This window comes from Gimesia sp. (assembly GCF_040219335.1).
Classification (GTDB): Bacteria; Planctomycetota; Planctomycetia; order Planctomycetales; family Planctomycetaceae; genus Gimesia.
This window is the reverse complement of record NZ_JAVJSQ010000010.1, coordinates 115344-230686: the sequence shown is the minus strand read 5'-3', so window position 1 is coordinate 230686 and position 115343 is coordinate 115344. Positions and strand designations below refer to the sequence as shown.

The window sequence follows — 115343 nt, the reverse complement described above, 5'->3', positions numbered from 1 at the left end:
ATCGACTGCAATGTGTTATGATATATGCGAGGCTCGTCACCAGCCCACAGCGGGTGGAGTACCAGACTGTAACTGATAACGCTCAAAGCCATGAGGGTTAGAAACTTCATATCAGGATGACTCCTTGTAATAACCTCAGTGTTGCTGTTCCCGGTAGCGCCCGGCAATTTCACTCAGTCCCACAATTTCTGCCTGGTCTCCCGCCTGCTGCACCAGTTTGCAGATCAGCTTCACCGTTTCGAAATCGGGGTCTTCAACATACATGATGGAAGGATGACATAGAAAATCGAAAACAAGCTTCTGTTCAATCGCCTGCTGCACACACAACTCGACTGATTTCAAAAAGAACTTTCGTTTCCAGCGGCTTGTTCGGAAGGCCCCCACATCACTGATCGGGCTCATGGGAATTTCGACGAGACCCGTTGGATAGACATAAGGCTGTGCAGACCGTTGTGCTTCCAGAATAGAATCAAATATTTCCTGCTGGGGTTCCGTCCCCGGCTCACTATATTTGTGACGGGGATATTTGGAACTGACCCATTGAAATCCTTCTGACTGCAGCAGCTTCTGCAAATCTTCCCGTTGATCGAGCCCGGTACTGGAACCGCCGGGTGTTCGAAAGCCGTCCGGCTTGATATTCAACCGTTGCTGCATCGCTTCGGTCGTGATCCGAACGTTGTGCTGTATTACCTCGGCTGCAGTTTTACCTCCCAGCAGCCAGGGAGATCGCGTAAAGCGAAATTGTGTTTTTGCAGGTTCCGTTGCCCAGACGTTGACATGGTCATAGGTATGATTGCCAATCGGGTGTCCCAACTCAGAAATCTGTTTTATCCACTGCACATCCTTCTGTTCCAGTACGCGTCCGACACAAAAATAATGGACCTTACCTCCCAGTTCGCTGACAATCTGAGCTGCTTTCAGCGAATAGTCTTTCGTTTCCTGATTCAGATTTCCTTTCTGGTAATCCCACTCCAGCATCTCTCTGCTTGGATACATGCGACTCATTTCAAGATCAAACGTGATCGCAATTTGTGCCTTGGGAGCCTTGTTGAGTCGCGCCTGCAGAGAAGAAAGTCGACTGAAGGACACCGCTGCAAGAGAAGTAGAAAAGAAGGCACGACGCGAAAGCGAGTTCAGAAATTCCGGGTGCAACATAGTGAGCTCATCCAATCGGGAACAGTCGATTCAAGCTGGTTCAGACCGATTATATAAGAGTTAGCCCATGTTTCATCTGGAATTCTGACCTTATTGCAACGGTCAGGTTCCCACAGCCGTTTCACCCCTGTTTTTCAGGCATTTTTTATACTATTCTGCCTGATATAATTCCCCAAAAAATCAACACCGTATATTGCTTTGTACAGGAACCGCTGGTACAATGTTTTTATTGTCTGAGAGTGGTAAATCCACACTTCCATTTCTGCCTGGGGGCAGCCGCGGGGCGACCGCTGTAGGTGTCGCTAATTTTATCGCGTGATCTCTTAGATGCATATTTGATCGCTGCATCCTCGCTTTCACTCACTCTTTCGCTTTACGTGCTTGTCATGCACTGCGTGAGAGATATGCGCCATCAACTATGTCATTGTCAGGAATATGACGCGGTAAAAAATGTCAGGCTTTGATCTCATGACGGAATCAAACAAGTACATTGAATCTGATCGGTTCGCTTTCGACCTCGTAAACAACCTCGCGCAATCGCCTGGAGCCTTTCCGCAAACTGGCAAGTTCAGCAGTAGAATCTGGGCTCAGTTGTTCGGGATGACGGAAAAGAATTTCAAAGAGCTTTTGAAAGAATCCGAAATTCCCTACTTCAAATTCGGCAGCAATGTGATCGTTGATGCGCACGACTTCTGGATCAGTCAGAAACAGCGGGAATCGTAATTGTGCAAATCTGTTCGCTACTGATAACACACTCAATACCTCTACGGGAAATCAATTGCGACAATATACTCCGATTAAGAATCCCAACCGACGGCAAATCTGAATCTAATAGAGTGGAGTTGTGTGTCAATTTATCAACATAATTCAGGACCTCGATGTAGAATTTTTTGTTTTAGTCAGACATACAGGTTCGATGAATAAGATCGTGACGCATTTATAGCATTTTACCGTAAATTCAGGGGGTTTCTTAGACCCGTGAGTGGTAATTCAGTAATTCTCATGCAGGGAAAAACCTTCAAATGACGATTCAAACTTTTGGTTTATATATAAATATTAAATTTCATTCATATTTTGTTCACAGTAAAAATGCTCATCTGTTTTTGTTGATTGACGGGTGATACATTTTTCATTCTCCCAACCGTTCAGGCAGGTCGATGAAAGTTCTTGTTGTCGATGATATTGGATACTCTTGTCACTATTATGCGCGGCTGGTAGAGAAAATTGGTTTCACTGCGGTGATGGCGGCGTCCGGTTTTGAGGCGATTAAACTACTGCAATCTGATAATGAGATTCATGTCGTTCTGACAGACCTTGTGATGAGCGGCATGGATGGTGTCGACCTGTTTCAGAAAGCACAGCAGCTGGAACGTTACTCTGACCATGGTGTGGTCCCTGCACCACAATTTATCCTGATGACCGCAGTACGTCCTGAGAACAATGCTCAGGATCGAAATCTGCAACGGATCAAACTGGCCAAGGAACTGGGATTCTCCCGGATCATGTTCAAACCCCTGGACCAGGATGAGCTTAAGCAGGAGCTGAATGACATGTCACTGAATGTCATTCATTCTTCCAACACTGAAGTGACACTTGACCTCTATTCGCCCACTCAAAAAATCAGGCAGTCAGTAAGAGATATCATGGAGACTGACAATAAAGAGGCTGCCTCTGAATTCCTAGAAGTACTTCTGGAAGAGATCGCCAACCTGAAAGAATATCTCAAAACATCCTGACCACTCTTCACTCTGCACACGAAGCCCACTTACAATAAAACAGAAGTTTCAGCAGCCAGTCGGTGGTTACTGAATGTTCTCCGTTTTATTTAATCAATATGTAAGTCAACATCATGGCCAGATGCGATCAGGGTTATCTCTGCATAGTTTGTGGTGAAGAAGTCGAGAATATCGAAGACAGCGGGCTCTACCTGCGCTATATTATCGGCGAAGTTCAAGAAGCAGAACTTCAGGAGCAACCCGAGTATCATATCCGCTGCAATCCCGCTCTCGCACAATTTATCGTCGATGAGCAATTTACTCCCGTCACCGTAGAAGGGCCTTTCGATAAACGAGAGCTGGATCCAGACGAAGCCCGACTGAGGGAAACTCTGGTTACAGAAGGCTGGCATCGACTACAAACAGTGAAACAAGAGCAACTTTCTGTCAGCGAATTCCCACTGAAGCGGGAAACTAACGACAGCTGACCGTATTGGTCCGCCTGCATTATCGACCGCCATTCTTCTTCCATAACGTGAACGATCCGCACCTGTTGTTCTGAGCAACAACAGGTGCTTTTTTTATGTAGATCAAGCTTGTCTGCGTCACGCCGATCCGGATGATACTCTCTCTTCGATAATCACCCAATTCACTGACTTTTGAATCTTAGAGAGTCGAATGCCCGTACAACCTCAAAAAGGACTGTTCATTCCTGCCTGGGTCATCGCTTGTGTGTTTTCTCCCATAGTGGCTGGGGGAGTGGGAGCAATCACCTGGACCGCCAAGACACTCATCGAACACAGCCACCAGTTGATTCAGATCGACGAAAAACTCGATGCGAATAAAGAGCTGTTAATAGAAATGGTCAATTCACACGAACGACGGATCAGCCGCATGGAAGACCGCGTATTTGGGGAGCACTAATGCCCGAGATTCATCTCTCAGATCTGCCTGAATCACTGACGAAACAGATGGAAGGCCCGACACCTCCTGCAGACTTTGTCTCGAACGGCTGTAATTATTCTCCGGACCAGTGGGGAGGCGTTGATCTCAGACCCGCCTGTCACTGGCATGATTACGCCTACCAGTTGGGAAGATGTAAACGAGACCGGGCACGCGCTGATGCGGCCCTGTATCGTAATCTGCGCCGCTGCGATCTCGGCAAGTTTATGGCAAACATTTATTACCGTCGCGTCAGGCTGTTCGGAGTCGCCGCCTTTCACTGGGCACCAGGTAAAGTCCCGCTCAACCCGTGGCACTACTTTCTCTTGTTTTTTAACAGGTACCTCCAATGGTGAGATTCATCCACTTCCTGCTCGTCATGTTGTCTACATCCTGCCTGCACGCCCAGGCACTCGCTGTCAGAACAACAGAGACAAACTGCACCTCTCAAGGCTGTCACCAGCTCGTCGGCACCGGCGCCTGTGCTTTCGTAGGAAATATCGAGGACCGCTCCGTTTACATTACTGCCGCGCACAATGTCATTCAGGCACGAACCATTCATGTCGGCTATGGTGGAACCTGGTGGGAAGCCCGGGTCGTTTTCAAGCGATATGAAGAGGAGATTGACTATGCCATCCTGGAAACCCAAAGAATTCCCGCATCACACTGTTTCATACTTTCGGACACTCAACCGATAGATGGAATGGAGGCAATCGCTTACGGATACTCAAACGGAGTTTACAACCTCAAATCCCTGCGAGCCCGCATCCTGGTAACGCGCCGCGGGCATTGCTTTTCCAGACTGGTCGCAAAAGGAGATTCCGGAGGTCCTATTCTTGTCAATGGACAGATCGTAGGCATCATTAAAGGGCATGACCAGACTCACACCATCTACACGGACAGCATGCTGATTCGAGATAGACTTATCAATCTGTATGGAAGACTCCCCCATTGCAAATCACCTGTGAATCGGAAAACAGATCCCGCTTCACCCTCGCAACAACCAGAAATCAATCACAACGAAAAGTTTGCTGCACTGGAGTCCGAGATTACCAGACTGAAACAACAGATCACTCAACTGAAACAGACTCAGATTCCCGTTCAACTCATCGGTGCAGACGGATCGGTCAAACAGGAACAGAGTTATCAACTCGGTCAACCTATCAAATTACGTTTCAAGGCCGTTAACAAGTGAGGCGAATTCATGCCGGACGGCGATATTTTAGAAGTGAAACTTCCCATTCAGGAAAAAGGAGAAAAGGAAATGGCTGTGGATTTATCCGACAATGTTGCCAATCACATGCTGACGCAACTTATGCAGACCGGAACCGTCGCGCAGAATAACTTTGTGACGGTTCAGAAAATCGTGGATTACGACTACCTGGAAAACAAACGGATGGTAACGCTCGACGAAGCGGTCGGCATTCGTGAAGTCGCCAGCAAAGTCACTCCCGCAGGTCCGTCGCAGGCCAGCTGATGACCGACCCCCTGGAAGAACTCATCAGGCAAACAACGCTGTTTCATGATCGCCTGATTAACGAAAACAATGAGCTCGACCGGGCGTTCCAGAACGGAACGTTCGGCGAGTTGATCGATTCCTGGAGCGAAACTAATGACAGACGAAACCACGCAGCCGACAAGCTGGAAGGAAAAACTGGCGCAGATGTGGTGGGGCGTGAAAGTGGGGGAACGAGCGGAAAACCTGAGACAGACAGCGAGACGCTTTGACAGCGTCGATTCCCTGGTGATGTCCACCCGGGAAAAACTGCTGGGCAAAGAAATTGTAGATAACAATCGTCCTGAGGGCGAAGACATGCACATCGGAGATTACAGCAGCGTCACACATCAATATCTTCCCCCAACAGGTAATGCGGCTGGGACATTCGCCCGGCTGGCTGTGGGAGCTGGACTGCTGGCAACCGGAATCGGTGTGCCGGTCGGCGGTTACTTGATCGCGGATGCGTTACGACCAAAACCACCCACGACAGATGAGATCGTGATACCCGTCGATCAGGACACGCTCTTCAATCTGGAACTGGTAGAGTAAGTTATCCCAGTAGTTCTCAATCAACACTCCTGACTGAATGCACCCCAAGACAGGAAACCAATTAAGTCTAAAATAACCTGTATGGACTGTCTTGGAATCATCTAAATTCAGAAAGGTAAAGGTACTACTCATGCCTCAATTTACTGTCTATCTGGCACGAGAAAAAAATGGACACCCGGTGAAACGTCTGGATCGGGAAGCACAAACTCATGTGCTGGCAGCCAAAATCGCGCAAGCGGAATACCCGGAACTGGTCGTCAATTCGGTGCTGGTCAAACACGAACTTATTTCATTCTGTGCCCGTTGTGGCGGCCCCATTTTTAAAGCTGACTATCACAAAGATCAGATTCGACAGCGAAACGATTCTAATCGCTGTCTGGATTGTCTGTAACACGACTAAAGACCCGACCTATGGAAATCAAAGATCGCATCAAAAGTTTCAGGCGAATTAAAGCCTCCCAATTGATCCCTAACTCCCGAAACTGGCGGACCCATCCCGCAGCCCAGGAAACAGCGCTGCGTACCATCTTAAATGAGATTGGATTCGCAGCAGCTTGTCTGGTTCGGGATTGTGGTGACGGAACATACGAATTGATCGACGGTCATCTGCGGGCCAATATCGCAGATGATGCAAAGATTCCCTGCCTGATTTCAGATCTGACAGCCCCGGAAGCTGATCAGGTCCTGGCGACGTTTGACTCGATCACCAGCCTGGCGGAGACTGATCAATCCGCACTCAATGCTCTGATTGAGTCAATAACTACAGAATCGGAAGACCTGCAGGGGTTGCTTCAGAATCTGAAATCCTCATCCCTGCAATTACCTGAGCAAGAATCCGGAGTTGATGAAACTGAACTACTCACCGAACGATTCTCAGTCCTGGTTGACTGCAAAGCTGAAGCAGAGCAACTCACACTTCTGGAATATCTGAAATCAGAAGGATATCAATGTCGCGTCTGGATCTCATAAGGGAATCGCCTATTGTTCGAACTCCGCGTGTAATGCAACTGGAAGGGATGTTCGGACTCGCAGCAGAAATTCGAAGTCGTGAGCAATGGTGTGTAGAACTTCCACTTTCTGAGCGTCCCTGGAACATCGGTCTGATCGTAGGACCCTCTGGGTGTGGCAAGACGACCATCGCCACAGAACTGTTTCAAGATCAGTTCGTCGATGATTTCGACTGGCCCAGCGAGAAGTGCATTATCGATGCCTTTCCGCAAAAGATGGGCATCAAAGAAATCTCCAGTCTGCTCTCATCAGTTGGATTCTCATCTCCCCCCGGTTGGCTTCGTCCGTATCATGTGTTATCCAACGGAGAGCAATTTCGTGTCAGAATGGCTCGGGCTCTGGCGGAACTCTCCGAACTGGTCGTAATTGATGAATTCACTTCCGTCATCGATCGCACGGTCGCCCGCACTGGCAGCTGTGCGATCGCCAAAACAGTTCGTCGCCGTGATCAACAACTGGTCGCGGTGGCCTGCCATTATGATATTATCGACTGGCTGAATCCTGACTGGATTTACCAGCCGGCACTGGATGATTTCCAATGGAGGTGCGAAAGGCAACCACGGCCCTCAATCTCCCTTAGAATTGTTAACGTGCATCGAGATGCGTGGCACCTGTTCCACAAACATCACTATTTAGACGCTTCCCTTCACCAGGCTGCCAATTGTTTTGTGGCACTTGTTGAAGAACAACCAGCTGCCTTTACTGCTGTGATGTATTTTCCACACCCAAAATCTCCTTCCTACCGTGAGCACCGCACGGTCTGTCTACCGGACTTTCAGGGAGTGGGTATCGGAAATGCTTTGAGCGAATACGTAGCATCGCTCTACAGTTGCAAGCACCGTTACACAAGTGTCACCGGCCATCCCGCCATGATCCGCCACCGCGCCCGTTCTCGCTTGTGGAAAATGACCCGGAAACCATCCACTGTTCAGAGGCAGGCTGGGTTTGAAAAACAGCGAAAACAAGTCATCGCTTCGAGTCGTGGCAGGTTGACCGCCAGCTTTCAGTACATTGGCCCTTCTCGACAGCGAGATGCACAGCGATTCGGCCTGATGTAATCAGGTACCAGAACTCACCAGGCAGCACAGCGTTTCCAGGCCGTATGACTGCGAAACGCTTCCGCAGACGCGACACCGGACTGTGCACCGCGGGCAACGCACTGCTGCAACATGAGGTTCTGCAGAGGTGAAAAGCTGGCATCTTTGCCTCGCTGCTGCTGACTTTGATGACAATTCAACATCGCGACCTTGGTTTCAACAAAAGAACTGACATCGATATAAAAATGAGGATCAAACTGCGACATATTCACAGTATCCATCCACCAGAGAACCGGTGGTTGCATTAAAGCAGGAGACTTGGTTTTGTTTCCCGCTGATGCACTGAACCAAGTTGCCGCCTCGGTAATCACAGAAGCTGCTCGATGATCTGCATGATAGTCACTCTGTGAATGAGCAAGCACCAGGGTTGGTGTAAACTGGCGGATTATTTCAGTCAGTTGACGACGTTGTTCCAGACTGTCGAACAGAGCCCCGTCCGGACTGCCTCCGAAAAACAGCTCTGCCCCAATCAACTCCGCAGCTGCCCGCATTTCATCCTGGCGCACCTCTGCCAGATTCTCAACAGGAGGATCAGGCTGACCTTTATCGCCCTGACACATGACACAGATGCCAACTGCGGCCCCCTCCTGATTGGCCCGTGCCAGAGTGCCAGCACAGAGCAGTTCTGCATCGTCAGGATGCGCCACCACGGCCAGAATTCGTTCCTGATCAAAATCAATCTTCATCTGAAAATACTCAATCTATGGATACGTGAGAAATTTATCGCAAACGGATGTCAGGTAACTCTGACACATACTCCGCTACCGTCAATGATACATCCGAGTGCGTTCTCAAGAGCGAAGCGGGGCAGGCACTGGTAACGGGCCCATGTAAAACACGACGGACGACCGAACTCTGCCAGAGACGGTTGCAGTAAAAGTGCAGTTCCCGGGCCGCCAGGATTTCCTTCATCCCGACGGTGACGGCACGCCAGGGAATAATTGAGATCTCGCCCCCTACCGTAACCGAATTGATGGTTCTCGTCTCTCGTGTCAGATTCAGATTCCGTGTGGGATAGGCAGCAAATTCTTCAGCAGAAATCTCTTCACCTGGTTCTGGAGGTTCGTTGAAAGCCATGTGGCCATTGATTCCTATTCCACCAAAACAGGCATCCACACCACCCCGCTGGTCGATAGCCCGCTGGATGGCCCCCACATCATTCGGATCCGGACAGATACGATTCTCGGGCAGCGGGGCGAGTTCGGGATCAACCAGATCATAAAACTTCCGATTCATATAACCGCGAAAGCTCAAGGGGTGTGTGATGTCGACCCACTGATCATCATCGGTCAGATATTCATCCATATTGATCAGCATCACATCCTGAATGGAATACTGCCGCTGATTCAGAATCTCAGCCAGCACGGGATACTGATCAACGGGACCAACGGGTACAATCAATGTCGGCTGACGGCCCGCTTCCCGGGCCCGCTCAATCACATTCAGCATCGCATGGGCCATATGCTCAGCTACCGCAGGCATATCCTTGACCATGGAGAATTTGACATTTGTTCCCTGGGCGATTTCATCAGGGGTAACCTGCAGGTAATCCGGAAATTGTGCGGGCATGATGGGGAGGGTTCTTTAACTCGGGGTTCACTTGGGTTATTACGAAGGTATGGTTTCTGGCAGAATCCAAAAACGCAGCATGGAATAATGGAATCTGATCACTCTATAATAACAGACATTCTTGAGAGATGCTTCCATGCGACAGCTTTCAATTTATATCAATCACGATTGCAGTTTTAGTCATTTTATCTACCCCCGAGGAATTCACAATGAAATTGTTTCTGGACAGCGCCATCACAGAAGAGATCAGACACGGACTCGAATACTGGGATCTGGATGGCCTGACAACCAACCCCAAACATATCAAAAGTTCGGGCAAACCGTTTTTAAAGGTGATCGAGGAAATCGCAGAGCTTTTTGCCGGCACTGATAAACCGGTCAGCGTCGAAGTCAATCCGCACATCACGGATTGGGATCAGATTGTCGAGGAAGGGGCTAAGCTGGCGCAGATGTCCCCCAACTTCGTAATAAAAGTGGGAGCCAGTGAAGGCGGCTTTAAAGCGATTCGTGAATTGACCAGCCAAAACATTCGAACCAACGCCACCCTGATCTTTTCCGTGGCACAGGCCTGGCATGCAGCCCGGGCCGGAGCTTCTTTTATCAGCCCCTTTATGGGTTGGAAAGAAACTTATGGTGACTCAGCAACCACCTTCATTATGGAAGTTGCTGAAATGCTGGAGCGTCACGAGTACGAATCGGAAATCATTGCAGCTGCAATCCGAAATAGTAGGCAGATTGCCGACGTCGCCATTGCCGGCGCTCATTGTGTCACTGCAGGGCTTGGCGTCTATCAGGACAGCATGCAAAATCCCTATACGGTCCATGGCGAGAAAGTCTTTCAGAATGCCTGGGATGAGACTCCCCACGAATAAAGCCTCAATCATTATCCAGTTATCAGATCAATTCCAAGTTTCTAAATAGATCAGGATTTCCCATGCGCTCAGCGAAGATAGACACAGCAAAACTCATTCGCCTGTGGCTGTTTCTGGTTTGCCTGTCGGCTACCAACTTCAGTCTACTTATTGAAAGTGTATCATCCGCCGAGCCAAAGTCACAAAAGCCGAATGTCATCCTCATCTTCACCGATGACCAGGGATCAATTGATGTAAACTGCTATGGTTCCAGGGACCTGATCACACCCCACATGGATTCCATTGCCAATCAGGGGATTCGTTTCACCCAGTTCTATGCCTCAGCCCCTGTTTGCTCTCCCTCCCGGGCCGGCATGCTGACCGGTCGATTTCCACGGCGAGCCGGCGTTCCGGGAAATGTCTCTTCACACCATGGCAAAAGTGGAATGCCGCCGGAACAGGTGACAATTGCAGAAATGATGCGGCAGGGAGGATATCAGACGGCCCATGTCGGCAAGTGGCACCTGGGATATACTCCCGAAACCATGCCCAACGGACAGGGCTTTGACCGCTCCTTCGGACACATGGGTGGCTGTATCGACAATTATTCTCACTTCTTCTACTGGAATGGTCCGAACCGACACGATCTCTGGGAAAACGGCAAAGAGGTCTGGCACGACGGTGAATTCTTTCCCGATCTGATGGTCAAACAATGTCAGAATTTCATCAAAGAGCCGCACGAGAAACCGTTCTTTCTGTACTGGGCCATCAATGTGCCCCACTACCCGTTACAGGGGAAAGACAAATGGCGTAAAAAATATGCACACCTCGAATCCCCCCGCGATAAATACGCGGCCTTCGTTTCTACTATGGACGACTGCATCGGCGAGGTGTTACAGACTCTGAAAGAAAGCGGCTTGCGTGAAAACACGATTGTTATTTTTCAATCCGATCATGGACATTCTACTGAAGAGCGTACATTCGGAGGGGGCGGAAATGCGGGCCCGTATCGAGGAGCCAAGTTTAGTCTGTTCGAAGGAGGCATCCGGGTACCCGCCATGATTTCCTGGCCGGGTACGATTGCAGAAGGAGAAGTACGTTCTCAACTGGCGACTGGCTGTGACTGGTTGCCAACCATTGCTGACCTGACCGGTGCCCCACTCCCCAGACACAAGCTGGATGGAAAAAGCCTGAAAGCTGTAATCGAATCGGCTGAAGCTCCCAGCCCGCACGACAATTTCTATTGGCAGATTGGTAAAAGCTGGGCCATCCGCGAGGGAGACTGGAAACTGCTGGGCCATCCACGAGACACCAGTAATCAAGCTCCTTTAAACCAGGAAGACCAGCTTTTCCTGGTAAATCTCTCCCAGGATATTGGCGAAAAAAAGAACATGGCCAAACAGCATCCGGAGAAGGTCGAACAACTCAAACAGATCTACGAAAACTATCTACAATCCCTGACTGACTGATTTCGATTCTGGAATGGACACTCAAGATGCAACAACCATCTGATCGACATACACCGGGTAGGCGCAAGTCACCTGCCTGGGTCATCTCTGTCGCTGTTTTTCTTGTGATCTATCTGATACTTCAGCAACAGCAGCGGGGGAAACAGCCAGAAGTCCCCGGAAGTAACAATTCTGTGTCTGTTGTGACAGATGGATCAGATCAGGATTCACAGCCGACCGAAATCAATGCAGAACTCCTGCCTCAAACTGCAAGCGATCGAGAACTTCCAAAGTCACAGACCGCTTCCACCGGAAAAGCAGCAGCTCCCGCGAGAAAGACAGTACGGACTCCAGCCAGTTCGAATCGTCCTCCTCCGGGGTCCGCCAGCGACTCGAAAGAAGCTCGTCCTGAACTTGGACAGCTACAGAAGTCCGGAAATCAAGTCTGGGAATCTACGGCAGGATTGACCTACGGTCCCGGCAGCCAGGAAAGACATCGCCTGAAGCATGTCATGCGTCACGCAACCGACCAGCCTCGTCGCCCGGGCAAACACGGTGTCTTTGCAGGTGAGGGCGAACAGGCGAAAGTCCTGGCATTGATCGATGAAGCTTACCTGAAAGCACTTCAGGGAGGCAGAACCGTACAAAAAAAGCAGGAGGGGCAACGCACTGTTTACACAGTCGACATGCAGCGTCCGGTTGGATACGTCGGTGGCCAGGTAGGAAACCGGATGGGAAAACCACCTGCCAAAAAGATCCGACTTGTACTGGAAGGCTCCAGTGTAATCACAGCATTTCCCATGTAACGACGAGTGAAACAGGATCACGTGAAAATGTATTACACCGGAATCTGCCCCGTTTGCGAACAGGGGGCTCTGGGACTCAGAATCTGTAGCAGTCAGTTGGACCTCGTGATCCTTTGTGATGAATGCGATGCACTGTGGCTCTCCAGTGACACATCCATGAGCCCTATGTTCCCGGAACAACCCGACCTTCCCTGCCCGTCGTGTAAAGGAAATCTGAGCGAGCCCCCCGCACACTGGGCCGGTCTGGGTGAGATCTACGAAAGAGGCTGGCTGGACTGCGTCAGAGGGATGGCGGACTAAATCTCGCCTGACTCACCCGATTAAAATTCGATTTCCAGAGTCTGCTTTTCTTTCAGAACTTTGGACTGAATTCTGATCGTGTCGCGGGTCGCGGGTATTTTTGAACCGGGAACTTTGACAATCAACTGAGCCACCCGTTTTTTCAGTGGCAAGTAGTCCCCTTTATCCACCGGGCGAATATCGCCTGTAGCCGTAGAAGTGAACGTCGAATTGGGCCAGCGCACATCCCAGGGGATAGCCTGCCGATGACTGTCGGTTCCCAGAACCAGTCCCATCAAATCTGAAGCACGATAGCGCGTTGACTTATAACTGGTTGGCAACTTAACCTGGATGATGATCAGATAATCTTCATTCAGATCAGGATCTTTGGGTACGGTCCAGGCAGTAAAGCTGCCTGCCGTGACGGCATTACCCATCGGTTTGAATTTGAATTCACCTCCACCGCTGCCTGAGCCGTCGCCATCAGTATCACCGTCCCCTTTCCCCAGATGCAGGGACACATCCGCATCCATTTCTTTCAAGGCTTCTTCCGCCTCACCGGTCAGCGTTTTGATGGGCTGCATTACATCAAACTCAGTCGTTTTGCCTCCAGCCTCTTCCTCGACACGGGTATCCAGAGGACCGTTGAACGCAAATTGATCTTCATCGTCCAGGGTGACAACCGTAGAGAGATGATCGTTACCCTGCATCCCGCCCACAATCACAATGGCCATCACTGTTAAGATTGTGGAGTGTAACAGGAGAGAAAACAGGTAACCGGTTGCCATGAAGCTGGCCAGCCAGACGAAAATCTTTTCCTTTACGGAGAGAATCGGTTCATCCTCTTCCGAAGCCTGACTCTCTGCGGCGGATAGTCCACGCTCTCTGAGCTGATTGACTCGAGCTGCATCCTTGACTGGTGATTTCGAAGACCGGATCTGGTTCGACATGTACGACGTCGCCGAATGGGGAAAACCAGTCTGACTCCCACGGGGTCGTAGATTGTCAGACGGCTGAGTATTTCTAATATTCATGGGCTCTGTCTTGCATGATTTAACGATATTATATGCAGACGGCCCGTCTCAGCTAACTTTTCACTGAGACTCTCTACGTCAAATTATATAGTAGAACTACTAGATTTGAATGACTTTTTCTGTAGAACTCCACCTTTAAATACAGTCGTTACACCGCCAAGCCCGGAAACAGACAGTGTACATGTACAGAGTGAGCTCACCGGCCTGGTGTCTGGTCGAGCCTGAAATCGACGGTTTAAACGAGAACCCTGTGTAATTCCTGGACGGTGGTAATCCCTTCCAGAACCTTGGCTTTTCCAGATTCTTCCATCGTCGTCATGCCTTTTTCTGAAGCAAGTTTCAATAATTCGGTTTGAGTCGCTCCCCTCAGGATCGCTTCCCGCAGTTCTCCACGTACTCCCAGAGTTTCAAAAATCCCCGTCCGGCCCAGGTAGCCCGTCTGGAAGCAATGATCGCAGCCCGCTCCCATTGCAATTTTGGAATCGGCTACTTGATCGGAATTTACTCCCAGATATTCACAGGCGCCCGAATCTGGCTGGTAGGGAGCGCGACATTTCTCACAGATGCAGCGAACAAGTCTTTGAGAAATAATTCCCTGCAAACTGTCAGTGATGAACATGGAGGGAATCCCGAATTCTCGGAAAACATCGATTGCCGCCACGGCATCGTTGGAATGCAAAGTCGAAAGGACACGAATCCCCGTCAGCCCTGCCCGCACAGCAATATGCGCAGTCTCGGAATCTCGAATTTCTCCCACCATGATCACATTCGGATCCTGACGCAATACCCCGCGGAGCGCCTCCGCAAAACTGAACCCGATTTTGGGATCAATCTGAATCTGGTTCACCCCTTCAATTCGACGCTCTACCGGATCCTCAATCGTCGCCAGACTCATTTCCGGTTGGTTTAGATAATCCAGACAACTGTAAATTGAGGTGCTTTTTCCTGAACCGACCGGTCCAACACTCAGAATCATCCCATAAGGTGCCGTACAATATTTGGTGATTTCTGAAGTCTGATCTTCATTGAGACCGAGTTCGTTAAAATGTGTAAAACGTTTGTGATCCGGCATGAGCCGTAGCACCAGCCGCTCCCCATGGATGGTGGGCCCTGAACCGACACGAATGTCACGACGATTCTGCAGTGTCTGGTTATTAATGTGACCATCCTGGGCCAGACGCCGTTCTGTAATATCCATATTCGCAGCCAGCTTGAGACGAGAAATCACGGATGCTGCCGCTTCCTTGGGAAGCTGGATGATATCGTGCAGCATCCCGTCGACCCTTAATCGAAGCCTTAATCCGTCTTCAAGGGGATCCAAATGAATGTCAGTCGCCTGAAGCTGAAAAGCACGCTCCATCAGTAAGTCAACCAGCGGTCCGGGCCCTACAACGTCAATCAGTTCCCGCAGCTCAGCCTGGAGTGCCTGTTGCCGCCCTTCATTTTTGTTCTCGGTATTCGCAGGAGTGTCTGACATGACTCGACTCTTTCTGTCCTAACAATAAGCTTCGGTGAGAGAAATGTGACTGGGAATGGCTGATAATCCAGCTCGTTAAATCAGTTTAATGAGGCCAAGTCCTCCCAGAACCAGACTGCTGATCAAAACAACCACTCCGAGAATCCGCAAATTCTTTCGACGATCTTTGAGTGCGGTTGCCCCCAGGAGTAACCCAGCCAGAGAAAAGGAGATCGTTGCCCCTAACGCGATTTTCGGATCCAGGGTTAGGGTGTCACTGATGTATAGTGCAAAACAGGCCACAGCGGAAAGCACCGCAACAATGCCCAGCAGAATCGGCATTGAAAACGTACGTCGACGCTCGATTCGCTCTTGTTTCACAGCCTGGCTCAGATGCGCGACAGCCTCCTCTTCGGAAGAGGTGATGAACCAGACCTTCTTGAGACCAGAGATTTTTAAAACCTCTTCCACCATCTCACTGGTATTCAGAATGGCCGTTTTGCCCCCCTGCTCATCCACCAGTTTCCAGACCTGGATCACAATCGCCACCAGAGAACTATTAATAAAATCCAACCTGGTCAGATCAATGATGACGCTGGGGGACTGCTGATTTTTGACTTCCATCAGCAATGTGTCGCCGAGACTTTCCAGCTCATCCCAGGCAGACTCGTTCAATTCCGGTAACAATTGCACCTTGAGATGGTCATTGACGGCAGTGATATGATAGGGAACTTCTTCGGTAGCCATGAACCAATCTCCATTGTTTACGATACGTCTGGTATCGGAGGGCCCAGTATCAGCTCAATGCTTCCACATTGATTGCTTAGTTTGAAGTAATGGTCGTCTTACTTTCAAAATACCATTGTGCCCTGATTTTACCTATTGCAATTTGGACCAAACCACGTGATTTACTAAGTATTTTCAGAGAAACGACTTTGCTTCACGACAAGTTAACAGATTTGGATAATCATCTTTATACGACCAGCACACTTCAGTGCACTTGCGATCACATGGCATGCAGAATCTGGAGCGCTGGAAGTAAACCATGGTCTGCTATTCGGAATCTCTAAGGTCATAAGTACTTAGTATATGCTGACAGGTTGCTGTTATGTCAAGTTTTCCGAAGGTAGCGATTATGTCTGCCAACCAAGTTAGAAAGGTCAAACAGTTAAATGCCAGATGGTTAGCTGAATTTCAGTTTGACTCTGGTTTTTGAGCGTATTTATAATAGGGAAACAACCGATTTGACAAAATAGGTTGTTTTTGCGCATAAGCTCTCGTTAGTATCAAAAGCTTCAACTCAGCAGGATCTGACAGGCTCCAAAGACACATCTGTAAGGGCCACTCCGCAGAATTTTCCAACTTATTTTCTTCCAGGAATAAAGTGGATAGATTCGGCCGAAAAGTTAGCACATAATAATATTAAGTAAGAGAGCGATCTCTACCCGAACAGATTGAAGTCTTTCAAAACAGACTCAGGAAAACCCCATGACTCGTTTCAGTAAAATCCTGTTGGTCCTGGTATTGGTATCCAGTATCGCCTTTATGGGATTTGCCGCGGCCTCCGCTGTTGGTGGCCCTAACTGGCTTCAGGAAAAAGATAAGCTGACAAACTACCTGTTTGAATATCAGCCCGGTGAAAATCCGACCTGGACTGTCAAAACCAGAAGAGGTGGTGAGCAGATTTCCTCCTCCCCCGTGCTGGCCAAAGTGATCGTCGCTGCCCAGAAACACCAGATTCAGCAACAAAACGAACAACTCTCAGAGATCACGAAACCGATTGCTCCCATGGAGAAGGCTATCAAGAACTGGGAACAAATCAATCAGGTTGATCGTCAGGCCATGGATACTAAAGCAGCAGAACTGCAGCAACAGATCGCGGCACTGGACACGCAGATCACCCAGTTGGCCAATGAAGGTATCAAGATCAGCCAGCAGACCCTCGAAATTAATCAGGAAGCTGCCGAGCGACGTGCAGATGTCTTCCGGCTTCAGGATCAAATCGATGAAATCCGCAACGAAAAATACCTGACCCAGGAACAGCAGAATACACTGCGTGATTACATCGCGAGAATCGAAGGAAAAGTACATCGGCTCCAGAGACAGAAAACGCTGCTGGAAAAAGCAGTCAAGGGATCTGACACCCAAGAGTTCACTAAAAAATAATCCCTCTGATTTCAGTCTCGGACTGGCTTCAGAATTCACCAGATACAAACTTCAATTTTCATCAATATCAGGAGCGATTAGATGTCGTTTGTCGGCAAGGTACTGGTCGTCGTTCAAGTTGTCCTCAGCGTCTGCTTTATGGGTTTCGCCGGAGCAGTCTTTACAGCACAGACGAACTGGCGTAATGAAAGCCTGAAGCTCAAGGACAATGTAGCCAGCATGCAGAAAAGCATGAACGAGCTTGAGTCCGAGTACAGCAATTACAAAACGGAAATGACTCAGAAAATGAATGATGCACTGAGTCAGGCGCAAACAGCTAAAGCCGCCAATGATGCCCTGAAAGCACAGAATAAATCCTATCAGAATCAGTTAGAGACTGTTCGTGCTGAAAGAGACACTTCGGTAGCCCAGGCTGAAACTACGGGTGAAGAAGCGAACTTTCGTCGTCAGGAATCAGATCGCCAGCGCGTAGTTAACAAAACCCTGCATGACACAATCAATGACCTGCGGGCTAACATCAAGAGCCTGGAAGATACGATTTTCACCAAGAGTATTCAGGAAAAAACTCTGACTGCCAAACATAACAAGGTTCTCCAAGAACTGAATTATCTGAATAAAATCGTATCCAATCTAGGCATTGATCCGAATGACCCTGCGATTGCAGGCATGCAGACGCCACCGCCGGCAGTTGAAGGTGTTATTATCAATACCAAGAAAGACAAACGGAACGGAACCAGATTTGTAGAAGTTTCGCTAGGCAGTGATGACGGACTCAGCAAAGGCCATCAACTATATGTCTATCGATTTGGTAACAAGGAAAACGGTAATCGTCCCAAGTACCTGGGTAAAATTGAATTAGTATATGTTGATCCTGATACAGCAGTCGGGACTGTAATAGACGCCGCCAAGAACGGTGTGATTGAGAAAGGTGATCATGTCAACTCGAAGCTCTAAGTCTAAAGGAAAAGCAGCCACTGCAGAATCAGGTGGCCCGAACATTTATGTTGGCTTACTGTTTGTCTCCCTTGCCGCTCTGGTGACAGGAATTATTTTCCTGCTCATGCAACTCTCCGCTTATAACTGGGAGTTGGGTTAACGGCAGCAGCCAGTTCTAAACCAGTAAAGACTCAGAGCCCGCTACCTCTTCCGGTAACGGGCTCTGTTTTTTTACGATGCTGGTTTCTACTTTCTTTATGAACCTGCCTCGATCTCATAACCGGCATTCTTCCATCCGCTGAACCCACCGTCCATAGAGATCACTTGAGTGTATCCCATCTTTTGCAGGTTATCTGCAGCCAAAGCAGAGCGGAAGCCGCCACCACAGTACAAAATCAATGTTGCAGAGGTATCTGGGAATGCCCGCTCGATATCGCGTTCGATGACCCCCTTCCCGAGATGAATTGCGCCAGGAATCCTTGCTGCCTGAAATTCATGATCTTCACGTACATCAATGAGGTGAAACTCATCCCCCTCTTGCTTACGTGCCTGCACATCCTGCACGGTGCACTCGGTCACTCTTGATTTCGCATCATTCACGATATCCAGAAAACGTTGAGAATGATTTTTACCCATTGTGGGTCCCTTTATATTCTGACTAAAACAAATCTGACCATCCCGGCTCTCAGCCATGAAGACTTCTAGATAATCGCATTTCTCAACATTGAAGTCTACCTGCCAACAGCTAAGAATTCTTCCATCGCCTGATTGACCTCTTCTGCCGCTTCCAGAGGGGCCATATGCCCCACTCGTGGAATTTCACGACAGCTGGCCTCTGGGAGCCTTACAGCCATTTCCTGCATGATATCCGGAGGTGTCAGGACATCGTCACTGCCGACAATGAGTAATGCGGGAATCTGGATCTGATCAAGTACACCCAGAAAATCATCACGCTCCGCCATGCCTCGCTGGCTGGCAGCAATCCCTTCAGGATCTGCTGCTTCGATTTCTGTAATCAGAACCTGAGCAATCTCCGGGTACAATTCTCGTGATGTCTTACTCAACAGATTAGGGATCATTGCTGAAGCAACAGCTTCGGGGCCATGGCGTAACACCAGATCGACCATTTTTAACCGATTGCTGACCCCCTCTTCGGTATCTGCATCGGAACGTGTATCGCAGAGAATCAATGTTTTCAGTTTTTCCGGAAAGTGCCTCCAGAATTCCCAGGCAATATACCCTCCCATGGAAAGGCCACAGAAATTCACAGGCTCATCGACTTCCAGTTGCGCAAGTAGTTCCTTCAGATCCTCAGCGTGTTGTTTCATACTCACCGTTCCGACCGTGACATCTGACCCGCCGAAGCCTCTCAGATCAGGAGCGATGACAGTATACTGCTGCTGGAAATGTGCAATCTGAGCCTGCCACATTCGATGACTTAACGGGAATCCATGCACCAGCAGTAGAGGCGGCCCTTCCCCGGCGATAGTAACCTGCATGCGAATCCCATTTACGTTTTGCTCTAGCTTCTGCTGACTCATTGTGTTGTCCTTCCTGGAAGTGATTCAGCGATCAGCCCGCGTGACTGAAAGGCATCTTCATCACTGTTGCGCCAGTTTTAAAGCGCGTGCGATTCCCTCTTCCAGAGATTCAGTTCTCTCCGAGTCAACATTCCAGACCACTTTTCCGTCCGTACCAATCACCCAGACCTGTGGGATAAATTCTGCCTTGAAGGCAAGCAGAGAATCGATTGCCCCGTAGCCATTGGGCCAGGTGATTCCCGTTTCGTCAAGCCACTCCTCAATCACAGGAAGCAGATCTTCACCATCGGTGGTTAAACCGACAAACGCCACATTTTGATCTTTGAATTTCTCATGCACCTCCACCAGATGCGGTGCTGCCATTCGACAGGGACCACACCAGGTCGCCCATGCATCAACGACAATCACTTTCCCTTTGAGGTAGTCGTTTTGATGGGGGTCACCATTCACCCAGCCTGCTGCTTGAATGGGAGGGGCCTCAGTCCCCACCTTCAGTTGGGCCATTCCCCCTTCGGGTAAGGTTGACTCCGGCAAACGGAACGCGAACCAGGAAGAAAAAATGACAGCTCCGGTGACAACCAGAGCCAGGGCAATCAGGAAATCTTTTTTAGCACTGGAATTGGACATATACCTGCTCTCTGCCGTTTTACTTTGATATTTTAGAGGTTGTAGAGCTCGCCATATTTACGATTCAACTGATCGACAAGCGGAACATGTGAAAGGGTTTCTCCCGTAACCACTTCCAGTAACCGATTCGCTCGATAGCGTTTCCCGTGCTGATGAATGTTTTGATTCAACCATTCCTTGAGCGGGCTGAATTCTCCCCGCGCAATGAGATCGTCCAGGCCTCCCAGTTCACTGTCTGCAGCATTGAAAAAGTGAGCTGCATACATGTTTCCGAGGGCGTATGTCGGGAAGTAACCAATCAGACCAGCACTCCAGTGCACATCCTGCAGGAAGCCATTCGCAGGCGTGTCCGGTGTAATACCAAAGTAACTCGTAAATTTCTCATTCCAGGCAGCCTCGACATCGGCAGGTTGCAGGTCTCCGGATATCAGCGCCTGCTCAAGTTCGAAGCGCAGCATGATGTGCAGATTATAGGTCACCTCATCTGCCTCAACTCGAATATACGAAGGGCGTACATCATTGATCGCCCGATAAAAGTCATCCTGGGCAACATCAGCTAAGGCTTCCGGGAACTGCTGCTGTGCAGACTGATAGAAACAGTTCCAGAACGGACGGCTTCTCCCCACCAGGTTCTCCCACATCCGCGATTGAGATTCATGGATACCCAATGAGGTTGAACTGCCGGCGGGAGTACCAAAGTATTCCTTGAGTAACCCCTGCTCGTAGATACCGTGACCTGCTTCGTGCAGCGTTCCAAAAAAAGCTCCTGGAAAATGGTGTTCATCATAGCGGGTCGTCAGGCGACAATCCCCCGGGCCAATCCCACTACAGAAAGGATGCGCTGCAATATCGAGTCTGCCGGCGGTAAAATCAAATCCGATCTTTTCAGCAGCGGAGAGACTGAACTCTCGCTGCTTATCAACAGGATATTTTCTGGTCAGGAGGGAGACATCGGGAACAATTCCGGATTCTTTGATTGCAGAAACAAGTTTGACCAGTTCATTACGCAACGGAGTAAAGGCCTGCTCGATCATTTCTGAAGTCGCACCGGGTTCGTACTCGTCCAGCAGAGCATCGTAAGCTGTCTGCCCCGCCGAGCCGAGAGCGGCAGCCTGTTCGCGTTTGAGGCCAATCATCTTTTCGAGCCAGGGCAGGAAATCATTGAACTGATTTTCCTTACGGGCTTTTACCCACGCATGATGTGAAAGGGTCGCTACCCGGGACAACTCCTCTACAAGTTGACGTGGGAGTTTCGTCATCCGGTCATATTCATGTCGAGCCTCACGAATGTTGGCCTGCTCTACTGAATCTTCTTCCCACTCCGAAGCACTTTCCAGTTCGTTCAGCATGTCTCCGGTTTCTGAACTGGTGGCTTCCTGATGAACCATTCCCGCCATCATGGAAAGCTGATCTGATCGATGACTCGCACCATCCGCCGGTAGATAAGTTTGTTCATCCCATTCCAGAATTGCAGAACAGGAACTCAACAAGGCCGCTTGTTTGAGGCGTGCGATTAATCGATCGTATGCTTTCTGGGAAGCATTCATGGAGATGTTCTTTCTAGTAGATTTTTTCCGATAAGCGTACAACAAAGCACACGCTGAGAGATCAAGGATCCTAACCACATTGTATGTGAGATGCAGGTGTAGAAATCAACCACTGCCATCTGGAAATTCAACTTCATTCCTGAGATGGTTCATCATCGTAGCGGCCTCCCATCTGATACAGAGGCAAAAAACGATAGTACACTTCCAGACAGAGTGTGCTGATGGTCGTGGAATAAAGTCGACCACCATATGGTCCCCAGGGGGGGCGTGGATCCCAGCTACCTGCATTTTCTCCGCGTGTGACCTGCTCCGAAATTAATAGATCTCGTAAGTCTTCATTCCAGTCCCGCCAGGGTGCTCCTCCATATTGATACATCGCCAGGGTGCCATAGTACCAATAGTACAGATTGTATTCTGAGAGGCGTGGAGGGCGATCTGAAATAAACTGAATTGCTTCTCGACAGGCTGGGTTATCCCGCCTGATTCCCAGCATCTGTTTGCAAAATAAAGATTCTGCAGTCATCGCGGATGTCGGCGGGGTAGCAGGCTCCATTAATCGATAGGTTGCCAAGCCATTATTCTTGCCGAGACTGCGTTCCTTTAAAAATTTCACCATCAGCTGTTTGGTATCGGAGGGGATAGGAATACCGGCAATTTCAGCACTCTTGAGCGCCATCAGTTGCCAGCCAAACATGCTCATGTCACTTTTCTGCCCTTTGACATAGCGCCATCCTCCATCATAGGGGTTCTGATTTTCTACGATATAGGCAACGGCCCGCCCCACGGCTTCACGCAGTTGAGGGTTAGACCGCGGATCCGACTGTAATCCATATGCTTCGGCCAAGGCATATGTCGCCATCGCATGTGAATACATGCGTGCGTAATGAGTCGCTTCTCCTCCCAGAAAACCATTCGACCGCTGATTCTCGACCATCCAGCCAATCGCCCGTTTGAGGTTATCTGAATAATCTCCCTCTTCTTGAGTGTATCCCGCTCCCAGAAAGGCCAGAATCGCGAGAGCCGTCAGTCCGGAATCGGCCTGTATCCCCGCATTACGACGGTCAATTCCCTGTTCGTCAATGCGCACTTTACCTGCGCCAAATCGATCTGCATCCCAGAATCCGGCTGGTTCCTGATGTGTCGCCAGCCATTTCAAACTCGCTTCCACCGCGCGCTCTGATTCTTCCGTTCCACCAAAGCGTTGAGCGATTTCCTTGCGTTTCGAAAGATTTCTCAATCGATAAGTCGCAGGAATATTTGCTTTAGTACGATTTGAAACCGCATCAAAACTGGGACGCATTGCATCTGGTTGCAAACCCGGTCTGTTGATTGCCAGCGGCAACGAACTGCGTTCAGCCATCAATCGCTGTGTGTCAGGGTTTTCCTTACCCGCTGTTGCCTGAGGTGAAGAGCGTTTGACAGTCCCCTGCGATACCGACCGGGTAGATCGGGTTCTTCGACGAGAAAACCTTGGCTCGGTCGGTGCAGAATTCGCCTGTGTCTGACTTGCTGCGTCAGTTTCTACTCCCGTTGGTTCAATCTTCAGATTGGACGGAGCAGGTCCGGTCCTGCGGGAAACCATGGAATCTTTGGCATTCCGTTCCAGTTTCGATTGCGGATCAACTTGCGCATTCAAGGCCAGCGTCTGTTTTTCGCTGCTGAACGACGGCTGAATTCGATCTACGGCCCCGGGCGCTGATTGACGTTTCACATCCTGATTCGACTGACCAATTCGGATCATTCTACTCCGTTCACGAGAGGTCGAAGGTACCGAGACCTCTGCCCGGGATTCCGCCGTTGTGTCAGTGATCTCCAAGGGTGCGACAGCCTGAATTTTCTTTTGGCTGACGCTCTCTCGCTCTACCCGGGCGGGAGTGATCGGTAAATCGGCCTCCGATATCAGATCAGGCATCGGCATTTCCGAGATTTCCTGGGGAAGTTCTTTCTCAGGAGGTGCCATCAAAGGATCAAATTCGGGGCGTGTGAGTTCGATACGGGATAATTCCTGTTTCTCGGGCTTCTGTAATTGATCCCAGACAGGAGTATTCCCGGGCTCCTTGTTTTTGATGGTCTCAGTACTTTCAGCCTGAAGCGTGAATTTCTGCTGATCTTTTTCTTTTCGCTCACGTTCCTCAGCCAACTCTGCTTTACTCAGGGACTGGGGGGGCTGTTCAGGCCAGAGCGTGACGACCCCGAGGGACAATGACAGATGCACGATTATTGAAAACAACAGTGCCTTGGATGATGCATTACTGTCTCCCCAGCGCGTCACCAGCATCGAGAGCAGATGGATGGATGCAAATAATGCGGCCAGGATGAGGATACCCCACAGAATCTGCTCAAACGTGATGGCACGTCCTGACAGAATTCTTTCGATGAGGTTATGCAGTCGATCGTTCATTTTGAGGATTCGTCACTCAATCGATTCGCTAAGGAGACAGACCGAATGTTAACTCGATGACAGACATCCAGAACATTCATCACATTCTGGTAAGGCCCTGTTGAATCCCCTCTGATGACTACAGACTGTCCCGGAAAATTCTTGACAGCCTCTTTCAAGGCTGTCTCCAGCTCTGTCAACGTCTTCTTTTCTCCCTGAAGTGTGACTTCACCATTCTGACTTACATTGACTATGATATCATCAGGAAGGTTGGTCAGTGGCTTCGCATCAGTCACTGTAGGGAGTTGAATGTCATACTGACGCTCCATTTCAGTAAACTGTGTACCGACCATGAAGAAGATGATCAGCAAAAATACAATGTCAATCATGGGGGTTAAATCGAGCTTAGGCTCTTCAACAGTCCCCGTTTTTAGCGGCATCTTCAGATTCCTGTTCGAAGCTGTATGATCCCTGAAAACAGGGATTCTCGTCCCGGAATTCAAATGGATATGGTCTTTAATACTTTATGCGAAGAGTTATATTTGTTTCAACAGGTTAATTTTCAGAGAGCTTCTGATTCTTCAATACATACTACCACCTGAGTCATCTGTTTTGACTGACTCTAATGCCCCTATTTCTGTTTCCGTGTTATTTTTTACAGGAACTGCTCGAGATGAAAGCGACGTTTTCCAGAAATCACTTACAGGTAACATGTTAAGTAAAATATTAACCAGTCTGGACAAGTTCTCACACCCCGATGAGCTTACATACGAGGGGCAAAACACATTATCTCTGACTGGTTCTATCCGCCATCTCCTCAAGAAGGCGTTATTATCGATAAATTCTCTCAGTCTGGATGCACCACTGGTTGCCGTTACCTGGCTCTGGTGCTTCTCCCGCATATACAATTGCTACGTCATTCCAGCTCAATACTACATATTATTCAGTGTCACCTGGCTGGCCTATTCCGGAGATCGACTGCTGGACACACTGAGAACCCCTGGGAGCATTAGAAATACTCCGCGCCACCGGTTTACCTCTCGGTATTTCATACCTTTACTTGGACTCTGGTTACTTATAGCCACGTTTTCGGTTTGTTTCCTGCTGGTGACACTTAACTCTACAGAATTGAAGCGGGGCTTATGCCTGTTATCATTGCTGGCATTGTATTTCGTGAGTTGCTTTTGTTTCCCTCATCTGGCAAGAAGTTTTCTGCCGAGAGAACTTCTGGTTGGAATGTTTTTTTCCATAGCAATCCATTTCTTTATCGTTGTCCAACAACCAACCTGGACTCCTTACCATTTCTGGACCGGCTTCAGTTTCTTTGCTATCTGTACTTTGAACTGCCTTGCAATCTCCCGCTGGGAGTTTACTTCCGATTTAGACGCCCGGGAAGTAACTTTTTTTACCAGCAAGCCTGAACGACTACACCAGTTTCATAATTTACTAATTGTCTTTCTCATTCTTCAGTCAGTCATTTCTGTATTAATGATTTGGAAGCAACAGATACCAGCGTTCGAACTATCCCTGCTCTTAAGCACGTTACTCTTGATCGGACTGGATCGCGGAACTGTCAGTTTACGCTTAAAACCAGTTTTAGCAGATCTGGCACTACTAACTCCCTGGTTAATTCTGAGTATTGCATAATGAACTTTAATCGGATCGCTCCCTACTTTGAGCGATTGGAGAAGATTGTATTTCGGAATCAGATGCAACTTTGCCGTACTATGTATTTAACAGAGTTATCCCACCTTGAAAAAGTAGCATTGATCGGTGAGGGCGATGGCCGGTTTCTCCTGGATTTCCTGAAGCAGACAAACTGCCCGCAAGTGCATTACATCGATTCCAGTCAAGTCATGCTGGATTTAGCTCAAGCCCGCATAAACAAACAGTTTCCCGAGGCACGACCACGCGTACGCTTTTATAAATGTGATCTCTCCAAAGAAAACATGCCCGAAGATCATTATAATCTGGTCGTAACGAACTTCTTTCTCGATGTCTTTAACGAACCGACACTCAGCCAGGGCATTACCAGAATCGCTGATTCCTGCTGCAATGATGCGATCTGGTTATATGCAGACTTTCAGGTAGCAGGTAGCAGACTCAAACAACTACGTGCAACTCTCTGGCTGAAAACCATGTATCTTTTCTTTAAAGTGGTCTCAAACATTCAGGCCCCTGCCCTGATTGATCCCGCACCGCTCTTGGAATCGCATGGTTTTCGAGTCATTCACCAGACGGAATTTGCACATGGCTTAATGCGGGCCGAATTCAGACGTCGTGCCTGACTCCAGCCAAATGCCAAGTCAATCCGAGACCGTTTTCAGAAATGAAAAATCGATTGTACTCGCAAGTAAAAAAAGAATCTGGAACAATGAAGCCAGTCCTTCCAGATGCACGTCGGTCACAGTTGCATCATGATCTTCCAGTTTTCGCATCACCCAATAAATCACCAGCCCGGATACGACCAGGGCTGGCGCCAGATCGCGCAACGCAAACCAACTCCCAGCCATAATCACGACAATCAGAAAACAGCTACCATAAGCCAGCTGTTTCAAAGAAAGCGGATATCTGGGGTTCACCCACCGAGCGGTATCATCCTGAGCCTGCACGACACTGATGGAAAACGGAATAATCCAGGTCCCCAGTGAAATTGAGATCAGAATCAGAATCGAAGGTGGAAGCAACGACTCGGATTTGGCATAGAGCTGATAAAACAAGCTGACACGGAGCAGCATGAACACAATCGTCAATACGAAAAGATTACCAGCTGAACCAGAAGTCCCACGCTGACTCAAAAGTTCTCGACACTGGGGAATTGATTCTGGCACAAAGGTTCGTAAAAACAATAACTCGAGTGAAGCAACCAGTAGTACGGCAACTTCCAGTGGCCAGAGAAACTGTAACAGAGCAAGCAATACAATGACTATCAACCCCAGCGTAAATCCTGCCAGGGGGAGCAATGCCGTACTCCGTGTTTCAATTCGATCTTTCCGATCACGATGCAGAGCCAGAACTCGAATCCGAAAGAACCGCTGCATTGCTTCAAAGAACGCAACGATCGAGTCTACCCAGTCAGTTTCATCCTGACTTCCGGGCGAACCGCTGGGATGTTCCTCTGGTGTGGGAGGCGAATTCATCGATCGAGCCCTCTCATCTGGATTCCTGCTTATATGCCATTCTGCAACTTTCAATGCGCAAGAACAGAGCCCCCATGGAATGAGGGCCCTGCTTTGAAATTCATAACTCTTACTTCAGTTTATTTAGTTGCATATCGCAGATCCATCAGCATCTGAGTGATACGGACAGCTGTTTCCTGCAACTGATATTTTTCATGAGTTTCGCAACGCGAAATTTTCTCATGCACCTGAAACCATTTTTCGAACAGTTCGTTACTTTTGGATCGAACCAGATTCATGGAAACGGGCTGCACCAGTACGATGCGATGCAGTTCATGTGCCGTGTTTGAAAAATTTCGAATGGAATTCTGTGTTGCCTGCCTGAAAGAGGGAGACTCGGTTGCCAGCCACTGCTCAGCGATGAGCGACAACTGAGTACTCTGGGTTTCCAGAGCAACAACCAGTTTGGCCATATCAATACTGTCGGAAGGTGCTTCAATTCTCAGTGCTACCCTCAGAGCATTGATTGAGTTATCCACCTTATCTAGCAACTGCAGCGCGGCAGGACTTTCGACAGTATGGAACATTGCGGAGAAATCTTTCCAGGAAGACTCAATGTACTGGAAAGAAGTAATCAGATTCGCCGTCGATTCATTATGATTGACTGTGTCGATCAGATTCTCAACAGTACCATAGAATTCATCCGAAGTAGCCAGATAATTAGCAGGAGGCAAGCTAATCAGCAAACGCAGAGTAGCACGACGATAGAATTCGTCCACATCGCGTTTCAGCGCTTCTGTCAAGTGCGCTACTTCCTGGAGATTGGCACCATCCTGTGGTAACCAGAGCAGTTCCTGAATCGAACGATCCTGTTGTATGACTCGCTGAATACCACGACTTATTATGCGATCATTGTAAGAACGCAGGCGAGTGGCATAGGTATTCCACGCATCGCGGAATGCCAGATATTCCCGCTTGATGGAATCATAGCTCTGCCGATCAATAATTAGATTTGTGACCTGGATCATTCTCTGTTCAATTTCCTGCCCCTGCCTTACCAGTTCGAGGCGTTGCGGTTCGCGAGACAGCTCGAACTCTACATCTTGAATCAAGATGGCGAGTGCATTACTCAAAGCAGAGGTCTGACGCAGGAGATCTGTCCGTTTGAGCTGTGGTCCAGTCTGTAGCAGGTCGCCCAGTTTTCGTTCGGCAGCATTCATACTGGCAATCAGATTACGCGACTGACGATCCAGGCCACGTACCTGATCCAGTTGCAGGGAGACAACCCTCCAGAGTTGATCGATCTCACCATATTCAGCTGCAATCTGGTTTAAATCATTTGTCCGACGAACGCGATCTGCCAGAATGGAAGCACGTGCCCGTACTTTCAAAACATCGGCAACATATTCTCTTACTCCTGGCACCTGATACATCACACGGTTCAGTTGTATGGCCAGATCTGAAGAATCGCTCGCAAACTGATTCAGAGTATCTCTGACCTCATTGATGTTCACACGAGAGAGATTCAGTTGCGGAGCAGGAGGCATATCGAGACCAGACGGCTTGTACTCTCGATCTCGAGTTGCGAGTTCAGATTTTTCCAGCAAGCGGAGCAGGTCATTGACCAGCTTGCTGTTGTCGTCATTCGGTGATTGTGCAAATGCACTCGAATAAGAACCGGTTACGACGAAACCAGAGAGGACCAGCATTAACAGAACGCGAGGTCCAAAAGACAACATGTCCTTACGTTTCTTGTGGTGATTAGTAGTGTGGTGGTAGCGGGAATACATTCACACAATCCTTTCTCGTGAATTCTTTGGCTTGGTAAACATGTGCCTTCCATGACAATCGCTTGATCAGACTCAGTCAGTTTCACCGATGACAACATCTGAACCAAGCGGGCCCGTTCAGATTGGCAGCTTAACTCCAGATAGGACGAACTGCTGATGAGAGGTAGCCTGAAATTTTCATTTCGGCCTCGACGACTGAACCAGACTGATCAAGCGGCGAAGTTTACTGGTTTTGGAAATTACGTCAAGACCACGCTTTGAGTCCACCAGCGTTTAGTTCCCCGTCTTCTGACTGTTATCAAAAATGGCTCACCATCATCTCTCATGCCAGCCCAACTGTAAGACTGGGAAAACAACACAAAGTCTCCTGCCTGCGTCCTGTTTGCTGAATATAGAGGCTTGCAAAACCAGTTTCCTGTAATCATAAAATGGACGCACTATAGTTTGACCCATTGTAACTTTGGGACCGTATATGTAGTTGTTGTCATTATTACACTGGCAAACAGCCAGTATTTTTGAAGCACTTTTTTATCACATTCGATAAACCAATACTATTCAGCATGTTACAAACACACAGCCATGTCGCACAATTGATTGGCACGCCGAATGCTTAAGAGTATAAACAGCCACTTTTAACTAACAACATGACATCATACTGATCTTTGTATCTACATGATGTTTCATCAGAACAGGAGAAATTCAATGTTGGTATTAACCAGAAAACGAGATGAAGTAATTCAGATTGGCGAAGACATTGTCATCAAGATTTTGAAGACCGGCAAAGGGGCAATCAAGATCGGAATTGAAGCTCCCGGGAACGTTCGCGTTATTCGGGGTGAATTACTCGAGACGGAGAGTTCACCTGAGCACCTGAGTGCCATGAATTCAGAAAGTATCAACCAGGGTTTAAATGCTCAATGTGCCTGAAGAGGCAAGAGTGGAACGGCACACATTAGGTGAGCTGTTAATTTTCATATTTTTATTCCGTTAAGCCATCATAGAGGAAGTTGATAGGCCGGGCATCAAAGTCGCCAGACGACTGAAATCGGAGGGGATCATGAATCGATCACAATGCAAGTACAATCAAACTGAAACTGTTAATTCCGCTCGGCTCGTGGTCTGGGGAATGGTAATTTTGCTGACAGCAGTTTTTCTGTCAGGATGTGCTACCTTCTCTCACGCCGCAGAATACACTCCTTACCAGGGAAACGATTATCGCGGTAATTACGACCTGTCTCTTGATCATCAAGAGGATTACCGCTATCGAAGCCCTTCAAATTCAGATTTCGCGCCCATTCCGCGTCATCGATCAGACTCAGATTATCAACCTGCTCAACGCCACCGGAGATTTCGGCCAGTCTCCAATGAATTGAGCATGGATGATTATGATGCCAGATTAAAACAGCTGCTTTCAGGAGAGGAATACCCCAATGACCGATCTCGAAACCGGATCCGTGATCAGTATCCCGAACAAAATTATTCTGTTCCAGACCGCCGAACACGCGACTCGTTTCAGTCTGATTATGACAGCCAGCGATTACGTGAACTGATTCGAGAATTACAGCAGAAATCGCTCCCTCAATATGACCGGGAACGGTACGACACCCGGTTCCCTGAACAGGTCCCGCTGGATCCGAACCAGGAACTGCGAGCAAAGATTTCACAACGCTATAACAGCCAGTCAGTTGTTGGAACGTTACAGACTCTTGATCCCCAACGGGCTTACACCTTCTATCTGGAAGTAAACCGAATGATCGACTCACGTCATGTTCAACCTCCTTCTTATGATGTGCGTACTAAAAAATCGTTACAGAACCTGATCTTTGCTGTTGAAAATCAGAATTTCCTGAGAATCAACCGCGTGTCTGCTTCTCCGGACCAGATCCGCATGGCTCAGAACCGCTGGCAACAGCTCATGAATCAAAATCCTGCACGATCTGCTCAGGATGCTGTAACTGTATTGCGTCAGGCAACCGATATCGCAGGTAGCCAGTTACAAATGCCAGCTACAGGGGTCATTTATGAATTTGCGTACGGTTCTCTTGAAGCCCTGGATAAACACTCGCGGTTTGAGTTTACTCCCACGACATCCGGTCCACGTGTTGACGCGGGAGGAAATAATATCGTCGGTGTTGGCGTGCAACTGAAAACCCATGATGACGGAGCAGTTATCCTCCGAACACTGAATGGCGGCTCTGCAGCACAGGCTGGACTCCAGCGTGGTGATGTTATCGTCGGTGTCAACCAGAGACGTCTCGCAGGTCTTTCACTGGACGAAGTCGCCAATTTGATCACCGGTCCTGCAGGTTCGAGCGTCGCTCTCGATGTCCGTCGTGAAAGCCGGACGGCACGGGTCAACCTGAACCGTCAGGCGATTCGTATCACCAATATCAGTGAAGTAAAAATGGTAGATTCCCAACAGAAAATTGGTTTGATCCGTCTGGAGAAATTCGGCGAAGGGACTTCTCAGGAACTGGATCAGGCATTGTGGAAACTGCACCAGCAGGGAATGCAATCGCTGATTTTTGACCTGCGGGGTAACCCGGGAGGATTATTGACTGAGGCGATCAGTGTTTCAAACCGCTTCGTGCCCAGTGGGAAAATTGTTTCGACTCGCGGTAGATACCAGAGTGATAACACTGTTGAAACAGCAACTCATGATCAGACCTGGAAGATGCCTCTGGTTGTCCTGGTTGATGGCGACAGTGCCAGTGCCAGTGAAATCTTTGCAGCAGCAGTCCAGGAAAACCGTCGCGGTTTGATTGTCGGCCGAAAAACTTATGGCAAGGGAACAGTTCAGACTCACTTCCCCCTGCAGTCCGTTTCCGGCACTTTCTGGCTGACGACTGCGAAATTTTACTCTCCAACGGGTAGAGAAATGGCAGGAGCGGGTGTGACCCCCGATATCCCAGTCAACATGTCTGAACGAGAACTGCAGAATATTGGTCCCGTTGACCAGGACTTACGAGCTGGCATCAATACCATTATGAGCCAGCGTCCTGGTGAACTCGTAAACAATATTCCAGCAGATCGTCAGACCAGTCCACAACGATTTCAGTTTTCAGGATAAATTCAAGCGGGTAATGAATCACGTTTAGACTTAATCCTGATAAAATACAGACTCTCGTTGAATACTCGAATCGACAGACAGCCCCAGGCTGTTTCGGTTGCCCCGGCTGTCGAGAACGGTATGATCTGAGAGTCTTTTTCTATTAATCCCCTATCAGCCATGAATTTAACCAGGCAGTAAAACTGCATATACTCTCGTCATGAAATGTAGAATCACGCAGGATGTTTCTGCAGCTGCAGAATTGATCCGAAAAGGAGAACTGGTCGCTTTTGCGACAGAGACCGTCTATGGACTCGGGGCGAATGCGCTAGACCCGAACGCCGTCGCCCGCATTTTCGAAGTCAAACAAAGACCTCATTTTGATCCCCTGATCGTTCATATCGCAGAGATCGATTCACTTGCCGATTTTACCACAGGTTTATCGTCTCAAGCACAAAGACTCGCCGAAAGATTCTGGCCGGGACCTTTAACTTTAGTCTTACCAAAACGGTCTGTAATCCCCGATCTGGTCACTTCCGGTCTGGATTCCGTCGCAATTCGAATCCCCGCCCATCCTGTGGCTCGGAAACTGCTCAAAGCTACGGGCCTGCCGATTGCAGCCCCAAGCGCTAACAAGTTTGGATGCCTCAGCCCGACTCAGGCCCAACATGTAGCAGAACAACTGGGTGATGCAATTCCTATGATTCTTGAAGGTGGCCCCTGCCAGGTTGGTGTCGAGTCCACCGTGATCCAATGTTATGAAGATACTACGGTACTGTTGCGTCCTGGGGGGATTTCACTGGAAGACATTGAAGCCTGTGCAGGAAAAGTGAGGCTTGCCAGAATCGAAGATTATGCAGAGACGAAATCCCAGGTCAGCCCGGGAATGCTTCCTCGCCATTACGCACCTGGAACTCGATTGCATCTGATTGACCAGTTAGATCAAATTCCCGATGTCGAGACGATTGGCGTCCTAAGCCTCTACCCGCTTTCGGAAACAATTCTTGCCGGACGAGAATTTGCTGCTCAGGAAATCTTATCTCCCACGGGAGATCTAAAAATGGCAGCTGCAAATCTCTTTACAGCTTTAAGGAACCTGGATCAATCCGAAGTCGAATGCATAGTAGCACTACGATTTCCTGAGAGAGGACTGGGCAGGACAATCAATAATCGGCTGGAACGGGCCGCATACTGATCTATAGATTCAACTGAGCCCGTTCCTGAGAATTAACAACACACTCATGCATGATTGAAGACAATTGCTCCAGCTGAATCGGTTTTGTAGCAAAACTGTCACAACCTGCTGCAAGGCATTCTTCCCTTGATCCCGACATGGAATGGGCCGTTAAAGCAATAATTGGAAGACGGTATCCAGACGCCCTGAGCTGCTTCGTCGCCCCGTAACCATCCAGTTCGGGCATTTGCATGTCCATCAGGATCACGTCAAATGCATCTCCTCTTTCCACTGCTTCCTGCGCAAGCCTGACTGCAATTAGACCATTTTCAGCCAGGGTCACGTCATGGCCAGCTTTTTGCAGAAAATAGCGAATCAACCTCTGATTATCCGGCCCGTCTTCAGCGACTAAAATTCGATAGCTTTCGCTGCCTTCAGATCCTGGCTGACTGAGAACTTTCGATTCTCCCTGACGCGCGAACGCAGTCTGTTCTACATATTCATCAGTCTGTATATTTCCGGACTTTACAGTCACAGTGAATATGGTTCCCTTCCCGTATTCGCTTGACACAGAAATTTCGCCCCCCAGAATATGAGTCAGTCGTTTACAGATCGTCAACCCGAGTCCCGTCCCTCCAAATTTACGAGTGGTTGAACAGTCTGCCTGCACAAACGGTTTAAATAACCGCGAGAGCTGAGTCTCCGTCATGCCGATACCCGTATCTATTACATCGAATTGCAGGCCTTGCTCGTTTGAATCAAGAGTAACTGCTCTCAGTACCAGCTGAACACTGCCTTCTCTGGTGAACTTAATGGCGTTACTTAAGAGATTAATCAGAATCTGTCGTAGTCGAACCGGATCACTTTCAATCCAGTTGGGAACCGGACCTTCCACTTGAACGCTCAGATCAAGTCCTTTGTCGATGGCTCGAATTTCCATCAGGGTTTTGACATCATCCACCAGCTCAGTCAATGAACACTCGATCGCTTCGACGTCCAGCTTATCTGCTTCAATTTTGGAGACATCCAGAATGTCATTAATCAACTCCAACAGGTACTCGCCGTTCTTTTTAATTGTATCGAGATGACGTAATGTCTCCGAATCCTGATTCCGCTGCCTCATTATCTCTGCAAATCCCAAAATTGCAGACATGGGAGTCCGAATTTCATGACTCATGTTTGCCAGAAATGCGGTCTTAATCTTACTGGCTTTCTCTGCTTCCTGTTGTGCAATGACCAGGTCTTCCACCATGTGATTAAAGGTATTGGCCAGACGACCGACTTCATCTTGTGATTCCACCTGGATACGATGGTCCACGTCACCAGCTGCGATTTTTTCCGCACTTCGGGAGAGCTCTAAGATGGGAGATACAATTCCTCGAGATATTATCCATACCGAGAATAAGGCAAAAATTGTCCCAATAAACGCGAGGATGCTGATGACGAGTATCGCTGACTGGATGGAAGCATCTGCGTGATAAGTTGCTTTAACAGTATTTGCGTGAATCAACGGATGGATCTGATTGTGCAACAACTCATTGATCGTCTCCAGCTTCTGTTCATAGCCTGCCAACTGGTGATCAATATCATCTGTGATATTTACGATTTGATTGCCATAAGTCGTTGCCTTTTCAAACAGCGAATCAATTTCGTTCATTCGCTGTAATTCCAACTGGTTGGAGATTGAGAGTAGATATTGTGCTTCGAACATCCGAAATTTACGCTCTGCATCAAAGATCCTCATCAGCAAATTCTGATTTCGCTGAACGATATACTCTTCGATTGAGCCAAACGTAATATTCAGATACTTCTCCATGTTATGTGATGCATCTGCTTTTTTCAGCTCTGCTTCGGAGGGTATCTGATCCGTTTCTCTGTGCTCTTTCCCAATTAATTGATCGATCTGCTTGACATAATTTACGAAGACGTGCAAGGCTGCATCCCGTTTGTCTACCAGCCTGACCAGTTCAGCGGACATGCGATTGTATTCCGCATAATCGGATTCAATCCGCTTGTTTAGATCCGGCCCCAGATCAGATAGTGCCAGTTTATGATAGCGATGGTAATTATCCTGAAAGCGGTCCCTGGCAAGTATCAGTTTCTCTAGATGCTCTTTGTCTCTGTCTCGTACATAGTCGAGCACCGCCCGCGCCATCTTGCCTGCTTCGATTTCCATTTCCAGAATAGATGCTTCGAGAGGCTCTTCTACTGTCACTAGTTGAGAAATGTCATGATTGATGTTGGAAAGTTGATATAGAGTCACGGCTCCACTGACTACCTGGACCAGCACCAGTAGTCCAAACCCACACTTGAGGCGATCAGAAATTGACCACTTTCGCAGCTTAGCAGAGACCCGTGTTAATGGCTTATAAGTGTGCATTAGATTCAGACAGCGCTGGTTCAGTTTTCGATGGAGAAGCTGCAGATGAAGCGCTGATGCGTCAGCTGCCTGTGATCATGACTGGAGAAGAGTAGATTCACCGCCTTAAAACTGGGGGCATTCACCTCCTTAAAAATGTATCTTCCAAATAAAAACCGGTCGTCAAAGAAACACCATTACTCAAGAGATTATAAGAATGTGTGCGAGAGGATTCGGAGAGTGAGGAATTCAGCGAAGATGACAGTTGCAGGGAGGTCGCCACAGGTTTCCACCAGACAAGTCCGTCAGCTTTGAGCAAAGCGAACCATTCAAACTGAAGTGAAATATAGAAGAGATGAACCGATCAATAAAAAACGCCAGCACCGTTCAGAGGGGGGTGAACGATACTGGCGATCAACAAAATCTGAATTAAAAATGAAATCTGCAACGATCAAGTTACAGCTGGTTCAGTTCGGCAAGAGTGAATTCTGAGAACCAGACCGCTACCTGTTTCATCATTAACCAGATAAGATCAGGGATGCTGTCTCATGGTCGGTAACCTAGTCGTGAATCTGATAATAACCGGCTAGCACTAAAGTTGGTTATAGCCTATATCAGGTCATTTTTAGTTATCGAAATCTACCTGATCAAATCCGTAACCATATTTGAAAATCGACTGTTAAAGTGATTCTCCACGATGGACGGATCGTCGCAAAGATACCGGTTATGGCGATATTTCACCAAGTGGCTGGAAGCCTTTCAACAAGGCTCAGCTCAGGCACGGACCAGGCAATGAGATTTGATTTCTGCGGCAATCTCTGAGAGGGGCAATACTTTGTCTGCCAGTCCTGCCATGACGACAGCTGCAGGCATACCCCAGACAACGCTGGAAGCTTCGTCCTGAGCAATGATCGTTCCGCCTACACGGGCAACCTCGTGACTTCCCTCAATTCCATCTTCCCCCATACCTGTTAACATCACAGCCAGTGTGGCACTTCCATAGTGTTCTGCAGCTGACCGAAATAAGGGATTGACAGAAGGACGACAGAAATGCTCTGGAGGCGCCTGATTGATCAATGTTACTTTCTGACCATTCTTTTCACCAATAAGCATATGACTGCCTCCAGGGGCAACATATGTCTTATTCGATTCCAATGGTTGATCATGCTTTGCTTCTACAGTGATTCGCCCGCTATCCTTCTGAATGTGAGAAGCCAGAATTTCTGTAAACCCGGGTGGCATGTGCTGTACGATCAGAATCGGCATCGGAAAATCAACTGGTATCTGTGGCATTAATTCAGCCAGTGCCTTAGGACCACCTGTGCTGGTCCCAATCACAAGCACCTCTGGTTGCTTGTAAAACTTGATATTTCGCTTAAATAACGGTGTTGAAGCAGGAAAAGCAGCAGGGGGCTCCGTTCTCATAAAAGAAGAAGGAGTGACAGCCTGAGTTGTGGAACTGCGTTTGCCAGCTACCGCCTTGATCATCATGACCAATTCGCGAGAAAGCACACGAATACTTTCCGCTGCGCTTGCCGTCTGTGGTTTTGCCACACATCCTACAGCCCCCAGCGAAAGCGCTTTGACTGTGGTTTTCGCGCCCTGACTGGTCAGACCACTGGCCATGATCACAGGAACATCAGGAAAGTCACTCTGAATTCTCTGTAATGCTGTCAATCCATCCATGACAGGCATTTCAACATCGAGGATCACGATATCCACAGGATTCGCACGCATCCAACTCAAAGCCCGTTCCCCGTTCATAGCTGTGCCAGCAACGATGATTTCGGGTTCTTGCTCAAGAGACTTGGAAATCAGGCCGCGAATGACAGCTGAATCATCTACGATTAAAACGCGAATCGGATGTGAGGACATAACTAGACTTACCTGTTGGTACAGCGGATATCAGCGAGAGCATGAGCCTGCTGCATTGAGGAGAATTAGATATAGATACGGGTTTCTCTGTAATAACAATAGGTCACAAACAATCTCACCTTTGGAAAGGGGCTTTTATTTTTTTATCTATTCAGCAATCCATGGCAGCCCAATCGGCCCATCCGCTATAATCGGCCCACACTATATTCTGATGTATTTCGCATTTATTGAGTTGCACCGCCTCTAACTGCCATCAATTTCAGGAACATAAAATGCCAGTCCATCCCCAGGTTGCACGTTACCTAGATGAAATTGCTCAGATAGATTTACCTCCGTTTGAAGAAATGACTCCGGAGTTCATACGCTCAACATTAACTCCCTCACCTGAACCCCATTTACCGGCCGCTCAGATTGAAAGCATTTTTATTCCCGTCGATGACTCCCAGCTTGAAGCGAGAATATTTACTCCTGCAGTAACCTCTGATTCTACTCCCCCCGATAAGTGGCCCGCACTGATATATTTTCACGGCGGGGGCTGGGTCATGGGAACCCTCGATGCCTATAACGGTCTATGTCAGGATCTGGCTGGAAACGCTGGTTGTAAAGTGATCTCTGTTGATTACCGGATGGCTCCGGAATACCCGTACCCTATTCCCTTTCAGGATGCTTTCACAGCGACACATTGGATTACAGATCAGGCAGATACTTTAGATCTCGATCGCAGTCGAATTGCAATTGGAGGTGATAGTGCCGGCGGGAATCTCGCCACAGCGGTGGCCCTTAAAGCCAGGGAAGCAGAGAACATCAGTTTAAACTACCAGATGCTGGTTTATCCAGTAACGAATTATTTCTTTGACACCGAGTCCTATCATAAATATGCGACAAATTATTTCCTGACTAGAAAAGCAATGCAGTGGTTTTGGGACCAATATCTGCCAGACGAATCATCGGGTCGAGAAATTTATGCTTCCCCATTGCGTTGCAAAGAGTTGACGGGACTTCCCGATGCCCTGGTGATTACAGCGGGATACGATCCTCTCTACACAGAAGTGGTACAGTACGTCGAACAAATGCAGACCTCGGGAATCGATGTGACCCATATCAATTTTGAAGATATGATCCATGGATTTTTCCGGCGTTCTGATGTCTTCGACCGTGCGTATGAAGCCGTACAACTGGCTGGTCGTCACCTCAAACAGGTTTTTACTCGCAATTGACCAACAGCCAACTTATTTTCATTCCTCTGCTGCGATCTGACGCAGTTTACCTGAAATCAGGAACTGCAAGACAACACAACTGATCAGACTCAGATAAAACGCTGGCATGATAATACCGTTTGCGCCGATTGAGAAACGAAAGAAAAAATACATTATCTGCAAAAACGGTGTCAGACAGGCCTGCAGTAGGATCAAGCTACCAATCGCAATCGCCAGCGCGCCCCAGCGTACTACCAGGGAATAGTAAGCCAGCAGATGTAAAAAGACGACATATTGGACCATGATCAGTGGGATATAAATCTGCCAGTTGATGTCGACCATTTCCAGCAGACTGTCAGGTGCCAGTATTACAATCAGAAGGATCCCACTGACAACTGGAATGAGTGCCAGACTTAGCCCCACAGTTTTTTCATAAATAATCCTCGAGAGAGAATGGGGGAGTAAAAGCATTAATGGGAGCATCTTTTGTCTGTGCTCATCTCGAAACATCTGTGAAACGTATAGGGTACTCTCGACAATAAAACCTGCACTAAGTAACAACTGCGATGTACTCATCATTCCGCGCCAACTGTATGACGAGATAAATGAAACGGAAGAATAACCATCCAGAAACATCCCTCCCGCTGTGATGAGCACAACTAGTAGAGGATAGATGACTAGTTTGAGAATAAATGCCTTTTTGCCTCCAGAATTAAACTGGAACTCTTTCCACACAAATGCCAGCTGCCTGGGACGACTTTTACGAAGTCGCGTTTTCAAACTTGGCATTTGATCGCTAACCTGGCCTGTATCAGTACGAAGGGACCAGGGTTCAAAACAGGCCCAAGCAGCAAAAAAAGCGACAACACCTAGCAAAATATTGCTTACAACCTGCATGCTGAAGACCGACTCCTTAAATCCCACCTGCAGTATTGTTTGAAAGCGTTCAATAACGGAAATCTGTTGACTCAGATAATGAATCGATTCAACCCCCTGAGCTATAACCCCCCGAGAATCAATCAATCCACGAGATTGCAGATTTGCAAACGCTTCTGAAAGCAGTATTGGTAACACGAATAGAAAAAAAAGCAGGATCATCACCAGAGCAATCGCAGTCCCCGAACGTCTGGCATATACCGAACAAAGTAGAGCCAGATTTGAAATCAGTATGACATATGCCACCATCGCCAAAAGAATTGCAAATATCTGAAGGGGGGTAATTCCCCCCAGTGCGACAGCCAGAATTAGAAACGGCAACTGTGCCAGGATCAGTAAAATGATACGGACTGCTCTGACAGTCGATTTTCCCAGTAGTAATCCCAGAGAACTGATGCCAGCCAGCTTGAGCAAGGGCAGTGTTTCTTCTTCTTTTTCCTCAGTAATCGCTGTAGAAAAAATCCCAATTCCAGCAAGAGTCACCAGCCAGAAATTGAGCCAGACAATTTTCGTAAAAAAATCAAGCCCCGGAGAGCCAATACGTGCACTGCTGAGCCACGAAGAAAAAAAAAGGATAAATACCAGACCAATGCTTGCAAATCGAAATAGATGTATTTTCCTGAGTTGTACATCTTTCTTGAGTGCAAAATTGGTGAAGATCAAAGATCCGCGAAACATACAGAGCCTCTTTCAGTCGAACTTTTCGTTCAACGGAACATCGAGAGAATATAGAACGTGACCTTTTTTTTCCGTTACTTGCGGAGATTTTAAAAAGAGGGTTTCCGGCGTTTCACCTAGAACCAGCAGTTTCCCGGTACTCTCGACGGCTCGTTGCACATTGAAATATTGATCTCCCGAAAATCCTGTCACACGGCTTAATAGAACAGGAAACAACTGGTCAAGCGAATCATCTACTTCTCTCTCTTTCAGTTTGAAGGTCCCGGTCAAACTGACAGTTGCCCAGGCGCCAGATTGATATTGGGGAGAAGAATATAACACAGAGGCGACATCCAGCGATCTGCCACGAAAAACCAGGCGATCCTGTTCCTGTTTGAGTTCATATAACTTCGAACCAGCCAGAAAGTAAATCTGTATGATTCTTGTCGGAAACTTATCATCGATTCTCAGTGCGAGCGATTCCAGGCCTGATTCGTTTTTTAGTACGGATTCAACTGAGACGGCAAATCCCGTTTTAGTGGTTCTGGATTTATGTAAATAACTTTGTGAAGAATTGGGAGGGATTTCGAGGTACATCATTCCCTGCGATCCACTCATGCAGATCCCATTGACAGGAGAAAATTCATTACAGGCTGCATAGAGATGTTCCTCGCCCTCGTGTGTAATCTCGTAAGTGCCTCCTGTCACCATTCCCAGACTGGACCATTCACTCAGAATCATATCCTGATCTGGCATTACTGAAGCCAGCATAAGGGAGTGAACCTGGGAGTTCTGATTCGAACTATATTTTCCACTCACATAGAAACTCAGACTGAAAACCACAATACCCAGAAAATACCATAAATAATATTGGTGAATTTTGCGGGACAATCTGGTTGCAAAGTAATATCCCGGCCCAACCACAAGTAAATACAGAAACGCGAGAAAGAAATTGAGATACCAGATTCGATACGGTTTACTCATTTCTGTCAGGGTGGTCAGTATTTCTTCATCACTCATCTGGTAATAAAATATATCTGCGTGCGGGTAGTATCCACTATCTGAATTGGAGTAATATGCTTCAGTTACTTTGTCTGACTGATCTGATATATTCTTCGATTTCTTCTGTGTACTCTGAACCAACGTATTAATATCGTTCGATGAAAGCTGGTTGATTTTTTGTGGATGTCGAATAATTCTACCTTGCCCGTATCTGATCAAAGACGAGCTCTGATCTAATGGAGTAAAGGTTTCTGGAAATACTTGATCTTCGCCCTGTGCATTTTGAAATAAATGAAGCGTTCCCCCCAGATAGATCCACTGCATAAAAGCCGTTCTGCGTGCTTTGTCCCACCTGGGAACATGGTCTAATACAACGGCTTCCAGAGAATCTACCGCATCAGTCAGTGGAGGAAATATTTCTTCCGGGTACTGCTTAATTCCAGGTAGTCCCCGTTCCAGGCTTCCGGTACTGATAAGCTGTACGATCGCTTTTGTCTTGACAGGTATAGGCGCGAGAAATGATTTTGAATTCCGCTTTTCTCCCTCTTGCCAGGTTGCTGTCCAGTTGGCATTCGATTCTGAAAAGTAGGGATAGAGCTGCACCCATTTCGTATCATGGGGGGCAATGTAAACCGAAGTTGAGATCGCCAAGCCGATCGGCTGTCCCCGAAATGACTCCGGCTGAAAGCGCAGTTCCCCTTCAAACGGAGATTCCTGATTATTTTCAATCAGGAAAGTAACAGGGTTAAAATGGTAGGCTACAGGACGATCCTGGAATGACCAGCGAACTTCATGGATTTCCAGTGCGAAAGCCCGTGAAGTAATCAAGAGCAGGGGAAGGACCATGATGTTCTTCCATCTGAATTTAATAATTCGCGCCTTCATACTGGAAATCTAATACTCCCCAACCAGATTTCCATCTTGGCGATTGGCCAGGCGTTTTAAAATTTCGTAATCGGTTTTCTGGCTGATATAACGCACGGATGCATCTCCCAGGCTAAAGTGCGCTCCCTCAGCATGGAAACTTGAAAAGCCTCCCACACGGAGCAAAGATTTGCGTTCCTCCGCGGTCAGTTCTTCCGTTTCACGTATTCCGCCCGGATTGTCGTCTGTCATCTCTTCATATTCATCGAAGTAACTATCGGACATCGGATCATTTTGGAACTGATACTCACGTGAATCACCATAGGGAAATGCAACTCGTGATGAGATACGAGATGTCAGGGACTGATTAATTTTGGTGCCCATATTACGCAGCGTAGAGGAGGTCCCCGAAGTCCAGCTTAAAAAACCACCATCGGCCGTTTCTCCTACATAAATGGTGTAGGCACGCCCATCTTTCAGATCCTTCTCGCGAATGCTACTGTTCAAAAAAAAGACTCCCTGGTTATCTGAGTCGATCGGTGCCTCAACGTCATTCTGACAGCCGGCATAGTTATATCCCCCCAGATAACTGGAAGGACACACAAAACAGGTCAGTCTATGGTTCGCAATTTCTGAATTGACCGGGTCATAAACACCTTTCGCAAAATCATAACGCTGAAACGCCACCCGCTCGTCCAGAAAAGGAAGTATCTGGATCACCCAGCCAACATGATAGCCTTGTGGCTGATTCAAAATGGGTCCCTGGGAATTAACCGTTCCTGAGGGAAGCACCAGATGTGCCATCTGATAATTCTGCAAAGCAATTCCGAGTTGCATCAGATTATTTTTGCAGGTTGTCGCTCGTGCCGCTTCGCGAGCTGACTGAACGGCAGGAAGCAGGAGCGCAATCAGTATCGCGATGACAGCAATCACACACCACAGCTCCATCAATACAAAGCCGGCAGAGTGTGATTTCTTAACTGGTAGAGAGATCATCGATAAGAACCCATTAGCTGGAAATGTCCGTCAAAGAAAACTTTCATCACATTGAATCAGCTGACTTAAAACTCCGGAAGCAATTGACCATCATGTCGGTTGGCCAATGCCTGATAGACGGTCTCGTCAATGTTTTCACTGAGAAAACGAACACTTCCGTCCCCCAGTCCAAACTGAGCGCCCCCAGTATGATAACTGGAGAAACCACCAACACTAAGTGGATTTTCCGCTGACTCAGACTCACCGGCTGCTTCAGTGGACTCTCCTTCCGGATTTCGTGCATCGAACTGAGCTTTACCAGGATAGTAGTTCAGCCCGTCGGCGTTAATACTGGTGCCAGCATTCCTCAATGTAGAACGTGTACCAGAGACCCAGCCTCGTTGATTACCGCCAGCGAATTCACCGATAAAGATTGTTTTGGAAGACCCATCCAGAATTTCGTCGTACCGCACGCTGCTGTTGAGAAACAGAACTCCATTATTATTCACATCGATTGGTGCTTCGATGTCATTCTGCATCCCTGCATAGGTATTTCCCGGAGCAGGGTTCGATGGGCAACTGAGCAACGGAATCTGATACTCAGCAACCTGCTTATTAACCGGGGCATAAACACTCTCTTTAAAATTGAACTTGTTGAATGCAACTCGCTCGTCGAGATACGGAAGAATCTGAAGGATCCAACTGACGTGATAACCCTTTGATTCACTTCGCACAGGCCCTGTGGGATTGATCGTCCCGGAAGGCAGTACGTTGTGCGCCATCTCATAATTCTGAAGTGCGATATTGATCTGCATCAGATTATTTTTACAGGACGCACGATGGGCCGCCTCTCTTGCCTGCTGCACAGCTGGCAAGAGTAATGCAATGAGAATTGCGATAATAGCAATCACGACCAGCAACTCAATTAAGGTGAAACCACTCTTTTTATGCGTGAGCTTCAGCTTAGGCAACAATTCTAAATGTGGCATGATCTTCCCTTTAAATCAGACTTTCCTGCGGGGATAGAGTTTTATTATTCTGAGTTTTGACTCTTAACAGTAAATGGCCATTTTCTGATGACTCGCACGCGGTAAATATCATCAGCGGGATAACTCGCCTCAGTTGTGATGATATGTGAGTCTTCCATTTGTCTGTTTTTCTTTACTTTAATGACGACTTCACCTGAATTAACTTTTCCCATCGACTCGATCTCTACTTGCCAGGTTTCGCCATCGTAGTCTGTATCTTGAATCAATCTTCTGACAGCTCTCTGAGCAGCAGCATCTCCCAATGAGGAAGCTTGAAGCAGGTATTGTTGCTGCTTGAGCTGCTTGGCCTCGACTTGACTCTGCTGTAATATTTGCCCCACGACTGCTAACGCCAGAATCAGACACAGCATGGGAATGAGCACAAAAGATCCACGCCGCACATATAACTTCTGCGCTCTTACTCTATGCAAATACCGATTTGTTGTTATTCGATTTGATTCCATGCTTCACTCTGTCTGCTCTGACTGTTTCTGAATCTGACCAACTCGATTCAACTGTGCTTCACACCGGAATAACTGGAAATAAGCTTGCAGAGTTTTATTCTCATGTCCTGTTACATCTGGAATTTTCAGCTCCATAGAAACCAGTTCCTGCTGATTGATTTTTTGTGTCTGAAAAGTAACACCTGCCAGCGGGAGTAAATATTCATCCTGTGAGACAAGTTTACCTTCCTTGTGATATTCGCGACGAATTCCTTCACCCGGGGAATTTGTCAAATAAGTGATCGATGTGTTTTGGCGCAGTGCCAGCTTAAGTATTTGCTGGCTATTCTGTTTGGATATCTCTGCGTTCTGAGCTGTCGATACATCTTCTCTGAACTTGTGCGCGATCTTTTGAAGCACCAGTTTATCCTCAAGGCGTTCTGTTCCCTTCATCTCAACTCGCATCAGGAATGCCAGAGTGGTCACCGCTGCAGTGAATAGAATTGACATTGCCGACATTACTGCCAGCATTTCGATCAACGAAAATCCCTGTCGTAACTTCACATACAAACTTAGTTGTATTCTTCTTTTGTCTGATATGATCATGAAACATTCATTCATATAACCAGAGGATCAGCGTAACAGGATCTACATTTTCCCCGTAGATATTTCTCCAGGAGACTTTGATATCAACCTGACGGACTCCTGATACTTCGTCATCATCTGTGTTGACTACAGAGAGTTCTACTTGAAGATCATTGAGATCTAACTCCCCAATCAGCGCTGACTGATAATTATTGAGGCGATCCTGACTCAAGTCCTTCCCGGAGTTTTCTGCACGAATTCGTTCCGCCAGATTGGCGACTGCTGTGACTACCAGATACCTTTGATCGATGTCTTTCCTCTGCTGGCCAATAGCCTTAAACGCGGGAAGTGCCACTGCCATCGTTGCACCCACCAGAATCATCGAGATGAAGGCTTCAAAGAGGGTAAATCCACCTCGATGATTTAAGAGGGCCTTTCGTTCTGGATGTTTATTATTGCGAATTCTCATTTGAACTATGACTCAGGAAATTTGGAACAACAGATAAACTAAAGGCATAAACAGAGCTATGACAAAGTAACCGACCATTATCGCTAGAGTACAAACCAGAACCGGTTTACAGATTTCTGTGAAGTATCTGATTCTGCGAAATCTGCGCTGCTCAATCGTATCTGCCAGGGAACGCAAAACAGTGGGAAGATTACCCACTTTTTCAGCAGTCATACAAAGACCTGCCTCTGCACTGGAGAGAACATTCGCCTCACGTAAGGATTCCCAGAAATCATTACCCTGACGAACTCGTTGCGCAGCTGACTGCGTCCGTACTCTTACATCAGACCAGAGATGATAATTTCCAATTGAATCCAGGGCGAGAAGTGGAGGTCTCTCGACTACCACGGTCTGCGCAATTTGTCTTAAACATTGGGGTGTATTCAGACGGGGAAACCAGCCCGTAAGAAATGGAACATTGAGGTTCGACCAACCGAAGTAATTACCAAGATGTAGAATTGCCAGTACTACCAGTGGCAATGAGAATATTGGAAAGAATAGATAGAAGTATGAGAAGATCACATCGCTGGCAGTCATGAGTGACTGTGTAATTGATGGTAATTCAACACCGAAATCCAGGAAGATCTTCTTGAACTTCGGAACAATCCAGTACATGATAAACCCAGTGATAATAAACTGCAGCGAAAGAATAATTGTGAGGTATAGAATCAGATTTGCAAAATTCGATTTATCAGAACTGGTACCGAGTTTTCTTGTCGCTCTGACCGCCGAATCCCGTAAAGCGATCCCCGTATTGTTAGTCTTCTCACCGATATTTAATGCCACAATTGCTGACTGGGGTAGCAAACCTGAATTTTCTGCCAGTGCTTCGGAAAGGGACTCACCGGAATGCAATCTGCTGCTGAACCTTAACAATCGGTCCCGGTATCTTCCTTTCTTCGTTTGAGAATAACGATCGATCTCTGCAGCCAGGGGAATATTTTTCTCAACACAAAACGTCATCAACCAGAGCAGTTCTGTTTCCCGAGACCGCTTGTTTAATGACAGGATATTTAACACACAGCAAATGACAGCAATCATCAGGATAAAAAAAGGAATGACGTAAATTAAAACTGGAATGAAAATCAGTAGAGGTAAACCCAGCAAAATCCAACCTCCCATCCGGATAACATGCAAGCGGTTTTGCATAACTTCTGAGAGGCTGTATTCATCTTCCTGATTGATAGAACGCAATAACTGAAAGCACTGCCATTCCAGATAGATTGTGAAGACATAGATCAAGATCGTTGGCAGAGCGATCAGGGCAGTTCCAAGAATAGTTACTTGATTAGTTACCACTGCAATAATATTGAGCAGGAGAAAGATCACACATAGAGCCAGCATGAACAGAGTAAATGCCTTCCAGCAGACTTTGATCAGCTGATTGACTCCCTGATGACCATAATCCTGCACGCGCCGCGCAAGCATGACCGATGTAATTCCTGCTATTGGGAAATAGACAAAGAAAGCCAGACTGAATATCACGCCCAGAAATTCCACGGTCGTCAAACTTTCAAAATGGACTAAGAGAGATCATTTAATAATTTGATCATTGGTAAATAGATTGCCACGATCGGAATGCCCAATAAAAACAACATTCCAGATATCAGCACAGGCTGCAGGATGAATATCAGTGTGCCTGTTTTCAAATCGGCTTTGGTCTGATAGATGTTACTGCTGGCACGTAAAGACTCAACGAAGACCTGTGGGTGGTCCTGCCAGCGAAATATATGAATAAAACTTTTCGTAAAATGTGGAGAACTTTGAGCGGATTCCATCAGGCTGAACCCTGCATTGGTCCGTTTAATCAGAACTTCACATCCTGCGATCAGGTTCGGATCACGCGTCATCTGAGCCGCCAACATGAGTGCTTCGGGTAATTTCACCCTGGCATCAATCAGGCCAGCGAGCATGCGGCAGAATTGAGAGATCGAAGTATTACTCAAAATAGAACCAAACACGGGTATTTGATTCAGTAGCCGGCGTCTCAAGGCACGTTTCTTCAGAAAATCAAAACTGAACCAGATGAGTAACATCCCGCCAATAATAATGAGGGCAATCTTGAATCCGTGCTTTGTTAACAGATCAGCGACACTGATCATCAGAACCGTCAGCCCGGGAAGTTCAGTGCCGAAGTCTTCAAAAAGTGATTTGAAATTTCCAACGATGATCGTCATCAGGAAGTAGAACAAAATCAAAGAACCAAGGATTAATACGATTGAATAGAAAAAAGATGTCAGCAATTTATGCCTTGCCTGTCTAAGCTGTCTCTCGCTGGCAATATAATCTTCAATCACAGACTCCAGTTTTTCTGTACCAGCGGAGACATGAATCAAGGTCGCCAGGTTTTGTGGTACCGATTGCAAATGCCGTAGGAAAGTATCTTCTTGAGATCTCCCCTGCTCCAGGTCTAATGCCATCTTCTGAAAAGTTTGTGCCAGGTTGGTTGATGGCGATTCTTCCGCCAGTGTTCGCAAACTGGCGGACAATGGTAACCCTTCTATTTGAGGCTGTTTTTTGTTTCGGATCGAATCCAGATAATCAGTGCTAACATCCCAAACAGCTTTACCGTAGTCCTCTAATGACTCTCCCTCAAATTCAGTAATATCAACAGCATCACCATCGCTGAATTCTGAATCTGGACTCTGATTTGACTCGATCAAATCAACTCGAACAATTTTCAGTCCCTGCTCCATCAGCTTGATACGGGCAGACTCATCACTGCGTGCATTAACAAAGCCGCTGACTTCCTGACCATCAGAATTAATACAGAGATAGGAATACTGTTTCATTAGACCGAAGGACTTCCCAGCATCTTCAAAATCTCGACGAAGGGTAAAAATACGAGCAGTGCATAACAGACTGTAATACCACCTGCGACTAATACGACTAATCCCACAGGGACGATGTTTTTGATCCATTCAATACGGTTTAATACGCGCGTCTGATATACACGGGCAATTTCGGACATGATGTCCGGCAGACGATTTTGATGTGCAGGATTCATCAACATGGATTGAATATATCCAGGCAATTCTGCTACAGACTGAATACTGACTTCAATTCCCTCACCCTGTTCAAGTTTTTTTGCCACAGTACGGAACTGATTGATCATTTTCGAATTGCCCGTACACTCTGCTGCGAGCACGAGTGAATCAGATAAAGGAATATGATAAGAGAGCAAAACACCGGCCATTTCCGCAAAAGTGGAATAATTCATATCGAGCACCAACCTGCGATAGCCAGGGACCCACCCATATGCGATGTTGGTTGCCAAAGATTTCAAACCAGACTGATTAACTTCTCGCGACAACATGAATGAATGCCGACTGAACTTCCAGCTGAAAAGCAAGACCAGAAATATCGCAGGAATCAGTATGAACCAGTTCTGGTAAAATCCGAACAGATTCATGAGCGTGTTCATCACTAATGTGTTTTTGAGGTGAAATATTTCATTCGCAGTGACCAGTTCTGGAAAAATAACGAAACAGACAAACAGCGAAAGCATAAAGGCGATGATCAAAATTATCGCTGGATAGATCAATGCTGCTCCGATTTCACGCCGCAAATCCATCCTGGCGCGAGCAAATGAAGCAAAGGATGTCAGCGCTTCCGGCAAACGCCCCATTCTGATTCCTGATTTGATGAGCGCGACATAGGAAGACGGTAACTGGATCGCTTCGGACTGGACAGCCTCATCCAGAGAAGCTCCTTCCTCAATTTTTTGCAGTAGATGCCTGATGAAGTTCTGCGAATCCGCTTTCAAATATTTTGCGGCATTTCTGAGCCCTTCATCTAATGGAATCCCTGTGCGGACCATCGCAGCTAACTCATCATTGAGATCAGCCAGACTTTCAGCTGAAACGCTCTGGGATTTGGGTTGATTCGAGTTCATCATGAATGTTGTTATCTCACCGGCCACCACGACAACATGTATTCTTGTGTCCATACTAAGCTGAAATGGTCCGACCCGCCAGCGCAGACCGCCAGATGTGATCAAAACAAATCATCTGAAATGTCAGAACTTTCTCGGACCTATTTCCTTCTGATGACCCTGTCTCTAGAAGATTTTGTCTAGAAACATCGAAAATACACCATTTTCTATCACCAGAGTCTCTGGGAACCCCCATAAAACAATATTTCTGATTTACGGGAGCAAGTACCCGGCTCGATTACAGTTTACAGATCGAAGACCGCAGATTACAAAGAGATATAACTTCCAGACCGCTCTGGAGTTATTAAATATCGATCAGGATGACAGCCAGCTCCCAGGCTTGTATTACGGAAAGACCTCCACATGATTCGTACCAAAATTAAAGCAGCACTGCATACCTCCCAGCCCGGTGAAACAATCAAGGTATCCGGGTGGGTCCGCACACGCCGTGATTCGAAGAGTGGCTTTTCCTTTGTCGAGCTCAATGATGGCAGTTGCATGTCTAATTTACAAATCGTCATCGATCAAAGCGTTCCAGACTATGAAACGTTGATCAAAGATGTCACCACCGGTTCCAGTATCTCAGTCACTGGAAAAGTGAATGAATCACCGGGTAAGAATCAGCGAATAGAGCTGCATGCTGAATCGTTTATTCTGTATGGAACTGCAGATTCGGAGAGTTATCCTCTTCAGAAGAAACGTCACAGTTTCGAGTTTCTGAGAGAAATCGCCCACCTGCGTCCCCGTACCAATACCTTTGGGGCCATTACTCGCGTCCGCAATGAAGCCGCTTATGCTATTCACCGCTTCTTTCAATCCAGAGGTTTTGTCTACATTCAGACTCCGATTATTACCACCAGTGACTGTGAGGGAGCAGGTGAAATGTTTCAGGTCACGACACTCAACCTGGAACGTCTGGCGCAAGTTCAGACAGAAATTGACTTTTCTCAGGACTTTTTTGGTAAACCGGCTTCCCTGACAGTCAGCGGCCAACTGGAAGCAGAGATTTTTGCCACCTCACTCGGTGAGTGTTATACCTTCGGCCCAACATTCCGTGCAGAGAATTCAAATACATCCCGTCATCTCGCTGAATTCTGGATGATTGAGCCTGAAATGCCCTTCTATGATCTTGAAGACAACATGGCACTCGCAGAAAGTTTTGTCAGAACTGTCATTGGCGATGTTCTGCAAAACTGTCCTGAAGACATGGAGTTTTTCAACCAGCGTATCGATCAGACCACATTAGAAAAACTGCACAACATTACCGAGAACGAATTCATTCGGCTCTCTTATACCGAAGCCATCGAGATTCTCAAATCCTGCGGAAAGCAGTTTGACTTCCCCATCGACTGGGGCAGTGATATGCAGTCCGAACATGAACGATACTTAACTGAGGAACACTTTAAGCAACCCGTCATCGTTTACAATTACCCCCGAACGATCAAACCCTTCTACATGCGATGCAATGACGATGGTAAAACCGTCTGTGCTATGGACGTACTTGTTCCAGGTGTCGGTGAGATTATCGGAGGAAGTCAGCGCGAAGAACGCTACGATGTTCTTATCGATCGTATGCGGGAAGGAGATCTAAACCCCGAAGACTACTGGTGGTACACCGACTTACGGAAGTACGGTACAGTCCCTCATTCAGGCTTCGGACTCGGGTTTGAGCGTTTGATTCAGCTACTGACCTCTATGACTAATATCCGTGACTGTATTCCCTTCCCCAGAACTCCTAAAAACGCGGAATTCTGATCCGGGAAAATCATTTAGCCTGCCCGCTTAGATGTTTTCGGAACCACTCGACGACAGCCTGGCTGGCGCGCGTCTGGTCATCCCCTTTAAAACCATGAGCCGCCTTTTCAATAACCAGTAACTCAGCCGGGACGTTTTTCGCCTTAAACTTCTGCATGATGTTTTCACTATGGCTGATGGGAACCAGTTTGTCCTGGTCGCCATGAATCAACAGAGTCGGCGAATCATCGGGAGTGACTTGCAGAAGCGGGGAGAAATCATCAGCAAGTTCCTTGTCAAACTGTAGTGCTGGAAACCGCTGGTAATAGGGAGATGTTTCTTCAACGAACTCACGCAAATCCGTTGGAGGATAATAGGCAGCTACTGCAGCCACACGATCACTCTGTTGTAAAACCTTGTCTTTTGCATCCGGTTCTCCCTGATCCGATGTCGTCCCCAGTATCAGCGATAAATGCCCTCCGGCACTCCCACCCCATACCCCCAGTTGGTTGGGATCGACACCGTATTCTTTCGCATGCAGACGAATGAACCGCACACTTCTTCTCACATCCTCAACCATTGCCGGGATTTTGAATTTAGGGCTGCTGCCATGCCTGACACAAAATACTGTAAAACCGCTATCTAATAATGGCTTAAACCGCGACAACATATTTTGGGGCTCCGTCCAGCGCGAATACCATCCCCCACTAACCATAAATAGTACGCCAGCGCCGTTCGGCTTCTCGGGTTGGAACACATCGAAAGTCAGTGCCATTCCAAATTTATGCCCATAAACGACGTCCGGAATAATTCTGACCTCTTCTTCCGCTTGAGCAACTGAGTACGCAGGCATAACTAGTGAAAAGAGTACTAAGATAACGAATAAAATTTTCATATGTTAGTTTCCTCGGGCAATTCATACCCATGAGAGGTTGAGGTAAATGACACTTGTTTCACTCTAAGCAAAGTTGCATTACACCTTAAAATAATCAGGTAAAACTTCAGCAGTTCACTTTATCCACGTGTTATTTGATTATCTTGACTTACCCCCGCAGATCGCAAGGATTTCCGGGAATAATTCGTGGGTCAATATGCTGTTCTCTAAAGAGCTTTCATCGCAGTGCTACTGGATGAATGAAAAAGAATCAGTCTCTCACCACGTCTGTTTGTCTCATATTACCTGAAAATAATCGGTGACGGGTTGAATTCTTCTGAGCAGAATCAGTTTGCAGCCTGCGAGCAGCAACAGAGAAAACGTACGCAGACTGGTGATAACACCAATTTGGATTCCGCCATTGAACAAGCCCGAACAGGTCAGATTCGCCAATACATTGAAATACAATGGCCTGGTGTCCAACTGGATGAATGGCAATGGGACATTCTGGAGTCTCTATTCGACCCCACAATTCGCCGCGTATTCGTCAAAGGGAACACCGGTTGTGGTAAGGGAGCTGCTGCTGGAATTGCCTGTTGCACTTACTTTCATATCTGGGATGATGCCAAAATTGTAATTACGCGAGACTCACTCAGGATGGCTCAGAAAATCGCTTACGGGGAAGTCGATAAATGGTGGAGACGAATGACGGTAAAGCCACCGGGAAAATTGTTGACTTCCGGAATTTATGATCATCAACAGCATTCTATTTCCCTGGCTAACCCTAAGCATATTGAAGGTTTCAGAGGGGCACACTCGCCACATGTTCTTTTCTGGTTTGATGAGGCAACGGCCCCGAATCTCGAAGACAAATATAAACTAGCCAACACTCAGGCAAAAAAATTTCTGGCTCTCTCCAATCCATCCACACTATCGGGATCATTTCGAGATGCCTTTCCGAGTATAGAACCAGACCGTACACAAACGATTGTGGACCAATATGGTAAAACACGCTGTATCACAGTCAGTGGCTGGGAATGCACAAATGTGAAAGAGACTTGCCTCGAACAACCGGTCGCCCCCTTAGGTGGTATCAAAATCGGAAGCAGGTTCTATTCGCATGGTACGCCGATTGAAACGGAAGACTTCGAACAATGTAAGCCCCGTATTCCCGGACAGACGTGCTACGACGAATTTATGTCGTTATTAAACGATCCGGATCCACTCATACGTAATGTATATGCACTAGGAAAGTTTCCGGATCAGGATCCTGAGAAACAGGTCATTCTCCCGGACTGGCTAATGGAACCTGTCTCATTCTGGATACGCTGGCATCATCTCTGGCGACGTGCTACGGACAAACAACACAAGTCCGCGATTCATCTTTTGGATCAGATTATCCCGGTCGAGGGCTTTGGACTGGATGTCGCCGCATCCCGATTTGGAGATACCTCAGTCCTTGCTGTCGGTGGCAGGTACGGTATCCGAGCCATCCATGAATGTCAGTTCGCAGATACACAACAGACGCTGGAGTGGGTAATCGAAACCGCACTTACATACGGAGTTGATCTGGAACAGGGAAATGTTCCGTTGGCCATCGACTGGGGAGGAGGTTATGGGAATGCAGTCGGTGATCCTTTAAAAAAACGAAACGTGCATGTGATCGAAATTCACAGTAATTCCGCAAGTGATATCGACACTCAAAAATATGCCAACAAACGGGCCGAACTCTACGGAGAGGCTGCAAGACGCCTTGACCCGGCGGGGGACTTCCGCATGATACCGTTCGCTTTGCCCGATAACGAGCGCCTGCGTGCAGAACTGATCGCACCTCAGAAAATATACTCCGGGCATGACGGCGAAAAATATTATATCACCCCAAAGGGACGGCGAGGGTCTGACGAAAACTATCAGGGCAAAACGTTGAGGGAAACCTTGGGACGTTCTCCCGATCGGGCTGATGCAGTCGTCTACTGCCTCTGTGCTCTACGTAATCAATCCTGTCGAAGACTGATTGTTGTCTGATAAATTCAGCAGACAAAAGTTAGACATATTCCCTTATCAATCTAAGGATAGTAAAACATGTGGAACCCCTTCAAACAGCTTGCCGCACGATTCAAATCAAATCGGTTCTCAGTCGCGCTACGAACCGCACTCGGAACCGGTCAACCAGGCAAATGGCATAGTAACCATCGAGAGGAATCAGAACAGTTCACTGGTTGGACGTTTGTTGCGATTCGGGCAATTTGCCTGCAAGCCATGCAGGCTTCGGTGGCTGTCTACGATGACACTGTGAATAATTCCGATCAGAAATTGTTCCGACGCCACTTGAGAATGGACTCTGGATACGGACTTTCCCGAAGTCTATATGCTGGTGAAACTGGTGCGTCTATTCCCCTGTCAAACGATCATGCACTTTGCCAGATTCTCAAACATCCAAATCCCACTCAATCAGGTGCCGCTTTTCGCTATGAGCGAGTCCTGCAACTGCAACTGACTGGGGCAAGTATCGTCTGGAATGTTCCTAATCAGTTTGGGAAGACGGTTCAACGTTATGTAATTCCCACCGCGATCGCGTCGCCAGTTGCCCCCTCAACAGATTTGCCTGATGGTGGATATCGAATACAGACACCTTCGTCGCGCTATGATCTTGACTCCTTTTCAAGTTACTCCAGTTCACACAACCTACTACAGCAGGTATTGGGGAAAGTCATCCCCCTTTCACAGCTGCAGATAACGCGGTGGCCTCATCCACTTTACCAGGATGACGGACAATCTCCTGTCAGCGCGGGTGCCCGCTGGATCGACTCAGCCAATCAGATCGATGCAGCTCGTTGGGCTCAGATGAATAATGGAGCAGATCCATCAATTGTCGTCACCTGCGGAAAGGATATGCGCCCAACCAGAGAAGAACTTGAAGCCGCAGCCGCGATGTTTGATCAAAAATATGGGGGTACTGAAAATACGGGCAAGGCGATCTTTACAACCGGTGAGCAAGTCGTCTCTCTTACAGCCACCCCCCGGGAGATGGACTACAACGCCTAATCCGTTGGTGTCTCTATTCGATTAAGCGTATCGCCTTACTGCATTTGCCTTTGCGTCTATTTTTCCGCCTTTCTAATTCAGCAGAAAGTAGCAACAAGGTAGCAGCCAGGCCAGATTAACCGAAAATCGTCTGGATCAGACCAGCCACCTGCGACCGCTTTGGTGGCATCGCATGAGCGTAGATTTTCAGTGTTACTGTCGGTGATGAATGACCGAGCAGAGCAGATACTACCAGAAGATCCGCCCCTTCCGCCAGCAGCTCTGATGCGAACGTGTGCCTCAGGTGATGCAGTCCGCGGGGAGTAACGCCGGCTTCTTCCAGGAATGGCTTCCAGATCTGGTGATTGAAGGTACTGCTGTTGAGGTGCCCCCCGCGTTTTCCGCAGAAGACGTATTTGCGATCACCGAAACCGGCTTCGTTCATTTTCTCTCTCTGGAGCCTCAACACCTCTTCTAAACCAGGTGTGAGATCTAGAAATCGATCGCTCTTTTTCGATTTCAGCTTCGCGTAATCTCCAAAGATGTACTGGCGCTGCACATGAATCGTTCTCGTCTGGTAATCAATATCATCCCAGTGTAGACCGAACGTTTCTGATGATCTCATTCCGGTGGCGAGCATGAACTTGTAAAGCGGGTAGAAATAATCTCCATCCGCAGCCTGGAGGATCAGCTCCCGTTCTTCCCTGGTGAATGGTATCGCTTCCTTCTGCTTATGCACCGGACGTTGAATGCTCACACAGGGATTCTTCAAAATGATGTCTGATTTATAGGCCTGATTTAATGCACTGTTCAGACAGAAATAAGACATCTCCACAGCACGAGAACCAACGCCGGAATCCTGAAGAGAATGGATGAACCTTCTGATTTTAGAGGCTTTCAGCTCACGAAGTTTGACTGTTCCCAGTTTCGGAATGATGTAATTATTAACTATCCCTCGATAGCCCTTGAGAGTGCTGAAAGCGCGGTCGCTGTTTTCAATATCGAACAGCCACTCATTTATGTAACTCTCTACCGTGTGGTGCTGTTCATCCATGTCGAGATGCAAGGCATCTTTCCGGAGCTCTTCCAGCTTGGCAACAGCATCAGCATGCTTCTTACAAATACGCTTTGGCCGCTTCAGCTTACCGTCTTTGTAGTAGCTGATCTGCGCAACCCATTTGCCGTCAACCTGGTAGATCGATCCTTCCCCATTGGAACGCCTGCGTTTTTTTGCCATGACTCAGATCGTCCGTTTCTCAAACACAGATCTGAAGTCTTCGGCATTGATCATGAAGTTATCATTACTCGGACCCCAGACCGGAATGTTGAATTTCTTCACCCAGTCTCTGATACAACGGGGAGTGACTCCCCAAATATTTGCCCAGTATTCAACATCGTGGTCCCCCTCTGCAGGGAACGTTTTTCCCGTCGAAGTTGAATTTCGGGCTTTTACTCTTGACGTACCGTCTCTATCATGACTAATGTTATGGTCAGTCATTGAAGGAAATCCCTACCATAAGATTCCTGAAAAACGATGAATTGACTATTTCGCCCTCAGAGAGTTGCAGCTCTCTGAGGGTTTTTTCATGCGCTGTCCCTATCCGTCCATTCTCACGTCTCCAAACAAAAAGAGCCTATGAGGCGCGTGTACGGCGCACCCGCATAGGCTCAGAAAACGACGATCCTCCGCCGTTGATTCACTTGTACTCAATCGGTCTCCGTACACGACCGTTATTATAGCTAAATGTTGTACCATATTTTTAGCCATACATTCAACTGCAAATTGCCAATATCTGCGGAATTTGATACTGTCCTTTACATGTCCCCTAAACCCAAAAAGAAGAGCCGTAAGAACGAAATCATTCGCGCGAGTGTGACCAGCGAAGAAAAAGCGCGCTTTGAGGCAGCTGCTTACCAGGAGGACAAATACCTCGCTGAAGTTATTCGCGAGCTGCTGACACAATACTCTGATAAAATTCTTGGTAAAGAAGATCATTGAACTTTCTTGTGGTCGAGTCTCACTTATCAAAAATAGATAAATCAAAAATGACTGAATTTGAATATCATGCAACTCGAACTGAAAACCCTGGTGAGTGGGCTTATCGTGGATATTTAATTTGGGACGCTAGAGAAGACTGGAAATTTGAAAATCTAACATTTATTGATGGGAGAACCTGGGCTGTCCAGGGAGATGCTTTTTCAAATTCTGATGTCCAAGACCTCTATTCGTCTAAACGGGCATGTATGAATGCGATAGATGACTGGTTGAAGAAAAAATATGCTGAGGAAGATCGTGAATACTACGAGTCACAAGAGGACCCAGCATATCTACAGTTAAAAGAAACGGTCGAAATAGCATTCAAAAAAATCGAAGAAGCTTTCAATACCTTTGAAGCTGAGCGTAAAAAATAATTATCAAGTATGTTCATCTCACAATCCCTCTGAACGGCATCACGAGCGGATTACGATCGATCGCCTGGTAGCGTCCGCCCACATCTTCAATGAAGTGATGGCGCTTGAGTATCTCCAGGGTCACCAGTGTGCGTGTTTGGCTGGCGTGGAAGTAACAGCAGATGTTTTCCAATGTCGGCCAGCCTTTGCAGCTCCGGTAGTAGTTCCGGATGAAATCATAAAACTTGAATTGCCGATGGCTGATCTTCCGTAGGATGTATGGCATCCCATCTCCTCAGCGCGTACCGATGGCGACCCACCAAACGCGCGTACGCTCTTCGCGGATGATGACTTCCCTGGTTTGGATTTTGCCCTGGGTTCACTACGGGGCAGAGAGAATTTCGCGGATTGGAATAATCAACTGAGACCACCTTCAGCGGGTCTCACGCGGCCGTCGCCAGACGGATATGGGAGTAGGTGTGATGTTCCCAATATAACGTGCGTACAGGTCGCCGCAAGTCAAAAATGGAAACTTTTTCGGGGTGTTCAGGTAAAGATTTTAAAAAAGAAATCTTTCAATTCGATTTTTATAGATTAGGCGTCTTATCTTTGGAGCTTACAATTACATAGTTTAAATTCTGGCTTACTCTCTAATACGACATGACAATGTAAACAATTGAAAATAAAAGAGATACAGCATCTATAGTCAACATCTAGACATTGACCAATATTACATAATATGTGTAGAATTGTGATATAACAATGATTGCAACCAATACCTATCGTGGAAAATGACCGAAATACTAATACTATTATGGGGCCTGAGTTCTCATAATGTGTGTCTATAACGTATTAATAAGTAGCTATAGCAAAATTCCATTACAAACTCTTGGGCTCACGAAATAATTTGACCTGCGAGAGGAAATTAAACTCAGTATGAGTAAAGTAGATTGCCCAAAATTCAAGAATCCACCAGTTGTGGAGACGGTGCTAACAGTACAATTTGATGAGCTTCAAGATTTTAAAACAGCTCACTTTGGGATGTTCTACGAGACTGTAAAAGCCAGGTTCCCAGAGGTTATTGACAGGGGACGTCTCGATCCGGTGGTAGAAACCTTTCCCCGTGGGCGAATGCCTAAAGGAGCATTCCAGTTTATCACAGGTGATCAGGGTCCAGGTCCGCAGAGAGTATGGTATAGACAGCCAGATAACGGAAGCATGATGCTTCAATTGCAACCAGACAGATTTGCTTTTAACTGGGCAGGAAAAGAGGGGACTGAATATCCTCACTATGACTCAAATCGGCCGGTCTTTATAGAAGAGTTTGAAAATTTTTCTAAGTTCGTGAACGACCACTCAATTGGGAAGGTACTCCCTAACCTTTGCGAAGTGACATATATAAATCACATCTACCCCGAGCCTGAAGAGGATGTTATAGAGTTTTTCGAATCCAGCTTTAAAGGCCTGAAATGGGAAACCTCAGATAGTTGGTTGAAAGATCTCCCAGAACTCGTAGCCTATAATCGAGTTTATGTAATAGGTGATGAACAGGGCAGACTTTACGTTGAAGCGAATATCAATCAAGATAAAGAACGAAAGAAATTTATCTTGCTCAAAATCACGGGACGAGTAATTCATAAAGAAGAGGATTCACTTCTAGAAAATATGGATCTCGCTCACTTATGGGTTGTTAAGAGTTTTGTAAGCCTCACAGAAGAGCACGTTCAAATAGAACGTTGGAAACGGTTTTAATCATGACGCCACCAACAAGCCTAGAAATCGATGGAACAAGTACATTAACTTCCACGGAAAGCTTAATAGCTAGTGCTGGTATTACCGGGGAAGGCTTGCTTGCAGAAAGAAACGAACCTGTCCAGTGGCTACAGCAGTGTATTATCAACATCTGGAAGCTTCGTGATTTGCCAGCAAACTGGGATAGCTATGGCGCGAAGCCAGTTAACCCTGACTCTATTCAGTTTGCGATGGAAGTGATGAATGCGCTCTCATCAATCACTGGTGTCAGTTGCCCAAGAATTGCAGCGTCACCTGCAGGAAATGTTGCACTTTCCTGGGACTTAGAAGATTACACTCGTGAGCTTGATGTAGAGCTAGATCCTAACCGTGTGATTCGCTACGCCTACATCGATGAAGAAAATAGCACCAAAGATTGCGAAGGTGTAGCTAAAAACCTTGATGTCATAGCCCAGTTCCTTACTCAGTGGTAACTGTTGATGAATGGGAGCTTCAGACATTGAAGATAACATTTCAGATGATGATTATCTAATCAGACGGATTAGTCCTTCTAAACCTGGTTGGGATACTATAGCTAAAAATAAAGATGGCACTTTTCGAGCTAGCTCATCTTCTATGAGCACAAGGCCAAACGAGGAGCATCTGTCTTGTTCGCTTCTGAAAGTAACAAAGCCACAAGATTTATTGGATCAACTTAAAGATCAGGGTATAGAACCAGATGGCTGGAATGTAGCTTTGTTTAAAGTCGGAGATGCAAGGGCACTTGGGCTAGAGATTTCATTGGATAAGACAGATTCCGATGAAGGTCACTGCTTGCTAAAAGCTGAGGGCGGCTTAGACTATCCTAAAATAGCAGGCAAAAAAATTGCAAAAAAAACTCGCATTCTTAATGCAGATGAAATTGCTGATCCAGAGTCAATTGAGTGAACCAACGTATTCAATCAATTAGATACAAATAAAAAAGGCAGTCGTGAGATTTTCACTCCGACTGCCTTTTTTTGTCACCTCCCTGAATACCACTCAACGATCATTCTGACGTAATTCTTCCCATGCTGGTTCAGATGCCTTTGCCAGGCTCCGTGATAGCGGGACCAGCGGAAACTGTGACGCTTCAGCCAGCTGCGGACGTCTTCTTCAGGGATGTCGTCACTGGTTACTCTGAGGCTTTTTTGTATTTCGGCACTATCGCCCGTTCGTATTTGCAATTGCCTCCAACCCGTTTAATGTTATCAGCCAGATCGTGCCCACCCCCTAAAACAATCACAGCCACACCCTCAGCTTTAAGCAGGTTGCGTGCTATCGCGTCTTCCCGTTCTGTGGCCACCTTCAGATCGTAAACCACAGTGCCATCCGGCCGCACAGGATTCGCCGCTTCCATCGCTTTTGAGTCTTCTGCCGGCAGGATCGTTTTCAGTTCTCCTGACATGACCAACCGCGGGGCTGCTCCAACGTGAAGCAGGCTCAGCTGGTGCAGAGCTTCTATCTGACGGTCTAATCGATCTGCTGGTGGCTTCCTGGTCCGTTCGTATTTCTTCATCGACTCCAGGAATTCTAAGATCCCTTTGTGGTTCTTTTCTGTGAGCCCTTCGACATAGACCGCTTTCAGGTTGTGCTTTTTGATCAATGTCCGCAGCAGTTCCATCTGCTGCTTCTGGATCTCACGAACATCGTCCAGGAATTCCAAATATTCTTTGGTTACCTGCGCATCTGAAACAGGCTTGTCACTATTGGCCCGCAGGTCGACTGCGAATTCGTCATATTCAACGTAATGCCAGTTCAGAATGTGAATGATCTTAGTGGTTTCTGCAAAAGTAGTTGCGGGAAACAGGAGCAATGATAACAGACAGAATCGGAGCACTTTTCACCTCCCGGTTTATTCTTGATATTGCCCTATATTATGTATAGTCTGGACAAGATACTCAACATCGTAACAGGCACGCTTAGATTTGAGGGCCACATGATCAGATTTGAATGCCCACACTGTGGGAACTCGATTAAAGTTAAGGACTCAGCAGCTGGAAAACAGGGGGCATGTAATAAGTGCGGCGAGAAAATCACCGTACCTCACTCGACATCGATCGTCAGAACGACACCTGAAATCGTTAAACCTGAGGAAGTGCCTGCGCATTATCAGTCTCCCCCACCGTCTCCTACAGTTTATCAGCAGCCCCACTCTCCGAATGTGTCTGTGAACATCAAGCAGGAATCGCGCGCGGCAAACAGTATGGGAATCGCGTCTGTGATTCTCGGAATATTGGCATTCCTGCTTTGCTGGATCCCGTTTGTAAACATTCTCGCATTCGTTCTCGGTAGCATCAGCGCCCTGATGGCGGTTATTGGGATCTTCCTGGGAATCTCACGTAATGGCTCAGGCATTGGATATTCGATCGCGGGTGGTGCACTGTCTGCGATCGCACTGTTTTTCTCTGCTGGTTTTTTCCTGGCTCTTTTCGGCAGTGTCGCTGCGGTCAGTCAGGCTGTTGATACTGCTAATCAAGCCAGAGAGAGACGGCAGGCAATGGAGAATGCCTTAGTTGTAAATGACAAAAATCAGAAACAGCAGCAGGCCTTACCAGCCCCAATGGATCAACCCAAGAAACCAGCTGATAAGTGGGCAGGCAAGGGACTGACAGCGACTGTGGGCGATGTGACCGTAGAAATCCTGGGGACCGACATCAATCAGATCCAGTTTAAGGACATCGCCGATCGACAAACTGGCACAAGCGAAGAGGAATTCCTGCTGGTGAAATTGAAAATCACCAATAACAGTGAAGTAAAAAAATATTCCTATTCACCATGGGAAAGCGCTCGTTATGGGAATGACCCACTGTTGACTGATGAGCACGGAAACTCATATGTCGCCAAGAGCCCAACATTTCAGAAGATTGTTGGCAGTGTTAGATATAAAGAGCTCTATCCTGGTGAATCAGTCGAGGACCTTTATGTCTTCGAACGCCCGGTCGGCAAAGCCAGCAAATTTAAAATGAATCTTTACTCAAGAGACTTCACGGGAGGCGAGCCAGTTCTACTGAAATTCGCCTGCTCTAAGGAGTTGATTGCGGAAGCAAAAACTCAGAGTGAGAAAAATCAAGCTGACTCAGAAAAGCCCGTCATGTTAAGAGGAGCCCCCAAAACAGAAGCTTCACCTGTACCTGAATTCAATAATGTTTCAACAGCTGGCGGCATCAAGGCAGAAATCACGAAAGTAGCGGTTGAAGAGTTCGAGGGCAAAGAATGCCTGGCGATCCACTTGAAACTCACCAACAACAGTGGATCTAAGCAGACCTACAGCACCTGGCAGAGCAAGTATTACAGCTCCGGGGACCTGTTGACTGATGACCTCGGAAAGGCTTATGAATCGGTTCCCGTGAAACTCGATCCCCAAACAATCGAACCGGATTCAACTATCGAAGATACGCTCTATTTTGAAAAGCCTGATCCGAAGGCTACAAAATTCAACCTGTTTCTCTATCCCCGAGCATTCACAGAGAAGCAGCCTTTGAACTTTAAGTTTAAGAATTAAATGAGATCAGGAGAGTCACAATTTACACAGTCATCACTGAAAATGACGAATCCCAATGGGATGATGTCACAGGAGAAGCCTACCACTTCCCAGCGATTTACCAGGGTTTAATAAAACCCGGTACCGAAATCGTCTACTACAAAGGGAAATTGACGAAAGCCAAGTATCGACCTGAGCGACTCTCTGATCATCCACATTATTTTGGAATAGCTCGTACAGGAGAAGTACGCCCAGATATCGATTCTAAGAACAGCTTCTTCGCTGAAATCACTGATTATAAACCATTCCAGCGGCCGGTCCTGGCGAAAATAAACGGTTCCTACATTGAGCAGATTCCAGAGAGTAAAAAAAGCAATTACTGGAGAGGTAGCGCTCGCCAGATCGAAAAAGACGTCTTTCTTAAAATCCTGTCCTTAGCGTCAATCGAAAACGGATACATCGAAGAAAATACCAATGATGATTTTCAGGATTTGGACGCAATCCAATTCAGCAGTCTTGAAGGTGAGGCCCGAGTTGTCACCCGAACTGAATACAAAAGAGAAAGAGAACTACGAGACGCTGCCATCGAACATCATGGTACGACCTGTAAAGCCTGTGGTTTCAACTTTGCTGAAGTTTATGGAAGCCATGGTGCTGGTTATATCCAAGTGCATCATCTCGATCCACTGAGCGAGTCTAAAGGTATTCGTCGCACCGACCCTAAAACCGATTTGACTGTTCTGTGTGCGAATTGCCATATGATGGTACATCGGTATAAAGACAATTTAATCAGTGTCGATGAATTGAAACGAATAATCGCATTAAAATGAATCAGGTGTTAAATGATTACACGAGGTTATTTAATCGGGGAAATTGTTGACCAGTTAAGCACGATCGCTCAACAGGTCGAAATCCGAGGGAAATTAAATTTATTAGATATCAATACACACCTGGAGAGTTTCTTTAAAACAATTCTCAATCATGTGTTGAATTTGAACCTGACAAATTTGAATCAAGATGTCAGTAACGTTCCAGCTTTGGATCTCCAGGATTCGTCTTCAGGAACAGCAATTCAAATCACATCACTCAAAAGTTCTGACAAGGTAAATGATGCCGTTCAGAAAGCTCTTGAGTTGGAAACACCACCTCAAAAACTTATCGTTTTTATTATTGGTCATAAACAGAAAACATACACATTAGACGAAACAACCGAACAAGCAGATTTTTTTTCAAGGGATAACATCTGGGACATTAACACCCTGGCCAAAAAACTAATTGACCTAGAACTAGATACCTTACACACAATCTACAATTACATCGTGAGAGAATGCACAAAAGTATTAATAGAATTAGAAATACCTAATACCGATGGCGAATATCCAACTTCATTGATTAATCTCATAGAAGTAATACCTAGGCCTAAAATATCAGATTTTAGTTTTCTATTTCAGTATTTGGAAGAAAACAATTTTGATCCACCATGCAGTCGAGAAGAAGTCATAACAATCATGACTGAATACTCTGAATGCTTGTCGAAGCTTCCTCGTATTACGCGTGAATTCTACTCAATTTTAATGGAGCGCAGGGAGCAGGGATCGTTCGAAGACTCATTGAGAGTAAATTTAAACCGAATCAATAGGTATTGTGAGAACACTCCTATAATTGTTAGAGAAGAATTGATAATGCTTCAAGAGTACGATTTGATAAGAATCAATATTCCTGATTACGAAGAAGCCGCATATGAAAGTCCTTATATTTATATTGACGAACAAAAATATTCTACCCTATCTTACATAGTTGATTTCATTGAAGCTGGAAATCTCAGTTTTCAGAGAGCAATTGTATTTTTAGATTTTTCAGATTTTGGAGTAGAGCTACCTGAGGTTTCATCCTGAAAAAGATTGCCATCTTCAAATTGGTTGAAAGTGAGAACTATTGCATATGAGGATAATTCATGTTTGCGGTTATTCTGCAGTTGGAAAGCATCACTTAATTAGAAAGTTAAAAGCTGCGAATCTGCAAACTGCTGATAAGCGGACACCTCAGCAGAAATACTTTATGACAAAGTTTGGACTCGTCGGAAAATGTCATTTTCCGGACCCTGTAAGCACACAATTAAAAAGGGAACTATCTCACCTACAGGAAGATATCGACTCGCTGATTCATAGTGGTGATGGAGAGTGTGACACTATCGTTCATCGTTGGCAGTTTTCTTCTACAACGATTCCTGTCTATGTCAGGAAAAAGGATCCAGATATCATACAGAGTACAATTTTGATCTGGTTGGACCCTACGATTCATATTAGAAATACCGTCACGAATCGTACGAATCCTCATTATTCGGAATGGTCAGTGGATAGTTTGAAGAATGCGTTTCGTAAAACTTTTCAGCAGGTCGTCTATAGCGCAAAAGAGGCAGTGGGACTTGAGACTCCAGAAAATACCAAACAGATCGACCTGGAATCTTCTATAGAATCTCTCGCTGATCTTAATGTTTCAGTAGTGACCCCCATCTCTCAGAACCTTTATGGCGATGTGGGAAAAGAGAGTTTGAAATCAATTTTATGCGATAAAATTCTTTAAATTTTCTGCAATTAGGTAAACCCGATCCTGCCCCCAATGCTCACAGGCACACGACCAGTTACACAGTCGCTTCCAGTGGTCTCCCATCCCGGTGAAGAAATACGGGTCATAGTCGTTCTGGCTGCTGGGCAGGGCGAACACATGCTGTTTGATCAGCTCTGAGCGTGTCACCAGACAGCCAAACCCAGACCCCCGCATTTCGGTTACCTGTGGCTCACCTGGTCCCGGTGGTGTCGCTTTCTTCGGTGGCTTCACGTTCTTCACGCCATCTTCAACCCAGACAATCGGCTCGCCGTTGTAGCGTGACTGATACGGCGCTGTGACGGCCCCGACTTCATGAGTGAAGTTTCTCATAAGTCGGTCTAAAACATCGTCAGGGGGGATGATGTCATCCTCCAGAATCCACACATACGGCGTTTCCAGCATCGACCGCAGCTGGTTATAGATTTTGCACATCGACAGCCTGACCTCATCATAGTGTTTCCGCTCCCTGCGGTTCAGGTCCGCCAGTCCCGGCGTGCCGACATCCAGCTGCACATGTCGCACGTCTTTATAATCGCAGTTAGCAACCCACCCCCTGACCATTGCGGAAAACACAACATCGCGGCTGGTGTCCATCAGGATCAGCTTGATTTGATCATGGGGCCAAGTCTGGCGCTCGAGGTAATCACGGAAGCGGGGCCACATCCATTTGCGACCGGACAGCGGAACGAACAGCGTAATATTGTGATACGTGAGACCATGGGACAGATAATAAACCTTTCCCGGGTCCATCGTCACGCGAGTCTGAGACATTGACTCCTTGTGCCGGCGGTACTGCAGCACGGCCGTCTGCTTTCTGAAGTCCCAACCGTCCATCGCAATGCGTTGAAACAGCCAGTAATCCTCAGGCATGTAGCGTTCATCAACGTCGATGTTCCAGGCGTCTGTCAGTGTCAGCGCCTCCCGTCTCACGAAAGAACAGGTACTGACGAAATTCGGCCCCTTGAACAGTCGATCGACTGAGAAGTCAGGAAAGTTCGTTCTGTGGTTGTAAATCCCGAAGTTCTGGTGGTCGCAGTAGACCACCCCCACGTCCTGATTGATAAACTCTCTCAGACCGCACTCAATGAAGTCTGGGGGCAACATGTCGTCTGCATCGAGAAACAACACGATATCCGACCTGGTAGCCACCACGCCGTCCCTACGGCTGAAATGGGCGCTGCGGTTCTCCACTCTCAGGTATTGGACACCGCGGTCACTGAATGACTCGGCAACCTCTTGCGTGTTATCCGTGCTGGAGTCATCAACGACGATGATTTCAGACGCCGGACAACTTTGGTTGAGTGTGCTTTCCAGGCACTGGGCCAGAAACCTGCCGTAATTGTGGCTGGTAATAATGATGGCCACCCCAAAACTGGGCTCTTTCTTCTGTTCGGTTTCTTTCGTCTGTTCAGGGACCCGCGGAACATTGCCCCACCCCTCACAGACCAGGCGAGTTTCACAGACCTTTTTCCACTCTTCACCGTGCCTTCGGCAGAGGTAATTCCGTTTAAATTTGCACTGCTGACAGAGTCGCTGTTTTTCTTCGGTGCTGATCATTGGGTGATTGACTTTCTTACGTCGATTTCTGAGCGTTTGACGTGCCTTACGTCGATGTAGGGCGGCGATAAATAGTCCCCCCGGGTGAATCCGGTGGGGTAAATCTCGCCAGTGTAATAGACGGGCTTTGACAGATCGGGCATCCCGTGCGGACCGTCTTCGTATTGGGGGATGTGCCAGGGCCAGTCGTAACCATCGGGCAAATCGTTTACTGTGATGTCGGTCACCGATATCGGGAAAATGTCAGTGGGCAGGCTGTTTGAGAATCGGTACGTTGCCCCGTCCAGGATCGGGCAGGCGAAATCTTCCGGGGAATAATACGTCCCCCTCAGCGGACTCTGAACGGCGGAAAACTCCTCGGTGCTGACCTGTAAACTACCGCCGTAGTCAATATACCCGACTCCCAGCAGTGCCTGTTCTGCCAGAGACAGACCAAACCACTCAATCAATCCAGTGGGTTCAAAATAAGCCAGCGCATAAGATGCCATCTGAACCACCGTCAGATTGATCTGCCAGTTACCAGGCGTCTTTACTTTCGAGCCGTCAAGGATCGATTCAATCCACTGGACTTTCGCCTCGTGCCGTCTGGCAAAAGCCATCCATGATAGAGCCGGCGGAGAGCTACCAACAATCGCGAGCGGTACATTGTCGATCGCATGTTCCAGATCCAGCACCCACTGTGGCCAGCCAGCTGTGGAAATGACTGAACGGTCAGGGCTGTAAATCAATTCGTTGGTCCCGTCGAAAATGCAATTGGAAAGCGTCCCGTCCGGGTCCTGTGGGATGGTTTTGTAATCAGTGTAGATTTTCACCTCACCTGAAGGGGCTGGTGGGCTCGGGTTCAGTCCGTCAAATACCCAGTCCTTATATGTCGGCACTGTCAGCTCCCAGACGGTCTCTGAGTTCTGCAGCTTTTCAGCGCAGCGTCTGCACCGCCATGTTTTGCGGGGGCAGGGCTTTCTTAAAATAGACAGACTGCAATTACATTTTCCCATGGGGTTCCCTTACAGATCCGGTGTGCCGTCGCCGTAGTAATCTCGACACTGGAGGTTCATAACGGTCAGCCCCACGTTGGGGACCATCTTGGCAAAACCGATCGAGCCGGCGGCAGCTGCGTCGCTGACCGTGTTGTCATCCGCATCGAGCGTGCCAGCCATGGGATAAGGGAAGATCACCTCGTCATCAATACGGGAGTCTTTCCAGTGCGTGTAATAAGACCAGCAGTCGAAAACCGCCTCTTCCGGTAGATCGATTTCAAACTGATCTGGAACCTTACCCGCCAGCGCCCCTACAAATTCGATCAGCCAGTGACCAGGCCAGACGGAAACAATCACATTTCCCGCGCCAATGTTGGGGAGTGCTTCCAGCTTCTGCAGCAGATATTCTTCTGTTAGCGTTTCCGTGTTCAGGGAAATCGGGTCAGTTTCGTAATCTCCCAGGGCCAGCTTAATGCTCCCCATGATGTCATCCCCGCGGAACTCGATCATCTGTTTCGTGTTCCCGTAGGGGTCCCAGTTGAATAGAGAGACAGGGACCGGTGTGTCACCGTCGACCATCACAGCGTAATACTGACCCGCGCGCGTGTCCCCGTCCAGATCGTAGTCCGAGGAACTGTATTTCTTCAGACAGTACGTGCTGTAAGGTTCGTGCAGAATGAACCGGACCGGGTGGCGCGTTGCTTCGACATTCAGTTTCCCGATATCAGGATGATTGCCGACATTCTGCAGGAACCAATTCACCATGTTATCGAGCGTTTTTTTGTAAGACCCGGTAACCTGTAATGTGTTCCAGCGTTTTGTCATAACGTGAGTACCCCGTTCATGGTGGTCTGGTAACTGGTGAACTGACCGCCGGTCCGTTCAATTCCACCCAGCCCGACATCAGAGCCGACATTGATGAACCCACCCCGTTGCGTGATCTGCTTGATATAAGCCTCGTCTTTCGGGCTGGTCGCAATGCCGACCTCGCCTCCGGTCACCAGGAGCGTTACCGTATTCGCGGAATTGACGTTCCGGATCTGCACCGCCTCTTCCCCGTCTTCACCGGTCAGGGAGTCATGCACAATGATTTCGGCATCTGTGTTGACCGGTTCGATATTGATGCGACGGCTGCCACCACCTGCCCCCTGACCGATGATGAATTTGTCCGCAGACAGTTTCAGGAAGCGGGGGAGATATTCAATCTCATCATCGGCGGTCCGGCGGGGGAGACCGATTTCTGTATCCGAGTCCTCAACAATCACCAGTGCCAAAGACAGACTCGACTGATCCAGACCATAGAGAATGTCCGGTCCGTTGGGGACGCGGACCGTGTCCCCGTCTTCAGGTAGTGTTCCGGTATCCCAGTTGGCGGCGATGTCCCAATCGTTGGGGCCTTCGGACTCCTGCAGAACGGTCGTGGCCAGAATAGTCTGTGTGGTGGTGATATCGACGTCCGGATCTCCGCCACCCTGAACGGTCTCTGCCACCGTGCCGAACTTCACTTCGATTTCGGCAACGTCTTCTCCACCCAGGGAGCCCGCAAACGTGATGAGGATATCAGATCCAGGCAACGGCCCCCCACTGGTGGAGACATCCGCAGCGCTGATCCCTGACAGCGTTTCCAGGGCAGTTTCAATTTCTCCCGCGGTGGAGTCATAGTCGAGCAGTGCGGTTACTTCGTCGCCGTAACTGAGAGCGAACGTTCCCGCCACTGGGCTGCCTGAAATGCTCAGCGTCTGAACTTCGCCCGTTCCGGAATCGCCCGTGTAAACGGTCCAGACCTGCAGATTGAGCGTGGCACCGGCGCTCTTACTGGTGGTGATCGCAAAACCGGTGTCCAGATTCGCCAGATCCCCCTTGAATTCAATCTGGAAGCCACCACCAAAGGCATACCCGTTATCGCTCCCCATGCCGAACACATCGACGTTTCCGGCCCCGACAGCAGACAGACCCTCAATGGCAGTCTTCAGATCAGCAACGGTAATGGTTGGGCTTAAATCGTCGGTCGCTTCGCCGTCAATGATGAACTTCCAGGAACCGGAAGAGGTGCCCCAGTCACTACCACCGCCGGTAAATGCTTGCTGGGTTGCAGTCACGCTATATGTTCCACCGGTCAGACCGCTGCTATCAATCGTGAATTCCGGCGATTCATTACCTGTAGTGGTGCAAAGTGAGCTGTGGAACTGAAACCGGAAGCCTTCTCCGTCAGAAAGTTTGTCAGTCCCTACGGGGCTGGAGGGGAGTTGATGCGATGCAAACACCTTGTAATGTTTATACACATCACTGTCAGCCAGGCTGGCATCAATCAGGGCCTGCAGCTCGGCGAGTGTAACATCATACGGGATATCAGTGATCTCGGTAGAGAGGGCTGATGAATTCAATTCAATCAGCAGATCCCATGTCCCCGCTGAAACGCTGGCATTACCAGTCAGGGTAATATACCCGTTCTGGTCACTGTCGTTGGCCAGGTGTGCCTGAATCGCCCAGCGTTCATTACAGCCACCACCACCGGGTGTGGTTTCGCTGATGGTCGCATCTAACACACCAGTCAGGTTCGAGTCGTCCAGGGTAATCAGATCCACGTTGGTTCCGCGCAGTGTGCCAGTGAATTCCACCACCCAGGGACCGGATCCGGACACACTGACATTCCCGGCCCCGATACCGGGCAGGGCTTCCAGTTCGCTCTCAATCGTCGCTGCACTGGCGTTAAATGCAATCGGGTCGGTGGTGTCTTCACCGTATCCCAGCGCAAACGTTCCACCGCTGCAGCTGGCCAGGCTGATGGTCTGCTGTTCGTTGGTCGATTCCAGGAGCGTGGAATCGGCTATCAGCAAAGCCACATCAGTATCAGCCAGGTTCCCCTTGAATTCGATCACCCAGGGACCACCGGCGGGTCCAGTCACTTCCACGTCTCCGACTTCGACATTCGACAGGCCTTCCATCTCGGTTTGGATTGCGCCTGCAGTGGCATCGTAGGCAATGTTCCCGGTTTCCTGCCCATTAAAGTCGAGCGTGAACGTTCCGCCGGTCACATCCCCCACCAGGGAAACCGTCTGTTTTTCGTTGGTCCCATCACCGATTAAGATGGTGACGATAAATGGGACACCAGGTACAGCCGCCGTGAGCGTAAAACTGGCATCCAGGTTGTCGGTGATGCTGACCTGAGAGAACTCCGTGATTTCGAGGGCTTTCTCCTCCCAGAGACTGACAAACGCAGCCACGACACTGAGCCGCAACGGTCCATCCGGGAACGTGTAGGAGAATGACTTCAGACCAATTTTGGCCGTCATGACCTGACCGCTTTCGATGTCCAGGGGGAGCGTGTACTTAACCTGTCTGGCGTTTGCGGGAGCCCCGCCGATCCATACTTTTTCTTCGGGCATTACATCACCTATTCAAATGGTAAAAATGAGAAGTCGGTTTGAAGGTCATCCTTGAATTGCAGCAGATGCAGTCGGGACAAGTCGAACCGGCCTTTGCGGTCGGGTTTCAGCTCGATGCGTGCCCCTTCCTTGTCCAGGAATTCCGGTTCAGTGGGATACTCTGCAGGCGTGCCAATTGTGATTCGCCGTTTCACCTTCTGGTAAACTTTGCTGTTTTCGATGGTGACATCACCCGGGGCGACACCCTTGGGAATACTCTTCAAACCGGTGTCCACTTTGGCGAGTTCGTTAAACCCGGCGCTGTAGATGTATTCATCGAATGTGCGGGGATCATGGCGCAGACGGAACGTGAGTGGGTAAAACCATTTTCCGTTTTCATATTCCAGGTCAGGGGCTTCGATGCCTTCCACCCGCAGTGTCCGCGGATCAAATATTTTCGGTTTGCCCTGTTTCTTTTTCAGAGTCACCGGGTATTTATTGACCGTTCCGTCATAGTCCCACAGCCAGTCCGGATAATCGGCGACATTTTTCTGAACGGTGATTTCCAGGAAAGGAACCCGACGATAGCCAATGACCAGGTCACCGGCCGTATTCAGTCGGGGTTTCTCATCACCGTCCAGAAATGTCGGGATCATTTCCGGGCTGCTGCTGATATCGATTCGGGCAGGACGTTTCAGAGGGTCTGGTTCCCGCTCCGGTTCCTGAATATTGGTGGAGTACTGAATCGTCACGTTGAAATCGGCAGTGTCGTCGACGCGTTGAAACTGTCGACTGACCACATGGGCGGCTTTGTCCCGGTAATGTTTGTCGCCCAGCTGGGGGCATTTGCGGTACTCGCGTATCACAATCGGATCCACTTCAACCGTCGCCAGCCTGCAGGAATAGACTTCGGTGTAATTCCGCTCCGGACCTTCCTTGTCGTCGTACCGATCCTCGAACGCCAGTTCAAAACTGAGAATGAATTGCGACATCTCAACCGCTCCTTACCACTTTTACCTGCGGTCCATTCTGGATAGCAGAATGGATACGTTTCAGGGTTGCCAGCTGGTCATTCTGCACACTGTCTTCCCCGCTCATGTTGATCAGCTTTGCCAACGTCTCGAGCCCCTCTTTGGTCTTCAGGTTGCCAGAACCGCTGACCGATTGGCCCGCCTTTGCCACAGCCCCGCCAGGAGCCAGGGCAGCAGAAGCGGCAGCAGCTGCCGTTGCGGCTTTCTCCTGTCTGGTCTCCCTCTCCTGGGCGGCCTGCTGATTGGTCTGCTGCAGCAACTGCCGTAATTCAGCCTGTGTCTGGGCCATCGCATCAGCAGCTTTTTTTTGCGACTGCTCGAGCTTTCTCTCCCGTTCGCTCTGTCTCTGCTGGGACAGATCACTGATTGAGCCCCGGGTGCCCTGTCGGGACTGTTCAATCTGGCTACGTCGGTCTCGCGCTGCCTGCGCCCGATTGGCGATACTGTTACTGGTTGCCTGGTCGATCTCTTCCGAAGACATCCCGACGCCGGTTGCCTGTTTGGCTTCAAAGCGAAATTGACCACTTTCGGGTAATATGCTTTTCAGAGATGGGTGAATCAGCTTGACGTAATCCATGATCCCATCGATACCGTCGATGATTCGACCGCCCACCTGCGACCAGATTTTCTGAATCCGGTTCATGACAGTGTCCCAGGCGTCCCCGAAAAACTGAGTCATTCCCGTCCAGGTTGTCTGCAGCCCCGCCCAGGCATCGGTGAAGTAACTGGACGCCTGGTCGATCGTGCCATACCAAAGGTTCAGAAAGTAGGTTTTCCAGTCGCTGACCTTTGAGTTAATTGCGTTCATGCCAGTCAGATAGACCAGCTCCAGCGTTTTCCAGAGAATGTTCCCAGCGCGTTCAAAGTCTCCGGACAACATGGCATCCTTAATGCCTGTAAAGACTTCACCGGCGATGTCGCCCAGCCCGCTGAACTGCTCCTTCAGGTAGGAAACCATTTTCCCACCGATGCCAGAGTAATAGAGCAGAGCGGCAGCCCCGCCCAGCACAGCAGCGGTGATAAGTACAAAGGGAGAGGTCAGGATACCTAACACCGTACCTGCTGCACTGAGCATGGTTGTAAATCCACCGATGGCGAGGCTGGCGAGGGTGGCAGACAACCCTACAGCCAGAAACGCACCACCGGCGGTGATCAGACCGGAAGCCACCAGGGCAACCGTTCCGACAATTCCTTTATTCGCGGCGATCCACTTTGTTGCCCCGGATGTCAGCTTGGAAAGGACAGAAAGGATATCCCTGAGTGGTGTCTCCATGTCTTCGACGATGGCGATGGCGGCCCCCTCCACCGCAGACATGAACATTCGCCAGGAACCGCCCAGATTGTCATCCATGATCTTTGCCATGGCAGCAGCAGCACCGGCGGCATTCTGCATCTTGCCGCGCATCTCTTCCACGCCGATATTCAGCTTGGAGAGGACCAGGGCTGATTTCGCACTCCGTTCCCCGAACATGTCCATGTACAACGCCAGGCGTTTATCCTGACTCATGTTCTGGGTGGCTCTCCCCAGATCCTGCATTACGTCCATCAGCGGACGCATATTCCCGGCGGCGTCCGCGGTATCGACACCCAATTTCTTAAAGGCATCTTTGTCTGATGCCATTTTGGACAGGATGTTTTTCAGGTCCGTTCCAGCGGTGCTGGCCTTGATCGCATTATTGCCCAGAAGTCCGATAGCAGCGGAAGTCTCTTCAATGCTCTGACCGGCAGCATTGGCAACAGGGGCGACATACTTAAACGTCTCCCCCATCATTTCTACGTTGGTGTTCGCACTAGTGGCGGTCTTCGCGATCACATCGGCTACGCGGCCAATATCACCGGCGGCGATGTCAAACGCACTACCGACATCGGAAGCGATGTCCGCAGCCATCCCCAGTTCAAGCGCACCGGCCCGCGCCAGGTTCAGCACCTCAGGAATACCGGCGATGATCTCTTTCGTATCAAAGCCCGCCATCCCGAGGTATTTCATCCCCTCGGCTACCTGACTGGCAGAGAAAGAAGTCGAGCTCCCCAGGTCTTTGGCAACCTGGTTAAGTGCTTCAAAATCTGACTCAGTGGCATTCGTAACAGCGCGGACCGCAGACATCTGGTCTGCGAAACTGGCATAGATGGGAATAGCTGCCACCACCGGGGCCATCAGGGCCATCCCGGAGACGGCCAGCCCCATTCCCATTTTCCGACTGAAAGCCCCGAACGACTTCAACTGCTCCCGGGCATTCTTCAGACCTTTGCGCAAGGCAGAGTCTTTCGTGAAGATTTCCACGAAAGCCTTTCCTGCTCTGATTGCCCCTGCGCTAGCCATAAACTGCCCCGAACACCCTATCCATATCTGCGATCACTTCTTGCCCCGTTGGTGGCTGCAGTCGACGCGGCTTGCCTTTGAAATCTGATTCTTTGAACCATTTGTTCTTAGGCTTCCAGGGGGCGATGTTGTAAATGGCGGCCATCACTGATCTCAGCTGATAACCGCTATGCTCGCTGTGTCCTTCATTCATCCACAGGAATTCACGCAGGGAATATGGCCGGGGGTCAATTCCGGTTTTCCCCGCTATGCGGAAGATTTCTGACCAAAGATTTGCTCCCTGATGCGTTGCTCCAGTTCCGGGCTGTCGATCATTTCCGCTGACTGCTTTAGAAGTCCCTCCCGGTTCTCTTCCTGGATCACCATGGTTTTGTCGAGGATCTTCCTCATCTGCTCCCTGAGGGACTTCGGGAAAAAATCAATCACCGCTTCCATCAATGCCAGGTAGGCAGCCTCGATGGTATCCTGGTCCAGAGCCTCGAACAGATCGTCCTGCGTTTTCCCTGGATTGGCAGGTTTGGCCAGAATGTAGATGATCTGTCCCAGCTTGAACCGGTCGTCATCCAGGCTGGCCACATATTTAAAGCCCTGTTCTGGTGTCTTCAGTTCCGAAAGCAGATCGATTTCTAATTCCTGTTTGAGCCTCAGCGCTGTACCCAGGTTGATGGAAATGGTCCAGGTTTCTCCCTTTGTGTCAGTAAAACTTGACATCCTGAATTTCTCCTGTGTGTTGTGGTGAATGAGTAACGAGCCACATCAGCAGCGGGCTATTTCGAGCCCGCTGCCTTTGGTGCCTCCTGTGGTTTTTGCTGTGGTTGTGGCACTTGCTCAGCCTGATCCGGCGGGTTGTATTCCTCCGGCTTTTTCGGCTGAATGGCAGTCGCCTTGAATGGAACGCGTTTTCCATCCTTCCACACAAACTGCTCTTTTGTCTCTCCGATTTTCATTGGTTTCCCTCGCTAAAAATCAAGTGAATTCCCCAGTGGGGAACGATTGACATCTTTCATAAAGTGACTTATGCCCCGGAAATCACAACGCGTGCCGGGTCATCGGTCGCGTCAGAAGATGGCTTCAGAGTCACATCGAAAGACATGTCCTCTTCCAGCGACTGGGTTTCCGGGAAACTGGTGACTTTCGCGTCATACTGCCAGCCCTCGCTACCATTGGTGGCGATGTCGCCCGACATCACAGCCACACCAATGTCGGTTTTGTTGAGATGGGCATCCCGCAGCATTTCGAAACCAGGATCGCCCGCCCGATAGGTCAGAGTGAACGTGGTTTCCAGGACACCTTGTCCGAGGGTGGTGCGTTCGTATTTGTGCTTCCGGATTTTTCGCTGTGATTCATTCCAGCTGTGCGGAACCTGCACGTCGCCCACGTCTTCATATTTAGTCCAGGTGCCCTGACCAGCGCCAGCCGGATCAAGGTACAGACAACATTCCAAACCGATAGTCATGGATCAAACTCCTATTTTGTCTTTCCAATAATCATCAAGCTGAGGCGCGGCATCAGCGAGAGACGGTCTCGCCAGTGGCCTTGCTTCGATGTTTTTCCCGTTCGACACTCCGCCGTATTCGAGTACGTCCGCAATTCCCGATTTCGCCCGTTCTGGACCAATGACCGTATTGCTGTCTTTGGTCACAGCAAAAAACACCAGGTACTTCAATGGCGAGTCTTTGTGAGTTAATCGGGGTGGCTCACCAGGATCGGAAGGTTTCTTCGGGCGCTTCGGCTTGGGGAGCCCCTTCCGTTTTGCGATCTCCTTCCGGATCTCGAGAATTTCTTTCTCTTTATCAGTCAATTCACTGATGTACTTCATGCGGGCTACTTTGAGCTTCCGCTTGATGATTTTTCGAACCAGACCACCGGCCCAATAAGCGAAGCGGCGGCGGACTCTCTCCGACTTCTTCAGAACCTTATCGCTCTGAAAAATGGAGTTCGTCACCTTGTAGCCTGCTATTGGTTCGTTCATTGAAGTGTCCTGTATTCGCACCGGATTGTGCTGACCAGCAGCCTGGTCTTTTTCAGTGCGTCATAACTGTAAGTGGTGGTCAGCGTGTTGCGTTTCCAGCTGGCCCCGGCCTGTTTCCTACGGTCGAGGAAATCCCGGATGTTCCGCGGTTCCCGCTGCAGTTCCTTAATCTGATCCGAGGTGAGCGAAGCGATGGCCGGTTGAATCACTGCCAGGTCGACTGTAAATGTGACATCGTTAGACCTGCGATTCTCAACAGTGGATTCCTCATCCCGCGGCATGATGTGGACTTTCAACGCAGTTACGTTTTCCAGTGCCTCATCCAGGACGTAATCCACGGTTGTGGGCAGATCCTCGTTGTAATTGACCAACAGGTCAGCCAGGATCGCGGCGGCGATGTCGTCAACAGTCATGATTCATTCACCAGTTTCGTATGAGCTCGGATTCTCGATTTCGTATGATGTTCGGTGTATCGCCAGTGCTTTTCCTCGCCCTCCATCGGCAGCACTTTGTAGGTAAACGTTTTTGTTCCGATCGTGTGTTTGATCAGATCCCCGACTTCCGGGAGAGTGACAGAACCACCCAGAATCAGATCAGCGGTATCAAACACCCAGTCAGCCCGGATGATGGTGACAGTCACACCATCGACTTCCTGATAGTCCTGGTCTGTCTGTCCAATCGATGCAGCAATGTCGACGAACTGGGCGTCGCGGTAGTACCTGACAGATTCCGACGTGTGAGCCTTTGCCTGGTCAGCTACCCACTGCGCCGCCCATTTCATCATGTTTGCCATTACGTCTGATGTGCCCAGGTGCCTGAGTAACCCAGGGGAGACCAGACTCCCGCCACCATACATTTCAGCCGGACGGTCTCGCCGACCGCATTCGCTTCGATGTACTCTCCCGCAGAACCAGCAACCCCGGTAGAGGGGAGACCGATCACATCAGTACCGGCAGCCTTCGGTCGCAGCATCTGGGCAGCTCCGACATAGAAGTCAAACTCCAGACCAGGCACGGCAGCCGGCAAGGTAGCGACAACAGCACCGGCAGCACCGACTGACGAAATCGTCTTACCGGAATCGGCGGCCGTCAGCGTTGTGTCTTCGGTAATGGTTTTGGTGCCACCACTTGTGAGAGAGGGAATCAGTTCCACTTTGCAAGTCGTATCTGCTGATTCCTGATCTCCCACAAACTTACCGTATGGTGTCGCTCCAGCGGCTGACATCTGCCATCCGGACCCATCATTCAGGCGGTAAGCGAGTTCGCCATCAACAGTCGCAGCGCCAGCCACCTTGGTGACCTTCCAGACGCCTTCCGTGTCGATCGATCCTCTCTGGTTTGCTGCCAGATCGGAGGGGACAAACCCGAACCGCTTTCCCACGAGCACCTCGGTGCCGGCAGGAGTTGCTTCAGAGGGCGTGTATTTAACATAGCGCCCCTCTGTTGAGTAACTTCCCATGATATTTACCTCAAAACAAGAATTGAAAAATCTGATCTATATAGTTATCCGGACAGAGTCCGGTCTGATTTTCAGGCGAGATTATTCGCCGTCATTACGTTCAGCTGCCTTCGGATCCACGAACGCAACGCCGAAGTCCCAGAAGCTGCGCCATCCCATCCCCAGGGTGCTGAAATCACTCTGACCACCTTCAACAGTCGGACGTCGCTTACCCTGCAAGTAGGCAATCTGGATCGCTGGAGCGCTGTCCGGGTTTCCAAACAGAAACCATTTCTTAGAGCTGGCGTTGGGGATCGTCGCATTACTCAACCAGGATGTGGGAACGGGCTCGAATTTACCGGCATGCGGGTTATCAACCGTTTTCGGTTTATTTGCAGTAGTCGTTTCGTTGACCTTGGTCTCTTTATAAATAGACTCTGCGGTCACCTTCAGGGCGTTAGGACATAACAGAATTTCTGGTGTAATTCCGATTGGCAGACCGTTTGAATCAGTCTGATCCAGGAATAACGCTTCGGCTGCGGTTAGTGCCTCAATGCTGAGTGCAGAACCAGCCCCTGTCAGAAGGTTGTCATTATCGGTGTGAAAGAAGTTCCCTGCATTCCCCAGCAGGAGCGTGTAAACGGCCCGCTGGAGTGCGTTGGAACCACCGCGGCCAAAGATCCAGACAAGAGACTTAAACACCCCCAGATCATCATTGATCATGTCTTCTCGGGTCAGCGTGATCATTCTTGCCTTGGTTTCGAGCTTATTGGTGTAAGTCTCTTCCGACATACTGCCATGCTCGATTTCACCATTTTTTCCCAGGGCAACCAGTTCACCATCTGCAGTCACGCGATGTCTGGTATGGACCTTGAAGTCCATGTGGTCAGTCTGATTGCAGAACTTTTCAACCACACTGAGTACGGAGTTGTACGCTTTGAGCAGATGCTTGTTGGCCAGGTTCCCCAAAACGCCAGAGAGAGACAGTGTCGAAGTACCAGCCGCCCGGATCATCATGTCAGCTTTCAGAGCAGCCTCAATCATCCCATCTGTCACACGTCCATTACCGGCGTGACCACCGCTGGCTTCGATCACTTCCACCATCAGTGAACGCAGGCTGACATCACGCAAGACATCAACAGCGGCATTCATTGTCCGCTCGTCAAACTGCTCGCCAGCTTCGTTCTCCGTAAGGAAACCGTTATTCATTGCCAGTGCAGCTTCAATCACGAGTCCCTGTGCGGGAGCATCGGCGGCACCAGATTTACGCGGTTTCGGACGCGATGCCCGTAACATGGTGATTTCAGTTTTCTCCAGAGACCAGTTATCTTTGATCGCCTGGGCGGCAATATCAGCATGCCCTTCACAGAGTTCGTTGATTCCAGAGATTCGCTCCATTTCAGCGACCGAACTAGCGCGGATGCTTTCCAGATATTCTTCAGTCTTTGCCTTCAGCAAAACAGCGGGATCTGCATCATCATCGTCTGAGGATTTCTTTTTATCTGTGTCCGTTTTCAATGCTTTCTGAGCATCATCAAACGTGGCCTGCAGATCTTTCAGCTGACCATCAGACAAATCATGATCCTCACCAAATGTGGCCAGAATCCATTTTTCAAACTCATTCATTTGAGAAACTCCTTTGGATTTAGCGGCCGATGCCGCAAGTCTTACTTCTGTGTCATCATCCGAACCGAGGGTCACGAATGAGAGCTCCTTTAATTGCGACTGGCGTGCAACAAGCACGGGTCCGCTAAACGTCTGCCCGTTGACGGTGACCGTCCGCCCCTTGGGAACCATCTCCACTTTCAGTGCTTTGGCACCAATGGAGACCTGCCAGGGGAAACCTTTTTTGCTGGCGTCAACAACTTCTTTTGAATCAGCGTTGTCGACCGAGATCACTCCGGATGCTTCCAGAGTTCGATAGTTGTTCCGAATCTCAGTAGTGTGTCCGATGTTTCGTTCTGTCTGGTGTTCCCGCAGCACAGGACGCGATTTGGCTGTGACCTGTAACCCCTTCAGGTCAACCACAACTGGATACTTGATTCCAGCCAGCATGAGTTTCCCACCGCCATAACATTTCATCTCAAATGTCGGTGACTTTGCCGGGTCTTCTGTCGGATTGATAACAGGCCGATCATCCTCAGCAGCTTCGATATAGAAGTCTTTCAGTGAAGCTGCTACAGACGCCCGAATCTGAAACTCACTCTTCCTGGTCTGAATCTTCTTCATCATCCGATTCTTCCGTCGTTTCAGCTTCTGTTGACGCTTTACCATGATCCATCACCCCTTCAGTGTTGATTTTGTTGTCGCGTATAAACGCCTGCTCTTCCGCAACCTGTGTCAGCTCGACACGCCAGTCTTTATTTTCTTTGGCGTATTCGGCCTTGTAGGTTGTGGTTTTGTTTTCCAGTTTCGTCTTCTGGGCATTGGCTGCTTTTTGTGGATCAACGTGTTCGGTTCCGTCCCAGTTCCAGCCATAATCTTCCAGGTAATCAAGGGATTGATACGTAGCGAAGAATGTGGTGATGTCGTTCCGAAGTTCCGCATCTTGAACCGTGTCAGACCAGTAGGGATCTTCACCCCAGGCCATGGACGCTTCGATCATCCATTCTTCCAGCACCGGATCCATCACCGACTCTTCCACTCGGTTGATCTCGATTCGAAGAGATTTGTAATACGTTTGATGGTCCATTCGGCCAGACGCATAGTTGTAATCAGACGAATTACTGGCAGCGATGTTGAACGGCATGTTGATACAACGGGCAATCTCATTGATGATTGCATCCTTGAAGATGCCATAATTTGTGACTGGCTGTTCTGGTTTGAATTGCCGCATGTCGTAGCCTTCAGGCAAGAACAGCAGCATATTCCGTTCGATGTCGATAATATCCATCGGTTCGACATCTTCATCGGGATTCACGTTGGGGCCAGTGCTTGTCGCGACCCCAGAGAGATCGGCAGCAGTCTCTGCAGCTGAAACGACCGCCAGTGTGTACCGTCTCAAGTGGGCAAACAGCGGTAATGATGTAGCGATTTCACAGACACCACGCTTCTGACCAGAGCGTTCTTCATCAAACAGATGAACGATGTAACGGGCAGGAATCGACTCATAATCCAGTGTGCTGGTGACTGCAGACCGACTGAGTACATTGTCTTTGACAACGTCATACCGAACCGGATTGTCGTATTCGTCGAAGTGGATCCCGTCGACCGAGTCTTTTTCGTTCAAGTTGTAATTGTAGTCTGGAGAAGTAACCTGCTCGGCACCCAGGGGGCTGAGTGCCAACTTCACCGCATGCTTCACCCCAGGGTTGGTGACCAGCATTCCGAAACCTTCACCGTCAATGACTTTTGACATCTTGATGGTGTGAAGCTTCCTGGCCAGCTTGACGCGTCGACTCCATTTGTGGAACTCTTTTTCCAGCCAGGCATCAACCTTTAAATTCCCTGTCCGGATCTGCAAACGAGGACCGGTTCCGATCGTATCATTCGCATAGGTACGGACGATGCCCTTTGCGTAAGAATTCGCCTCCAGCACTTCATAGCGTGCGCGGTTTCTCAATGTCCGCCGCACATTAGGGTTTGTCGCCTCATGTACGCTCAAACCATCTGCGTTCACCCAGTGCTTTTGATTGTGAACCGTGGTTTCGGCGGCATCGTACCTGGCATTTACTGCGATCGCGTTATTGCGCAGACGTCTCCTGGGTCGCTGCGTAGGCGAGCTGATCGGATTCCCGTGATGATCAACTATTGCAGATGTGACCAATTACTGAGCCCCTGGATGCCGAAGCTGAACGAAAGCCAGCCCCCGGGTTTTACCCTTGGCAGCTTTCTTTGATTCCAAATACTTATCCGCTTCAATCTGCTCTTTGAGTGAATGCTGAGTGAATGTCTGACCGTCAACAGTCCCGCTTTTGGGTTGCTGTGCTGACTGTTCAATCTGCTCTGACAAATCTGCCATTGATTCACTCCAAAGAACGATCCAATAAAAAAACCAGACTAGGGCGAGCCAATGAAAAAAGGCCACGCGGGGATTGCGGCCCCGCATGGCCTTGACTATCAGCTGGTCTCACTCACGATGATCAGTCGTGAGTGTCGCCCGTTGTCCGGTTGTTGGTCTTATTATTAATTCCTGACAGTTCTGAACAATACAGGTTTCAGGAAAAATTTAACTTTAAAATGAGAAACGGCCATATATGACCCTCACTCTGGAATTGACTCAGTCGTGTAGTATTTTCGACCGCAATGCTGACAAATTCTTGTACGCCTGACCTTCTTCATGACCCTGCGTGTTTTATAAATTTCACTCCGACAACAGCCACAATCTGGGCAGGGAATTCCATGCTCATTTTCTTTGAGAGTCTGTTCACATTCCACGCTTCGCCCTCCTTTCCCGCTGTCGTTCAGACATCGATTTCCCGGAGCGTTCCTTTTTCTTTTTACCACTTGAAACAGGAGTCATTCCTTTCAAGACCGCCCCCTGCTCCGAAGCCCCTACAGCGCATCCGATAACACAGTCCCATAAGTGGTTGTCAAATAATCCGACCTGCAGACTCCAATGAGTCCGGGTGACTCCCTGTGATTCGTAGGTAACCTCAGAGCCATATTCTGCAGTCAACTGCTCGAGCAGCATCCTGTGTCTCGAAAATGCATTCTTCTCCTGATAGATGGTCAGGGCACCTGAATCGTTCTTTTCCACACTGAACCGGTTAGCAACAAATGTTTTCCACCAGTCTGAATCAAAGACCATGGATCTGATCGATCGTTTGTTGGGATTGATCCTCCAGTGATCCCCGCGTTTTTCGCCAGGCTTCGGACGCTTACTGGGATCGTTCAGTTCGTTGGCCTTGATGCCGATCCCCTTGCTGGGGAGCAGTAGCGAAGAGTGATCCGAACGCCGGCAGAATTCATGGACTACCCGCTGCTCCCATCCTTCATCGATCATCAGCCGGCTGACACGATGGATACCGCCGATTTCAGATTTCCATTCCCGTTGTACGATTTCGTTGGTCAGATTCTCCAGTCCATTCAGCAGGGCAGCCTCAAGACCTGTCCCCGGTTTTTTCATCAGCATAGTAATGCGGGCTGAGTCCAGCGTGACATACCTGGTCTTCTGGTCTGGCCAGACACCGTAATCGATTACCGCTCCGGTGAAATCATCTTTCCAGGCACAAACGACATACCACAGGACTTTTTTACTGACATCAATAAATGCGGTGATGTGCGAAGTGTCAGCAGGAACCACATAGCGTTTCAGCCCGATCATCCGGTGTCCCAGTTCATCTGGATCCAGCTTGGTGACACTCTGGTCCTGACCGTCACGAGGATCATTCTGGAACTCAGCATAGAACGCGTCCTCATCTTTGAGGAAATTATTCATCGCGTTTTGAATGGCTGAGATTTCACCTTCCAGTTCGTCGAAGCGTTCCGGCCAGGTAGACTCCGCCCCCTGGTCCATTTCTTCACGATTCTGACGATAGAACTCGGTCGCCTCTTTTCCGTCCCCGCCATTCATCAGGCTTTCCACCTGGATCTCGCGATACTCTTCCCAGAGGTGCATATTTTCAGGGAACGATTCCAGCATCCGTGTTACTTCGCCGCGGAACTCAGGATGTTTCTCGCGATCGAGCAGGCGGCATGCCAGGTCGCCTTCCTTAATCTTGGTACAGGGAATCACGATTCCTGTTTTCTTACCCGGTCCAGCCAGGTAGGTGACATCAGCGGTGATAATGTCCTCACGGTCTTTGCTCTGAGTGAGAGACTTAGCAGACTCGCGCGTTTGCGGATCGTCCAGCAGGGCGAGTGTGGGGCGGATGATTGAACCGTCCGGCCGTTCAAACTGGCGACCACGGATTTCCCCTTCAATACCAGTTACATCGATAATTGAGCATCGCGCCTTAGCATAGGGGACATCAATGTCAGGCAGGACGATCTGAGACTTGCCCCACTCAATCATAGTGGGGTCGCCTTTGAACTTCTGGCCTGTAGAGCGTCTGGCCTCGCCTTTGATATGCCGGATCGGAACACAGATTTCTGGGAAGTCCTCCCAGAGCAATTGATTGAACCGGAGTGTGGATTTCAGGTTCTTGATTAAACGGTCACCAGATTTCTGCGATGCACCGATCAGAACAGCATATTCCGTCCATCCATTGATAATCGCCCAGAGAACACCCCAACGGGCAAGTGTCGTTTTACCGGTTCCGCGGGGCATGGCGAAAGCGAAACCCAGACGATGGAAGACAGCCGATTCAATCCGGTCGATCGCCTTAATGTGGTTCGGTGACCACTTCAGATTGAAAGCTTTGCCACCGTAAGTCTCGCATGTATAAGCCAGGCTCTTTGATGTGCGTTCCCGTCGCTCGGGCTCCAGCGGGCCAGCATCAAGGATTTCACCGAACTGAGAATAGACATCCTGAGAATGGGCACGTTGAGCTGCCTGGAACTTTCGGACCCGTTCGGCTTCCCGGTCCGCATAACTGACATTCTGTGAGACCATCTAACAACCATTCGATCTGCCACACGTGCGTAAGTAAAGATACCTCAAATACCGGTAGTTCCCGCCGCTATGAATATTCATTTTCACCTTCAGGAAGGACCCGCGGCACCGCCTATAGACGCTCCATCCAGCGATACCAGGCGGCTCCAGCGGCAAAGCTACATAGTGACGCAATCAGCGTAAGTGGTATGAATTGCACGCACTGATCGAACCATGACAGGCTGTCACCGGGAATATCTACACGGTCACCAGGTTCCAGTGTTACCTTTCTCGCTGACTTAATATCCGACTTGCAGCAAATGAACGGTTTTTCTGAGATTTCAGGGCACAGCAGCTCGAAATAGCCCGGGTTCATTCTGACCTTGTCAATAACCGTTGCTTCCAGTTCATCGCCCCATGGCGTTATATAGACCACCTGGTATTCATCGGGATTACTATCGACGACATCATCAATCCTGCAGACTTCACCGGTTTCACCACCACCGCACGCGTCCAGGTCATCATCCGCTGTCCACACTGGATTGTCTTTCATCTCGGCAATCTGATCCGCTTCCGCCTTTGCTCTGGTGGTCACTCCCTTTTTTAGGTCGAACACGCGTAATTGGCTGGGGTCGAATTCGTCTTTATCATCGACCAGACAGCAAGCGCACTTACCATACCTACAAACAGCTACTGCCTGATCGGATCTGATAAACCAAACACCAAGACATTTAGGACATTTAATCTGCTGTTCATTTAAGTTTTGTTCCATCAACTCACCTACTAAAAAACAACCGGACAACTGAAACAACTCAGGCCTTCTTGGCCAGCTCATCCTTCTTGCGACGATTCCAGAGAAACGTTGCAATCCCGCCGATCAGAGTCATGGCCAGAGCGGGCGGAGTCGTTCCACCCATTGCAGATCCAATGAAACCGGAAGCAGCTGTTTTCACGCCATCCTTAGCAAGGTTCGCCAGCTTCTCTTTCAGACTTAGGCTTTCTGTCTGGGCATCCGCTGCAGCGTCCTTTGCCGCTTTGACTTCCGCTGCCAATGCCTCAGCCTGTTTCTTCTGCTCTTCCAGAGCGGCTGCATGCTTCTCGATGAACGCAGTCTTCTCTGCTTCCACTGCTTCAATCTGACCTTTGAATCCTGCGATAATTGATTTCTGCTCGTCGGTCGCATTGATCAGAGCTTTCTGTTCGTCGGTCAGTTTCGCCTGAACTTCCAGGGCAAAGGATTTGATTTCCGATTTCATCAGTCCTGTTAAATCGCCCATGCGGTCAGTGATCGTCTGATTGATCGCAAGCTGAGACCGCTGGTCAATCATGTCATTCAACAGTTGCCGTTGGGCTGGACTGAAATCCTGATGCGGGTTCGCCCGGTTATCATTACGAGCCCCACCGACTGGACCGAAATACCCGATCCCGATACCCTGAGCAGCCTTCACCGTTTTGGCTCCCTTACATTTCGCCAGCAACTCTTCAGCAGTACGGAAGCCCTGAAGAACAGCCTGTCGTCTCTCATTGCGGTAAACGATAAATGCCGGCGTCCCGGTGATCCCGTCCTGCTTCGCACGTTCCCAGGTGTAATCCTTGTCCATGTCGTAAATACGGACCTTCAGATTTTTGGCTTTCATCAGGGCTGGTAGTTGCTCTGTTTTGAACTTCTCACAGGGTGGACAGTCAGACTGGACGAAGATGTCAATGTGATATGTGTCGTAGTCCACTGGTGTGCTGGGCGGCTTATTCGCCGTAATCGCCCCGGTGTAGGCTTCCCCGGGGTTCTGCCCATAGTGCTTCTCGAAAGCAGCCTCCCAGCTGCCTGTTTTGAAGTAGGTATCCAGGAACGAAACGTATTCAGGACAGCCTTTCAAATCCAGCAGATATTCGGCCAGGACAAAAGCCTGACCGTAGAACACAAAGACCTTCCGACCATCCGCGGGATACTCAGTCGCTGACAGCAGATTTGAAAGCGGGATATGCTCCTGCGTTCCCACCACCTGGAGCCCTGCATCACGATACTGTTTCTGCTCAGCTTCAGACTCGGTATAGGTCGCTGCCCCTTCATCCGCCCATCTGGGGAGTGCGCGTCTGTATCGACAAGCAAAAATCGTGTGCAATACCTCATGCGGGACAACGGAATCCAATAGACGATCCGGAGTGCCGTAGATGTCCATTTTCCAGCCTGTGACCTCTCCCCTGTCGAAGGTGAAGCTGGTTGCACCACCAGAAGAGATTTGACCGAATTTCACGTGGACTGGGCAAGGTAAATACCATTTCGGCAATTCAGTTCCCAGCCATTCCTGGGCATGCTGCTTCCGGAAGTGTTCGGCGGTATCGCCGATCTGTTGTGCCAGGTCAGAGTCAGAGCAGTAAACGGTAAAATTCGGAGTACGATACTCAGCAGCCTGCAGAGCGGTCGCACACAGCAACAACGGAATTAACAGAATGAATCGTTTCATTTTTCCCTCACAGTTTCCAGGTTTCGTTCGCACGCGCCCACATAGCCAGCGACAGCGTGATCAATGATTTTGTATGTGCCCCATTTCCAGGGCCTTTTGATTAGAATTGGCAGACGTTCAAGCATGACCTGACAGAGCGGGGCATTGCGGATCAACTGCTGTTTATAGGTCGAAAAGTAGAACCGTTGTCCGCAATGCCGAAAGCCCCAATGAAGTGGGGGAATCATCGGAACGCCATCAAGACCGTTGACATGCCGGAAGTGTTTCCCGTCGAATGCATCGTCAACGAATCTCGCGAACCGGCCGTTGCCGATCCGCGGTTCCCCGAATGTGTAAATACCTGCGATATCGAAGCCCAGCTCATTCAGATAGCAGGCTTCGATCACAGCTGCTGCTGCCCCCAGAGAATGCCCCGTCAGAATGACTGGTTTATCCATCCGCGGAACCCACTGCAGCAACTGCTGAATGACCTCCCATTGAGCCAACATCACATAGTCATGAAAGCCCCTATGCACTCGCCCGAAGTCGGTTTCGGTTTTCCGGAATTTCAGGTCAGTGAAAAAGTCCTCATCAGAGGTGCCCCGAAAAATGACATAGACAGCCTCAGCTGCATTGATCAGCCAGACCTGAGTTCCGAACCGAGAAATAAACGCCTGGTTGCTATCAGCCAGGACGTGCTGGTCAGGTTCCAGATAGACCTTTGCTGAGTATTCTGCGCAAGTCAGAGCGAGTGCGGGAGAGTAGGCCATGCTGCACCTCAGTTATTGCCCAGGTTCAGATTGAACGCTGGTTCCTCTTCCTTAGCGGGCTGCTGTTGCTCCTGCTGCTGTTTAATGCGGGAACGATACAGAACCGTCTGACCGTGGAGCTTGCCTCGGTGACGCATCAGGTGAAGCTGCTTTCCACCACCCCAGCTGGTTTCCCTCCAGGCAGTCACTTCGGGGATGTATTCCCCGGTGTCCGGATCCGCCACGATGCGGGAACCGGGATTGCGGGCCAGTGCTTTGACCATCGGGTCTGGCAGTTCCGGCGGGTTGACATCGGCATAGATGTCGTTCAGAGCTTCCTCAGTGTTACCACTGCGATCCACGGGCGTCGTTTTCCCGGCAGATCGAAATTGCATCGTCTGCACCTGGTGAGCCAGCCCGGAAATCAGCTTTCGCATCTCCTCCATTTCCCGCTTACTTTGATACATGGCCATGGTGACCGCTTCGGAAACTGGCCTGGAATCAACCTGTTTCGGCTTCGCCTGATTAACCTTGGCAATCTGACTGAGAAACTGCTGAACCGGTTTCTCAATGTCGATCAGCGGTCGCGTATCCTGATGGGCCTGCTTTAATTCAGATTGCAAATCCGTCTTCAGTTCGGATATTTCCTTGTTACATCGCAGCGCCTGCACTACCGCCACACCAAGCAATACCACAACGATCCATTGCACCCAGTTCGATCTGATCTCATTCCACATCTCAGCAACTCCCCTTCTGTAAACTGTGAATCGCCAACCCCTGATCGTGGTTGACCTCTTCGACTTTGGTGATACGGCCATGTAAGGCCAGATGATCCTGTTCGTTCTCCTGCTTGAACTCAGACAGGCTGGCGGCGATCAGCTGACAGGACGCTTTGGTCTCGGCCATATTTCCGGCGATGTTGATGATGTAGATCAGAGTCCATGAAGCCAGACCGGACACAAGTAAGCAGGTTCCGCCCACCGTCCACATCACGAACTGGGAGAGGGTCTGGAAATTGTCCGGTTGAAAGAAATCAATCATGCCCACATCCGATGCACCAATAAAAAAACACCTGCCGTTTGACAGGTGTGAATGGTATCTCAGGATGTTGGTTTAAAGAGCGTGTCGGTTCCTACGTATAGGAACAACTCGAAAAGTTTTATCTTGGCCAAATCAATTTCAAACGCTGCATTCGCTGGTTATGCTCTTTGCGTTCTTCCGGGCTTTTCGAGGCAATCGCCTTTTGCAGTATCCGTTCTGCCCTTTCAAAAGCATCGCGAAATCGTTTTTCCGATTCGATAAGTTCTGGGGACCAGCTCATAATCTCATTCCCCCTGTTCTGCCTGTTCGGCTTCGTAGTCTTCCCGCTGCTGCAGGTAGAGATTGATTTTCCAGATGCATTCAGCCAGGAATCTGATATCAGCTTCCTCGTCGTCGTGAAGCCCCCGGACATTGTCCTTCAGTTTAACCAGGCGTTCGTGATCAAAGTGGCTTAATGGCATAGTACGGCCTTTCTGGTGCGGTTTGAAACCGGAATTATAAATCAAAGTCTTTGGAATTCACCAATTTTCGAAAGTTCTTCTCTCCATCTGCCTGACATTTTTTACAGATGCAGTATCGAGTTACAGTAAGTCGACATCGATCAAAATCATAGCTTCGTGTCACTTTTTCCACTCGGAAATCCTGATTATGTTTGAAGCAATAAGGCTTATCGAACCCGACTGCAGATGAAGGTATTTTTTTCAGGTCAACCTGTTGATCCATCATCGAGAAAATTTCCAATTCAAAAGTGATATCACATCCTCACAACACTGAACCGGTCGCTGTCTCAGGTCCTGAGTTGTGAAGTGCAGCACCCGCCATCCGAGCATCGTTGCTGCATTGCTTTTTTCGCAGTCCCGTTGAACGCCCACCCCCGAGGTGTGACCGGTCCTGCCCTTCATGAATGTCCCGCCGTGGATCTCCACCGCGACGCGTTGTTCTGGCCAGACGAAATCAAAACGCCATTTCCGCGTGGGATGGAATTGAATCTCCCGCTCTGGCGGTGGTAACTGGGTTACGTCCCGCCAGATTCCCAGGAAGATGGCTTCTTGATCTGGTTGCTTCTTTTTAGCCATCGCGGTTCACCGCCTTTCAGAATGCGTCGTTTCCGCCGCCGTTGTTCCAGTCCATGAATCCATCATTGGAAACGTTGTCCTGGTAGTTCCCAGCCGGCTGTTGATAGCCCTGATTGTATTGCTGCTGCCCCTGCTGCTGACCGCCACCACCGCCCAGCATGGTCATGTTTTCCCCAACCACCTTGAGCTTGGAGCGTTTCTGGCCGGTCTCTTTGTCGTCCCACTGATCCAGCTGCAGACGCCCCTCAATCAGCACTGACCGTCCTTTGGTCAGGTATTCCTGAGCAACCTCAGCAGTCCGCCCCCACAGCGTGATATCTACGAATGTGACTTCCTCCTGCTGCTGATTCGTGTTCTTGTTGAACCACTTTCGATTCACCGCCAGACCGATTTCAGCGACCGCCGATCCGCCTGGTGTGTATCTGACTTGAGGGTCCCGGGTCAGATTGCCGACTAAAATTACTTTGTTGAAACTCGCCACAATAGATGCCTTTCAATAAACAGATTTGAGTTTGTGTAACAGTTCTTTGTCAGACCATGGGTACGGCCTGCCGTCTTTGCCAAAGCAGTTCGTCTGGTTCCATCGAACCAGCACCATCCATGCTTCCAGTTCGCTCATCCCTGAATCTTTCAGCCGGTTGACAGCACGGAATGTGCTGTTGTGTGCCTGCTGACCTTCAATAGCGAAAATCTTTGAAATGTAGGCTTCGCCATCTTTGACCCGCCGATCCACAGCCGGTGAACCGGTTTCGGTTTTCGGTTGCGGGATCCAGTTCAGATCAAACAACGGCAGTTTCTCGGGGAACAGTTCATCGGCCCCCCGGTCGAATGAATATGTTTTTCCAGCCACCACCGAAGGAGGCGCGACCACGTAACCACCATCGCCCCGAATATCAAAACCGTCCGCCTGACAAGTTTTCACAGGCTGGCCAGGATGGCGATAGAAGAAATGAAAGCCTTTCGGCGTCTGAACCACCACAGGAGTCGGACGCTTTTGCCAAAACTGGTTAGCCGCCTCCATGGTGTCACAATCCACTACCGCCACTCCGCTGACTTCGCCTGTTACGATTCCGACGTTTTCCCACACTGGGCAACTCGTAATCTCTGGAACTGTCATCCGACGTTGTTGAAGTGGCTCCCAGGAATAATTACTCGGCGGCTTTTTGGAACTGCTCAACGGCAGGACAGCCAGACCAAAGTGAGCTGCATATTTAACAGCCTGGGAAATCACTCTTTCTCGATGGTTCAATGTTTCACCCTTTCATCAGTGCGCAATAGCTCCATATGCCGGCTCTTGTTTATAGACGCTGCACCAACCACACTTTGTGATCCCTTCCCGGTCTCCCGAGCTCCTCACGTCTCAATCAGTCCTCTGCACCCGCCACGGTATCCCCCGTTATTCTTTACGGCTCTGGGTGTCTGATTTGTTCGCATGGCCTTCGACGCCTCAACGTACTCGGTAGCCATGCCGTTTAACCGGTTGCCTATCTGGGCTATACAATGCATCTTTAGTTATTCACAAAGTCCGTATTTACTGCTACACATTCCCGCATCGGCTTCGACTTCGATCAGGGGCAACATTGGCTGCTTGCCGCCATGTGCTGTCTTGGACCACTTCACGACGTCGTCAATCCAGTTGATCTCCATTCCTGGAACCAGAGGCATAAAGAAAGTCTTTCCGACGCTTTCTTCCCAGTCCCGGACCTTATCAATCATTTCCGGAAAGCGAGCAGACCACTCCCTAACGTCCCCCTTGCTAGCATTGACACAGGGGGCACAGCCGACACGACCAAACCCCATTCGATAAAGGGGGTTGACTTCCTCACCGGCCTTTTTGAGCACAGAGAAACATTCCTGTTTGGTCCAACATCGAATCGGATAATTGATCCAGCAGTTGAAATAGTCATCCCAGGTGCGATCTGGAGTGTCCGCCCTTTTGTTTGATTCATCGCAACGGACACCGGCATACCGCTCAAACTCAATATCGTTTTCTCTCAGGTTTTCATCACACCATCTGCGCTGAGGAGCCAGCTTCAAATGTTCTGTGCAGAATTGAGCCTTGCGTGATGGGAACCGCTGCTTGATATATGCGAGTCTGTCGAACGACAGTACATCATCTTCGTTGAACTCTTGACGACGATCCCGCGTCTTTCCCGGCCTCGTGCCACGTGTTCCCAGATCCCGTACCAATGGCGTAACTTGAACCACTGGGAATACGGTCTCGCTGAATTGCTTGATGAACTCCGTGGTGATTGGATGCTCATGACCTCCCACGTCTGAATTCATCGCGATCACGTTATCATCACCGAACCGCTGGCGAGCCCACCACAGACACGCTTGACTGTCCACACCACCTGAAAACCCTACAACGTGTTTCATATTGTTAAATCCCAGTCTTTAATCAGTTCGTTCGCCTGGGCTTTACTCAGTCCGTCTGTGGCCAGTCCAAATTTCGACAGTACGTCGATCTGTTTACCGGTTGCGGGAACTTTCCCCTCACGGCGGCTGACCTCATTCCGGGCGGCCCGGGCTACGTTCGTGTTTCCGCATTTCTCCGCTGCCCAGGACAGATACCAGTCCGGCAGTTCCTTGATGGGTGTGCCTTCGAACTTCCCGAAAGGCATTTTGAGTATCGCCTGTTTTGTCCCCTTGACTTCCCGTTTCGCGACCCCCTGACCATCCACAACCGTGCTGGTCGAATACCTGACCTCTCCCTTGAGTCTGGACAGGCGGTCCGCCTCTTCACGCTCCAGACGTTGCTGTTCCAGACGTCGCAGGCGGGCGGCTTCGTTCTCTTCGTTGATCTGTTTTTCCGCTTTGGCAATTTCCTCTTCCATGTCGGTCGGACCGTCGTTTTTCTGGGCATTCTCATTGGCCCGCTTGATCACGGCGTCCGGCTTCCCACTGGCGATCAGGTGTGCCGTTGATGCCACTGGTGGCAGCCCTGTCACACCCACCAGATCGATAATCATGCAATTCGGCTTATCACTCGCAGCAATCGCCGCCCGGCGTTGCTCGGCGGTCTCCGGTCCATCCACCACACCCCGTAGTGGTCGGCACCCCCGACCCTTCATCTGTTCCGCCAGGGATCGGCTTTTCGTCGGTCGGAACACAGCCACCGCTTTGATTCCCGGATCGTTGTACCCCTCACGACAGAGCCCGCAGACCGACAGGAACTGAAACTGACCGCTTTGATGCTGGCTGAATCGCTTCTGTCTCAGATCGTCACTGGCTTCCCCGTCCACGTACCGTGCGGAATGCGGTTTAAATTCGTTGATGGTGTGAGCGATCGCCCGTGCCATTTTCTTTGTCGGATTGAAAATCACGGTCCGCCGATCACCGACCAGATCCAGTGTCGGCTTGACCATCGACAGCAGGGCCTCACGTTGCCTCAGCACCTCATCCAGTTCATGGACATCGAAATCACCGTTGACCTCTTTGAGGTTCTGAAAGTCGACTCCTTCCACGCTCACGAACCGCTGATCGAAGGGCACACACCACCCGTCGCGGATGGCGTTTTTGTCCTTGCCGAACATTTTGTAATCCAGGGCCACATCAGGAAACAGCCGCCCCAGTGAAATGCCGTCTCCACGCTCCGGAGTCGCTGACAAGCCCAGTCGTTTGCTTTCCGGGTTCTGCTCGAACCAGTCAATAATGTGCCTGCAGGAGGGGAGCGAATATGCGTAGCGATGGCATTCATCCACGATGATCAGCCATTTTTTTCGCCAGTCGAATTTATAGAGCCGGGATTTACCGTCCTTTTCCGCCAGCGTGGCCCGACTGGCCACCGTGATTCGGGGCGTGTCATATCTCCCAAAGGCCACACTGCCATCATCCCCCATTTCCAGACCGACCGGGATTCCGAGAAACTCACGGAGTTCATCACGGAACTGATTAACCAGTTGTCGCTCATGAGCCAGCACCATCACATAATGATCGTCAGACCGGGGAAGCCAGCGTTCAGCACCCAGAGCCCCCATGAACGTTTTCCCGCCGCCGGTAAAGCAACGTGCAATAGCGCCCGGGGAACCGTTGTCGATCAGATCGTAGAAATTCCCGATCGCCTCAGCCTGGTAATCCCGGGGCGTGAATTTCAGCTGACTCTGAATCAGCGGCTGCTCTGGTTGATCATTCTGAAACAGGAACTGTTGCATCAAAAATCACCAATGTCGATGTTCGTGTGAATTTCGCAGTCAATATAAAAGTCGTATAGAAACTGATTTATTTCACTGCCGGTCGGATTCGGAATCGGGTATCCCTGTTCGACCAGGTCTGCCAGATCCCGCAATGTCGATACAAATATGTCTCTGCGATCATTTTCCATCGCATCAAACGCCTGAATGAATAACCGTTCTGTGTTTTCGAGTATCACTGGTCCAGAATCCTTTTGATTGAAGCGGGGCAGGCCGTTTCCTGCCCCGCAAGTCCGGGCGGTTCCACCTGCTGAACATCTCAGTGCGTGGCGCTCCAACCCTCCGGTCATCCTTCAAAAATATGTTTCTACTCAGTCGCTGCCTGACCTTCTTTGAGCGTGTCGGCCAGGTCTTTGTTCAGAGCTCCCGTCTGATAACACTTGTCGCATTTCTTCCCGCCACAGTGTCCGCAGACTTCGACCGGTTTTCGGTGGTTGATCGTGGAAAACAGATTGTTGAAACAGGCCATGATGTCAGCCATCTGGTTTTCACTACACCAGGGACCGGCGGGACTTTCGGGCAGTTTCTCAATCGCGTTTTTCAATTGAATCTTGATCTTCTGGATTTCACGCCAGGGAGCCTGCATTTCCTTTATGTGATGCTTGGTGACCACATCCGCAGGAACGACCGGATTCTCTGCGGGCTCCATGCCGCCCCACTCTTCCGGGTTGAAATTCATTCCCCCGGCTGGCTCGCCCCGGCCCATGGCACGGTCATACTCTGCCTTCTGTTTCGCTGCTGGTAGCTGGGCAATCTCCATTACCTTGTTTTTGCTGATCTCTTTGCCGGTCAGAATCTCGTCTTTGACTTCCGGCCCGACGTTCTCAACCAGCGTGTCAACCGCTTCTGTGAATGCCGCATCCCGCTCGACTTGCCGCGGACTCTGGCCGGTTTGCTGAGCGATATTCTCTGACGTTTTTCCCGAAGCGTCATTTTGTCGTCTCGGGGATTTTGAGGGCTTTTTGCCTTGTTTCAGATTCTGGGCTTTGTTTTTCTTTTCCTCCCGATACCACAGACCGACCAGGTAGGCCTTCTGTTTTCCGTCGAGATTCCGCCGTCCCAGCTGTGTGCTGATGATCCAGTTGTGAGCCGTTCCACGGTCTGTAAACTCAATCGCATTGATCTCAGGGGGAGCGATCCGGGCCCGCTGATCCATGGTCATGCTGAACCAGATGGAAAGTCGGTTGTGCCCATCAACCAGAATGGGGCCTTCGTCAGACTTCCAGACGGTAATGGGATCGTGAAACGCTCCATCCTTCACGATGTTTTCCCGCAGCTGATTGAGCTCATCATCTGACAGGGCTGGACAGAGCGTCCTGAATTCTTCGTCGATTTTTATATCGTTGATCCGCATCGTTGGTTACGTCCTAATTGAATGTCGCGGAAGCGTCTTCAGTCGCCCGCGCAGTTTGTAAAACGGATTGAACTGTGAAACGTCCAGCGGTGATTCCCTCATTCACCAGGTTGATCACGAACAGGGCAACTTCCTCGTTCTGAACCGTCTCCCAGTTGTGTGATGGGGCCACGAAATCGATTAGCAGATTGGCATCATCCTTGCCGTTACAGCCTGCCTGTTTCAGGAATGCCCCTAGTCGCTGCAGTGCGGTCGGCTGCTCTGGTGGCTGACCGGCGGGCGGTTGGTTCGGTGGTGCCTGGTTGGACGGCCCCGGCTGGCCAGTCTGGGGCTGTTGCCGTTGCTGTTGATTCGCGGGCTGCTGCTGGCGTTGTTGCTGCTGCCCCTGTCGTGGAGGCTGGGAACCATTCCGGTTCTGATTCTGGGGAGGCTGCTTTCCACTGCCGGCGTTTCCGTCGTCGTCATCGTCGACCACGATTCCCATCAGCGCGGAGAGACAGTACCGCCGTGCGTAGGTCATCGCAGAACCGTAACCCTGGGGATCGATTTTCCCGAGGGGGAACTCTGTGACAGATTGAATCCATTCCCCAGTTTCTGAATGAGTGATCCTGGTAAAGAAATCAATGAACAACACAACCTGCTCGGATGTCTTTCCTTGGATCACAATCGGTCTTGCATCCCCGGAGCTCTGCATCACCACCAGGCCAGCGTCTTTCATCAATGGCTGCAGCGTCTGCCAGACAGCGTGCAGGGTTGCATACTTGGCACGGTAAAAAGTGTTGTCAGCATCCTTTGTCACTGACATCATCTGGGACTGGACGGAGAACAGGGCTTTCGATATCTCCTGAATCGATTGACTCTGGCTGATTCCGTGTCCGTTTTTCGTTACGCTTTCTAAGTGATCCGAGGCTGCAGCTGGTGCATTCATGATTCTGATATCTCCGATAAAATGTGTAGTAAGTACCGCAGTGGCAACGCCGTCGAACGCCCCTGCCTGATCCCCTGTATTTCATTTCTGGTTACCTCCCTCGTGTTAAAAAATGCCCCGCATCCTGGGGGCTCCGCTCTGACGTCGTGGCCAGTTGCTTCTTGCAGTAGCGGTCGCAGCCTTATTGCCACCGTCCAGTCATTGGCACGGTTTGCCTTTGTTTTCTGCCCATTCACGCCACATCCGTTCGTAATCAGTTTCCTGCTCGGCTTTGAGCCGTTGTTCCTGCTTAATCGCTTCGTAAACTTCCTCACGATGCACGGGAATGTCGGTCGGTGCGGCGATCCCCAACCGGACTTTATCGCCCCGGATATCCACGACAGTGACCGTGATGTTGTCCCCAATGAAAATCTTTTCGTCTCGACTTCGACTCAGAACCAGCATGACTCCTCCTTGAAAATTGCGTAAAAATGGATGTTGAAAAAACGGTTACGAAGAGATGCCCATCAGGATGGATTCAATGATCTTCGTTCCGTGATGGGTAACTACCAGTACCGTGCCACCGCCTTCACTCTCGTCGAATTGCAAATCAACGATCTCATCAGGACCGATGACTTTTTCGATGGTGGATAGCAGTTTGTTGAGCTGTGAAATGTTGAATGAATGAGACGGCCCCGAATTCTCTGAATAGACACGATCCTCAATCAGTTTCCTGGCTTTGGGAAACGGCCTGCCTGTGGTCGGGCTGCGGAAGACAGACCCGATCAGATTGAAGTCCTGAAACAGGGTGAATCCATCTTCGGAGTCAGACACCCGGGCGGCTGCCAGTTTGCCCAATCGCTTGATGCCTGGTTTGATCTGCAGGCAATCGGAAGCGGGGATCAGATAGAGCTCTGCCCCTTCAGTCTCTTCCAGCGCTGGCCACTTCACGAGAATGGCACATCGGCCATTCGTTGCCGTCGCTTCATTGCGGAGACCATCCGTTTCAAACCTCACACAATCGATTGAGTTGCGTTCATTCGGTTCTTTCTCCGCCACCCGGGCGATATCAAACATCTCTTTTGAAATCAGCATTGGTTCTCCCCTTTCGGCTTGGATCAGCGCGTACCCCGATCCCGGAAAATAAAATGTAGTTTTGAAAATTAGCGGTTCGCTCAGCTGGTGAGCATCATTTTTCTATCGAGCGTATGTAGTCATTGAGAGACCGACGACAAATCACACACTTCTGATTCTTCTTGCCTGGATGACGCCCGACTCTGAAACGCTTGAACTCATCCTGGTTCTCTACATATCGCTCAACAGTCCGTTTGCAGACGCCAAGCATGCGAGCTGCTGTCGAGTAATCAACAACACCATCACAGCCGAAAGTGTATCCATATTTTTTATCTGCCGGGCTTTCAGTTGCTGTTGTCATTTCTGACTCGCTTTCCTTTCCAGTCGTTAAATGTCACTCACAACACGAGGAAAGATACACTCATTTTTAGGAGCGTCAATCCGGTTCAGCATCACCGGAGAAGCGGTTAAATGGGTCACGTCACACAACGTCATGTAAAGTCACGGAAGCGCACGCTCACGTAAGATAACGTCACAGAATGTTTTTCAGTTTTTTTGATTTTTAATTTTGGGTGTGCCTGAGTGGATGAGAATTGGAAAAGTAGCAGCCCAGGTAGCAACCGCGTTTCGCTGAATGTCGCTACTTGTCTTCATGGGTGGGAAGATCAGGGGATGTGAAGCAGTTTTTTTAGATGTGCAATGTCAGTATTTGTCGTCAGATTTCGACAGGATGACAACGCCTCATTCGTCGAATTTAGAGATGCGATTCTGGCTTTACATGGAGTCCCTGGAATTGCTGCAGGTATCTCAGACGGAGGAAGTTATGCCGCTTTTTACGCCAGTTTAAAGCAGTTCATTTCTCTGACTGTTCAACCCATTCTGGATTTATTGGCGGAAGATGATACCGAGCATCTCGCCCCCCAGTTCGGGAGGAACCTGACCATCGAAATTGAAGCGACCCAAATTGATGATCCAGATCTGCTCGAAAAGCGTCTGGCGACAGATATTCGAGCCCAGATTATCAAAGTAGACGAATTGCGGGCGATCCGTGGACTACCACCTCTTGGTCCAGAAAATGGAGGAAACCAAATTGTCAGCGCCGACCGAAAGCAACCTGTACACTCTGAATCACAAACAGAGGATCATACTACGGCCCCCAGTCTACCATCGGGAAAAAATCTGATGGATGCTTTACACCTGCGTGCTGATTCCGCGTTGGTGAATGGGGCAAATTAATCGGAAGTCAGATCCCGTTGCGCACCCGACTTCTTTTGTTGCGCACTGGCGATGAGATAACTGACCAGGCAACCGCTGGCGATATTTATTGAAACCGCGGCCGGCGCAATCCATTGAAAACTGATCGGATCAGGCATATCAGATGTATAATTCTCGATAAAAATAGGTCCCGAAAAAGCAATCAACACGGCAGTCGTAGTTCCCAATACTGTCCCGACCAGTACGCCGGCGGGTCTGGAAAAGGGGACGAAAAGAGCAAAAAAGAAGAGACAGAAAATAGGAGTGGTCAATAAGTTCGCAGTTTTATTCGTCACAGCAGTGATGTTTCCTGGAATACTTCCCATCAATGAACTGGACAGAACCACGATGACTCCAATTCCCAGTGCCAGCAGACGTGCTGATAAAACATGTCCCCGTTCTGTTTTAGGTTTGAAACCAAATCGATCCAAAAAGTCCGTCATTACGACCGCTGTGATGGAGTTCACACCGGAATCGATACTGGACATGGCTGCTGCAAACATCGCTGACACAACACACCCTGATATTCCAACGGGAAGATGATTTGCAATGTAATGTGGGAAAAATTTATCCGCATCCTTTTTGAGCTCCATACCGGCAGGAATTTCACTCGGAAACGCATTGAAATACCCCAGCAACGCAAAACCAACCATCGCCAGAGTCAATGATACAACCACTGAAACGGTCAGTTGGATAGCCAGAGATCGTCGTGCCGCCGCTGCATCCCGGGTCGACATGAATCGCTGCACGGAAACCTGGTCTCCACACATGGTAGCAACATACCAGATCAGAATTGACAAAAACGTGCCAACATAAGTCACGCGTGTCGCCGGGTCAGTACTGAAAAATGGCTGTGTATCCCAGTTAGAGTCCCACTGAGTAGGAAACCAGCTGAAGCCCCCCAAGTGGTAAGTAATAGTGGCAATCACCAGCAAGGCTCCGCCAAACAATAGAATCGTCTGAATTAAATCGGTGATGACTACAGCACGTAAGCCCCCCAGGGATGTATAAATAATGGCTACCAACCCTGTACCCAGAACGATATAGGGAATCCACTCCTCTCCGACATTCAACATGGTCGTGATCGCTTTTGCTGTCAAATAGACCAGCAACGACATCCAGATTAATCGCAAGCCCAGGAACATGACTGCTCCCAGCATACGAATGCCGAGCCCCAGTTTTTCTTCCAATAGTTCGTATGCACTGGTAACCCGACTTTTCATATATACCGGCAACATCACGTAACCGACAATGATGAAAATGAAAGGCATTGCCAGGTCTTTGACCAGATAGACGGGCCCTTTTCCCAGAATTTCTCCTGGAGTAGAGAGATAAGTGATTGTACTCAAGAGTGTGGCAAAGAGTGAAACACCAATCAGAAACGGATTCATCTGACCGCTGCCTACAAAATATTCAGAAGTATCTTCCTGTCCTCGACTGAAATACCAGCCCAGAAATATCGTGAGAATTGCGTAAACGGCTATGATCATCCAGTCGACCGGATGCAAGCCCGTGTTAAGTGGCAAGGGCTCAGCAGCTGATTCTGCTGCCGAAAGTGGAGTATTCAGAGAAAAGACGATGGACAAAGTCGCAATGGAAATAAACAATTTCAAGATGTGGTTTCCTGCTCTGAATACGAATTAAGCATCAGTAGGTAGAGTGAGCCGCAGTAGACCTGGCTTCAGGCAAATTTCTATTTCAGTATGCTGACAATGAACCCTGATTTCAATTCAGTCACCTCAAAGTTCATGGTAAATCATGAGGATCAAGATTATGCTGAATTCTATACCAATGTGCTGATTCAAACTTTATTTGCGGGTAAAAGCAAGTTCCATTTCCCAGAGGCTATGCACCATGTCCACGCCCAGTAATATCAGTTTCAGTAAAAAAAGAACCTGGAGCCACGATTTACCCATCAGTTTTCTCATGCAGCAGGGTGTAGAAAATCCGGGGGTTCTGTCACTGGCAGCAGGCCTGGTCGACCAGGGAAGCCTCCCTGTAGAATCTACCAGGCAAGCTCTAGAGAGCCTGCTCGCCAATCCGAAAATGGGATTGGAAGCATTACAGTATGGAACGACGGCAGGATCTGTCGCTTTAAGAACATTACTGCTGTCCCATTTATCTAATCTGGAACAAAAGCCTGCTGACGAGTTGGGAATCACTGTGGATAACATCATTGCCACCACAGGCTCACAGCAGTATCTGTCTCTGGTTGGTGAGATATTGCTCGATCCCGGCGATATCTGCCTGGTTGCAGCTCCGACCTATTTTGTCTTTCTGGGTGTACTTCAGGGACTGGGAGCGCGAATCGTCTCTGTAGAAACCGATGAATTCGGTATGCGAATGGATTCGCTCGAATCAACCCTCGACATGCTGGAGTCCCAGGGTGACCTGACAAAAGTCAAGATGATCTACGTAGTTAGCGACTATGAAAATCCTTCCGGTCTCTCCCTTTCGATTGATCGCCGACAACAGATCGTCGAAATCGCACGCAAGTGGTCAAAGTCACAACGTATCTTTATCCTGGAAGACCTCGCCTATCGGGAACTCTGTTATGACGGGCCTGTGACCCCAAGTATACGAAGCTTTGATCCTTCTGGAGATAATGTGATTCTAACGCAAACTTTTTCCAAAAGTTTTTCCCCCGGGTTAAGAGTGGGTTTTGGAGTTGCCCCGCTTGAAATCTGCGCTGCCATACGTGACAAGAAAGGAAATGATGACTTTGGATCTACGAATCTGAGTCAGCATATTTTAACTCGCGTGATGAGCGATCATTTATATTACGACCACGTTGCAACCCTCCAAAACGTGTATCGCGAAAAACGAGACTGCATGCTGGAAGCCGCTGATGAATATTTTTCAGATATTCCTGGAGTCCATTGGGTACATCCAAATGGGGGACTCTACGTCTGGATGACCCTGCCTGAGTCAATTGAAACCGGGTTCCAAAGTCCACTATTCGAACGCGCTGTTCATGGAGAGAAAGTAATGTACGTTCCCGGCGAATTATTTTATGCTGTTGATCAAGGTCTCCCGGCCGAAGAACAACTGGCTCCACAAAAAAATCACATGCGGTTAACGTTTGGTGTTCAAAACCCGGAAGGAATTCGGGAAGGCATGCAGCGACTGTCCAACGCCATTAAGTCTCTTTCCTGACGGTAGTTACACAGTAATTTGTTTGGCTTTTTTTTTCCAAAGAGTACTGAATCACGAATAAGCTCAAGCGAGTTTGCCGATTGCGCCGATTATAACGACAGGATTATTCCCTGTCCAAAGTCATGTGTCTATATTCAGTTTCGCCAACTCCTTCTTGGTAAGTTAAAAAACGAATGGGTATTTGTGATTCCTGCCATTCTGGTTGTTGTCGCTCTTTTGCGGTTCCGATTTCCGGTGCAGACATCCATCATTTCACTCATCGCCAGAACTTGAATTTCTGGGATTTCGCCTGCCGCTGGGAAGACACCGAAGGACTAATCTCACGCAACCTGGCACCTCATTTTCTGTTTGAGGACGATCCTGAAACTCCTTTCGTGATTTGCCTTAAGCACATTCCCAGCAGTTCCTTCCCCGGAACTACAAAATGCCGTTTTCTGATGGAATGCCTTCCCGATGATGAGCATCCCAAAGGACTGGGCCGCTGCGGAATCTATCAAAATCGCCCTCAAACGTGTCGCTGCTTTCCGGCAAAACTGAATACCTCAAATGAGCTGGCGATCCTGTATGATATTCCTTCTAACGGTCGCAACGGCGAACCTGCCTATGACCTCTGTTCTCGACAATGGACGGCTTCTGATCTGGATCCCAATGACACGATCCAGAGTCTGGTGATAGCCAGATACGAAATGACATTCTTCAGTAAAATCGCCATGATCTGGAATCAGGCCCCCGGAGCATGGAATCAATTTCCAGATTTTATTGATCGTATTTACTCAAATCGAATTGCCTCTGAAACACGAGAGGGCACCTCAGTTGACACAGCTAGAGTCTCTGACAATTCTGAATCCCACAAACGGGCTGCCTGATCGCTCCATTATTCTTTCGATTTATCAGGTGTGTCAGTCCCTATTAAGTTGAGTCTTTCATCCGGCTCTCTGCTATTTAGTCCGATTAGATTGCAGATTGAGCCAGCTTATTCAGCACTCTCAGATTTAAGACAACTACTCTGAATTCTCTTTACCTATTGAAAGAATTCAGAGTGTAAAATGATCTTGCTGCTAAAGAGTCTCTTCGCATGCCATGCATCTCTTTCGTCTATCGATTCCTGCACACAGCGTAGGCCAAACCAGACACTGATCATTCACCAACCGTCTTGGAATAAAAAAAGAAAAAACCGAATCGAATCTTATTGACCCCGTGGAGCCGAACCTTAAAACACTGCCCTGTCGCAAATAAATAGTTCTACTCAACGGGGCAAACTGTGAATACTTCAAATTCGGACATTCCTTTACAGACGATTCTTAAAGACCGAACACAGAAATTCGGTTCCTTCTGCAGTTTTGCTGATCAGTCGTCTGACCTCTCACTCCATTGTCAAGCTCAACCAGTTGTAGATGAACGACTGATGTCGGCGCGAGCTGTCATCAACACTCCACGCGAAGACCGAGAAGGTGACGTAATCGTACCTCGGGGTGTTCATCTCGAGAATTATCGCAACAACCCAGTCGTTCTTTGGGAACATGGCCTGGGAGAACTCACACGCCCGATTGCCAAATGTCAGCAGCCCGACGGCAAACTCGCTCTGGATGTATCAGATCATGAAATTACAGCCACTTCATTTTTTACTGACAAGTGTCTGGAATCTTTACAGATATTCCACCTGATCGCAGAAGGCCTGGTGAAAGCAACATCTGTGCGGGCCCTGCCCATCAAGTCTGCAATCAGAAAGACATCAAATTCAGGTTCGGGGATTATTCTCGAAGAATGGGAATTGATTGAGTGGTCCTGGGGGGCACTGGGAGTCAACCCTGATGCGATCGCTCGAACACTCGATCGAGGGACTATCGAAGGCCGGAAAATCACCGCACCGCTCTTGAAGTCACTTCAGGCAGTTTTACCTGCTGACCAGATCTCAATCCCAGGTTGGTCTGCTGCAAATAACACGAGTATCGAAATCAGTCGATACAGTAATTCGACTGCCTCTCAACAGGCTCATCATCCACCACTTTCCGATTCTCCAAAAGAATCGCAGAGCATCTCAATTAAGTCTGCATCTAAAGAAACCTGTGAATCGGAAGTAAAGGTTAAAGACAAAAACCAGCGGTTGCCATTGGGCGCCCAACTGCTTCGATTCATTTCAGACTCGATCAGTCTGCTAACAGAACAGGTGAATTCAACAGAAGCAATTCTGGAAAACGAACGAATTCAACACCGTCTGAAATCTTTTCTTCAGGCACTTCAAGACGAACAGAATGATCTGAATCAACTTTATCAAAAAATATATAAGCATCTCCCCTCCCTGAGTGACTCTGAGCACTCTCCTCAGAGTCCTGATTCAATAAAAAGCCCGTACAACTCAGAGTTTCCGCTTTTGTTTAAGGAGACACAACTAAACCGATTCACAAACAGGATGGGCTCGACTCAACTTCAGAATTGCAAAACACTGACAGGTTCAAGCGATCAGCGCCAGTTGATGGAGGAAATCCTGATGAAAATCAAGTTACAAAATGAGGCACCAGTCAACATCAGTAATCAGAAACTTGAAGGGCATGTTGAGGCACTTTCGAAATCACTAGCGGTACTTCAACAAAAAATCTGCGATCTACTACCTGCTCAGAAAAAGTAGTTTGACAGTCTCATACATACGAAACTGCAGTGGCTGCTTTCTGTAAACCACCATCGTCACCCCTCGTTCTATTAGAAAGGACATTCATATGTCTGATACGCTTGAGGAAAAAGTAAAGTCTCTCTCTTCCAACATCGAAAGTCTCACCAAAAGTGTGGATCAGTTAAACTCCCCCGATATCAGTGGTCTTCGGCATGATGCACAGGGCAGATTGACCAGCTATTGGGAACAGGAGGAAGAAAACTCCACCAGCTCGAAAAACGTAAAGCAACAACGCATCAAATCAATGCGTACTTTTCCCAGCGGATATCAACCCTATTCCGAATTTAAATCTTTCGGAGAATTTATTCGCTGCGGTTTCAAAGATCGAAGCGAGCTAATCTCAAAAACAAAGAACTCCTGGGGAAAGTGCAAAGCCATCCAGGGAATGTCGGAAGTCGTTGGAGCGGATGGTGGAATTGCAATCTTACCTGAATTTCATCAGGAGATTCTGACGCACATCTACCAGAACGATATTTTCAGTCGGACCGACCACTACCAGGTTGCCGGTAATAATATGACCTTCCCAACGGATCCAGAATCCAGTCGAGCTGACGGTTCGCGCGCTGGTGGTCTGCGTGCCTACTGGGTTGGAGAGGGAGATCCTCTTACGGGTGCGGCTCCCAAGCTCGGTGAGACGACCTTAAAACTCAATAAGCTGGCTGTTCTGGTTTATCTTACGGAAGAGCTTATCAACGATAACGGCCTGGCACTCGAAGCGTATGTCAATAAAAAAGTGACTGAAGAAATGGAATTCATGCTCGGGGAATCCATCTTCAATGGAAATGGGGTCGGAAAACCGCTTGGAATCATGCAATCATCTGCCCGGGTAACGATTCCCAAAGAATCCGGCCAGGCAGCGAACAGTATTGTCGCTGAGAACATCCTGCATATGTGGAGCAGAATGCGGGCTTCCTCTCGCAAAAATTCTGCCTGGTTCATCAATCAGGACACTGAACCACAACTTCATCAAATGAGTCTTGGAGTTTCTACCGCTGGAGGCCAGTTAGTTTATATGCCGCCTTCCGGTGTGTCAGAGGCATCTTACGCGACTTTAATGGGACGGCCTGTGATTCCCACTGAGTTCAATGAGACGCTCGGCACCGAAGGAGACATCATGCTCGCCAGTCTGGATGATTACATCACCATCAGTAAAGGGGGCATTGAACAGGCAGAATCAATGCACGTCGAGTTCCTGACCGACCAGTTGGCACTGCGGTTTATCATGCGAATTGATGGCAAGCCCTGGGAAACTCAGCCATTGACTCCCTACAAAGGGACCGCAACACAGTCCAGCTTCGTCACTCTGGCTACTCGATCTTAATCCAGCCTTCCAAACCTTACATTGATAATTTTCTACCTGACTAAAAAGGATTTAATTAAATGTTCAATCAGGAATTCTTAGAATCGCATGATATCATCCCCGCCTTCATGCCAGTTGACCTTTCTACGGCTGTCAATACGGGAGATCGGGTGAATCTTCAAAACTATGAACGTTGCGTTTTCGTCCTGCTGGCTTCAATCGGGACTGCCGGCGATGACCCGGTCATATCAGCGCAACAACATGATGCGGCCTCTTCTGGAAATTCGAAAGCCCTGAATTTCACCCGAATTCGGCACAAAGTCGGTGCGACTGACATCGACGCCATAGGCCAGTTCACTCTGGTCGAACAAGCGGCAGACGCCAGTTATGACTCAGCAACCATTGATGTTGCAGAAAATGAGTCGTTAATCGCCATCGAAGTACTGGCCTCCGATCTGGACACAGATAACGGCTTCACTTTCGTTTCGTTCGATGTTGCAGATGTCGGAAGTAATGCACAGCTTGGAACGGGCTTCTACATTCTGCAGGGAGCCGGATATGTGAATGAAATCAGGAATTCCGCAATTGCCTGACTCTCTTCTTACCAGTTTCGTCATATTTCTTTAAGGAGAGATCTCCATGGCGCGCAGTACCAGGCAATCTTCCAGAGACACTCAAATAGACAGTCTGGCGGAGCAGATATTTATACAGATGTGTGCAACGACGCATCATGGATTTGATGCAACACATTATGTCAGAAAATCGTATGAGTTCGCTCAGGCATTCTACCAGAATAGAAATGAGACCAGACTGACATCTCACGCTTCCTCTACAACCGAAACGACAAAAGAGGAATGAACTGTTTTGCATCCTGCTGCTCCAAATTGAACTTGATAACCAAATACTCCCCGTACACCCACAGAAGGCTGTGAAATATGACCTGGACGACTAAGACCACAATTAAAACATTACAGGGTATCAGTGATTCATCGCTGGACTCTGTGATAGATCTGCTGATTTCTCAGGCAGAGGAATTGGTCAAAGGCTACCTGCAGCGGGAAATTGAACAGGCGAGTTACACCGAGTATTACAGCGGGACCGGAACCCCAATCCTGGTTCTGAACCAGAGTCCGGTACAGTCTGTCACATCAGTTCAAATAGATCCCAAGGGGTATTACGGAGATGGTACAGATGCCTTTCCAGAATCCAGTTTGCTGGTATCAGGGACGGATTATGTTCTAAGAAAGAATAATGCTTCAACAACAGAAGTGAGTGACAGCGGAATTCTCTACCGACTGGGTACAGACTGGAATCGTCCTCAAAAGACTCAAAGAGGACAACTTGCCAGTTCTCCTGGAAGAGGAAAAGGAAATATCAAAGTCGCTTATATCGCGGGATGGGAAACCGTGCCAGCGGATATCCAGTTTGCGACAAACAGGCTGGTCACTGCAATGTTGGAATCACGCACCCATGCAGGGCGAATTCATTCAGAGTCCATCGAGGATTTCAGCTATACCCTCACTGGATCGGAATCTGAAGCCAGTCTATTGGATTCCATCAAAGGATCCCTGTCACGATATCGGAAGGTAGTGCTCTGATGGTGTCTAAACAACAACTGGACTTGCTCTACCTGAAAGTTCCAGGAACAGAACCGATCACGCTAACTACCAGACGTGGAGTGAATAATGATTCGATTTCTTCGGCTACAGTCTCTCATGCCTGGATGAGAAATCTTACTCGAAATGACGTAGCCAAAGGCCTCGTGACTTCAACTCATGAGGGGATCGTCTGGAACATCCCCAATGTGTTATTAAGTGGGGCAGAGATTGAAACCGGGGACACGATCACTGATCAGAATAGTCTGGTCTACACCGTAAGGTCAGTCACCCGTGTCCGCCTACGAACACATTGGCGATGTATCTGTCGGAGAGAGAAATGACTGCGATTATTGAAAGTATCCTCACGACCGTCCAGTCAGAAATTCAAAACCTAAATCTGACTGACATTGCCAATGACCATGTGCATATCCAGAAAGTTCCTTCTACTCGAAATTTTCTGGCTGCCGATTTTCCTGCGATTCTGATTGTAGCCGGAACACCCAGGCATAATCCTGCACAAGGTACAAATTTGAGAGATCAGATCGAATACCAGGTAGGAATCTATATCGTTGATGCAGACAACCAGAATCAGACAGCCAATCGAAACAAGTACCTGAGTTGGTATGAAGCCATTCTGAAACAGTTTCGCACACCACGTCTGGCAGGCGTCGACACAATCGTAAATAGTTACGTCGCTCCCGGGCTGGTTGTCGACCCCAGCTGGTTCGAAGCGGGAGAATTTCATGCAGGGATCACACTGTGGTTTATCAGTTGGGAGACACGCGAATGAGTTATGAAATTGAAGTGAAAGCAGCAGAATTTATCAAAGTCAGCACGAATGTCTTTGGCGGCCTGCGTTTTAAAACCAGCAATGTTTCAGAGGCCGTCGAACTCTATGCTGATCAGATCAGTACGAATCGGAATCAGTTCACAAGCAGTGATGTGCAAAGTCTGGCTGGGTTCAATATTAAAAAAATCAAGGACCATACACGATGCCTGAAACAATTACAACCAGCGAACTCAGCGGATTCCTCAACGGAGTCGTCCAAAGATTAGCGGAATCTCAAGCTTCAGACATCCTGAGTAAGTGGAATGATGATCTTGCCGGTGATCTGGGTGAGAGTTTCTTAGATAGTCAATCACCTGGTGGGATTGCCTGGGCACCTCTGAAACATCCCAGACCTCCCGGGCATAACCCAGGCATGCGTCCTCTGATCGATACCGGGAAGCTGATGCAGAGCATCATCTCGAACAGCTCAGGACCTATTGAAACAGTGACACAGGATTCAACATTGTTAGGGACCAGTGTTTATTACGCAGGCTTCCACCAATACGGAACTGCAACAATTCCTGCTCGTCCTTTCATGGGTATCTCCGAGGACTTACAGGATTCCGCAGTCGAAAAGCTGGGTAACCACATAATGACTGTGATAGATGCTATTTAATAATAAGGAAACAATTCATGACTTTAGGAATCGGAACTTTTACGCGTGTGGCGATCGACTCTGCCCTTCCTTTCGATACCAGTTCAATCCCCATCGAAATCATTGATTCAGAATCGCTCATTGAAACGCAGACGATCGACGAGACAGGAGGCACGACTGGTACGACCGAGCATCTCGCTGAACGAACCAGACTGGGCCAGAAACGCTGCAGCGGCTCTATTAAACTGGCAGCGAGCCGGTTAGCTCTCGACACATTGCTACCGCTGATCTTAGGTGGTGATGAGAGTTCAAATGAATTCGGCCTGGAAGATTCGCTTCCGGAATTCTACATGATGGTTGATCGAGACGAAAAAGTTTACACATACTCTGGCTGTAGAATTGCTCGCGCGACATTTACCGGTTCGTCTGGTCAGATGGTTTTTATCGAGCTTGACATCGAAGCCGAAACCGAAACAGAAGGAAATGCGGGTACTTTTCCGACGTTAGCAACACCTACCGAAAGTCCATATCGCTTTGAAGACGGCGTCCTTACCCTGCAAAGCGATACTCGCGAGTTTAGTGAATTCAGCCTCACAATTGAAAACCAGCTGGATACAGAACGATTTGAGAATAATCTCACGCGGGTGGACCTCCCACTACTGGATCGAGTCATCACACTTTCAACGAATCACCCCTGGAGTACGGAAAACCTGGACTTAATAAAACAGGATCTCACCGGCGCGGGTGGATCACTGGTATTTACGAACACCGAAATCACGAGCAACATCCTGACGTTTACGTTCGGTACGATTCAGTATCCATCAAAAACTCCCGGAACCACTAAGGTGCAGGTTACTCGATTACCTCTGGAAGGCATGGTTCGCAAAGCAGGCAGCTCTCCCAGTCTCATTGTCACTAACGCACATGCGTGAACACGGCATATCAATTATCTCATGCATTTCTTGATCTGAGAAAAGGAAAAACGCGAAATGTCTACATCACAGGCCAGGGCCTATATTCCAGATGGTTACACAGAAAACGGTTTGATCAAAGAGATAAAAAACGTTCACGAAACCGTACGGTTTCAATATCGTCCCGTACTCCCGGAATCGGTACGGGCGTTGATGCACAATTATTTCGAAAAATCGGCGAAAGCGCAAGGCGAAATTGTAGATCAGACTTTAATGCGACAGCTTATTGAGTGGGACCTGCAGGATCACCAGGGCTCCCCACTTCCAATCAATGCTCAAAACCTAAAACGAATAAAAAAACCACTGAAAGACCGTCTCTTCAATATCGTGACCTGCTTTGATGGTAGCGACGATGATGTAGATGAGTCTCAAGAGGAGTTAAATGACGAGTCCGGCCTGAATTTTGATGAACTGTTATCTGGAGAGTCGGATGGATCGGGTAATAAAACGGCGGAACAGGCAAAAAACTGATCGCCGGGGTAGAGTTGATTTTACTCTACCCGCAGTTTGCAGTGCGCGACTGTCTCCACTGTTTGAAATATGCCTACAACGACACACCTGGTACTGAAGGTTTTGGAAAAGTTGAGACACATAATGGCAGGGCAGATGGAAGGCCAAATCTCAGGCATCAAAAGCATCTGCCACTCTGCAAAACTCCTTCTGGGTGTCCGAAAGGAACACCAGAGAAACAGAATACATTAACCCACAGAAACATTCAGGCATACTTGCATTATCTCGAATGTAAAGCTGTCGGATCATTTCCAGATGATCCAATTGTCCGCAGGAACGCCCGATTGATCCAAAGGACCGTTGATCAGGCTAGCGAGAAAAAGAGATTTGAAGAATTGGTCGCGCTGATGGGAGCTAACAGATCACAATGATTAAAGCAGCCGAAGCACAACGGAATGTTGTTATTCAATTAAGCCTGGTCGCAAACCCTAAGAACGAGAGTGTTGCCGGGAAAATGATTAACACTTTCGCAGAGATAGAAACAGCGGCAATCAAGGCGGCAAAGGCTGCCGCAGATATTCGCGTTAAAATCTCTGAGAAAGAACTGAAAAAACGAGAACAGTTTAATAATGAACTCTTGAACTCAATTAATCGCCTGGGAGAGGAAAGCCTTAAAGAAACTCAGAAAACGAATAAAAAGGTTGTCAGTCAGCTCCAAAAAATCACCAAAAGAATGAGAAAGATCTGGGAGAGCCTGGAAGACGCGAAGACTGATAAGACAAAAAAAAGGTCAGACAAACGTGAGAAATGCCTGGAAAACGAAGCCAAGGCTTCTGAAAAACTGAAAGCAGCATGCAAAAAACAGATTGAATCACAACAAAAAGCAACTGAAGCTGGACTCGCTGCTCTGCAGGGAATGATGGACCTCACGGAAGGCCTGGCGAATCTAGGTCTGATGAGCGATGAGAATTTCAAGAAATTTGAGCAAGGCTTCCAGAAAATTGAAGTGGGCTACAAAGCATTAAAAGGATTCACCGAGCTGGTCTGGAAAGGCCGCGAGGCGATTGTCGCGATGAGGGAATCGCAAGAGGCACTAGCCAAGACGCAAGCACTTTTGGCAGCAGCTCCTGTTCCCGCAGGTATCGCTGCAGCAGCGGCAGGTGAAACTGCCGTGGCAGGCGGTGTAGTAGCAAACCACATTGCAATGAAGAGGGTTGCGAAAGAAGCTGCTGAAGAAACGGGCGAGCGGGTTGCGACAAAGGCTGGTAGTGGAATACTGGAGACCATCGGTAATATTGCTGCGAATTACTTCGGGGCACGTGGATTCGGCAGTGCAGGCAGTGCGGCAGGTCAGACTGGGAAAGGTATCCTCGGTAGGATCGGTAGAACAACGATCGGCGGCGCCCTGCGTGGCGCTGGTAGCGGCATTGTCGGGGCTGGGAGAGGTGTTCTTCGGATGGGCGGCAGCCTGCTGGGTCGAATCGGTGGTATGTCACTCGGCGGGGCTGGCGGACTGCTGGCAGCGGGTACAGCCATAGGAACAGGTTTGATGGAACTCCGTGGCGGAGTCAACCGGCTCGTCCGTGGCGGAAACTTCATCGGGTCCGGCGAAGGTATGGTTGGTCCGCAGCAGATGGGCTTCGGTGCGTACTTACGAGGTCTGAATCCATTGTCATCCAGTGCGTCTGAGTCACCGATCCATGCAGCTACTTCAACTTACGGTGCTTTTCGCGACATGTGGTCAGCAGAGAACGTCACCGAGCAACGTCTGGAAGAACTTGAAAAGAACAAGGTCCGCAATCAGGAGATTCGCGACCGCCAGCGGGATCAGCTGTCGTTCCGCTTCGCTCAGGATTCCGCATATTCATCTCTGAGTCGCCAGAAAATCGCAATGGGAGCGGGAACCGATCTGGAGAAGTCGAAGAAGCTAGAGATCCACGCGGCTAACGAAGTGGCCCAGGCCCGTTCTGCTGCACAGGAGAACCGTCAAAAGCAGCTCGAAGCGATGTATCGTCAAGAGGCGTACAATAACAAGCTGCAACTGATGCACCATGAAAACGTTCGCGACAAGGAAGCTCAGCTCGCTGACGCCGCCCGAACACGGCTAAGCCTCCTGAAAACACAGAACCAGCAGCATAAGGATGCTGTGAAAACAGTGCACGAGGAACTTAAGGCAGCGAAGGAGCGCACGACCGTTGCCGAGAAAGCCGCTGTATCAGACCGCGAATCGAAGCTCGCGGAGTTCGACCGACTCGACGAAGTCAAGAAAAACAACCTGCGGTCAATCGCGGAGAAAGTCAGTAACAAACAGGAGCTGACTTTCCGTGAGATCAAGCAGCTCGAGGAGACCCCCTTCGGGGCTGAGATCGCCCAGAAATACCGAGCGAATAGATCCGCTGGTGACGCCGGAACGATCAGGGCTCTCGGTGGTTTCAGAGATACCGAAAAGAGTGTCGTCGACGCCCGTGAGGACGAAAGCAAAAAACGCGCGAAGCTCGCCGAGTCGATCCGCAAGGAATGGGAAACGAGGGATGCGATGGCACAGCAGATGAACCGCGTCCGAAGCAGTATGGAGTCTCTCTCAGAAGTCACGGACCGCGTCGCCAGAATGCGCGCAGATCAGGCGGGGGTCGAATACACACCACCTGTGGCACCAGATCGCGGCAATGCCCCCCAGAACCAGGGGGGCGGTGGCGGGAACGCTGCGGTCGCTGCGATCAATGGCGTCGCGGATGCCAACGCGCAGGACACCCTTGCATTGATCGAAGCGCTGCGAAACTTTAGTGATACGAATTCCGATTCATATCGTCAACTTATCGAAGAGCTTGAGCGGCGTGCCCAGCAGGCAGCCGGTTACCGCGCGTTACTGGGGGGGAACGACTAATGGCAGTAACCCTGAGCTACGGCAACTACCAGCACGCCGACAACGAGGTTAACGTTAACGTCAGTCGTCGGGGCCTTGAGAACCAGACGGGGTACGTGTTCGGTTATATCGAAACGTGGTCGATTACCGGGATTATGCAGGCCGACTCGCTGACAGCACTGAAGACCGCGATGGACAGTCTGGAGAACGCTTACAGGGAGCCGAACAAAAACCTGGTCTGGAAGATTGGCGACACGGTGATCCACCAGATGCTGAACCAGTCGACTGCTTACGGAATCCGTGTCGCTGTTCCGCCGCACTTCCCCCAGGGGGACGCACCAGGCGAGTTGGTGAATCGTCGGCACTACTCACTGGTTGTCGATGGTGCGTTCCTGTACCCGGAGGCAGTGAACGGCACGGCGGGAAACCCTTATATCATCAATTACGAATCCAGCCTGTCGGTCACTGGAACCGGCGGTCCCACGTTCGGCCATCTACCGACGCTCACGGGGCGATTCCAGAAACAGCAACTCACAGAGACGAGTGTCGTGTCGGCTCAGCAGACAGGCATGAAATCGGGAATCGGGTTCTGCCCGACACCAGACCCGCCGCAATCGAATCTTGCAGCCTATGAAAAAGTAGATCGCCGGAACATCCGCTACGGAAATCCCCGCCGATACAACAACACACAGTTCGAGTACCCGGTGTACTGGAATTACACATTCGAACGCAATCAGCCGTTCCCAGCGGCACCATAACAAAGGAGTGGTATCATGGCTTCACCCATCTGGATCGGCGGCGCCCCCGCTGTGGCTCAAATCGACACGGTCTCCATCCCCACGGACATTGAAGCGGGGCAGACGGTCAACTTCACCATCGGCAATAAAACGCTGGCAGTGACGCTCACTGGGGCGACTCAAGCCGCTGTGGTGGCTGAACTCGTGGCAGCCTGGAACGCCTCGACAATCCCTGAATTCGCGGAGATCATCGCCTCAGTCGGCACCGAAGCCAACGACGAGGAAGACGGCACCATCGACCTCACGTCGAGAACAGCCGGTAAGCCGTTCGCCGTCACCACCTCCATCGGATCGGGGAATAACGAAAAGCAGGTGGTTACACTCGGCGGAACCGCAGCGACGGGTGGTACGTTCACCCTGACTTTCAACGGCGAGACCACAACCACCATCGCCTACAACGCGAGTGCAGCGACAGTTGAGTCTGCTCTCGAAGGGCTGGCGAGTTACAGCTCCGGAGATTTCACCGTGACTGGATCCGCCGGGGGGCCTTATACCGTTGAATTCACCGAAACTCTGGCCGGGACGAATGTCTCGATCATGACCATCGACGTATCTGGTCTGACGGGTGGGGTGAATGAAATCCAGACGATTACCAGTCCGAACAACCCAAGTGGCGGAACGTTTCGCCTGAAATTCGTGGGAGAATGGACCGGAAACATAGCTTACAACGCCAGCGCCGCCACGATTGAAACAGCATTGCTCGCACTGGTCTCTATTCCTGCAGGCGCTGTTTCTTGCGGTGGTGGAGCACTGCCGGGGACCGATGTCACAGTAACCTTCCAGGGGGCGCTGGCTCGAACTGACGTTGCGTTGCTGCAGGTGGATTCGTCCAGCCTGACCGGGGTGACTGGATCAGCCGCAGAGACGACCGCTGGGGGCAGTACGCTGCTGGAGAAGATCTATGCTTACTT

118 protein-coding genes (2 of these 118 cut by a window edge) are annotated in these 115343 nt (G+C 49.0%); 50 read left to right on the top strand and 68 right to left on the bottom strand.

The genetic code is table 11. The annotated features are described in order from the left end of the window. Positions 1–110, bottom strand: partial view of an isochorismatase family protein gene (locus RID21_RS10170; RefSeq protein ID WP_350188565.1) — the start only. It extends 952 nt beyond the left edge of the window; 110 of the gene's 1062 nt are visible here — the first part of the coding sequence; its start codon is at positions 108–110; the stop codon falls past the left edge of the window. A gap of 25 nt (positions 111–135) precedes the next feature. Then, the gene (locus tag RID21_RS10165) at positions 136–1155 is read right to left on the bottom strand and encodes a polysaccharide deacetylase family protein (protein ID WP_350188563.1); all 1020 of its coding nucleotides are present in this window, start codon (positions 1153–1155) and stop codon (positions 136–138) included. 468 nt (positions 1156–1623) lie between these two features. On the opposite strand from RID21_RS10165, the gene RID21_RS10160 reads away from it, so the two are divergent. From RID21_RS10160 to RID21_RS10110, 11 genes are all read left to right on the top strand, one after another. After that, entirely contained in the window at positions 1624–1878 is a 255-nt protein-coding gene (locus RID21_RS10160; RefSeq protein WP_350188561.1) for a hypothetical protein, read from the top strand. A gap of 434 nt (positions 1879–2312) precedes the next feature. Continuing rightward, positions 2313–2891 (top strand): response regulator, encoded by a 579-nt coding sequence (locus RID21_RS10155; RefSeq protein ID WP_350188559.1) that lies wholly within the window; start codon positions 2313–2315, stop codon positions 2889–2891. A 113-nt stretch (positions 2892–3004) separates the two neighbouring features. Then, on the top strand, positions 3005–3358 hold the full coding sequence (locus RID21_RS10150; RefSeq protein WP_350188557.1) for a hypothetical protein: 354 nt from the start codon (positions 3005–3007) through the stop codon (positions 3356–3358). A 190-nt stretch (positions 3359–3548) separates the two neighbouring features. Then, on the top strand, positions 3549–3794 hold the full coding sequence (locus tag RID21_RS10145) for a hypothetical protein (protein WP_145045284.1): 246 nt from the start codon (positions 3549–3551) through the stop codon (positions 3792–3794). Then, a complete protein-coding gene (locus RID21_RS10140; protein ID WP_350188555.1) occupies positions 3794–4168 on the top strand; it encodes a phospholipase A2 family protein in 375 nt (124 codons plus the stop codon). Before RID21_RS10145 ends, RID21_RS10140 begins: the two co-directional genes overlap by 1 nt. Further along, positions 4162–5007, top strand: a complete 846-nt coding sequence (locus tag RID21_RS10135) for a trypsin-like serine peptidase (protein WP_350188553.1) — start codon at positions 4162–4164, stop codon at positions 5005–5007. The genes RID21_RS10140 and RID21_RS10135 overlap by 7 nt, the downstream gene beginning before the upstream one ends. A gap of 69 nt (positions 5008–5076) precedes the next feature. Then, positions 5077–5289: a hypothetical protein gene (locus RID21_RS10130; RefSeq protein ID WP_145045290.1), complete on the top strand. Its 213-nt coding sequence runs from the start codon at positions 5077–5079 to the stop codon at positions 5287–5289. A gap of 135 nt (positions 5290–5424) precedes the next feature. Next, entirely contained in the window at positions 5425–5859 is a 435-nt protein-coding gene (locus tag RID21_RS10125; RefSeq protein WP_350188551.1) for a hypothetical protein, read from the top strand. A 130-nt stretch (positions 5860–5989) separates the two neighbouring features. Next, entirely contained in the window at positions 5990–6250 is a 261-nt protein-coding gene (locus RID21_RS10120; protein WP_145192801.1) for a hypothetical protein, read from the top strand. Positions 6251–6270: 20 nt separating this feature from the next. Further along, positions 6271–6828, top strand: a complete 558-nt coding sequence (locus tag RID21_RS10115) for a ParB N-terminal domain-containing protein (RefSeq protein ID WP_350188549.1) — start codon at positions 6271–6273, stop codon at positions 6826–6828. Next, positions 6807–7925 carry an ABC transporter ATP-binding protein gene (locus RID21_RS10110; RefSeq protein WP_350188547.1) on the top strand — a complete coding sequence of 373 codons (1119 nt, stop codon included), beginning with the start codon at positions 6807–6809 and terminating at the stop codon, positions 7923–7925. Before RID21_RS10115 ends, RID21_RS10110 begins: the two co-directional genes overlap by 22 nt. Positions 7926–7939: 14 nt before the next feature. On the opposite strand, the gene RID21_RS10105 is transcribed toward RID21_RS10110, so the two are convergent. Beyond that, the gene (locus RID21_RS10105; protein ID WP_350188545.1) at positions 7940–8650 is read right to left on the bottom strand and encodes a PIG-L deacetylase family protein; all 711 of its coding nucleotides are present in this window, start codon (positions 8648–8650) and stop codon (positions 7940–7942) included. A 34-nt stretch (positions 8651–8684) separates the two neighbouring features. Next, a complete protein-coding gene (locus tag RID21_RS10100) occupies positions 8685–9533 on the bottom strand; it encodes a sugar phosphate isomerase family (protein ID WP_350188543.1) in 849 nt (282 codons plus the stop codon). Between the two features lie 209 nt (positions 9534–9742). On the opposite strand from RID21_RS10100, the gene RID21_RS10095 reads away from it, so the two are divergent. From RID21_RS10095 to RID21_RS10080, 4 genes are all read left to right on the top strand, one after another. Then, positions 9743–10405 carry a transaldolase family protein gene (locus RID21_RS10095; protein WP_350188541.1) on the top strand — a complete coding sequence of 221 codons (663 nt, stop codon included), beginning with the start codon at positions 9743–9745 and terminating at the stop codon, positions 10403–10405. Between the two features lie 62 nt (positions 10406–10467). Further along, complete coding sequence (locus tag RID21_RS10090; protein WP_350188539.1) at positions 10468–11853, top strand: sulfatase-like hydrolase/transferase; 1386 nt, start codon at positions 10468–10470, stop codon at positions 11851–11853. A 26-nt stretch (positions 11854–11879) separates the two neighbouring features. After that, a complete protein-coding gene (locus RID21_RS10085; RefSeq protein WP_350188537.1) occupies positions 11880–12638 on the top strand; it encodes a hypothetical protein in 759 nt (252 codons plus the stop codon). A 27-nt stretch (positions 12639–12665) separates the two neighbouring features. Continuing rightward, on the top strand, positions 12666–12938 hold the full coding sequence (locus tag RID21_RS10080) for a hypothetical protein (RefSeq protein WP_350188535.1): 273 nt from the start codon (positions 12666–12668) through the stop codon (positions 12936–12938). Positions 12939–12958: 20 nt separating this feature from the next. On the opposite strand, the gene RID21_RS10075 is transcribed toward RID21_RS10080, so the two are convergent. The 3 genes from RID21_RS10075 to RID21_RS10065 form a co-directional block, all read right to left on the bottom strand. Beyond that, on the bottom strand, positions 12959–13867 hold the full coding sequence (locus RID21_RS10075; RefSeq protein ID WP_350188532.1) for a hypothetical protein: 909 nt from the start codon (positions 13865–13867) through the stop codon (positions 12959–12961). A gap of 319 nt (positions 13868–14186) precedes the next feature. Then, on the bottom strand, positions 14187–15428 hold the full coding sequence (locus tag RID21_RS10070; protein ID WP_350188530.1) for a GspE/PulE family protein: 1242 nt from the start codon (positions 15426–15428) through the stop codon (positions 14187–14189). 75 nt (positions 15429–15503) lie between these two features. Then, positions 15504–16154, bottom strand: coding sequence for an STAS domain-containing protein (locus tag RID21_RS10065; protein WP_350188528.1), 651 nt, complete (start codon positions 16152–16154; stop codon positions 15504–15506). Positions 16155–16895: 741 nt separating this feature from the next. On the opposite strand from RID21_RS10065, the gene RID21_RS10060 reads away from it, so the two are divergent. From RID21_RS10060 to RID21_RS10050, 3 genes are all read left to right on the top strand, one after another. Then, on the top strand, positions 16896–17573 hold the full coding sequence (locus RID21_RS10060) for a coiled-coil domain-containing protein (RefSeq protein ID WP_350188526.1): 678 nt from the start codon (positions 16896–16898) through the stop codon (positions 17571–17573). Between the two features lie 81 nt (positions 17574–17654). Then, the gene (locus RID21_RS10055; RefSeq protein WP_145443167.1) at positions 17655–18527 is read left to right on the top strand and encodes a hypothetical protein; all 873 of its coding nucleotides are present in this window, start codon (positions 17655–17657) and stop codon (positions 18525–18527) included. Continuing rightward, the gene (locus RID21_RS10050) at positions 18508–18669 is read left to right on the top strand and encodes a hypothetical protein (protein ID WP_187781897.1); all 162 of its coding nucleotides are present in this window, start codon (positions 18508–18510) and stop codon (positions 18667–18669) included. The genes RID21_RS10055 and RID21_RS10050 overlap by 20 nt, the downstream gene beginning before the upstream one ends. A 95-nt stretch (positions 18670–18764) precedes the next feature. Here RID21_RS10050 and RID21_RS10045 read toward each other — a convergent pair whose 3' ends face one another. The 6 genes from RID21_RS10045 to RID21_RS10020 all read right to left on the bottom strand — a co-directional run bounded on the left by RID21_RS10045 (position 18765) and on the right by RID21_RS10020 (position 25044). Further along, positions 18765–19145 (bottom strand): rhodanese-like domain-containing protein, encoded by a 381-nt coding sequence (locus tag RID21_RS10045; RefSeq protein ID WP_350188524.1) that lies wholly within the window; start codon positions 19143–19145, stop codon positions 18765–18767. Between the two features lie 95 nt (positions 19146–19240). After that, entirely contained in the window at positions 19241–20050 is an 810-nt protein-coding gene (locus RID21_RS10040) for an alpha/beta fold hydrolase (protein WP_350188522.1), read from the bottom strand. A 60-nt stretch (positions 20051–20110) separates the two neighbouring features. After that, complete coding sequence (locus RID21_RS10035) at positions 20111–20677, bottom strand: TlpA family protein disulfide reductase (protein ID WP_350188520.1); 567 nt, start codon at positions 20675–20677, stop codon at positions 20111–20113. Between the two features lie 32 nt (positions 20678–20709). After that, a complete protein-coding gene (locus tag RID21_RS10030; protein WP_350188518.1) occupies positions 20710–22224 on the bottom strand; it encodes a carboxypeptidase M32 in 1515 nt (504 codons plus the stop codon). 133 nt (positions 22225–22357) lie between these two features. Continuing rightward, complete coding sequence (locus tag RID21_RS10025) at positions 22358–24625, bottom strand: prenyltransferase/squalene oxidase repeat-containing protein (protein WP_350188516.1); 2268 nt, start codon at positions 24623–24625, stop codon at positions 22358–22360. Next, a complete protein-coding gene (locus RID21_RS10020) occupies positions 24622–25044 on the bottom strand; it encodes an ExbD/TolR family protein (protein ID WP_145443172.1) in 423 nt (140 codons plus the stop codon). The genes RID21_RS10025 and RID21_RS10020 overlap by 4 nt, the downstream gene beginning before the upstream one ends. Positions 25045–25216: 172 nt before the next feature. Here RID21_RS10020 and RID21_RS10015 point away from each other — a divergent pair, with 172 nt between their 5' ends. After that, positions 25217–26251 carry a hypothetical protein gene (locus tag RID21_RS10015; protein ID WP_350188514.1) on the top strand — a complete coding sequence of 345 codons (1035 nt, stop codon included), beginning with the start codon at positions 25217–25219 and terminating at the stop codon, positions 26249–26251. A gap of 80 nt (positions 26252–26331) precedes the next feature. Further along, positions 26332–26892 (top strand): class I SAM-dependent methyltransferase, encoded by a 561-nt coding sequence (locus tag RID21_RS10010; RefSeq protein ID WP_350188512.1) that lies wholly within the window; start codon positions 26332–26334, stop codon positions 26890–26892. An 18-nt stretch (positions 26893–26910) separates the two neighbouring features. On the opposite strand, the gene RID21_RS10005 is transcribed toward RID21_RS10010, so the two are convergent. Next, positions 26911–27744: a hypothetical protein gene (locus RID21_RS10005; RefSeq protein ID WP_350188510.1), complete on the bottom strand. Its 834-nt coding sequence runs from the start codon at positions 27742–27744 to the stop codon at positions 26911–26913. Positions 27745–27863: 119 nt separating this feature from the next. Then, positions 27864–29513 (bottom strand): hypothetical protein, encoded by a 1650-nt coding sequence (locus RID21_RS10000; RefSeq protein ID WP_350188508.1) that lies wholly within the window; start codon positions 29511–29513, stop codon positions 27864–27866. Between the two features lie 702 nt (positions 29514–30215). Between RID21_RS10000 and RID21_RS09995 the strand changes: the two genes are divergently transcribed. The 3 genes from RID21_RS09995 to RID21_RS09985 all read left to right on the top strand — a co-directional run bounded on the left by RID21_RS09995 (position 30216) and on the right by RID21_RS09985 (position 33757). Continuing rightward, positions 30216–30440, top strand: a complete 225-nt coding sequence (locus RID21_RS09995) for a carbon storage regulator (RefSeq protein WP_350188506.1) — start codon at positions 30216–30218, stop codon at positions 30438–30440. 448 nt (positions 30441–30888) lie between these two features. Next, positions 30889–32583 carry a S41 family peptidase gene (locus tag RID21_RS09990; RefSeq protein WP_350188504.1) on the top strand — a complete coding sequence of 565 codons (1695 nt, stop codon included), beginning with the start codon at positions 30889–30891 and terminating at the stop codon, positions 32581–32583. A gap of 199 nt (positions 32584–32782) precedes the next feature. Then, the gene (locus tag RID21_RS09985) at positions 32783–33757 is read left to right on the top strand and encodes an L-threonylcarbamoyladenylate synthase (protein ID WP_350188502.1); all 975 of its coding nucleotides are present in this window, start codon (positions 32783–32785) and stop codon (positions 33755–33757) included. Between the two features lies 1 nt (position 33758). On the opposite strand, the gene RID21_RS09980 is transcribed toward RID21_RS09985, so the two are convergent. Both RID21_RS09980 and RID21_RS09975 read right to left on the bottom strand, forming a co-directional pair. Further along, positions 33759–36116: an ATP-binding protein gene (locus tag RID21_RS09980; protein ID WP_350188500.1), complete on the bottom strand. Its 2358-nt coding sequence runs from the start codon at positions 36114–36116 to the stop codon at positions 33759–33761. Between the two features lie 753 nt (positions 36117–36869). Next, the gene (locus RID21_RS09975) at positions 36870–37970 is read right to left on the bottom strand and encodes a protein-glutamate methylesterase/protein-glutamine glutaminase (protein ID WP_350188498.1); all 1101 of its coding nucleotides are present in this window, start codon (positions 37968–37970) and stop codon (positions 36870–36872) included. A 272-nt stretch (positions 37971–38242) separates the two neighbouring features. Here RID21_RS09975 and lipP1 point away from each other — a divergent pair, with 272 nt between their 5' ends. Beyond that, a complete protein-coding gene (lipP1, locus tag RID21_RS09970) occupies positions 38243–39187 on the top strand; it encodes a LipP1 family hormone-sensitive lipase (protein WP_350188496.1) in 945 nt (314 codons plus the stop codon). Positions 39188–39205: 18 nt separating this feature from the next. On the opposite strand, the gene RID21_RS09965 is transcribed toward lipP1, so the two are convergent. The 10 genes from RID21_RS09965 to RID21_RS09920 all read right to left on the bottom strand — a co-directional run bounded on the left by RID21_RS09965 (position 39206) and on the right by RID21_RS09920 (position 50164). Then, complete coding sequence (locus RID21_RS09965) at positions 39206–40780, bottom strand: ABC transporter permease (RefSeq protein WP_350188494.1); 1575 nt, start codon at positions 40778–40780, stop codon at positions 39206–39208. Between the two features lie 12 nt (positions 40781–40792). Beyond that, the gene (locus RID21_RS09960; protein WP_350188492.1) at positions 40793–42412 is read right to left on the bottom strand and encodes a hypothetical protein; all 1620 of its coding nucleotides are present in this window, start codon (positions 42410–42412) and stop codon (positions 40793–40795) included. 243 nt (positions 42413–42655) lie between these two features. Beyond that, positions 42656–43621, bottom strand: coding sequence for a DUF1559 family PulG-like putative transporter (locus RID21_RS09955; RefSeq protein ID WP_350188490.1), 966 nt, complete (start codon positions 43619–43621; stop codon positions 42656–42658). Between the two features lie 65 nt (positions 43622–43686). Next, positions 43687–44589, bottom strand: coding sequence for a DUF1559 domain-containing protein (locus RID21_RS09950; RefSeq protein ID WP_350188488.1), 903 nt, complete (start codon positions 44587–44589; stop codon positions 43687–43689). A 44-nt stretch (positions 44590–44633) separates the two neighbouring features. Further along, positions 44634–45029, bottom strand: a complete 396-nt coding sequence (locus RID21_RS09945; protein WP_350188486.1) for a hypothetical protein — start codon at positions 45027–45029, stop codon at positions 44634–44636. 66 nt (positions 45030–45095) lie between these two features. After that, on the bottom strand, positions 45096–45677 hold the full coding sequence (locus RID21_RS09940) for a PulJ/GspJ family protein (RefSeq protein WP_350188484.1): 582 nt from the start codon (positions 45675–45677) through the stop codon (positions 45096–45098). A 7-nt stretch (positions 45678–45684) separates the two neighbouring features. Further along, on the bottom strand, positions 45685–46125 hold the full coding sequence (locus tag RID21_RS09935) for a pilus assembly FimT family protein (RefSeq protein WP_350188482.1): 441 nt from the start codon (positions 46123–46125) through the stop codon (positions 45685–45687). A gap of 12 nt (positions 46126–46137) precedes the next feature. After that, positions 46138–47664, bottom strand: a complete 1527-nt coding sequence (locus RID21_RS09930) for a type II secretion system F family protein (RefSeq protein WP_350188480.1) — start codon at positions 47662–47664, stop codon at positions 46138–46140. A gap of 23 nt (positions 47665–47687) precedes the next feature. Further along, positions 47688–48956 carry a type II secretion system F family protein gene (locus RID21_RS09925; RefSeq protein ID WP_350188478.1) on the bottom strand — a complete coding sequence of 423 codons (1269 nt, stop codon included), beginning with the start codon at positions 48954–48956 and terminating at the stop codon, positions 47688–47690. Beyond that, a complete protein-coding gene (locus RID21_RS09920) occupies positions 48956–50164 on the bottom strand; it encodes a type II secretion system F family protein (RefSeq protein ID WP_350188477.1) in 1209 nt (402 codons plus the stop codon). Before RID21_RS09920 ends, RID21_RS09925 begins: the two co-directional genes overlap by 1 nt. 297 nt (positions 50165–50461) lie before the next feature. On the opposite strand from RID21_RS09920, the gene asnS reads away from it, so the two are divergent. Continuing rightward, positions 50462–51853 carry an asparagine--tRNA ligase gene (gene asnS / locus RID21_RS09915; RefSeq protein ID WP_350188476.1) on the top strand — a complete coding sequence of 464 codons (1392 nt, stop codon included), beginning with the start codon at positions 50462–50464 and terminating at the stop codon, positions 51851–51853. Positions 51854–51863: 10 nt separating this feature from the next. Here the strand turns inward: asnS and RID21_RS09910 are convergent, their stop codons facing one another. Beyond that, positions 51864–52727: an alpha/beta hydrolase family protein gene (locus RID21_RS09910; protein WP_350188475.1), complete on the bottom strand. Its 864-nt coding sequence runs from the start codon at positions 52725–52727 to the stop codon at positions 51864–51866. 387 nt (positions 52728–53114) lie between these two features. Here RID21_RS09910 and RID21_RS09905 point away from each other — a divergent pair, with 387 nt between their 5' ends. After that, complete coding sequence (locus tag RID21_RS09905; protein WP_350188474.1) at positions 53115–54731, top strand: hypothetical protein; 1617 nt, start codon at positions 53115–53117, stop codon at positions 54729–54731. Between the two features lie 267 nt (positions 54732–54998). Continuing rightward, positions 54999–55751 (top strand): phage portal protein, encoded by a 753-nt coding sequence (locus RID21_RS09900; RefSeq protein ID WP_350188473.1) that lies wholly within the window; start codon positions 54999–55001, stop codon positions 55749–55751. 115 nt (positions 55752–55866) lie between these two features. Here RID21_RS09900 and RID21_RS09895 read toward each other — a convergent pair whose 3' ends face one another. After that, positions 55867–56967: a tyrosine-type recombinase/integrase gene (locus RID21_RS09895; RefSeq protein WP_350188472.1), complete on the bottom strand. Its 1101-nt coding sequence runs from the start codon at positions 56965–56967 to the stop codon at positions 55867–55869. 507 nt (positions 56968–57474) lie between these two features. On the opposite strand from RID21_RS09895, the gene RID21_RS09890 reads away from it, so the two are divergent. Together RID21_RS09890 and RID21_RS09885 are read left to right on the top strand one after the other, a co-directional pair. Then, positions 57475–57729 carry a hypothetical protein gene (locus RID21_RS09890; protein ID WP_350188471.1) on the top strand — a complete coding sequence of 85 codons (255 nt, stop codon included), beginning with the start codon at positions 57475–57477 and terminating at the stop codon, positions 57727–57729. Between the two features lie 47 nt (positions 57730–57776). Further along, on the top strand, positions 57777–58142 hold the full coding sequence (locus tag RID21_RS09885; protein WP_350188470.1) for a hypothetical protein: 366 nt from the start codon (positions 57777–57779) through the stop codon (positions 58140–58142). A gap of 13 nt (positions 58143–58155) precedes the next feature. Here the strand turns inward: RID21_RS09885 and RID21_RS09880 are convergent, their stop codons facing one another. Beyond that, positions 58156–58407 carry a LexA family transcriptional regulator gene (locus RID21_RS09880; protein ID WP_350188469.1) on the bottom strand — a complete coding sequence of 84 codons (252 nt, stop codon included), beginning with the start codon at positions 58405–58407 and terminating at the stop codon, positions 58156–58158. 650 nt (positions 58408–59057) lie between these two features. On the opposite strand from RID21_RS09880, the gene RID21_RS09875 reads away from it, so the two are divergent. Genes RID21_RS09875 through RID21_RS09865 form a run of 3 tightly spaced genes read left to right on the top strand, consistent with a single transcriptional unit; the run spans position 59058 to position 60800 of the window. Further along, a complete protein-coding gene (locus RID21_RS09875) occupies positions 59058–59873 on the top strand; it encodes a TIGR04255 family protein (protein ID WP_350188468.1) in 816 nt (271 codons plus the stop codon). Between the two features lie 2 nt (positions 59874–59875). Beyond that, positions 59876–60346 (top strand): hypothetical protein, encoded by a 471-nt coding sequence (locus RID21_RS09870; RefSeq protein ID WP_350188467.1) that lies wholly within the window; start codon positions 59876–59878, stop codon positions 60344–60346. A gap of 10 nt (positions 60347–60356) precedes the next feature. Next, positions 60357–60800 (top strand): hypothetical protein, encoded by a 444-nt coding sequence (locus tag RID21_RS09865; protein ID WP_350188466.1) that lies wholly within the window; start codon positions 60357–60359, stop codon positions 60798–60800. A 226-nt stretch (positions 60801–61026) separates the two neighbouring features. Here RID21_RS09865 and RID21_RS09860 read toward each other — a convergent pair whose 3' ends face one another. Continuing rightward, a complete protein-coding gene (locus RID21_RS09860) occupies positions 61027–61731 on the bottom strand; it encodes a hypothetical protein (RefSeq protein WP_350188465.1) in 705 nt (234 codons plus the stop codon). A gap of 330 nt (positions 61732–62061) precedes the next feature. Here RID21_RS09860 and RID21_RS09855 point away from each other — a divergent pair, with 330 nt between their 5' ends. From RID21_RS09855 to RID21_RS09840, 4 genes are all read left to right on the top strand, one after another. Next, positions 62062–63396 (top strand): DUF5067 domain-containing protein, encoded by a 1335-nt coding sequence (locus RID21_RS09855; protein WP_350188464.1) that lies wholly within the window; start codon positions 62062–62064, stop codon positions 63394–63396. 149 nt (positions 63397–63545) lie between these two features. Beyond that, entirely contained in the window at positions 63546–64205 is a 660-nt protein-coding gene (locus RID21_RS09850; protein WP_350188463.1) for an HNH endonuclease, read from the top strand. A 12-nt stretch (positions 64206–64217) separates the two neighbouring features. Then, complete coding sequence (locus RID21_RS09845) at positions 64218–65270, top strand: SMEK domain-containing protein (protein ID WP_350188462.1); 1053 nt, start codon at positions 64218–64220, stop codon at positions 65268–65270. Positions 65271–65433: 163 nt separating this feature from the next. Further along, positions 65434–65958 (top strand): hypothetical protein, encoded by a 525-nt coding sequence (locus RID21_RS09840; protein ID WP_350188461.1) that lies wholly within the window; start codon positions 65434–65436, stop codon positions 65956–65958. On the opposite strand, the gene RID21_RS09835 is transcribed toward RID21_RS09840, so the two are convergent. The 36 genes from RID21_RS09835 to RID21_RS09660 all read right to left on the bottom strand — a co-directional run bounded on the left by RID21_RS09835 (position 65938) and on the right by RID21_RS09660 (position 98312). Continuing rightward, positions 65938–67539: a glycosyltransferase family 2 protein gene (locus RID21_RS09835; protein ID WP_350188460.1), complete on the bottom strand. Its 1602-nt coding sequence runs from the start codon at positions 67537–67539 to the stop codon at positions 65938–65940. The two genes, RID21_RS09840 and RID21_RS09835, sit on opposite strands and share 21 nt — an antisense overlap. Beyond that, on the bottom strand, positions 67536–68417 hold the full coding sequence (locus RID21_RS09830) for a hypothetical protein (protein ID WP_350188459.1): 882 nt from the start codon (positions 68415–68417) through the stop codon (positions 67536–67538). The genes RID21_RS09835 and RID21_RS09830 overlap by 4 nt, the downstream gene beginning before the upstream one ends. Before the next feature lie 126 nt (positions 68418–68543). Next, entirely contained in the window at positions 68544–69341 is a 798-nt protein-coding gene (locus tag RID21_RS09825; RefSeq protein WP_350188458.1) for a hypothetical protein, read from the bottom strand. Beyond that, a complete protein-coding gene (locus tag RID21_RS09820) occupies positions 69338–71902 on the bottom strand; it encodes a hypothetical protein (RefSeq protein WP_350188457.1) in 2565 nt (854 codons plus the stop codon). Before RID21_RS09820 ends, RID21_RS09825 begins: the two co-directional genes overlap by 4 nt. An 8-nt stretch (positions 71903–71910) precedes the next feature. Next, positions 71911–72873 (bottom strand): hypothetical protein, encoded by a 963-nt coding sequence (locus RID21_RS09815; RefSeq protein WP_350188456.1) that lies wholly within the window; start codon positions 72871–72873, stop codon positions 71911–71913. Position 72874: 1 nt separating this feature from the next. After that, the gene (locus RID21_RS09810; protein ID WP_350188455.1) at positions 72875–75193 is read right to left on the bottom strand and encodes a phage tail tape measure protein; all 2319 of its coding nucleotides are present in this window, start codon (positions 75191–75193) and stop codon (positions 72875–72877) included. A gap of 31 nt (positions 75194–75224) precedes the next feature. Beyond that, positions 75225–75425, bottom strand: a complete 201-nt coding sequence (locus RID21_RS09805; protein WP_350188454.1) for a hypothetical protein — start codon at positions 75423–75425, stop codon at positions 75225–75227. Between the two features lie 53 nt (positions 75426–75478). Continuing rightward, positions 75479–75943, bottom strand: a complete 465-nt coding sequence (locus RID21_RS09800; RefSeq protein WP_350188453.1) for a hypothetical protein — start codon at positions 75941–75943, stop codon at positions 75479–75481. A gap of 56 nt (positions 75944–75999) precedes the next feature. Next, positions 76000–76179 (bottom strand): hypothetical protein, encoded by a 180-nt coding sequence (locus tag RID21_RS09795; protein WP_350188452.1) that lies wholly within the window; start codon positions 76177–76179, stop codon positions 76000–76002. A gap of 68 nt (positions 76180–76247) precedes the next feature. Continuing rightward, positions 76248–76688: a hypothetical protein gene (locus tag RID21_RS09790; protein ID WP_350188451.1), complete on the bottom strand. Its 441-nt coding sequence runs from the start codon at positions 76686–76688 to the stop codon at positions 76248–76250. A 3-nt stretch (positions 76689–76691) separates the two neighbouring features. Then, entirely contained in the window at positions 76692–77204 is a 513-nt protein-coding gene (locus RID21_RS09785; protein ID WP_350188450.1) for a hypothetical protein, read from the bottom strand. Then, complete coding sequence (locus RID21_RS09780; protein ID WP_350188449.1) at positions 77201–77617, bottom strand: hypothetical protein; 417 nt, start codon at positions 77615–77617, stop codon at positions 77201–77203. The genes RID21_RS09785 and RID21_RS09780 overlap by 4 nt, the downstream gene beginning before the upstream one ends. Further along, positions 77614–77997 (bottom strand): hypothetical protein, encoded by a 384-nt coding sequence (locus tag RID21_RS09775; protein ID WP_350188448.1) that lies wholly within the window; start codon positions 77995–77997, stop codon positions 77614–77616. Before RID21_RS09775 ends, RID21_RS09780 begins: the two co-directional genes overlap by 4 nt. Next, positions 77997–78662: a DUF2190 family protein gene (locus tag RID21_RS09770; RefSeq protein ID WP_350188447.1), complete on the bottom strand. Its 666-nt coding sequence runs from the start codon at positions 78660–78662 to the stop codon at positions 77997–77999. The genes RID21_RS09775 and RID21_RS09770 overlap by 1 nt, the downstream gene beginning before the upstream one ends. Before the next feature lie 81 nt (positions 78663–78743). Continuing rightward, a complete protein-coding gene (locus RID21_RS09765; protein ID WP_350188446.1) occupies positions 78744–80915 on the bottom strand; it encodes a phage major capsid protein in 2172 nt (723 codons plus the stop codon). After that, positions 80842–82260, bottom strand: a complete 1419-nt coding sequence (locus RID21_RS09760; protein ID WP_350188445.1) for a phage portal protein — start codon at positions 82258–82260, stop codon at positions 80842–80844. Before RID21_RS09760 ends, RID21_RS09765 begins: the two co-directional genes overlap by 74 nt. A gap of 147 nt (positions 82261–82407) precedes the next feature. Next, a complete protein-coding gene (locus RID21_RS09755; RefSeq protein WP_350188444.1) occupies positions 82408–82602 on the bottom strand; it encodes a hypothetical protein in 195 nt (64 codons plus the stop codon). Positions 82603–83007: 405 nt separating this feature from the next. Next, on the bottom strand, positions 83008–85137 hold the full coding sequence (locus RID21_RS09750; RefSeq protein WP_350188443.1) for a terminase gpA endonuclease subunit: 2130 nt from the start codon (positions 85135–85137) through the stop codon (positions 83008–83010). 112 nt (positions 85138–85249) lie between these two features. Continuing rightward, positions 85250–85888 carry a hypothetical protein gene (locus RID21_RS09745; RefSeq protein ID WP_350188442.1) on the bottom strand — a complete coding sequence of 213 codons (639 nt, stop codon included), beginning with the start codon at positions 85886–85888 and terminating at the stop codon, positions 85250–85252. A 40-nt stretch (positions 85889–85928) separates the two neighbouring features. Then, positions 85929–87578 (bottom strand): thioredoxin domain-containing protein, encoded by a 1650-nt coding sequence (locus RID21_RS09740; protein WP_350188441.1) that lies wholly within the window; start codon positions 87576–87578, stop codon positions 85929–85931. Beyond that, positions 87575–88327: a lipase family protein gene (locus RID21_RS09735; protein ID WP_350188440.1), complete on the bottom strand. Its 753-nt coding sequence runs from the start codon at positions 88325–88327 to the stop codon at positions 87575–87577. The genes RID21_RS09740 and RID21_RS09735 overlap by 4 nt, the downstream gene beginning before the upstream one ends. 8 nt (positions 88328–88335) lie before the next feature. Further along, complete coding sequence (locus RID21_RS09730; protein WP_350188439.1) at positions 88336–89043, bottom strand: hypothetical protein; 708 nt, start codon at positions 89041–89043, stop codon at positions 88336–88338. 1 nt (position 89044) lies between these two features. After that, entirely contained in the window at positions 89045–89347 is a 303-nt protein-coding gene (locus tag RID21_RS09725) for a hypothetical protein (RefSeq protein ID WP_350188438.1), read from the bottom strand. A gap of 118 nt (positions 89348–89465) precedes the next feature. After that, positions 89466–89627, bottom strand: a complete 162-nt coding sequence (locus RID21_RS09720) for a hypothetical protein (protein ID WP_350188437.1) — start codon at positions 89625–89627, stop codon at positions 89466–89468. A gap of 4 nt (positions 89628–89631) precedes the next feature. Continuing rightward, positions 89632–89808, bottom strand: coding sequence for a hypothetical protein (locus RID21_RS09715; RefSeq protein ID WP_350188436.1), 177 nt, complete (start codon positions 89806–89808; stop codon positions 89632–89634). 261 nt (positions 89809–90069) lie between these two features. Continuing rightward, a complete protein-coding gene (locus RID21_RS09710) occupies positions 90070–90423 on the bottom strand; it encodes a putative endonuclease domain-containing protein (protein ID WP_350188435.1) in 354 nt (117 codons plus the stop codon). A 16-nt stretch (positions 90424–90439) separates the two neighbouring features. Next, the gene (gene ssb / locus RID21_RS09705; RefSeq protein ID WP_350188434.1) at positions 90440–90904 is read right to left on the bottom strand and encodes a single-stranded DNA-binding protein; all 465 of its coding nucleotides are present in this window, start codon (positions 90902–90904) and stop codon (positions 90440–90442) included. 12 nt (positions 90905–90916) lie between these two features. Continuing rightward, complete coding sequence (locus RID21_RS09700; RefSeq protein ID WP_350188433.1) at positions 90917–91672, bottom strand: bifunctional DNA primase/polymerase; 756 nt, start codon at positions 91670–91672, stop codon at positions 90917–90919. A gap of 263 nt (positions 91673–91935) precedes the next feature. Continuing rightward, positions 91936–92802, bottom strand: coding sequence for a phosphoadenosine phosphosulfate reductase domain-containing protein (locus tag RID21_RS09695; RefSeq protein WP_350188432.1), 867 nt, complete (start codon positions 92800–92802; stop codon positions 91936–91938). Continuing rightward, a complete protein-coding gene (locus tag RID21_RS09690; RefSeq protein ID WP_350188431.1) occupies positions 92799–94577 on the bottom strand; it encodes a putative quorum-sensing-regulated virulence factor in 1779 nt (592 codons plus the stop codon). Before RID21_RS09690 ends, RID21_RS09695 begins: the two co-directional genes overlap by 4 nt. Further along, entirely contained in the window at positions 94577–94795 is a 219-nt protein-coding gene (locus RID21_RS09685) for a hypothetical protein (protein WP_350188430.1), read from the bottom strand. The genes RID21_RS09690 and RID21_RS09685 overlap by 1 nt, the downstream gene beginning before the upstream one ends. Positions 94796–94923: 128 nt before the next feature. Next, positions 94924–95970 (bottom strand): ParB N-terminal domain-containing protein, encoded by a 1047-nt coding sequence (locus tag RID21_RS09680; RefSeq protein WP_350188429.1) that lies wholly within the window; start codon positions 95968–95970, stop codon positions 94924–94926. A 13-nt stretch (positions 95971–95983) separates the two neighbouring features. After that, a complete protein-coding gene (locus RID21_RS09675; protein ID WP_350188428.1) occupies positions 95984–96898 on the bottom strand; it encodes an ERF family protein in 915 nt (304 codons plus the stop codon). Positions 96899–97096: 198 nt separating this feature from the next. Beyond that, entirely contained in the window at positions 97097–97342 is a 246-nt protein-coding gene (csrA, locus tag RID21_RS09670) for a carbon storage regulator CsrA (RefSeq protein WP_350188427.1), read from the bottom strand. 45 nt (positions 97343–97387) lie between these two features. Beyond that, positions 97388–97972, bottom strand: coding sequence for a hypothetical protein (locus RID21_RS09665; RefSeq protein ID WP_350188426.1), 585 nt, complete (start codon positions 97970–97972; stop codon positions 97388–97390). Positions 97973–98066: 94 nt separating this feature from the next. Next, positions 98067–98312: a helix-turn-helix domain-containing protein gene (locus RID21_RS09660; protein WP_350188425.1), complete on the bottom strand. Its 246-nt coding sequence runs from the start codon at positions 98310–98312 to the stop codon at positions 98067–98069. A gap of 338 nt (positions 98313–98650) precedes the next feature. Here RID21_RS09660 and RID21_RS09655 point away from each other — a divergent pair, with 338 nt between their 5' ends. Then, positions 98651–99187, top strand: a complete 537-nt coding sequence (locus RID21_RS09655) for a hypothetical protein (RefSeq protein ID WP_350188424.1) — start codon at positions 98651–98653, stop codon at positions 99185–99187. Here RID21_RS09655 and RID21_RS09650 read toward each other — a convergent pair. After that, a complete protein-coding gene (locus tag RID21_RS09650; protein ID WP_350188423.1) occupies positions 99184–100818 on the bottom strand; it encodes a sodium:solute symporter family transporter in 1635 nt (544 codons plus the stop codon). The two genes, RID21_RS09655 and RID21_RS09650, sit on opposite strands and share 4 nt — an antisense overlap. Positions 100819–101059: 241 nt before the next feature. Here RID21_RS09650 and RID21_RS09645 point away from each other — a divergent pair, with 241 nt between their 5' ends. The 13 genes from RID21_RS09645 to RID21_RS09585 all read left to right on the top strand — a co-directional run. Beyond that, a complete protein-coding gene (locus RID21_RS09645) occupies positions 101060–102361 on the top strand; it encodes an aminotransferase-like domain-containing protein (RefSeq protein ID WP_350188422.1) in 1302 nt (433 codons plus the stop codon). Positions 102362–104039: 1678 nt separating this feature from the next. Then, positions 104040–104987: a hypothetical protein gene (locus RID21_RS09640; RefSeq protein ID WP_350188421.1), complete on the top strand. Its 948-nt coding sequence runs from the start codon at positions 104040–104042 to the stop codon at positions 104985–104987. Between the two features lie 88 nt (positions 104988–105075). Next, complete coding sequence (locus RID21_RS09635; RefSeq protein WP_350188420.1) at positions 105076–106350, top strand: phage major capsid protein; 1275 nt, start codon at positions 105076–105078, stop codon at positions 106348–106350. A 59-nt stretch (positions 106351–106409) separates the two neighbouring features. Next, the gene (locus RID21_RS09630; RefSeq protein WP_350188419.1) at positions 106410–106922 is read left to right on the top strand and encodes a hypothetical protein; all 513 of its coding nucleotides are present in this window, start codon (positions 106410–106412) and stop codon (positions 106920–106922) included. Positions 106923–107264: 342 nt separating this feature from the next. Further along, complete coding sequence (locus tag RID21_RS09625; RefSeq protein ID WP_350188418.1) at positions 107265–107927, top strand: head-tail connector protein; 663 nt, start codon at positions 107265–107267, stop codon at positions 107925–107927. Between the two features lie 337 nt (positions 107928–108264). Further along, complete coding sequence (locus RID21_RS09620; RefSeq protein ID WP_350188417.1) at positions 108265–108717, top strand: hypothetical protein; 453 nt, start codon at positions 108265–108267, stop codon at positions 108715–108717. Further along, the gene (locus RID21_RS09615; protein ID WP_350188416.1) at positions 108714–108983 is read left to right on the top strand and encodes a hypothetical protein; all 270 of its coding nucleotides are present in this window, start codon (positions 108714–108716) and stop codon (positions 108981–108983) included. The genes RID21_RS09620 and RID21_RS09615 overlap by 4 nt, the downstream gene beginning before the upstream one ends. Beyond that, positions 108920–109372 carry a phage virion morphogenesis family protein gene (locus RID21_RS09610; RefSeq protein ID WP_350188415.1) on the top strand — a complete coding sequence of 151 codons (453 nt, stop codon included), beginning with the start codon at positions 108920–108922 and terminating at the stop codon, positions 109370–109372. The genes RID21_RS09615 and RID21_RS09610 overlap by 64 nt, the downstream gene beginning before the upstream one ends. A gap of 17 nt (positions 109373–109389) precedes the next feature. Further along, positions 109390–110283, top strand: a complete 894-nt coding sequence (locus RID21_RS09605) for a phage tail tube protein (protein WP_350188414.1) — start codon at positions 109390–109392, stop codon at positions 110281–110283. Between the two features lie 57 nt (positions 110284–110340). Next, positions 110341–110793, top strand: a complete 453-nt coding sequence (locus tag RID21_RS09600; protein ID WP_350188413.1) for a hypothetical protein — start codon at positions 110341–110343, stop codon at positions 110791–110793. Positions 110794–111199: 406 nt separating this feature from the next. Then, positions 111200–113656, top strand: coding sequence for a hypothetical protein (locus tag RID21_RS09595; protein ID WP_350188412.1), 2457 nt, complete (start codon positions 111200–111202; stop codon positions 113654–113656). Further along, positions 113656–114393 (top strand): hypothetical protein, encoded by a 738-nt coding sequence (locus RID21_RS09590; RefSeq protein ID WP_350188411.1) that lies wholly within the window; start codon positions 113656–113658, stop codon positions 114391–114393. The genes RID21_RS09595 and RID21_RS09590 overlap by 1 nt, the downstream gene beginning before the upstream one ends. A gap of 15 nt (positions 114394–114408) precedes the next feature. After that, a protein-coding gene (locus RID21_RS09585; protein ID WP_350188410.1) for a LamG-like jellyroll fold domain-containing protein crosses the window boundary here: on the top strand, positions 114409–115343 show its 5' portion. 1915 nt of this gene lie beyond the right edge of the window; the window shows 935 of its 2850 coding nt (coding positions 1–935); the start codon lies at positions 114409–114411; its stop codon lies off the right edge, out of view.

Excerpts from the sequence above, each read along its gene's own strand:
- RID21_RS10165 (WP_350188563.1), bottom strand. The coding sequence starts at position 1,155 with ATGTTGCACCCGGAATTTCTGAACTCGCTTTCGCGTCGTGCCTTCTTT.
- RID21_RS10160 (WP_350188561.1), top strand. The coding sequence starts at position 1,624 with ATGACGGAATCAAACAAGTACATTGAATCTGATCGGTTCGCTTTCGAC.
- RID21_RS10155 (WP_350188559.1), top strand. The coding sequence starts at position 2,313 with ATGAAAGTTCTTGTTGTCGATGATATTGGATACTCTTGTCACTATTAT.
- RID21_RS10150 (WP_350188557.1), top strand. The coding sequence starts at position 3,005 with ATGGCCAGATGCGATCAGGGTTATCTCTGCATAGTTTGTGGTGAAGAA.
- RID21_RS10145 (WP_145045284.1), top strand. The coding sequence starts at position 3,549 with ATGCCCGTACAACCTCAAAAAGGACTGTTCATTCCTGCCTGGGTCATC.
- RID21_RS10140 (WP_350188555.1), top strand. The coding sequence starts at position 3,794 with ATGCCCGAGATTCATCTCTCAGATCTGCCTGAATCACTGACGAAACAG.
- RID21_RS10135 (WP_350188553.1), top strand. The coding sequence starts at position 4,162 with ATGGTGAGATTCATCCACTTCCTGCTCGTCATGTTGTCTACATCCTGC.
- RID21_RS10130 (WP_145045290.1), top strand. The coding sequence starts at position 5,077 with ATGGCTGTGGATTTATCCGACAATGTTGCCAATCACATGCTGACGCAA.
- RID21_RS10125 (WP_350188551.1), top strand. The coding sequence starts at position 5,425 with ATGACAGACGAAACCACGCAGCCGACAAGCTGGAAGGAAAAACTGGCG.
- RID21_RS10120 (WP_145192801.1), top strand. The coding sequence starts at position 5,990 with ATGCCTCAATTTACTGTCTATCTGGCACGAGAAAAAAATGGACACCCG.
- RID21_RS10115 (WP_350188549.1), top strand. The coding sequence starts at position 6,271 with ATGGAAATCAAAGATCGCATCAAAAGTTTCAGGCGAATTAAAGCCTCC.
- RID21_RS10110 (WP_350188547.1), top strand. The coding sequence starts at position 6,807 with ATGTCGCGTCTGGATCTCATAAGGGAATCGCCTATTGTTCGAACTCCG.
- RID21_RS10105 (WP_350188545.1), bottom strand. The coding sequence starts at position 8,650 with ATGAAGATTGATTTTGATCAGGAACGAATTCTGGCCGTGGTGGCGCAT.
- RID21_RS10100 (WP_350188543.1), bottom strand. The coding sequence starts at position 9,533 with ATGCCCGCACAATTTCCGGATTACCTGCAGGTTACCCCTGATGAAATC.
- RID21_RS10095 (WP_350188541.1), top strand. The coding sequence starts at position 9,743 with ATGAAATTGTTTCTGGACAGCGCCATCACAGAAGAGATCAGACACGGA.
- RID21_RS10090 (WP_350188539.1), top strand. The coding sequence starts at position 10,468 with ATGCGCTCAGCGAAGATAGACACAGCAAAACTCATTCGCCTGTGGCTG.
- RID21_RS10085 (WP_350188537.1), top strand. The coding sequence starts at position 11,880 with ATGCAACAACCATCTGATCGACATACACCGGGTAGGCGCAAGTCACCT.
- RID21_RS10080 (WP_350188535.1), top strand. The coding sequence starts at position 12,666 with ATGTATTACACCGGAATCTGCCCCGTTTGCGAACAGGGGGCTCTGGGA.
- RID21_RS10075 (WP_350188532.1), bottom strand. The coding sequence starts at position 13,867 with ATGTCGAACCAGATCCGGTCTTCGAAATCACCAGTCAAGGATGCAGCT.
- RID21_RS10070 (WP_350188530.1), bottom strand. The coding sequence starts at position 15,428 with ATGTCAGACACTCCTGCGAATACCGAGAACAAAAATGAAGGGCGGCAA.
- RID21_RS10065 (WP_350188528.1), bottom strand. The coding sequence starts at position 16,154 with ATGGCTACCGAAGAAGTTCCCTATCATATCACTGCCGTCAATGACCAT.
- RID21_RS10060 (WP_350188526.1), top strand. The coding sequence starts at position 16,896 with ATGACTCGTTTCAGTAAAATCCTGTTGGTCCTGGTATTGGTATCCAGT.
- RID21_RS10055 (WP_145443167.1), top strand. The coding sequence starts at position 17,655 with ATGTCGTTTGTCGGCAAGGTACTGGTCGTCGTTCAAGTTGTCCTCAGC.
- RID21_RS10050 (WP_187781897.1), top strand. The coding sequence starts at position 18,508 with ATGTCAACTCGAAGCTCTAAGTCTAAAGGAAAAGCAGCCACTGCAGAA.
- RID21_RS10045 (WP_350188524.1), bottom strand. The coding sequence starts at position 19,145 with ATGGGTAAAAATCATTCTCAACGTTTTCTGGATATCGTGAATGATGCG.
- RID21_RS10040 (WP_350188522.1), bottom strand. The coding sequence starts at position 20,050 with ATGAGTCAGCAGAAGCTAGAGCAAAACGTAAATGGGATTCGCATGCAG.
- RID21_RS10035 (WP_350188520.1), bottom strand. The coding sequence starts at position 20,677 with ATGTCCAATTCCAGTGCTAAAAAAGATTTCCTGATTGCCCTGGCTCTG.
- RID21_RS10030 (WP_350188518.1), bottom strand. The coding sequence starts at position 22,224 with ATGAATGCTTCCCAGAAAGCATACGATCGATTAATCGCACGCCTCAAA.
- RID21_RS10025 (WP_350188516.1), bottom strand. The coding sequence starts at position 24,625 with ATGAACGATCGACTGCATAACCTCATCGAAAGAATTCTGTCAGGACGT.
- RID21_RS10020 (WP_145443172.1), bottom strand. The coding sequence starts at position 25,044 with ATGCCGCTAAAAACGGGGACTGTTGAAGAGCCTAAGCTCGATTTAACC.
- RID21_RS10010 (WP_350188512.1), top strand. The coding sequence starts at position 26,332 with ATGTATTTAACAGAGTTATCCCACCTTGAAAAAGTAGCATTGATCGGT.
- RID21_RS10005 (WP_350188510.1), bottom strand. The coding sequence starts at position 27,744 with ATGAATTCGCCTCCCACACCAGAGGAACATCCCAGCGGTTCGCCCGGA.
- RID21_RS10000 (WP_350188508.1), bottom strand. The coding sequence starts at position 29,513 with ATGTATTCCCGCTACCACCACACTACTAATCACCACAAGAAACGTAAG.
- RID21_RS09995 (WP_350188506.1), top strand. The coding sequence starts at position 30,216 with ATGTTGGTATTAACCAGAAAACGAGATGAAGTAATTCAGATTGGCGAA.
- RID21_RS09990 (WP_350188504.1), top strand. The coding sequence starts at position 30,889 with ATGGATGATTATGATGCCAGATTAAAACAGCTGCTTTCAGGAGAGGAA.
- RID21_RS09985 (WP_350188502.1), top strand. The coding sequence starts at position 32,783 with ATGAAATGTAGAATCACGCAGGATGTTTCTGCAGCTGCAGAATTGATC.
- RID21_RS09980 (WP_350188500.1), bottom strand. The coding sequence starts at position 36,116 with ATGCACACTTATAAGCCATTAACACGGGTCTCTGCTAAGCTGCGAAAG.
- RID21_RS09975 (WP_350188498.1), bottom strand. The coding sequence starts at position 37,970 with ATGTCCTCACATCCGATTCGCGTTTTAATCGTAGATGATTCAGCTGTC.
- lipP1 (WP_350188496.1), top strand. The coding sequence starts at position 38,243 with ATGCCAGTCCATCCCCAGGTTGCACGTTACCTAGATGAAATTGCTCAG.
- RID21_RS09965 (WP_350188494.1), bottom strand. The coding sequence starts at position 40,780 with ATGTTTCGCGGATCTTTGATCTTCACCAATTTTGCACTCAAGAAAGAT.
- RID21_RS09955 (WP_350188490.1), bottom strand. The coding sequence starts at position 43,621 with ATGATCTCTCTACCAGTTAAGAAATCACACTCTGCCGGCTTTGTATTG.
- RID21_RS09950 (WP_350188488.1), bottom strand. The coding sequence starts at position 44,589 with ATGCCACATTTAGAATTGTTGCCTAAGCTGAAGCTCACGCATAAAAAG.
- RID21_RS09940 (WP_350188484.1), bottom strand. The coding sequence starts at position 45,677 with ATGATCATATCAGACAAAAGAAGAATACAACTAAGTTTGTATGTGAAG.
- RID21_RS09935 (WP_350188482.1), bottom strand. The coding sequence starts at position 46,125 with ATGAGAATTCGCAATAATAAACATCCAGAACGAAAGGCCCTCTTAAAT.
- RID21_RS09925 (WP_350188478.1), bottom strand. The coding sequence starts at position 48,956 with ATGAAACAGTATTCCTATCTCTGTATTAATTCTGATGGTCAGGAAGTC.
- asnS (WP_350188476.1), top strand. The coding sequence starts at position 50,462 with ATGATTCGTACCAAAATTAAAGCAGCACTGCATACCTCCCAGCCCGGT.
- RID21_RS09910 (WP_350188475.1), bottom strand. The coding sequence starts at position 52,727 with ATGAAAATTTTATTCGTTATCTTAGTACTCTTTTCACTAGTTATGCCT.
- RID21_RS09895 (WP_350188472.1), bottom strand. The coding sequence starts at position 56,967 with ATGGCAAAAAAACGCAGGCGTTCCAATGGGGAAGGATCGATCTACCAG.
- RID21_RS09890 (WP_350188471.1), top strand. The coding sequence starts at position 57,475 with ATGTTGTACCATATTTTTAGCCATACATTCAACTGCAAATTGCCAATA.
- RID21_RS09885 (WP_350188470.1), top strand. The coding sequence starts at position 57,777 with ATGACTGAATTTGAATATCATGCAACTCGAACTGAAAACCCTGGTGAG.
- RID21_RS09880 (WP_350188469.1), bottom strand. The coding sequence starts at position 58,407 with ATGCCATACATCCTACGGAAGATCAGCCATCGGCAATTCAAGTTTTAT.
- RID21_RS09875 (WP_350188468.1), top strand. The coding sequence starts at position 59,058 with ATGAGTAAAGTAGATTGCCCAAAATTCAAGAATCCACCAGTTGTGGAG.
- RID21_RS09870 (WP_350188467.1), top strand. The coding sequence starts at position 59,876 with ATGACGCCACCAACAAGCCTAGAAATCGATGGAACAAGTACATTAACT.
- RID21_RS09865 (WP_350188466.1), top strand. The coding sequence starts at position 60,357 with ATGGGAGCTTCAGACATTGAAGATAACATTTCAGATGATGATTATCTA.
- RID21_RS09845 (WP_350188462.1), top strand. The coding sequence starts at position 64,218 with ATGATTACACGAGGTTATTTAATCGGGGAAATTGTTGACCAGTTAAGC.
- RID21_RS09840 (WP_350188461.1), top strand. The coding sequence starts at position 65,434 with ATGACAAAGTTTGGACTCGTCGGAAAATGTCATTTTCCGGACCCTGTA.
- RID21_RS09835 (WP_350188460.1), bottom strand. The coding sequence starts at position 67,539 with ATGATCAGCACCGAAGAAAAACAGCGACTCTGTCAGCAGTGCAAATTT.
- RID21_RS09825 (WP_350188458.1), bottom strand. The coding sequence starts at position 69,341 with ATGACAAAACGCTGGAACACATTACAGGTTACCGGGTCTTACAAAAAA.
- RID21_RS09820 (WP_350188457.1), bottom strand. The coding sequence starts at position 71,902 with ATGCCCGAAGAAAAAGTATGGATCGGCGGGGCTCCCGCAAACGCCAGA.
- RID21_RS09815 (WP_350188456.1), bottom strand. The coding sequence starts at position 72,873 with ATGTCGCAATTCATTCTCAGTTTTGAACTGGCGTTCGAGGATCGGTAC.
- RID21_RS09805 (WP_350188454.1), bottom strand. The coding sequence starts at position 75,425 with ATGAATGAAGGACACAGCGAGCATAGCGGTTATCAGCTGAGATCAGTG.
- RID21_RS09800 (WP_350188453.1), bottom strand. The coding sequence starts at position 75,943 with ATGTCAAGTTTTACTGACACAAAGGGAGAAACCTGGACCATTTCCATC.
- RID21_RS09795 (WP_350188452.1), bottom strand. The coding sequence starts at position 76,179 with ATGAAAATCGGAGAGACAAAAGAGCAGTTTGTGTGGAAGGATGGAAAA.
- RID21_RS09790 (WP_350188451.1), bottom strand. The coding sequence starts at position 76,688 with ATGACTATCGGTTTGGAATGTTGTCTGTACCTTGATCCGGCTGGCGCT.
- RID21_RS09785 (WP_350188450.1), bottom strand. The coding sequence starts at position 77,204 with ATGAACGAACCAATAGCAGGCTACAAGGTGACGAACTCCATTTTTCAG.
- RID21_RS09780 (WP_350188449.1), bottom strand. The coding sequence starts at position 77,617 with ATGACTGTTGACGACATCGCCGCCGCGATCCTGGCTGACCTGTTGGTC.
- RID21_RS09775 (WP_350188448.1), bottom strand. The coding sequence starts at position 77,997 with ATGGCAAACATGATGAAATGGGCGGCGCAGTGGGTAGCTGACCAGGCA.
- RID21_RS09770 (WP_350188447.1), bottom strand. The coding sequence starts at position 78,662 with ATGGGAAGTTACTCAACAGAGGGGCGCTATGTTAAATACACGCCCTCT.
- RID21_RS09765 (WP_350188446.1), bottom strand. The coding sequence starts at position 80,915 with ATGGTAAAGCGTCAACAGAAGCTGAAACGACGGAAGAATCGGATGATG.
- RID21_RS09755 (WP_350188444.1), bottom strand. The coding sequence starts at position 82,602 with ATGGCAGATTTGTCAGAGCAGATTGAACAGTCAGCACAGCAACCCAAA.
- RID21_RS09750 (WP_350188443.1), bottom strand. The coding sequence starts at position 85,137 with ATGGTCTCACAGAATGTCAGTTATGCGGACCGGGAAGCCGAACGGGTC.
- RID21_RS09745 (WP_350188442.1), bottom strand. The coding sequence starts at position 85,888 with ATGGAACAAAACTTAAATGAACAGCAGATTAAATGTCCTAAATGTCTT.
- RID21_RS09740 (WP_350188441.1), bottom strand. The coding sequence starts at position 87,578 with ATGAAACGATTCATTCTGTTAATTCCGTTGTTGCTGTGTGCGACCGCT.
- RID21_RS09735 (WP_350188440.1), bottom strand. The coding sequence starts at position 88,327 with ATGGCCTACTCTCCCGCACTCGCTCTGACTTGCGCAGAATACTCAGCA.
- RID21_RS09730 (WP_350188439.1), bottom strand. The coding sequence starts at position 89,043 with ATGTGGAATGAGATCAGATCGAACTGGGTGCAATGGATCGTTGTGGTA.
- RID21_RS09725 (WP_350188438.1), bottom strand. The coding sequence starts at position 89,347 with ATGATTGATTTCTTTCAACCGGACAATTTCCAGACCCTCTCCCAGTTC.
- RID21_RS09720 (WP_350188437.1), bottom strand. The coding sequence starts at position 89,627 with ATGAGCTGGTCCCCAGAACTTATCGAATCGGAAAAACGATTTCGCGAT.
- RID21_RS09715 (WP_350188436.1), bottom strand. The coding sequence starts at position 89,808 with ATGCCATTAAGCCACTTTGATCACGAACGCCTGGTTAAACTGAAGGAC.
- RID21_RS09710 (WP_350188435.1), bottom strand. The coding sequence starts at position 90,423 with ATGGCTAAAAAGAAGCAACCAGATCAAGAAGCCATCTTCCTGGGAATC.
- RID21_RS09695 (WP_350188432.1), bottom strand. The coding sequence starts at position 92,802 with ATGAAACACGTTGTAGGGTTTTCAGGTGGTGTGGACAGTCAAGCGTGT.
- RID21_RS09690 (WP_350188431.1), bottom strand. The coding sequence starts at position 94,577 with ATGCAACAGTTCCTGTTTCAGAATGATCAACCAGAGCAGCCGCTGATT.
- RID21_RS09680 (WP_350188429.1), bottom strand. The coding sequence starts at position 95,970 with ATGCGGATCAACGATATAAAAATCGACGAAGAATTCAGGACGCTCTGT.
- RID21_RS09675 (WP_350188428.1), bottom strand. The coding sequence starts at position 96,898 with ATGAATGCACCAGCTGCAGCCTCGGATCACTTAGAAAGCGTAACGAAA.
- csrA (WP_350188427.1), bottom strand. The coding sequence starts at position 97,342 with ATGCTGGTTCTGAGTCGAAGTCGAGACGAAAAGATTTTCATTGGGGAC.
- RID21_RS09665 (WP_350188426.1), bottom strand. The coding sequence starts at position 97,972 with ATGCTGATTTCAAAAGAGATGTTTGATATCGCCCGGGTGGCGGAGAAA.
- RID21_RS09660 (WP_350188425.1), bottom strand. The coding sequence starts at position 98,312 with ATGACAACAGCAACTGAAAGCCCGGCAGATAAAAAATATGGATACACT.
- RID21_RS09655 (WP_350188424.1), top strand. The coding sequence starts at position 98,651 with ATGTCAGTATTTGTCGTCAGATTTCGACAGGATGACAACGCCTCATTC.
- RID21_RS09645 (WP_350188422.1), top strand. The coding sequence starts at position 101,060 with ATGTCCACGCCCAGTAATATCAGTTTCAGTAAAAAAAGAACCTGGAGC.
- RID21_RS09635 (WP_350188420.1), top strand. The coding sequence starts at position 105,076 with ATGTCTGATACGCTTGAGGAAAAAGTAAAGTCTCTCTCTTCCAACATC.
- RID21_RS09630 (WP_350188419.1), top strand. The coding sequence starts at position 106,410 with ATGTTCAATCAGGAATTCTTAGAATCGCATGATATCATCCCCGCCTTC.
- RID21_RS09625 (WP_350188418.1), top strand. The coding sequence starts at position 107,265 with ATGACCTGGACGACTAAGACCACAATTAAAACATTACAGGGTATCAGT.
- RID21_RS09620 (WP_350188417.1), top strand. The coding sequence starts at position 108,265 with ATGACTGCGATTATTGAAAGTATCCTCACGACCGTCCAGTCAGAAATT.
- RID21_RS09615 (WP_350188416.1), top strand. The coding sequence starts at position 108,714 with ATGAGTTATGAAATTGAAGTGAAAGCAGCAGAATTTATCAAAGTCAGC.
- RID21_RS09610 (WP_350188415.1), top strand. The coding sequence starts at position 108,920 with ATGCCTGAAACAATTACAACCAGCGAACTCAGCGGATTCCTCAACGGA.
- RID21_RS09605 (WP_350188414.1), top strand. The coding sequence starts at position 109,390 with ATGACTTTAGGAATCGGAACTTTTACGCGTGTGGCGATCGACTCTGCC.
- RID21_RS09600 (WP_350188413.1), top strand. The coding sequence starts at position 110,341 with ATGTCTACATCACAGGCCAGGGCCTATATTCCAGATGGTTACACAGAA.
- RID21_RS09595 (WP_350188412.1), top strand. The coding sequence starts at position 111,200 with ATGATTAAAGCAGCCGAAGCACAACGGAATGTTGTTATTCAATTAAGC.
- RID21_RS09590 (WP_350188411.1), top strand. The coding sequence starts at position 113,656 with ATGGCAGTAACCCTGAGCTACGGCAACTACCAGCACGCCGACAACGAG.